The sequence below is a fragment of the Streptosporangium brasiliense genome (genome assembly GCF_030811595.1).
GTDB classification, from domain to species: Bacteria; Actinomycetota; Actinomycetes; order Streptosporangiales; family Streptosporangiaceae; genus Streptosporangium; species Streptosporangium brasiliense.
The window spans coordinates 1-115,343 of sequence record NZ_JAUSRB010000002.1 but is presented as its reverse complement, the minus strand read 5'-3'; the positions used below and the strand labels follow the sequence as shown (position 1 = coordinate 115,343).

General features: G+C 71.6%; 91 protein-coding genes, 1 tRNA gene and 2 pseudogenes (1 of these 94 running past the window's edge). 45 read left to right on the top strand and 49 right to left on the bottom strand.

Annotation, left to right across the window (positions count from 1 at the left end; translation table 11 throughout):
* On the bottom strand, window positions 1-456 hold the 5' portion of the coding sequence (locus tag J2S55_RS09080) for a TetR/AcrR family transcriptional regulator (protein WP_306858703.1). It extends 114 nt beyond the left edge of the window; 456 of the gene's 570 nt are visible here — the first part of the coding sequence; the start codon lies at window positions 454-456; the stop codon falls past the left edge of the window.
* 75 nt (window positions 457-531) lie between these two features.
* On the opposite strand from J2S55_RS09080, the gene J2S55_RS09075 reads away from it, so the two are divergent.
* Window positions 532-1,257 carry an alpha/beta fold hydrolase gene (locus J2S55_RS09075; RefSeq protein WP_306858701.1) on the top strand — a complete coding sequence of 242 codons (726 nt, stop codon included), beginning with the start codon at window positions 532-534 and terminating at the stop codon, window positions 1,255-1,257.
* On the opposite strand, the gene J2S55_RS09070 is transcribed toward J2S55_RS09075, so the two are convergent.
* Complete coding sequence (locus tag J2S55_RS09070; protein WP_306858699.1) at window positions 1,209-1,820, bottom strand: LysE family translocator; 612 nt, start codon at window positions 1,818-1,820, stop codon at window positions 1,209-1,211. The two genes, J2S55_RS09075 and J2S55_RS09070, sit on opposite strands and share 49 nt — an antisense overlap.
* A 141-nt stretch (window positions 1,821-1,961) precedes the next feature.
* Here J2S55_RS09070 and J2S55_RS09065 point away from each other — a divergent pair.
* Window positions 1,962-4,684 (top strand): annotated as a pseudogene (locus J2S55_RS09065) (helix-turn-helix transcriptional regulator).
* Here the strand turns inward: J2S55_RS09065 and J2S55_RS09055 are convergent.
* Window positions 4,681-5,070 (bottom strand): response regulator transcription factor, encoded by a 390-nt coding sequence (locus J2S55_RS09055; RefSeq protein WP_306858693.1) that lies wholly within the window; start codon window positions 5,068-5,070, stop codon window positions 4,681-4,683. The pseudogene J2S55_RS09065 and the gene J2S55_RS09055 overlap by 4 nt on opposite strands.
* Before the next feature lie 999 nt (window positions 5,071-6,069).
* Between J2S55_RS09055 and J2S55_RS09050 the strand changes: the two genes are divergently transcribed.
* Together J2S55_RS09050 and J2S55_RS09045 are read left to right on the top strand one after the other, a co-directional pair.
* Complete coding sequence (locus J2S55_RS09050) at window positions 6,070-6,588, top strand: C40 family peptidase (RefSeq protein ID WP_306858691.1); 519 nt, start codon at window positions 6,070-6,072, stop codon at window positions 6,586-6,588.
* A gap of 80 nt (window positions 6,589-6,668) precedes the next feature.
* Window positions 6,669-6,740, top strand: a tRNA-Arg gene (locus tag J2S55_RS09045).
* 292 nt (window positions 6,741-7,032) lie between these two features.
* On the opposite strand, the gene J2S55_RS09040 is transcribed toward J2S55_RS09045, so the two are convergent.
* From J2S55_RS09040 to J2S55_RS09010, 7 genes and pseudogenes are all read right to left on the bottom strand, one after another.
* Window positions 7,033-7,545, bottom strand: coding sequence for a GNAT family N-acetyltransferase (locus tag J2S55_RS09040; RefSeq protein WP_306875270.1), 513 nt, complete (start codon window positions 7,543-7,545; stop codon window positions 7,033-7,035).
* Between the two features lie 303 nt (window positions 7,546-7,848).
* Window positions 7,849-8,322: pseudogene (locus J2S55_RS09035) on the bottom strand (class I SAM-dependent methyltransferase); the annotation flags it as partial.
* Window positions 8,323-8,381: 59 nt separating this feature from the next.
* Window positions 8,382-9,362 (bottom strand): ribosome small subunit-dependent GTPase A, encoded by a 981-nt coding sequence (gene rsgA / locus J2S55_RS09030; RefSeq protein WP_306858689.1) that lies wholly within the window; start codon window positions 9,360-9,362, stop codon window positions 8,382-8,384.
* Window positions 9,363-9,831: 469 nt separating this feature from the next.
* Window positions 9,832-10,728, bottom strand: a complete 897-nt coding sequence (locus J2S55_RS09025; protein WP_306858687.1) for an oxidoreductase — start codon at window positions 10,726-10,728, stop codon at window positions 9,832-9,834.
* 148 nt (window positions 10,729-10,876) lie between these two features.
* The gene (locus tag J2S55_RS09020; protein ID WP_306858686.1) at window positions 10,877-12,337 is read right to left on the bottom strand and encodes a dihydrolipoyl dehydrogenase family protein; all 1,461 of its coding nucleotides are present in this window, start codon (window positions 12,335-12,337) and stop codon (window positions 10,877-10,879) included.
* 40 nt (window positions 12,338-12,377) lie between these two features.
* Window positions 12,378-12,818 carry a VOC family protein gene (locus tag J2S55_RS09015; RefSeq protein ID WP_306858684.1) on the bottom strand — a complete coding sequence of 147 codons (441 nt, stop codon included), beginning with the start codon at window positions 12,816-12,818 and terminating at the stop codon, window positions 12,378-12,380.
* A gap of 33 nt (window positions 12,819-12,851) precedes the next feature.
* Complete coding sequence (locus J2S55_RS09010) at window positions 12,852-13,676, bottom strand: alpha/beta fold hydrolase (protein WP_306858682.1); 825 nt, start codon at window positions 13,674-13,676, stop codon at window positions 12,852-12,854.
* A 446-nt stretch (window positions 13,677-14,122) separates the two neighbouring features.
* Between J2S55_RS09010 and J2S55_RS09005 the strand changes: the two genes are divergently transcribed.
* The gene (locus J2S55_RS09005; protein ID WP_306858680.1) at window positions 14,123-15,748 is read left to right on the top strand and encodes a DUF6351 family protein; all 1,626 of its coding nucleotides are present in this window, start codon (window positions 14,123-14,125) and stop codon (window positions 15,746-15,748) included.
* Window positions 15,749-15,782: 34 nt separating this feature from the next.
* Window positions 15,783-16,346, top strand: a complete 564-nt coding sequence (locus tag J2S55_RS09000) for a DUF308 domain-containing protein (protein WP_306858678.1) — start codon at window positions 15,783-15,785, stop codon at window positions 16,344-16,346.
* 73 nt (window positions 16,347-16,419) lie between these two features.
* Here J2S55_RS09000 and J2S55_RS08995 read toward each other — a convergent pair whose 3' ends face one another.
* A complete protein-coding gene (locus J2S55_RS08995; RefSeq protein ID WP_306858676.1) occupies window positions 16,420-17,478 on the bottom strand; it encodes an alpha/beta fold hydrolase in 1,059 nt (352 codons plus the stop codon).
* A 283-nt stretch (window positions 17,479-17,761) separates the two neighbouring features.
* On the opposite strand from J2S55_RS08995, the gene J2S55_RS08990 reads away from it, so the two are divergent.
* Complete coding sequence (locus J2S55_RS08990; RefSeq protein WP_306858674.1) at window positions 17,762-18,535, top strand: alpha/beta hydrolase; 774 nt, start codon at window positions 17,762-17,764, stop codon at window positions 18,533-18,535.
* A 7-nt stretch (window positions 18,536-18,542) separates the two neighbouring features.
* Here the strand turns inward: J2S55_RS08990 and J2S55_RS08985 are convergent, their stop codons facing one another.
* Entirely contained in the window at window positions 18,543-21,308 is a 2,766-nt protein-coding gene (locus J2S55_RS08985) for a helix-turn-helix transcriptional regulator (RefSeq protein WP_306858672.1), read from the bottom strand.
* A gap of 222 nt (window positions 21,309-21,530) precedes the next feature.
* On the opposite strand from J2S55_RS08985, the gene J2S55_RS08980 reads away from it, so the two are divergent.
* The 3 genes from J2S55_RS08980 to J2S55_RS08970 all read left to right on the top strand — a co-directional run bounded on the left by J2S55_RS08980 (window position 21,531) and on the right by J2S55_RS08970 (window position 24,133).
* A complete protein-coding gene (locus tag J2S55_RS08980) occupies window positions 21,531-22,082 on the top strand; it encodes a TetR/AcrR family transcriptional regulator (protein ID WP_306858670.1) in 552 nt (183 codons plus the stop codon).
* Between the two features lie 368 nt (window positions 22,083-22,450).
* Window positions 22,451-23,293 (top strand): hypothetical protein, encoded by an 843-nt coding sequence (locus J2S55_RS08975; RefSeq protein WP_306858667.1) that lies wholly within the window; start codon window positions 22,451-22,453, stop codon window positions 23,291-23,293.
* A 141-nt stretch (window positions 23,294-23,434) separates the two neighbouring features.
* Window positions 23,435-24,133: an alpha/beta hydrolase gene (locus tag J2S55_RS08970; RefSeq protein WP_306858664.1), complete on the top strand. Its 699-nt coding sequence runs from the start codon at window positions 23,435-23,437 to the stop codon at window positions 24,131-24,133.
* A 58-nt stretch (window positions 24,134-24,191) separates the two neighbouring features.
* Here the strand turns inward: J2S55_RS08970 and J2S55_RS08965 are convergent, their stop codons facing one another.
* Window positions 24,192-24,398, bottom strand: coding sequence for an LLM class flavin-dependent oxidoreductase (locus tag J2S55_RS08965; RefSeq protein ID WP_306858662.1), 207 nt, complete (start codon window positions 24,396-24,398; stop codon window positions 24,192-24,194).
* Window positions 24,399-24,524: 126 nt separating this feature from the next.
* On the opposite strand from J2S55_RS08965, the gene J2S55_RS08960 reads away from it, so the two are divergent.
* Window positions 24,525-27,278, top strand: a complete 2,754-nt coding sequence (locus J2S55_RS08960; RefSeq protein ID WP_306858660.1) for an ATP-binding protein — start codon at window positions 24,525-24,527, stop codon at window positions 27,276-27,278.
* A gap of 66 nt (window positions 27,279-27,344) precedes the next feature.
* On the opposite strand, the gene J2S55_RS08955 is transcribed toward J2S55_RS08960, so the two are convergent.
* Window positions 27,345-28,460 (bottom strand): aldo/keto reductase, encoded by a 1,116-nt coding sequence (locus J2S55_RS08955; RefSeq protein WP_306858657.1) that lies wholly within the window; start codon window positions 28,458-28,460, stop codon window positions 27,345-27,347.
* Between the two features lie 231 nt (window positions 28,461-28,691).
* Between J2S55_RS08955 and J2S55_RS08950 the strand changes: the two genes are divergently transcribed.
* A complete protein-coding gene (locus tag J2S55_RS08950; protein ID WP_306858656.1) occupies window positions 28,692-29,303 on the top strand; it encodes a TetR/AcrR family transcriptional regulator in 612 nt (203 codons plus the stop codon).
* On the opposite strand, the gene J2S55_RS08945 is transcribed toward J2S55_RS08950, so the two are convergent.
* Window positions 29,292-30,068 carry an AfsR/SARP family transcriptional regulator gene (locus J2S55_RS08945; protein WP_306858655.1) on the bottom strand — a complete coding sequence of 259 codons (777 nt, stop codon included), beginning with the start codon at window positions 30,066-30,068 and terminating at the stop codon, window positions 29,292-29,294. The genes J2S55_RS08950 and J2S55_RS08945 overlap by 12 nt on opposite strands.
* Before the next feature lie 276 nt (window positions 30,069-30,344).
* Between J2S55_RS08945 and J2S55_RS08940 the strand changes: the two genes are divergently transcribed.
* The 5 genes from J2S55_RS08940 (at window position 30,345) to J2S55_RS08920 (ending at window position 37,616) form a co-directional block, all read left to right on the top strand.
* Window positions 30,345-32,873 carry an AfsR/SARP family transcriptional regulator gene (locus J2S55_RS08940; RefSeq protein WP_306858654.1) on the top strand — a complete coding sequence of 843 codons (2,529 nt, stop codon included), beginning with the start codon at window positions 30,345-30,347 and terminating at the stop codon, window positions 32,871-32,873.
* Between the two features lie 163 nt (window positions 32,874-33,036).
* A complete protein-coding gene (locus tag J2S55_RS08935; RefSeq protein WP_306858653.1) occupies window positions 33,037-33,594 on the top strand; it encodes a CGNR zinc finger domain-containing protein in 558 nt (185 codons plus the stop codon).
* A 215-nt stretch (window positions 33,595-33,809) separates the two neighbouring features.
* Window positions 33,810-35,435, top strand: a complete 1,626-nt coding sequence (locus J2S55_RS08930; RefSeq protein WP_306858652.1) for an ABC-F family ATP-binding cassette domain-containing protein — start codon at window positions 33,810-33,812, stop codon at window positions 35,433-35,435.
* Window positions 35,428-37,071, top strand: a complete 1,644-nt coding sequence (locus J2S55_RS08925; RefSeq protein ID WP_306858651.1) for an ABC-F family ATP-binding cassette domain-containing protein — start codon at window positions 35,428-35,430, stop codon at window positions 37,069-37,071. Before J2S55_RS08930 ends, J2S55_RS08925 begins: the two co-directional genes overlap by 8 nt.
* Before the next feature lie 119 nt (window positions 37,072-37,190).
* On the top strand, window positions 37,191-37,616 hold the full coding sequence (locus J2S55_RS08920; RefSeq protein WP_306858650.1) for an organic hydroperoxide resistance protein: 426 nt from the start codon (window positions 37,191-37,193) through the stop codon (window positions 37,614-37,616).
* A 334-nt stretch (window positions 37,617-37,950) separates the two neighbouring features.
* Here J2S55_RS08920 and J2S55_RS08915 read toward each other — a convergent pair whose 3' ends face one another.
* Window positions 37,951-38,430 carry an NUDIX domain-containing protein gene (locus J2S55_RS08915; RefSeq protein WP_306858649.1) on the bottom strand — a complete coding sequence of 160 codons (480 nt, stop codon included), beginning with the start codon at window positions 38,428-38,430 and terminating at the stop codon, window positions 37,951-37,953.
* 16 nt (window positions 38,431-38,446) lie between these two features.
* A complete protein-coding gene (locus tag J2S55_RS08910; protein WP_306858648.1) occupies window positions 38,447-39,139 on the bottom strand; it encodes an HAD family hydrolase in 693 nt (230 codons plus the stop codon).
* 499 nt (window positions 39,140-39,638) lie between these two features.
* On the opposite strand from J2S55_RS08910, the gene J2S55_RS08905 reads away from it, so the two are divergent.
* The 5 genes from J2S55_RS08905 to J2S55_RS08885 all read left to right on the top strand — a co-directional run bounded on the left by J2S55_RS08905 (window position 39,639) and on the right by J2S55_RS08885 (window position 45,184).
* Window positions 39,639-41,216 (top strand): ABC transporter substrate-binding protein, encoded by a 1,578-nt coding sequence (locus J2S55_RS08905; protein ID WP_306858647.1) that lies wholly within the window; start codon window positions 39,639-39,641, stop codon window positions 41,214-41,216.
* 17 nt (window positions 41,217-41,233) lie between these two features.
* On the top strand, window positions 41,234-42,136 hold the full coding sequence (locus J2S55_RS08900; protein ID WP_306858646.1) for an ABC transporter permease: 903 nt from the start codon (window positions 41,234-41,236) through the stop codon (window positions 42,134-42,136).
* A complete protein-coding gene (locus J2S55_RS08895) occupies window positions 42,133-42,948 on the top strand; it encodes an ABC transporter permease (protein WP_306858645.1) in 816 nt (271 codons plus the stop codon). Before J2S55_RS08900 ends, J2S55_RS08895 begins: the two co-directional genes overlap by 4 nt.
* Before the next feature lie 504 nt (window positions 42,949-43,452).
* Window positions 43,453-44,046 (top strand): pyridoxamine 5'-phosphate oxidase family protein, encoded by a 594-nt coding sequence (locus J2S55_RS08890; protein ID WP_306858644.1) that lies wholly within the window; start codon window positions 43,453-43,455, stop codon window positions 44,044-44,046.
* 4 nt (window positions 44,047-44,050) lie between these two features.
* Window positions 44,051-45,184, top strand: coding sequence for a globin domain-containing protein (locus J2S55_RS08885; protein WP_306858643.1), 1,134 nt, complete (start codon window positions 44,051-44,053; stop codon window positions 45,182-45,184).
* Between the two features lie 55 nt (window positions 45,185-45,239).
* Here the strand turns inward: J2S55_RS08885 and J2S55_RS08880 are convergent, their stop codons facing one another.
* The 5 genes from J2S55_RS08880 to J2S55_RS08860 all read right to left on the bottom strand — a co-directional run bounded on the left by J2S55_RS08880 (window position 45,240) and on the right by J2S55_RS08860 (window position 52,178).
* Window positions 45,240-46,043, bottom strand: coding sequence for an MBL fold metallo-hydrolase (locus tag J2S55_RS08880; RefSeq protein ID WP_306858642.1), 804 nt, complete (start codon window positions 46,041-46,043; stop codon window positions 45,240-45,242).
* Window positions 46,044-46,131: 88 nt separating this feature from the next.
* Window positions 46,132-47,187, bottom strand: coding sequence for a hypothetical protein (locus J2S55_RS08875; protein WP_306858641.1), 1,056 nt, complete (start codon window positions 47,185-47,187; stop codon window positions 46,132-46,134).
* A 203-nt stretch (window positions 47,188-47,390) separates the two neighbouring features.
* On the bottom strand, window positions 47,391-49,208 hold the full coding sequence (locus J2S55_RS08870) for a hypothetical protein (protein ID WP_306858640.1): 1,818 nt from the start codon (window positions 49,206-49,208) through the stop codon (window positions 47,391-47,393).
* Window positions 49,209-49,358: 150 nt separating this feature from the next.
* Window positions 49,359-50,252 (bottom strand): serine/threonine-protein kinase, encoded by an 894-nt coding sequence (locus tag J2S55_RS08865; protein ID WP_306858639.1) that lies wholly within the window; start codon window positions 50,250-50,252, stop codon window positions 49,359-49,361.
* A 27-nt stretch (window positions 50,253-50,279) separates the two neighbouring features.
* Entirely contained in the window at window positions 50,280-52,178 is a 1,899-nt protein-coding gene (locus tag J2S55_RS08860; RefSeq protein WP_306858638.1) for an N-6 DNA methylase, read from the bottom strand.
* Window positions 52,179-52,262: 84 nt separating this feature from the next.
* Between J2S55_RS08860 and J2S55_RS08855 the strand changes: the two genes are divergently transcribed.
* Window positions 52,263-53,060, top strand: coding sequence for a PP2C family protein-serine/threonine phosphatase (locus J2S55_RS08855; protein WP_306858637.1), 798 nt, complete (start codon window positions 52,263-52,265; stop codon window positions 53,058-53,060).
* 147 nt (window positions 53,061-53,207) lie between these two features.
* Here J2S55_RS08855 and J2S55_RS08850 read toward each other — a convergent pair whose 3' ends face one another.
* From J2S55_RS08850 to J2S55_RS08840, 3 genes are all read right to left on the bottom strand, one after another.
* Window positions 53,208-54,224: a phosphoribosylaminoimidazolesuccinocarboxamide synthase gene (locus tag J2S55_RS08850; protein ID WP_306858636.1), complete on the bottom strand. Its 1,017-nt coding sequence runs from the start codon at window positions 54,222-54,224 to the stop codon at window positions 53,208-53,210.
* On the bottom strand, window positions 54,145-55,776 hold the full coding sequence (locus J2S55_RS08845) for a beta-N-acetylhexosaminidase (RefSeq protein WP_370879770.1): 1,632 nt from the start codon (window positions 55,774-55,776) through the stop codon (window positions 54,145-54,147). The genes J2S55_RS08850 and J2S55_RS08845 overlap by 80 nt, the downstream gene beginning before the upstream one ends.
* 68 nt (window positions 55,777-55,844) lie before the next feature.
* On the bottom strand, window positions 55,845-57,089 hold the full coding sequence (locus J2S55_RS08840) for a Gfo/Idh/MocA family protein (RefSeq protein ID WP_306858634.1): 1,245 nt from the start codon (window positions 57,087-57,089) through the stop codon (window positions 55,845-55,847).
* A 116-nt stretch (window positions 57,090-57,205) separates the two neighbouring features.
* Between J2S55_RS08840 and J2S55_RS08835 the strand changes: the two genes are divergently transcribed.
* The 7 genes from J2S55_RS08835 to J2S55_RS08805 all read left to right on the top strand — a co-directional run bounded on the left by J2S55_RS08835 (window position 57,206) and on the right by J2S55_RS08805 (window position 65,255).
* Window positions 57,206-58,339: an ROK family transcriptional regulator gene (locus tag J2S55_RS08835; protein WP_306858633.1), complete on the top strand. Its 1,134-nt coding sequence runs from the start codon at window positions 57,206-57,208 to the stop codon at window positions 58,337-58,339.
* The gene (locus tag J2S55_RS08830; protein WP_306858632.1) at window positions 58,336-59,019 is read left to right on the top strand and encodes a tyrosine-protein phosphatase; all 684 of its coding nucleotides are present in this window, start codon (window positions 58,336-58,338) and stop codon (window positions 59,017-59,019) included. Before J2S55_RS08835 ends, J2S55_RS08830 begins: the two co-directional genes overlap by 4 nt.
* Window positions 59,020-59,113: 94 nt before the next feature.
* The gene (locus J2S55_RS08825; RefSeq protein ID WP_306858631.1) at window positions 59,114-60,373 is read left to right on the top strand and encodes an ABC transporter substrate-binding protein; all 1,260 of its coding nucleotides are present in this window, start codon (window positions 59,114-59,116) and stop codon (window positions 60,371-60,373) included.
* 134 nt (window positions 60,374-60,507) lie between these two features.
* A complete protein-coding gene (locus J2S55_RS08820; RefSeq protein ID WP_306858630.1) occupies window positions 60,508-61,350 on the top strand; it encodes a carbohydrate ABC transporter permease in 843 nt (280 codons plus the stop codon).
* Window positions 61,343-62,167, top strand: a complete 825-nt coding sequence (locus J2S55_RS08815) for a carbohydrate ABC transporter permease (protein ID WP_306858629.1) — start codon at window positions 61,343-61,345, stop codon at window positions 62,165-62,167. Before J2S55_RS08820 ends, J2S55_RS08815 begins: the two co-directional genes overlap by 8 nt.
* 87 nt (window positions 62,168-62,254) lie before the next feature.
* Window positions 62,255-63,385, top strand: coding sequence for an endonuclease/exonuclease/phosphatase family protein (locus J2S55_RS08810; protein ID WP_306858628.1), 1,131 nt, complete (start codon window positions 62,255-62,257; stop codon window positions 63,383-63,385).
* A gap of 85 nt (window positions 63,386-63,470) precedes the next feature.
* Window positions 63,471-65,255 carry a bifunctional metallophosphatase/5'-nucleotidase gene (locus J2S55_RS08805; protein ID WP_306858627.1) on the top strand — a complete coding sequence of 595 codons (1,785 nt, stop codon included), beginning with the start codon at window positions 63,471-63,473 and terminating at the stop codon, window positions 65,253-65,255.
* 138 nt (window positions 65,256-65,393) lie between these two features.
* On the opposite strand, the gene J2S55_RS08800 is transcribed toward J2S55_RS08805, so the two are convergent.
* The 4 genes from J2S55_RS08800 to J2S55_RS08785 all read right to left on the bottom strand — a co-directional run bounded on the left by J2S55_RS08800 (window position 65,394) and on the right by J2S55_RS08785 (window position 74,667).
* Window positions 65,394-70,574: a DNA repair ATPase gene (locus J2S55_RS08800; protein WP_370879610.1), complete on the bottom strand. Its 5,181-nt coding sequence runs from the start codon at window positions 70,572-70,574 to the stop codon at window positions 65,394-65,396.
* A gap of 8 nt (window positions 70,575-70,582) precedes the next feature.
* Window positions 70,583-72,703, bottom strand: a complete 2,121-nt coding sequence (locus J2S55_RS08795; protein WP_306858625.1) for an SPFH domain-containing protein — start codon at window positions 72,701-72,703, stop codon at window positions 70,583-70,585.
* A 12-nt stretch (window positions 72,704-72,715) separates the two neighbouring features.
* Window positions 72,716-73,261, bottom strand: coding sequence for a hypothetical protein (locus tag J2S55_RS08790; protein ID WP_306858624.1), 546 nt, complete (start codon window positions 73,259-73,261; stop codon window positions 72,716-72,718).
* A gap of 644 nt (window positions 73,262-73,905) precedes the next feature.
* Window positions 73,906-74,667 (bottom strand): PP2C family protein-serine/threonine phosphatase, encoded by a 762-nt coding sequence (locus J2S55_RS08785; protein WP_306858623.1) that lies wholly within the window; start codon window positions 74,665-74,667, stop codon window positions 73,906-73,908.
* A gap of 226 nt (window positions 74,668-74,893) precedes the next feature.
* On the opposite strand from J2S55_RS08785, the gene J2S55_RS08780 reads away from it, so the two are divergent.
* Window positions 74,894-76,477, top strand: coding sequence for a peptide chain release factor 3 (locus J2S55_RS08780; RefSeq protein WP_306858622.1), 1,584 nt, complete (start codon window positions 74,894-74,896; stop codon window positions 76,475-76,477).
* An 84-nt stretch (window positions 76,478-76,561) separates the two neighbouring features.
* Window positions 76,562-77,560 (top strand): Gfo/Idh/MocA family protein, encoded by a 999-nt coding sequence (locus tag J2S55_RS08775; RefSeq protein WP_306858621.1) that lies wholly within the window; start codon window positions 76,562-76,564, stop codon window positions 77,558-77,560.
* 51 nt (window positions 77,561-77,611) lie between these two features.
* Here the strand turns inward: J2S55_RS08775 and J2S55_RS08770 are convergent, their stop codons facing one another.
* A complete protein-coding gene (locus J2S55_RS08770; RefSeq protein WP_306858620.1) occupies window positions 77,612-78,220 on the bottom strand; it encodes a hypothetical protein in 609 nt (202 codons plus the stop codon).
* Window positions 78,221-78,360: 140 nt separating this feature from the next.
* Between J2S55_RS08770 and J2S55_RS08765 the strand changes: the two genes are divergently transcribed.
* Complete coding sequence (locus tag J2S55_RS08765) at window positions 78,361-80,232, top strand: hypothetical protein (protein ID WP_306858619.1); 1,872 nt, start codon at window positions 78,361-78,363, stop codon at window positions 80,230-80,232.
* A 90-nt stretch (window positions 80,233-80,322) separates the two neighbouring features.
* Here the strand turns inward: J2S55_RS08765 and mscL are convergent, their stop codons facing one another.
* The 4 genes from mscL to J2S55_RS08745 all read right to left on the bottom strand — a co-directional run bounded on the left by mscL (window position 80,323) and on the right by J2S55_RS08745 (window position 82,359).
* Complete coding sequence (mscL, locus tag J2S55_RS08760) at window positions 80,323-80,751, bottom strand: large conductance mechanosensitive channel protein MscL (protein ID WP_306858618.1); 429 nt, start codon at window positions 80,749-80,751, stop codon at window positions 80,323-80,325.
* 51 nt (window positions 80,752-80,802) lie between these two features.
* The gene (locus J2S55_RS08755; protein ID WP_306858617.1) at window positions 80,803-81,003 is read right to left on the bottom strand and encodes a DUF397 domain-containing protein; all 201 of its coding nucleotides are present in this window, start codon (window positions 81,001-81,003) and stop codon (window positions 80,803-80,805) included.
* A gap of 237 nt (window positions 81,004-81,240) precedes the next feature.
* Window positions 81,241-81,453, bottom strand: coding sequence for a DUF397 domain-containing protein (locus J2S55_RS08750; RefSeq protein ID WP_306858616.1), 213 nt, complete (start codon window positions 81,451-81,453; stop codon window positions 81,241-81,243).
* Between the two features lie 54 nt (window positions 81,454-81,507).
* Complete coding sequence (locus J2S55_RS08745) at window positions 81,508-82,359, bottom strand: helix-turn-helix domain-containing protein (RefSeq protein WP_306858615.1); 852 nt, start codon at window positions 82,357-82,359, stop codon at window positions 81,508-81,510.
* A 236-nt stretch (window positions 82,360-82,595) separates the two neighbouring features.
* On the opposite strand from J2S55_RS08745, the gene J2S55_RS08740 reads away from it, so the two are divergent.
* From J2S55_RS08740 to treZ, 5 genes are all read left to right on the top strand, one after another.
* Window positions 82,596-82,892 (top strand): hypothetical protein, encoded by a 297-nt coding sequence (locus J2S55_RS08740; RefSeq protein ID WP_306858614.1) that lies wholly within the window; start codon window positions 82,596-82,598, stop codon window positions 82,890-82,892.
* A 178-nt stretch (window positions 82,893-83,070) separates the two neighbouring features.
* Window positions 83,071-86,301 carry an ATP-binding protein gene (locus tag J2S55_RS08735; RefSeq protein ID WP_306858613.1) on the top strand — a complete coding sequence of 1,077 codons (3,231 nt, stop codon included), beginning with the start codon at window positions 83,071-83,073 and terminating at the stop codon, window positions 86,299-86,301.
* 207 nt (window positions 86,302-86,508) lie between these two features.
* On the top strand, window positions 86,509-88,614 hold the full coding sequence (gene glgX, locus J2S55_RS08730; protein ID WP_306858612.1) for a glycogen debranching protein GlgX: 2,106 nt from the start codon (window positions 86,509-86,511) through the stop codon (window positions 88,612-88,614).
* Complete coding sequence (gene treY / locus J2S55_RS08725; protein WP_306858611.1) at window positions 88,607-90,790, top strand: malto-oligosyltrehalose synthase; 2,184 nt, start codon at window positions 88,607-88,609, stop codon at window positions 90,788-90,790. Before glgX ends, treY begins: the two co-directional genes overlap by 8 nt.
* Window positions 90,791-90,793: 3 nt before the next feature.
* A complete protein-coding gene (gene treZ / locus J2S55_RS08720) occupies window positions 90,794-92,503 on the top strand; it encodes a malto-oligosyltrehalose trehalohydrolase (RefSeq protein WP_306858610.1) in 1,710 nt (569 codons plus the stop codon).
* A gap of 76 nt (window positions 92,504-92,579) precedes the next feature.
* Here the strand turns inward: treZ and J2S55_RS08715 are convergent, their stop codons facing one another.
* From J2S55_RS08715 to J2S55_RS08705, 3 genes are all read right to left on the bottom strand, one after another.
* Complete coding sequence (locus J2S55_RS08715; RefSeq protein WP_306858609.1) at window positions 92,580-93,533, bottom strand: YbgA family protein; 954 nt, start codon at window positions 93,531-93,533, stop codon at window positions 92,580-92,582.
* A complete protein-coding gene (locus tag J2S55_RS08710; protein ID WP_306858608.1) occupies window positions 93,530-94,054 on the bottom strand; it encodes an RNA polymerase sigma factor in 525 nt (174 codons plus the stop codon). The genes J2S55_RS08715 and J2S55_RS08710 overlap by 4 nt, the downstream gene beginning before the upstream one ends.
* 108 nt (window positions 94,055-94,162) lie before the next feature.
* Window positions 94,163-95,236 (bottom strand): MerR family transcriptional regulator, encoded by a 1,074-nt coding sequence (locus tag J2S55_RS08705; protein WP_306858607.1) that lies wholly within the window; start codon window positions 95,234-95,236, stop codon window positions 94,163-94,165.
* A 137-nt stretch (window positions 95,237-95,373) separates the two neighbouring features.
* Here J2S55_RS08705 and J2S55_RS08700 point away from each other — a divergent pair, with 137 nt between their 5' ends.
* From J2S55_RS08700 to J2S55_RS08690, 3 genes are all read left to right on the top strand, one after another.
* Window positions 95,374-96,651 carry a cryptochrome/photolyase family protein gene (locus J2S55_RS08700; protein ID WP_306858606.1) on the top strand — a complete coding sequence of 426 codons (1,278 nt, stop codon included), beginning with the start codon at window positions 95,374-95,376 and terminating at the stop codon, window positions 96,649-96,651.
* Between the two features lie 126 nt (window positions 96,652-96,777).
* Window positions 96,778-97,719: a hypothetical protein gene (locus J2S55_RS08695; protein WP_306858605.1), complete on the top strand. Its 942-nt coding sequence runs from the start codon at window positions 96,778-96,780 to the stop codon at window positions 97,717-97,719.
* 89 nt (window positions 97,720-97,808) lie between these two features.
* Window positions 97,809-98,210 carry a VOC family protein gene (locus J2S55_RS08690; protein ID WP_306858604.1) on the top strand — a complete coding sequence of 134 codons (402 nt, stop codon included), beginning with the start codon at window positions 97,809-97,811 and terminating at the stop codon, window positions 98,208-98,210.
* A 2-nt stretch (window positions 98,211-98,212) separates the two neighbouring features.
* Here the strand turns inward: J2S55_RS08690 and J2S55_RS08685 are convergent, their stop codons facing one another.
* The 6 genes from J2S55_RS08685 to J2S55_RS08660 all read right to left on the bottom strand — a co-directional run bounded on the left by J2S55_RS08685 (window position 98,213) and on the right by J2S55_RS08660 (window position 104,567).
* Window positions 98,213-98,554, bottom strand: coding sequence for a hypothetical protein (locus J2S55_RS08685; protein ID WP_306858603.1), 342 nt, complete (start codon window positions 98,552-98,554; stop codon window positions 98,213-98,215).
* A gap of 37 nt (window positions 98,555-98,591) precedes the next feature.
* Window positions 98,592-99,269, bottom strand: a complete 678-nt coding sequence (locus J2S55_RS08680; RefSeq protein ID WP_306858602.1) for a uracil-DNA glycosylase — start codon at window positions 99,267-99,269, stop codon at window positions 98,592-98,594.
* 78 nt (window positions 99,270-99,347) lie between these two features.
* The gene (locus tag J2S55_RS08675) at window positions 99,348-100,223 is read right to left on the bottom strand and encodes a carbohydrate ABC transporter permease (RefSeq protein WP_306858601.1); all 876 of its coding nucleotides are present in this window, start codon (window positions 100,221-100,223) and stop codon (window positions 99,348-99,350) included.
* On the bottom strand, window positions 100,220-101,734 hold the full coding sequence (locus tag J2S55_RS08670) for an ABC transporter permease (protein ID WP_306858600.1): 1,515 nt from the start codon (window positions 101,732-101,734) through the stop codon (window positions 100,220-100,222). The genes J2S55_RS08675 and J2S55_RS08670 overlap by 4 nt, the downstream gene beginning before the upstream one ends.
* Window positions 101,735-101,746: 12 nt before the next feature.
* Window positions 101,747-103,075: an ABC transporter substrate-binding protein gene (locus tag J2S55_RS08665; RefSeq protein WP_306858599.1), complete on the bottom strand. Its 1,329-nt coding sequence runs from the start codon at window positions 103,073-103,075 to the stop codon at window positions 101,747-101,749.
* A 232-nt stretch (window positions 103,076-103,307) separates the two neighbouring features.
* Complete coding sequence (locus J2S55_RS08660) at window positions 103,308-104,567, bottom strand: ABC transporter substrate-binding protein (RefSeq protein WP_306858598.1); 1,260 nt, start codon at window positions 104,565-104,567, stop codon at window positions 103,308-103,310.
* A 133-nt stretch (window positions 104,568-104,700) separates the two neighbouring features.
* Between J2S55_RS08660 and J2S55_RS08655 the strand changes: the two genes are divergently transcribed.
* The 3 genes from J2S55_RS08655 to J2S55_RS08645 all read left to right on the top strand — a co-directional run bounded on the left by J2S55_RS08655 (window position 104,701) and on the right by J2S55_RS08645 (window position 108,400).
* The gene (locus J2S55_RS08655) at window positions 104,701-105,207 is read left to right on the top strand and encodes a PadR family transcriptional regulator (protein ID WP_306858597.1); all 507 of its coding nucleotides are present in this window, start codon (window positions 104,701-104,703) and stop codon (window positions 105,205-105,207) included.
* The gene (locus tag J2S55_RS08650; protein ID WP_306858596.1) at window positions 105,204-105,956 is read left to right on the top strand and encodes an ABC transporter ATP-binding protein; all 753 of its coding nucleotides are present in this window, start codon (window positions 105,204-105,206) and stop codon (window positions 105,954-105,956) included. The genes J2S55_RS08655 and J2S55_RS08650 overlap by 4 nt, the downstream gene beginning before the upstream one ends.
* Window positions 105,957-106,120: 164 nt before the next feature.
* A complete protein-coding gene (locus J2S55_RS08645; RefSeq protein WP_306858595.1) occupies window positions 106,121-108,400 on the top strand; it encodes an ABC transporter permease in 2,280 nt (759 codons plus the stop codon).
* Window positions 108,401-108,548: 148 nt separating this feature from the next.
* On the opposite strand, the gene treS is transcribed toward J2S55_RS08645, so the two are convergent.
* The 6 genes from treS to J2S55_RS08615 form a co-directional block, all read right to left on the bottom strand.
* On the bottom strand, window positions 108,549-110,237 hold the full coding sequence (gene treS, locus J2S55_RS08640; RefSeq protein WP_306875268.1) for a maltose alpha-D-glucosyltransferase: 1,689 nt from the start codon (window positions 110,235-110,237) through the stop codon (window positions 108,549-108,551).
* A gap of 671 nt (window positions 110,238-110,908) precedes the next feature.
* Window positions 110,909-111,346: a hypothetical protein gene (locus J2S55_RS08635; RefSeq protein ID WP_306858594.1), complete on the bottom strand. Its 438-nt coding sequence runs from the start codon at window positions 111,344-111,346 to the stop codon at window positions 110,909-110,911.
* The gene (locus J2S55_RS08630) at window positions 111,336-111,587 is read right to left on the bottom strand and encodes a hypothetical protein (RefSeq protein ID WP_306858593.1); all 252 of its coding nucleotides are present in this window, start codon (window positions 111,585-111,587) and stop codon (window positions 111,336-111,338) included. Before J2S55_RS08630 ends, J2S55_RS08635 begins: the two co-directional genes overlap by 11 nt.
* A gap of 129 nt (window positions 111,588-111,716) precedes the next feature.
* The gene (locus J2S55_RS08625; protein ID WP_306858592.1) at window positions 111,717-113,375 is read right to left on the bottom strand and encodes an asparagine synthetase B family protein; all 1,659 of its coding nucleotides are present in this window, start codon (window positions 113,373-113,375) and stop codon (window positions 111,717-111,719) included.
* 307 nt (window positions 113,376-113,682) lie between these two features.
* The gene (locus tag J2S55_RS08620; protein ID WP_306858591.1) at window positions 113,683-113,949 is read right to left on the bottom strand and encodes a hypothetical protein; all 267 of its coding nucleotides are present in this window, start codon (window positions 113,947-113,949) and stop codon (window positions 113,683-113,685) included.
* Window positions 113,950-114,036: 87 nt separating this feature from the next.
* A complete protein-coding gene (locus tag J2S55_RS08615; RefSeq protein ID WP_306858590.1) occupies window positions 114,037-114,453 on the bottom strand; it encodes a hypothetical protein in 417 nt (138 codons plus the stop codon).
* Here J2S55_RS08615 and J2S55_RS08610 point away from each other — a divergent pair.
* A partial coding sequence (locus J2S55_RS08610; RefSeq protein WP_306858589.1) for a glycosyltransferase family 2 protein occupies window positions 114,429-115,343 on the top strand: 915 nt, incomplete at its 3' end. The genes J2S55_RS08615 and J2S55_RS08610 overlap by 25 nt on opposite strands.

Sequence of the window (115,343 nt, the reverse complement as noted above, 5' to 3'; positions counted from 1 at the left end):
GCCGGCGAGCAGATCCATGATCAGCATCGGGTCGGCCGTGCCGGGCAGCTCGCCGCGCCGCCTCGCGCGCTCGAAGACGGCCTCCTCCCCGGCGAGCCGGTCGGCGAAGAAACGCTGGGCCGCCGCGGCGAGCTCGGGATGGTGTACGGCGGCGCCGAGCGCGGCCACCGCGACGTCGGCCGCCGGGGGCCGCGTGAGCAGCGCGGCCATCCCGTGGACCAGCGCCTCCAGGTCCGTCCTGAGGCTGCCGGTGTCGGGCGGCTCCATCGCGAGCAGGTCGGCCTCGACCAGCGCGGCGGCCAGCAGCGCCGCCTTTGACGGCCACCACCGGTAGATCGTGGTCTTGTTGACCCCCGACCGCTCGGCCACCCCCTCCACGGTCAGCCCCTCGTAGCCCTTGGCGGCGAGGAGTTCGAGCGTCGCCTGGAAGATCTGCTGTTCCTTGCGCGGTGCCATGGGGCCGAGTGTAGCAACGCAACGGTGCGTTGTGTTTCAATAAGTGCAACGCACCGTTGTATTTGGAGGTCAGTGATGCCGCCCGTCGTCCTTGTCCACGGGATCCGCGTCAGCGGGACCATGTGGGGCCCCGTCATGTCCAGCCTCGACCGGCCCTCGGCGGCCGTCGACCTGCCGGGCCACGGGACCCGTCGCGGCGAGCCGTTCTCGATGGACGCGGCGGTCTCGGCCGTGGCCGACGCGATCGACTCCCTCGGCGGACGGGCGCTCGTGGCGGGGCTCTCGCTGGGCGGCTACGTCGGCATCGCCGCCGCCGAGCGCATCCCCGGGCGGGTGGCCGGGCTGGTGGCCATGGGATGCACGGCCCGCAACGCGTCGACGGCGTGGATCTACCGGTCCGTCGCCGCGCTCGCCGTGCGCGACCCCGCCCGCGCGGACCGGATCAGCTCCCACGTCCTCCGGCGCGTCCTGCCCGGCCCGGCCGGCGCGGCGATGGTGGCGGGAGGGCTGTCGTGCGAGGTGCTGCCGCAGGCCGTCGCGGCCGTCGCCGGGCACGACCAGCTCGCGGCACTGGCCGCCTACCCCGGACGGGTGTGGCTGGTCAACGGCGCCCGCGACCCGTTCCGGAGCGACGAGCGGGCCTTCCTGCGCGCCTGCCGGGACGGGCGGCTGATCCTGATCCCCCGCCGCGGGCACCTGGGCGTGCTGCGGGACCCCGGGCCGCTGGCCCGCCTGCTGGGGGACCTGTGCGATCAGCTTGACCGGCCGGAGAGGGCGGTCGCGGCGCCGAGTCCCAGATAGACGATCCCGCTGAAGCGGCGCAGCAGGTCCGACCGGCCGCGCAGCCGCCCGCCGAGCGCGCCCGCGCCGGCGGCGTAGACCATGTCCGAGATCAGGCCGAGGAGCAGGAGGGTGCCGCCCAGCAGGGCGATCTGCAGCGGCACCGCCCCCGCCTCCGGACGCACGAACTGCGGCAGGAACGCCAGGAAGAACAGGACTACCTTGGGGTTGAGCACGTTGACGACCACGCCTTCGAGGAAGATCGCGCGCAGCGGCTGCGGCGCGGCCTCCTGGGCGGTGAGCTCCTGCTTGCCGGTCAGGGTCCGCACACCCAGATAGACCAGGTAGACCACTCCTGCCCATTTGATCACGTTGAAGAGCGCGGCGGACCGGGCGATCACGTAGGACAGTCCGGCCGCCGCCGCGGCGATGTGCACCAGGGTGCCGACCTCCACGCCGAACGCGCTCGCCAGCCCGGCGGCCCTGCCCTGGGCGATGGCCCGGGCGGCGATGTAGAGATGGTTGGGGCCGGGCACCAGGACCAGCGCGAGGGACGCCACGATGAAAACCAGGAATGTCGACATGGAGACCATGGCTCCGACATTAGAGGCGCCCCGATCTCCGCCACGAAGGCCATTCGCGGGCGCCGTCGGTGGACCATTCAGCCTGATGTCGGCAGACCGTGACATACTCCCGGCGTGGAGTGGCAGAAAGGGCAAAGTGCTCTGATCGGGCGGTTGGCGGAGCTTGATCGCCTGGTCGCCGTGCTCGACTCGGCAGCCGGCGGGCTGGCGGGGGTGGCCCTCGTGGGGGGCGACGCCGGCATCGGCAAGACCCGGATGGTGACAGAGCTGAGCGAGCGGGCCGAGGCGGCCGGCTTCGCCGTACTGGTCGGGCAGTGCGCCGAGCTCGGCGACGCGCTGCCGTACCTCCCGCTGGCGGACGCCCTGCGCGACGCGCGGGGTGAGCTGCGCGCGGCGCTCGACGCCCGGCCCGTCCTCGGGCGGCTGCTGCCCGGCGGCACCGACCTTGGCCCGGAGACCGCCTCCGCCCTCACCCAGCAGCAGCTCTTCGGCTCGATGCTGGGGTTCCTGGCCGCGCAGCCCGTGCTGCTGGTCCTGGAGGACCTGCACTGGGCCGACCAGTCCACCCGCGACCTGCTGGTCTTCCTCAGCCGGATGCTGCAGACCGAGCGCGTCTGCCTGGTCGGCACCTACCGGACCGACGACCTCCACCGGCGCCACCCGCTGCGCCGGGTCCTGGCCGAGCTCAAACGTCTCCCCCTGGTGACGGCGGTCGAGCTGAGCCCGCTCGACCGCGGTGAGATGGCCGACTACCTGACCTCCCTCGGCGGCGGCGACGCCCAGATGATCGGCGAGGTCGTCGACCGGGCCGAGGGGAACCCGTTCTACGCCGAAGAGCTCCTGGAGGCCGCGATCGAGGGCTCCTCGATGACCGACGGCCTGACCAGCCTGCTGCTCTCCCGGGCGGAGCTGCTGTCCGACGCCGCCCAGCGGGTGCTCCGGGGGGCCGCCGTCGCGGGCCGGCGGGTCGACCACGACCTGCTCCGGGAGGCTTCCGGCCTGGAGGAGCTGGCCTTCGAGGAGGCCATGCGGGAGATCGTCTCACGCGGGCTGCTCCGCCCCAGCGGGGAGTACGGCTACGCCTTCCGGCACGCCCTGCTCCAGGAGGCCGTCTACACCGACCTGCTGCCGGGCGAGCGGACCCGCATGCACTCCGCGTTCGCCCGCCTGCTCACCGCCCGCAGCGGCGCCGCCGCCGAGCTCGCCTACCACTACCTGGCCGGGCACGACCTCGCCGAAGCCCTGTCCGCCTCGGTCGAGGCGGGCCGGCGGGCCGAGCGGCTCGGCGCCCCCGCCGAGGCCCACCGCCACTTCGAGCAGGCGCTCGGCCTGTGGGACCGGGTCCCCGACGCCGAAGCCCTGGCCGGGATGGACCGCGTCCGGCTCGTGCTGCGCACCGCCGCCGCGGCGGCCGACATGGGAGACAACCACCGGGCCACCGCCCAGGTGCGGGAGGTCCCCCCGACGGCCGAGTCCTTGGAAAGGCTCGCCTACTACCTCTACGACTCCGACGACGTGCCGAAGGCGATCGTGGCCGCCGAGGCGGCCGTGGCCGCGGCCTCACCCGGGACCGCCGCCCTCGCCAAGGCGCTGGCCACCCTCTCCCGCACGCTCAGCTGGGGCCCGCGGCACGCGGAGGTCAGGCCCCTCGCCGACCGCGCGCTGGAGGTCGCCAGGGCCACGGGGGCGAGCGACGCGGAGAAGGGGGCGACGATCGTGCTGGCCTCCTGCGCGGAGTTCGAGGGCGACCGCGCCCTGGCGGAGGAGCTGTTCGGATCCGTCGCCGTCCAGGGCTCCGGCGACCTGGCCATGGACCTGCGCGCGATCTTCCACCACGCCCGGACCCAGTTCGAGCGCGGCTCCATGGCCACCGCCGCCGTGACCGCCGATCGAGGTGTGCGGTTGGCCATGGAGTCCGGGCTCTCCTGGAGCACCTACGGCACCGACCTGCGCTTCCTCCAGTTCCTGATCCACTACATGGCGGGGGAGTGGACGCAGGCCCGGGAGACGGCGGCCGGGTTCGGCGTGCGCGTCGGCAAGATCCCCGAGGCCATCCTCTCCTCCTTCGCGCTGTTCATCGAGGTCGCCATGGGGACGCCCGCGGTCGAGGAGCGGCTGACCTGGCTCCGGCCGTTCTGGTCGGACGCCCTGGTCGCCTACATGTCCCGGGGCATGGCCGCCGAGCACGCCCTCTGGCGGCAGGACCCCGGGGCCGCCCTGGAACACACGACCGCGGTCCTGGGCGCCATGGACCCCGCCGACGCCGGCAACATCCGCATCGGCGCGGTCGCTCTCTGGGCGCTGGCCGACCTGGGCCGTACCGACGGCGCCGACGAGCTGCTCGCCCGCGCGCGGCGGGCGGCCCGGCCGGGGATGGGGTTCGAGGGGCGAGCCTGGCTGGCTCGGGCGGAGGCCGAATGGCACCGCGTGCACGGCCGTGCCGACGTGGAGGCGTGGCGTGCGGTGGTCGAGGCGTTCGACGTCGGGTTCGTCTACGAGGCCGCGCGCGCCCGGTGGCGGCTGGCCGAGGCGCTGCTCGCCTCGGGCGGACGCGCCGAGGCGCTGAAGGAGTGGGAGCGGGCCGTCGCGGACGCCACGTCACTGGGCGCCAAGCCGCTGGGCGAGGCTCTGGCGGAGCTGGGCCGCCGGGCCCGGTTCACCTCGGCGCAGCCGGGCGTGCTCACCGGCCGGGAGCAGGAGGTGCTCGCGCTGGTGGCCGAGGCCTGCCCAACCGCGAGATCGGCGAGCGGCTGTTCATCGCGCAGAAGACGGTGAGCGTGCACGTGTCCAACATCCTGGGCAAGCTCGGCGTCTCCTCCCGGACCCAGGCCGCCGCCCTGGCCCGCAAGGAGGGACTGATCTAGCCGCTGCGGGTGGCCAGCGCCAGGTCGCGGACGACCTGGATGAGCTCGGCCGGGTCGAACGGCTTGGTGAGATAGGCGTCGACCCCGATGCCGAGCCCTCGGCGCTTGTCGTCCTCCTGCGCCCGCGCGGTGATCAGGACCACCTTGATGTGCCGGGTCCCCTTGTCGCCGCGCAACCTGGTGGCGGTCATCCACCCGTCCAGCCGGGGCATCATGACATCCAACGTGATCACGTCGGGCATCACGTCGAGCACCCGGTCCAGGCAGTTCTGCCCGTCGTAGGCGGTCTCCACCTGGAACCCCTCCAGGGTCAGGTTGACCGCGATCAGCTGTCGGATGACCTCGTCGTCATCCACCACCAATACCTTGCCCAGAACCTCGCCCACGGCGGTGAGGCTAACTCTTCGGAGCCGGGTCACGCGCGGTTTTCGGCGGATGCGTACGGACGACTGTCCACCGAGGGCAGGTCCCGAAGGGGCGGAGACCGGTTTCCAGGGGATGCCGGAGGTTCCCCGATCTTCCCCTGGGCCGTCACCCGGGCCTCCTCCACAGGAGCCCGGGCAGGGGCGGCGTGGGGCCTATAGGTGGGGTGGGGGCTGTGGACAGTTGGGTCACCCTCCGCAGCTGTGGACAGCCCGCTGGGCGTCCACAGAATCTGGTTCGGCTCCTTGGGGGAGGCCCCGTCCCGCACATCCTGAGGCCTCGATCGTTCATCGAGCCCAGGGAGGGCACGCATGATCACGACAATCCTCACCGCCACCGTCCTCATGGCGACCCTCGCGGGGAGCCCCGAAGTGCCCGCGGCCCGCCCCTGCGCGCAGGCCGCCGAGGGCTGGAGGCGGCTGCTGGCCGAGATGGAGCTGCCGGCCGGACTCCGGAGGTGGCTCGGAGAAAGGGGCCGGGCCGCGCTCACCGGCGCCTGCGAGGCCGCCCGCACAGGTTCGGGTTCCCCGCCCCGGGCCGGCCAGGCCGCGACGGACAGTGCCCTCTCCGCCGCGGGAGGCGCCCTCTCCGCCATGGGCGGTGCCCGACCCACGAGCGCCTCCGGCACCCCCGGAGACGCCGTCCCTTCGGGCTCCGGGTCTGCTGGGGGTGCCGTCCCTTCTGGCTCCGGATCCTCCAGGAGTGCTGCCTCCATCTCCGAGTCTCCCGACGTCACCGTCCCTTCGGGCTCCGGGTCTGCTGGGGGTGCCGTCCCTTCCGGCTCCGGATCCTCCAGGGGCGCTGCCTCCAGCTCCGAGTCTCCCGACGTCACCGTCTCCTCCGGCTCCGGGTCTGCTGCGGGTGCCGTCCCCTCCGCCTCCCCTGATGTCGCAGACCCCTCCAGCTCTCCGCCTCCCTCGCGAGTCCGCCAGCCGGCCGTCGTCTCCTCCGCGGAGCCGGAGGTGTCTCCTTCCCCGGCTGCCTCCTCCCGCCCCTGGGCCACACCCTCCTCCCGCCCCTCGGCCACCCCCTCCTCCCGTCCTTCGGCCACGCTCTCTCAGCAGCCGGACAGGCCGTCGCCGGGGCAGACGGCGGCGGCCGCGGCGCTCCGCCAGATCGGCAGGCCGTACGTCTGGGGCGGAGGCTCGACCGCGGGGCCGACCGGCGGTGGCTTCGACTGCTCCGGCCTCGCCCTGCACGCCTGGTCCAGGGCGGGAGCCGTGCTCACCCACTACACCGGCAGCCAGTTCAGGCAGGGGCGTCGCGTGCCGTTCTCCCAGCTCCAGGCCGGAGACCTGGTCTTCTTCGGCGGCGGCACCGGAGACCCCACCCACGTGGGCGTCTACGTGAAGGACGGCGTCATGGTGCACGCCCCCAAGCGCGGTGACGTCGTCAAGACGACGGACTTCGCCGCCTCCGCCTACTACCGCTCGCGCTACCGAGGGGCGGTCCGCCCAACCCCCCGGACGGCCACCAGGTAAAGACCGGCGCCCCCAGATCACCGACTTCGCGCTGCGAGTGTCTGTTCACCTCAAGATGCTGGTAATCTAATCACTCGTTGGCCCCCTTAGCTCAGGGGATAGAGCACCGGCCTCCGGAGCCGGGAGCGCAAGTTCGAATCTTGCAGGGGGCACACCAGCCAGGCCAGCCCGAACACGGGTTGATCTGCAGTTAGAACGCCGAAACGGGCGGGACTCCAATCTCACGGAGTCCCGCCCGTTCTCGTTGACGCTCACTGGCTGTGGACCAGGTGTGGACCATGATCATGTCGCTGCTCACCCACGCGAGCTCGTGACCGCGTCCGAGGCAGGCCAGTCCCACGTCTCGCACCACGGGTGCTCGGCCGTAAGGCCGCCGGCCTTCGCGACGGTCGAACGGCCCCCAGCCACGCTGAGAGCCGTTCGCCGCGTCCAAGGAGCGGGAGATCAGACGCCGAACGCCGCCGGGTAGCGGATGACGCCGCTCGGGACCGGCCGTTCAGGGTCGAGGGTGAGCGCCATCATGTACTTGTCCTCGACGTCGAAGGGCGGGCGGATGCCGTACCCGGAGGCCGGGGTGAAGCCGAAGCGCGGGTAGTACTCGGCGTGGCCGAGCACGACCACCAGGTTCTCGCCCTGCTCGCGGGCGGCGCGCAGAGCGGCGCGGATGGCGGCGGAACCCGCGCCCCGCCGCTGATGTTCGGGCTTGACGGCGCACGGGCCCAGGGCGAGGGCGGGTGAGTCGCCGACGTGGCAGCGGGTGAGCAGCGCGTATCCGGCGAGATCGCCGCCGGGGGCCTCGGCCAGCCAGGACATGCCGGGCAGCCACGCCTGCGGGTCGGCCCGCAGCGCCTCGACGAGGTCGGCCTCGTGCGAGCTGGGGAAGGCAGCAAGGTTGATGTCGCGGATGGCGGCGACGTCGCCGGTGCTCTCGGGGCGGGTGGTCCAGGAAGGGGTCATGGTCGGGTCCGTCTCCTTGTCCTTCTGCGGATGCAGGACATAGCCGGTGTACTGGTAGTCCGCGCCGTGCTCGCGGCGCATAGTGATCTCTTGCAGGGTGGCCGCGACCGCCTGGCGCATCCCGGGTACGGCCAGGTCGGCCGCGTGGGCGCGCTGTGACAGCGGCGTGTAGTACTCCTCGAACCAGTCGCGGTCGGGGAGCGGATACACCGCGGCGACGGCGTACCCCGCGGCGTGCGCCGCGGCGATGTTGCGCTCCCGTGTGCGCAGCGGATACGCCTGATCCCAGAACGCGCGGGCTTCGGCGGAGGGGGAGTCGGTGCTCCATTCGCATTCGGTGACGACCAGCCGGCCACCCGGGGCGAGCAGCCGCCGCCAGGAGCGCAGCGCGGTGTCGAAGCCGATGATGTACGCGGACCCTTCGGCCCAGATCAGGTCGGAGCTCTCGTCCGGGAAGGGCAGGTCCGCCATCGACGCCCGTACGGTGTGGACGACGAGGCCGCGGTCGGCGGCGGTCCGTGCCAGTCCGTCGAGGTACGGCTGATGCAGGTCGACCGCGGTGACCTCGGCGCCGGCCTGGGCCAGCACCAGTGAGGAGCGGCCCGGCCCGCAGCCGATGTCCAGCACGCGCGGGCGCGGCGCCAGCGGCCCGGCCAGGGACAGCAGGTGGCGGGTGGTCGCGTCGGAGCCGGGGCCTTGACGTGCCAGGTTGTCGTGCAGGGCGAAGAGCGCCGCCACTGTGGGGTCGCCGATCGGGTCGTGCGGGCTTTCGGGCATGGTGGTGCGGGCTCCTGGTGGACGATGAGCGGTCGGGGAGGTCGGTGGGACGCGGCCGGTCATGGCTGCTGGTCCCGGAACCTGTAGGTGGCGCGCAGATGACTGGTGATGGCCTTCTGCCGGTTGACGCGCTCGTCGCGCAGCCGGGCATCGGTACGTGAGGCCGCCCAGGCGTTCTCCCGTTGCAGCTTGCGGTAGCTGCGCAGGCGACGTTCGGGCAGCTCACCCGCCGCGATGGCGGCCTGGACCGCACATCCTGGCTCGGTGCCGTGGGCGCAATCGCCGAAGCGGCAATACGCGGCGAGGTCTTCGATCTCGGCGAAGACCTGTTCCAGGCCGTCGGCGGCGTCGTGCAGGCTGATCCCGCGCAGGCCGGGCGTGTCGATGAGGACCCCGCCGCCGGGCAGGGGGAGCAGCTCGCGGCGGACGGTGGTGTGGCGGCCCTTGCCGTCCTGCGCGCGTACCGTGCCGGTGGCCAGCAGCTCCTCGCCGAGCAGCGTGTTGCCGAGGCTGGACTTGCCCGCACCCGAGGGGCCGAGCAGCACGGTGGTGCCGTGCACCAGCGCGGCCAGCACGTCGATGTTGTGACCCGTGGCGACGCTGGTGACCAGGATGTCCACGCCAGGTGCCAGCGCGCCGGCCTCGGCGTGGACGGCCTCGGGGTCGTGGGCCAGATCCGCCTTGGTCAAGACGATCACCGGCTGCGCCCCGCTCTCCCAGGCCAGGGCGAGCAGCCGCTCCAGTTTGGCCGCGTCCAAGGGCGTGGCCAGGGACAGGGCGATGACGACCGTGTCGACGTTGGCGGCGAGCACCTGCCCGTGGGAGGACCTGGACGCCGACGAGCGCACGATCGCGCTGTGCCGCGGCAGCAGCGCCACCAGGTGCGGCTCGGCGCCCGGGCGCAGCGCGGCCCAGTCGCCGGTGCAGGGCGTCAGGAGCGGGTCGGGCGGGTACGGCGCGGCGAACGTGGCCCGTGTCGGGCCCGACGCGGTGATCGCCGTGCACAGGCCGCGATCGACCCGGGAGATCCGGGCCGGCACGAGGCCCGCTCCGTGATGTTCGGTGAAGGTTCGGTCGAGTGCGTCGGTCCACCCGTACCGGGACAGGCCGGATGGATCGGTGTATGTGTGTGGCAACGTGAGACCCTTGCGGAGAAGGGGCCCCGACGAGACGCGGACATCACCCCGCCTGCTGAGCCGGGTGGCTCAAGGCTGGGGGAAGAAGTGGGTCAGACCGGGGCCCGGGACGTGAGGTTGGCCCGGGCGCTGCGCATGGCAGCGGTCTTCACCGCGGTCATCAAACCTCACCTCCCTCCCACGCCGATCCAATACCGAACGGACGGCAGCCTAGCATCCCGGTCAGGGGAGTTGTACCGCTGCCGTACCCGCGCGGACCCTGGCCGGGCGGCCGCGTTGACGGTGTACTTCCAGTTCCTGGAGTCGCGTCATCAGGTCGAGCCGCACAACGGTCACAGGACCGCGTACCCGGCACTTCCCGGGAAACCGGTGCTCAGTGCGGCCTGCTTGCCCGCGTCGAATTCCGTCCGGAGCCGGTTGGGTCCGGCGTCGATCCGGCGGTGGGGTAGTCGGCCGAGCGGCTCACGTCAGCCCATTTCTCGGTTTCGGCGGCGCGGATCTCGGCGGCTTTCCGGGCGGAGGCAACGGCGTCGCTGCCGAGGAGGAGCCGTCGGGGTGGGGCGTCGTCGCGGACGACGTCGATGATGATCCTGGCGGCACGGGCGGGGTCGCCGGGCTGGGTGCCGTCGGTGTCGCGTCGGTAGCGGTGGATGGCGCCCACGGTCTGCTCGTAGTCGGGGCCGACGGGGTGGATCTCCATGGAGGAACCCTGCCAGTCGGTGCGGAACGCGCCTGGCTCGACGATGACGACCTTGATGCCGAAGGGGGCGACTTCGCTGGCGAGGACTTCGGAGAAGCCTTCGACGGCGAACTTCGCGGCCTGGTAGGCCCCCATTCCCGGGGTGCCGCCGACGCGCCCTCCGATGGAGGAGAACTGTACGAAGACTCCTGATCGTTGGGCGCGCAGGACGGGCAGGGCGGCCCGTGTGACGTTCACGACGCCGAAGAGGTTGGTCTCGATCTGGGCGCGGAAGTCGTCTTCGGCCATCTCCTCGATCGGTGCGCTGTTGCCGTAGCCGGCGTTGTTGACGATCACGTCGAGGCCGCCGAAGGTGTCGGTGGCCTCCTTGACCGCTCGGGAGGCCGCGGCGGCGTCGGTGACGTCGAGTGCGACCGCCCGTATCCGGTCGCCGTGACGGGCCGGCAGGTCGTCGAGTTGCTTGGGGCTGCGTGCGGTGGCGATGACCTGGTCGCCTGCTTCAAGGACGGCCTCGGTGAGGTGGCGTCCGAAGCCGCGTGACGCTCCGGTGATGAGCCATGTCTTGGCCATGGGTGTTTCCTCCGCCCGGCGTTCTTTAACTGTCACATCAATGTAGCGTTTATTAGCTCAAGGTTCGCATTATGTGACACAAATCTCTTCATGTGCTGCAGAGGAGGCCCGTCGTCAGTCCTGGTGACAACGCCGCTCCTTGCATAGGTCAGGGGTTCCTGTCTCCTCGGCTGTGCTGGTCCCGGTACGTCTCGAGCAGCCGCAGCCACACCTCGCTGATGGTGGGGAAGGGCGGCACGGCGTGCCAGAGGCGTTCGACGGGGATTTCGCCGGTGATCGCCACGGTGGCGGAGTGGAGGAGCTCGGCGACGCCCGGTCCGGCGAAGGTGGCGCCGACGACGGTGCGGCGATCGGGGTCGATCAGGACGCGGGCCCTGCCACGGTAGTCCGGGTCGTGCTGGAGGGCGCCGGCGACGTGGCCGAGGTCGTAGTCGACGACGTCGACGCGGCGGCCGGTGCGCCGGGCTTCGATGGTGGTGAGGCCGACGCCGGCGACCTCGGGGTCGGTGAAGACGACCTGAGGTACGGCGGCGGTGTCGGCGGTGCCGGCGTGAGGGCTCCAGCGTCCGGTGTCGAGCGGGGTGCCGCAGGCTCGGGCGGCGATGACGGCACCGGCGATGCGGGCCTGATACTTGCCCTGGTGGGTGAGCAGGGCCCGCCGGTTGACGTCGCCCACGGCGTAGAGCCAGTCGCCCGGGGCGGCGGTGACGGTGAGGGTGTCGTCGGTGGTGAGCCAGCCTCCGGGGGGCAGGCCGACGGTCTCGAGGCCGATGTCGCCGGTGCGGGGCGCGCGGCCGGTGGCGAAGAGGATCTCGTCCGCGGTGAGCCGGCTGCCGTCGGAAAGGGCGATGCGGACCTCGCCGCCCGTGCGGGCAGCGGTGGCGACGGTCACGCCGAACCGCAGGTCGCTGCCCGCTCCGCGCAGGCGGTCGGCGACAAGTCCGCCGGCGAAGGGTTCCATCTGGGGCAGCAGGCGGGTGCCGCGGGCGAGGAGGGTGACCTGGGTGCCGAGGGCCTGCCAGGCGGTGGCCATCTCGGTGGCCACGACGCCCGCGCCGACGATGAGGAGCCGTCCGGGCGGCTGCGGGGCGCTGGTGGCTTCGCGGCTGGTCCAGGGGCGCAGGGCGGCGAGCCCGGGCAGGTCGGGGAGGGCGGCGCTGCTGCCTGTGCACAGGGCCACGGCGTGCCGGGCCCGCAGGTGGACGGTGCCGCCGTCGGGGGTGGTCACGGCCACGCGTCGTGGCCCGTCAAGGCGGCCGTGGCCGCGTCGGAGGTCGATGCCGGCCGTCTTGAGCCATTCGACCTGGCCGTCGTCGCTCCAATGCGCGGCCATGCGGTCGCGATGCGCCAGTACGGCGGCGGCGTCCAGTGGTCCGGCGGCGGCCGGGGCCAGGCCGGGTACCCGGCCGGCGTCGGCACGCAGGAGAGCGGGCCGCAGCAGGGCCTTGCTCGGTTCGCACGCCCAGTACGAGCATTCGCCGCCGACGAGCTCGCTTTCCACGATGACGGTGCTCAGTCCGGCGGCGGTGGTCCGGTCGGCGACGTTCTCACCGACCGGACCGGCCCCGATCACGACCACGTCATAGGTACGGGTGTCTTCGCTGGTCACTGGTCCTCCATGGGTGGCCTTGTCCCGGGGGTGCCGTCGGTCAGCGGCCGGGCAGCCGTTCGGTGATCTCCTGCAGGAACCAGCGGTTGCCGTCAGGGTCGGTGAACGAGGCGAAGGAGCCGTAGCTGGCACGCTGCGGGTGCGGGCCCATGACACGGCCGGTCTCGCCGGCCTGGTGGAAGGCGCCGGTGGCGTCGTGGAACGGACCGGTGACGTCGACGCCGAGGCCGGCCAGTTCCTTGTGGGCCTGCTCGATGTCGGACACGATCAGGTGCAGCCCCTGGACCGTTCCGGGTTCGGCGTCGGTGAGGCCGTCGCCGAAGATGATCGAGCAGGCGGAGCCGGGGGGAGTGACCTGAATGATCCGGTAACCGTCGTTGACGGGGAAGTCCGCGTCGAGGCGGAAGCCCAGCCGCCGGGTGTAGAAGTCCTTGGCGCGGTCGACGTCGGATACGGGCAGGACGACGACTTCGAGCTTCATGTCCATGGTTGTGATCTTCCTTTCGGTCCGGTGCTATCGGGTGGCGCGTGCGGCCTTCTCGATGACGCCGGCCACGGTCTTCGGCTGGGAGACGGCGACGGAGTGGGAGGCGCGTACTTCGATGGAGTGTGCGTGGGCGCGCTTGGCCATGTAGCGCTGGACTTCGACGGGGATGTTGAGGTCCTGGGTCGTGATGACCGCCCAGGTGGGCTTGTCCTTCCACGCGGCGGCCTCGGTCTTCTCCTCCAGGGCGGACTGGGCGATGGGCCGCTGGGTGGCGGCCATGAGGGCCGCGGTGCCGGCCGGTACGTCGGCGGCGAACTGGTGGTGGAACTTGCCGGGCTTGATGTACAGGTCGGTTCCGGTGGTGCCGTCGGGGAGGGTGAAGGGGGTGGGGTCGAGGGTGCCGGGGAGTGTGGAGCCGGGGTACTTGCCCGTCAGCTCCAGGGCGGTCTCGCCGGGGGCGGGCAGGAAGGCGGCAACGTATACGAGGGCCTTGACCTGGGGGTCGTTCGCGCCGGCGACGCTGATGACCGAGCCGCCGTAGGAGTGCCCGACAAGGATCTTGGGTCCGGCGACGTGGTCGAGGACGCTGCGGAGTGCGGCCGCGTCGTTGGCCGGTCCGCGCAGCGGGTTGGCCGGGGCGACGACGGGGTAGCCGTCCGCGCGCAGCTCTTCGATCACCGCGTTCCAGCTGGAGGCGTCGGCGAAGGCGCCGTGCTCCAGCACGACGGTCGGCTTGGCCGGCTTGTCCGACGCGGAGGCGGGCGTGGCGGCGGCGGTGAGGAGACCGATCGCGAGCGTCGACAGGGCACCCAGCATGAGCCGCCGGCTGCGTACACCCTTGATGCTGACCACGATTTTCCCCTTTCAGGAGGCTTCAGACGGAGGTGGTGGATCTGCTGCCATCACTGTCGTCAGAGAAGGACCGTGGTCACATCCGTCACTTGACGGTCAGTCACGACGGGTCGGCCGAGCCGTCGTTCAGTACCGCGACGGTGCTGGTCGACGGGCTGTCTCGCTTCACACGGCGGCCGGGTACGCGTGTGCGCGCCTCAGCGCGTTAAGCCGTTCGACTCTTCAGTCGGGACGTGAGCACGGACGGCACCGCCCAGCCGTGGGCCGCGAACTGCGTACATGTCCCCGTATGTGCCCGCCGGCCTGCGCCGCGACGTGTGTGACGTGCTCCCGGAGCGGCTCGCCGATGCTGACCGTCAACTGACTGATGTGCCGGTCCCGGCCGCGAACGACAGTGAGACGCACCGCGACAGCCGATGACCCGGTACTTCAGCGAGAGGAACGTCATGAAACGCCTTCTGATCATCTTCGCGGTCGGAGTGCCGCTGGTGGCGGCGTGCCTGCCGGCCGCGGCTTCGGCCGGCACCGCGCGCTCCGCCACCGCCCCGTTCACGTGCTCGTCCATCTCCGTGAACGCTCCGGCCGGCACCGCGGTGGAGTCCGTGACGGCGGTGAGCCGGGAGGCGGGCACCGTGACCGTCCCTCCGGTGCCGCCGTTGACCGACGTGGTCGAGATCCCGGACGTGCCGGCCTACTGCGATGTCACGGTCACGCTCACCCACCCGGGCGTCGGCGACCACGCCAAGGTGCGGATCTGGCTGCCCGGGACAGGCTGGACCGGCCGTTTCCAGGCGTTGGGCGGCAGCGCCTTCGCCGCCGGCGACTACGGCGCGGGCCTGGCCGGCGCGGTCAAGAGCGGCTACGCCGCCGCGACCACCGACGCCGGCGTCGGCACGTACCTGGATACCGGCTGGGCCCTGAGAAGTGACGGCGAGGTCGACACGGCGCTGCTGAAGAACTTCGCCGACCGGTCCCAGCACGAGATGGCGGCCGTCGGCAAGCAGGTGGTCAACGAGGTCTACGGCAGGCCCGTCTCCTACTCGTACTGGAACGGCTGCTCCACCGGCGGCCGTCAGGGCTACATGGAGGCCCAGCGCCACCCCGGCGACTTCGACGGCATCCTGGCCACCGCTCCGGCGATCAACTGGGACGAGTTCGAGGTCGCGACCCTGTGGCCGCAGGTGGTGATGAACGAGGAGGACACCTTCCCCTCCCCTTGTGAGTTCAACGCCTTCAACGAGGCCGCCGTCAAGGCCTGCGACCCGCTTGACGGTGCTCCCGACGGGCTGATCGGCGACCCCGCCACGTGCGCCTTCGACCCGCGCCGGCTCATCGGCAAGCGCGTCGAATGCGACGGAAAGCAGGAGACCATCACCGCGGCCGACGCCGCCGTCGTGCGCAAGATCTGGGTCGGCCCCCGCACCCCGTCCGGTAGGAAGTTGTGGTCGGGCATCCCGATCGGAGCCGGCTTCGACCTCGCCGGCACCCGCGTCGACACGGACGGGAACCGCGTGGGCGCGCCGTTCCCCGTACCGGCCACGTGGGTCTCGACGTTCCTGAAGCGGCAGCCCTCCTACGACCTCTCGACGATCACCTACGCCGGGTTCGCCGAGCTGTTCGAGCAGTCCCAGGCCGAGTACGACACGATCATCGGCACCGACGGCCCTGACCTGTCGGCTTTCCACAGGTCCGGCGGCAAGCTCCTCACCTGGCACGGCCAGGCCGACCAGCTGATCCCCACGCAGGGCACCGTGGACTACCGCCGGAGGGTGGAGCTGGCCATGGGCGGTGCGCGCCGGGTCGACGACTTCTACCGGCTGTTCCTGGCGCCGGGCGTCGCCCACTGCGCCGGCCCCACGAGCACCGGCCCCGTGCCCACCGACGCCCTCGGCGCCCTGACGGCCTGGGTCGAACAGGGCAGGGCCCCGCAGACGCTGAGCGCCGCCATCACGGACTCCTCCGGCAAGACGGTGACGCGCGAGTTGTGCCGGTACCCGTCCGTCTCCCGCTACATCGGCCACGGCGACCCGGCCGACGACGGCAGCTACTACTGCGCCCCCGTCCGGCACTGACGACCATCCACCCGTCTGGAGAAGGCCACCCACCATGAACACGAAGTCATCCGGAACGTCATCCCTGCTCAAGCTGTACCTGGGCCGTGGAGTCCTGGCCGTGGCGTGGGCCGCGGTGTTCGCCTCCGCGCACGACCCCATCGATGCCCTGGCGATCACCCTGCTGGTCGTCTATCCGCTGATGGACGCGGCGTCGTCGCTGATCGACCTGCGTGCGCTCCCGGACGGATCGGAGCGTCGCCTGACGCTGTTCAACGGGGTGCTCAGCACTCTGGCCGCCGTCGGTGTCGGCCTGGCGGGGGCGGGCGGGGTGGCGGCGGTGCTGCACGTGTTCGGTGCCTGGGCCGTCGTCTCCGGTGCGGCGCAGATACTGGTCGGGCTGCGGCGGCGCGGCCCGGAGCTGGGCACGCAGTGGCCGATGCTGATCGCGGGCGGTCTGTCGTTCCTCGTGGGCATCTTCTACAACATCCAGGCCCTCGGGGACGACGCCTCGCTCGACGTGCTGTCGGTCTATGCCACCGGCGGCGGCGTCTTCTTCATCATCCAGGCCGGGCTGCTGGCCTGGCGTGCCCGCCGGCGGCAGACACAGACCGTCTGACGGAACCAGCGGAAACACACCGACAGCCTGCCGGATCGCATCCGGCAGGCTGTCTCGGCATTTCAGGTAATGGTCAGAAGTGGTCCACGTCGACGACGGCCTGCGCGAAGGCCGTGGGCGCTTCCTGCGGCACGTCGTGGCCGATGCCCGCCAGGGTGCGGTGTCCGTAGGCGCCGGTGAACATGTTCCGGTACGACGAGCCGTCGCCCGGCGGCGCCGTGAAGGGGTCGCGCTCGGCGTCCAGGGTGATGGTCGGCACCTTGATGGTCGGCCGTGCGGCGAGCCGCTTCTCCAGACCGTCGTAACGGCGCTCCCCGTCGGCCAGGCTCAGCCGCCACCGGTAGTTGTGGATCACGATGGCGGCGTAGTCGGGGTTCTCGAAGGCCGCGGACGTGCGCTCGAAGGTGGCGTCGTCGAAGTCCCACGTCGGGGAGACGGTGTCCCAGATAAGCCGGGTCAGGTCGTGGCGTTTGGCCGAGTCCTCCATGGCCTTCCTGCCCCGCTCGGTGGCGAAGTAGTACTGGTACCACCAGGCGTGTTCGGCCTTCGGCGGCAGCGGCTCGAGGTTGGCCTCGAGGTTCGTGATGAGGTAGCCGCTCACCGACACCAGGGCCTTGCACCGCTGCGGCCACAGGGCCGCGATGATGTCGGCGGTCCTCGACCCCCAGTCGAAGCCGGCGAGCACGGCTTTGTCGATCTTCAGGGCGTCCATCAGGGCGATGATGTCGAGTGCGATCGCCGACTGCTGGGCGTTGCGGAACGTCTTCGAGGACAGGAACCGCGTCGTGCCGTGACCGCGCAGGTAGGGAACGATCACCCGGTAGCCCTGCGCCGCCAGCAGCGGGGCGACGTCGACGAAGCTGTGGATGTCGTACGGCCAGCCGTGCAGGCAGATGACCGCGGGCCCGTGGGCCGGGCCCGCCTCGGCGTAGCCGATGTCCAGCAGCCCGGCCCTGACCTGCTTCAGCGAGGCGAAGGACGTGTGCGTGCCGGGCGTGACCGCCGGCAACGTCGGGGCCGCCCCACGCCTGGTGGCGGAGGCGGCCGGGAAGGCATGCACGCCCGCCAGCGAGGCGACTGCCGCGCCGGTGGCCAGACCGAGGGTCTTGCCGAAGGTGCGCCTGTTGATCATGTGGAATCCTCCGTGTCGTGTCGCGGGGAATGCGGCATCTCTCACTGTTTCCGGCAGGGGGATCCGGTACATCAGTCACATGACGGTGAGACACGGCGGACGGCAGCCGTGCCGGCCACGCGGAACCCTCCCCGGAGCGCGGCGTCCCGGCAGACCGCGCCGGACCGGCGACGCAAGGCGGACAGGAACATTGAGTCATTCGACTGTTCCCGCCCCGGACGCATCTGGAAGATCCTTGGATCACGGCCCGTACGACCTGGTCCTGAGCCTTTCCGGAGGATCCGTGAACCCCACTCCCGTCGTCTTCATCCATGGCGCGTGGCTCCACGCGTCGTCGTGGGATTCATGGAACGAGCGCTTCTCCAGTTTCGGTTTCGCCGTCTGCGCGCCGGGCTGGCCGGGAGAGCACGCCACGGTGGGCGAGGCCCGACGGCACCCCGAGACGTTCCATGAGCTGGGGCTCGACGCGCTCACGGATCACTACGCGCGCATCGTCCGGTCCTTCGACACCCCGCCCGTGGTCGTCGGCCACTCGGTGGGCGGGCTCATCGCGCAGCACCTCCTCGGCGCGGACGCGGGCCGTGCCGCGGTCGCCATCGCCCCCGTCCCGGTCGACCACGCGACCTCCCCGGCGCCTGGGGAGCCGTGGCCGGTGTCGATGGACGCCGGGAGGTTCCGGCGGCTGTTCGCCAACGCGGTCACCGAGCAGGAGTCGGCCGAGCTGTTCGAGCGTCACGTCGTTCCCGGGCCGCGCCGGCTGCTGGCCGAGCTGGGACACGGCGGTGCCGTACGGCACCCGCGGGCGGTCGTGGACCACGGCAACACCGGCCGCGGCCCGCTGCTGCTGATCTCGGGGCAGGAGGACCGGCTGGTGCCCGATCACGTCACCCGGGCCGCGTACAAGTTGTACAGCGACTCGACGGCCACCAGCGGCCTCAAGCAGTTCCCGGACCGGGCCCATTCGCTGGTCGTCGACAGCGGCTGGCGGGCGGTCGCCGACCACGTGCTGGTCTGGCTCGCCGAGCGAGGGGTACGCGCCGACCCGTCGAAGTGGTGAAGGGGGCTCACGCGTCGCCGCCGTCGCCGACCTTGCCCAGAGCGTCGCGCAGCGCGGCACGCGTGGTGACGCCCAATTTCGGGAAGACGCGGTAGAGATGGGAGCTGACGGTGCGCGGGGACAGGTGCATGCGTCCGCCGATCTCCTTGTTCGTCAGCCCGCTCGCGGCCAGCTCGGCGATGCGGCGTTCCTGCCAGGTCAGCGTGGTCAGGTACGGCAGAGAGGCTCGGGCGGGCGTCCCCGAGGCGCGCAGCTCGGCCTGGGCGCGTCCGGCCCAGCCTGTGGCGCCGAGCCGTTGGAAGGACTCGGCGGCGCGGACCAGGACGGGCCGTGCGGCCTTGGGGCCCTGGGTGTGCCTGAGCCGGACGCCGTGCGCCAGGCGGATGCGCGCCAGCTCGAACGGGAAGCCGGCCGCGGCCGGGTGGGCCTCGGCCCGGGCGTACATGTCTTCGGCCTCCTTCTCGTCGGCGGTCGTCATGGCCAGGGCGCCGTAGGTGACGAGGGCCAGCCGGGGGGAGACGCCGGGCAGGCCGGCGTCGGCGGCGGCCTGGGCGTGCCGGCGGGCCTGCTCCAGGCGCCCGGTGTGCACGGCGGCCTCGACCAGGTCGAGCAACGTGCGTGCGGCCTGATGGGCGTGGCGTGCGAACGATCCCGGCGGCGTGATGCCGATGGCGTACAGGTAGGCGGCTTCGTGGTCACCCTCGCTCAGGGCCGCCGCCGTGCCGATGGCGTCGGCGATCTGGGCCAGGAATCCCACGCCGCGCGGGCGGGCCCAGGCGTCCAGGAGGGCCTGCACCTCCCGGGCCCGTTCGACCTGGCCGCGCATGGCGGCCAGGAGCCCCAGGTAGGCGTGAGTGTGGTGGGTGAACAGCGCGTATCCGTGGGACGTGGTCAGCTCCAGCGCGCGCTGTCCGGTCCGTTCGGCGTCGTCCCACTCGCCGGCGGCCAGCTGGTCGAGCATGATCAGATGCAGCATGGTCATGCCGGTGGCCACGGCGCCGGTCTCCACCTCACGGTCGACGGCGCGCTGCAGGTAGGGGCGGTACCGGCTCAGCGTGTCGACGTGGTAGGCGGCCACGGCCAGGCGCGAGACGTCCCACGGTTCCAGCTCCGAGACGCCGGCGAACGCGCGCTCGACACGCCCGTGCACGCCCGCGCCGTGACGGACGACGTCGCTCCACGCGTCGCGGTAGATCGCCGAACGTGTGTCGACCCGGTCTCCCAGGGAGTCCATGAGCTGCCCGGTGCGATCCCACAGCGCGGCGTCGCCGGCGTACTGGCTGATGGCCAGCAGCAGGTTCACCAGGCGGGTGAGGACTTCGGCGGGCTCGCGCGCGCCGTCTTTCCGCAGGCTCTCGATCGCCGCCGCGACGTGACGATGCGCGGAGCGTACGTCGCCGTCTTCGTACAGGGCCACGTAGGCCGAGGTGACGACCGCGGCGGGGGACTCGCCCGCGCCCGGCGGCAGGTCCGAGCGGACGAGCTGCTGCGCCTGGTCCAGGAGCGCCGCATGTCCGGCGATGAAGGCGGCGTCACCGACCCGCCTGGAGCGGTCGGCGGGGGTCTCGCTCAGCTCCGCCGCGCGGGTCAGCCAGGCCACGGCCGCGACCGCGCCCCCGCGCCGGGTCGCCGAGTCGGCCGCGGCCTCCAGTGCGGCTGCCACCTCCTCGTCGGGATCCACGATCGAGGCCGCCAGGTGGCGGGCGCGCCGCTCGACGTCGTCGCGGTGCACCCGCGCGAGCTCGGCGTGCGCCGCGCGGCGCTGGTTGGGGGTCGCCAGCTGAACGACGGTGGTGCGGATCAGCGGGTGCCGGAAGACGAGGTCGCCGGTGGCGGGGTCGGCGTCCAGGAGGCCGGCCGCGACCGCTCCGTCGGCCTCGCGCATGCGGTAGCGGGCGCCGGGGGCGCGGTTGCCGTTCGGTCCCGCCCCGACGCCGTCGAGGGCGCCGCGCAGCAGTTCCTCGCGTACGGGACCGGCCAGGCGTTCGATGCGGAGGCCGTAGACGTGCTGCAGACGGCGCGACAGCGGGATGTTGCCGAATCCGAGGAGTTCCTCGGCCGTGCGGCCGGTGTGGCCGCCGTTCAGGTGGACGGGCAGCTCCAGCAGCGCCAGGGGGTTGCCCATGGCGTGCTCCAGGACGATGCGCCGGGTCTGCGTGTCGAGCCGCGGATGGCGCATGTCCAGCAGTTGCCCGGCCGCCTCCTCCGGCAGGGCCGCCACGGGGAGCTCGGGAAGCGCGGCCGTGTCGAACCGCGAGCCGACGTCGGACCGTACGGCGATGAGCATCTTCACGGAGCTGCCGGTGAGCCGGCGCCCCACGAACCCGCACACCTCGGCGCTGGAGGCGTCCATCCACTGACCGTCGTCGAGCAACAGCAGCAGCGGTCTCTCCGACGCCGCCAAAGACAGCAGGTCGAGGACGGCGATGCCGAGGGACATGACCGACGGCGCCTTGCCCTCGCGGAGCCCGAAGACGACGTCGAAGACGTCGCGGCGGCCTCCGTCGAGCCCGGCCGAGTGGGGCAGCAGCGAGTACAGCAGCTGGTGCAGGCCGGCGAAGGGCAGCTCCGCCTCCGCCTCGACCCCGGCGGCGCGGATCACCCGGTGGTTCTCCGGGACCGCGAGGCCGGCCACATGGTCGAGCAGGGCGCTCTTGCCGACCCCGGTCTCGCCCCTGAGGATGAGGGCCTGCCCCCCGGCGGCCGTCATGAACGCCGACAGCTCCCCTTGGACGCCATCCCGGCCCACCATCGTCGAGGCGAGCGACTCCACGCTTCCTTCCCTTCTTCAGGTACGGCCGATCAGGTCGGAGCCCTTGGCCGCCAAGCTAGGCAGCCGAAAATGGACTCGCAAGTCCATAACGGTGGAATTCCGCATCCCGGATGGATGTCGACATCATAAATGCCTCATAAGTGTTGCTCTTAAGAATGTAACGTTCCCATAAGTGTGTCGGGTAGTTGCTTCATGTGCTACGTGAGGCGGTACCTTGGGCAGGTGAGAGCAGACGCGGCACGCAACCTGGAACGCGTCCTGAGCACGGGCGCCCGCATGCTCGCCGACGACCCCTCGGCGACCATCGCCGCCATCGCCGCCGAGGCAGGAGTGGACCGCCGCACGGTCTACCGCCGCTTCGCCTCCCGCGAAGACCTCATGGCCGCCGTCTACGGAGCCCGCTACGACGCGGTCGAGGAGGCCGTCGAGGCCGCCAGGCTGCGCGAGGCCCCGGTCGCGATCGCACTGCACCGTTACGTCGAGGGCATCATCGCCGTCAACCGCAGATGGCCCGTGGAGACGAGCCGCATGCTCCGCGAGGTGACGATCCTCCAGCGCCGCCGTCGCCTGGTCGACGAGGTCGACGCCTTCCTGCGGCGCGCCGTCGACGAGGGCCTGCTCCGCTCCGACCTGCCGCCCGGCTGGGCGGCCACGGTCCTGCCGCCGCTGATGGAACACGCCGCCGAGAACCTGCCCGAGCTGAGCGCCGCACAGGCCGCCGACGTCGTGGTCGACACGCTGCTGCGCGGCGTCGGCACCCCGCAGGCACACTGACCCCGCACGATGGTGGTGTGCAGGGTCCGCGACAGGCGGTCGTGACGCCAGTGGTCATGGGTCTCCTTCGCATCCGGTGCGGCTGAGCAGACCTGGCCTCGGGCAGCCCGCCCCGGTCCGACCCTAGGGACCGCTTGTTGACGACGTGTATACGTGCCATGGCAGGGCTGCTCAGGAGTGGTCCGCCGGCCGCCGAGGGCTGGTCCGGAGAATCGTCCGCAGCCCGCGCCGCCGCGTGCCCGGCCACGGCGGATACGCCTCGTCAACGTTCCGCATGCAGGCGGCGCCTATGGTCGTGCGCCATGTCGAGTCACCCCATATCCCTCGAACCGCCGGAAACACCGGTACTCCCGGATGACCCCACCCCCGTGACGCGGGAGGGCGGCGGTGTCCTGGAACTGCTCGAACGCATCGGATCCGTCGTCGTGCCGATCGCGGTGGCGCTCTACGCGGTCCTCTACATCGGCATCGAGCAGATGTACGCCGTCTTCGGCGTCAACCCGCAGCAGGTGGGCGTCGACCAGTCGGTCCTGCTCGGCCGCATGACCAGCACCCTGGTCCTGCTCCTGCTGGTCGCCATGCCACTGCTCGGCGTCGTCGTCGGCGTGGGCTGGCTGATCGACAAGATGACCGGCGGAGCGGCGAGCAGGCTCGTACGGAAACTCCGGGAACGGCCTTGGATCGCAGCGGCGCTGGCGGCACTGTGGTGCGGGGCCACCTACTGGGGCGTACTCCGCCTCTTCGGGGATCCGGACCTGTTCGCCATGGTCGTCATCGCGGTGGGGCTCGGCGTACTGGCCTTCCTGATCCCGTTCCGGCTGTTGCGTCGCAAGCCGATCGGGCGCGCCGGGACGAAGGTGATCGTCGGCGGCATGACCGGAGTCGGCCTGGGCTTCCTGCTCATCCTGGGGCTCGTCGAGGGCGCGGTCGACGTCCAGAACAGCGGGCAGGCCAACGAACTGCTGAACGCCGTCGGCTTCCAGGACCAGTGGGCGGTGATCAAAAGCGCTGAGGACGACAAGCCGCTCTACGACGGCCGCTGGATGATGCTGCTGGGCGAGAGCGACGGCACATACGTCCTGTACGACTGCGACAAGCTGGAGACTCTCCGAAGGCCGATGGAGACCACCAACCTGGGCCAGATCCAGCTCGATCCCGAGCGAGAGAAGGGCTTCACCTGCGGCAGCCTGGCACAGCAGGACACCCCATGACAGGCATCGCGGCCCATGCCCGGCGGGGTCTCGGGCTGACGCTCGACGCGCTGCGGCGTCGCCCTTCGCCGGCCCGTCGGCGCTGCGGTTGCACGCCGTTCCCGACAGAGCCTTGAACGACCAGAGATCAGAGAAGACGTGATGACTGAAACGGACCAGCCGAGGAAGCTGGTGCTCGTGCACGGTGCCTGGCACGGACCTTGTTGCTGGGATCGGCTCGTACCGGAGCTGGAGAGCCGCGGCTGGAGCGCGTCGACGGTGGATCTGCCGAGTACGTCGGGAGATCCGGATGCCGGGATGTACGACGACGCGCGGGCCGTACGGGAGCACCTCGAGACCGTCGAAGGCCCCGTCACCGTGCTGGCGCACTCCTACGGGGGTGTCCCGGTGACCGAGGTCGCCGAGACGGTGCCGAATGTCGAGCGGCTCGTCTACCTCGCGGCGCACATGCTGAACGCCGGCGAGGCGGTGATCACGCCCATCGGGGGACCGTGGTTCCCGCCGGAAACCAAGATCGTGCCGTGCCCGGAACCGGCGCGAGAGGCCTTCTACCACGATGTTCCCGCGGAGTTGGCCGACACAGCCGTGGCACGGCTCAGGCCACAGAGCGCTCGGGCCTTCACCGAGGAGCAGACACGGGCGTCGTGGCGGACCATCCCTTCGGCACTGATCGTCTGCGACGACGACAGAAGTCTGCCCGAGCTGTTCGTGAAGCGGCAGCTGACGATGGCCGACGTGGTCCGGCACCTGCCCGGCGGCCATTCCCCGTTCCTGTCCCGGCCCGTTGAGCTCGCCGGGCTCATCGACGAGGTGACGCGGACCCTCGCGGCGCGCGACTGAGCACCTGGCCGTGGGGCGGCGCGAGGGATCTCTCTTGGCCGCCCCACGGTGAGGGCGGTCACGCCAGGAGGTCCGCCAGGCGGTCGATCTGCTGGATGTCGTCGGACCAGCACTGGAAATCGTCCTCCCGCGCGCCGACCCCGAGGCCGAGGGTGAAGCGGCCACCGGACAACCGGTCGAGTGTCGCGCTCTGCTTCGCCGGCAGCACCGGATCGCGCAGGGGCGCGAGCAGCACCTCCGGCTGCGCACGGATGCGCTCGGTCACCGCCGTCGTCGCGAGTCCCGATATGCATTCCGTACACGCTGGTGAAACGTTGTATCCGGGCACTTCGGTAGGGTCGCGCACGGCTGGGGAGACAGCCGAGGACACCGAGGGTAGGAGTGCCGCACCATGCCGCTTTTCGGACGGGAAGCCGAGCTGAAGGCCCTGGCCGAGCTCATCGACGGCCCCGGTGACCGCAGTGGCGTTCTCCTCCGGGGGGAGGCCGGCGTCGGGAAGTCCGCGCTCGTGGCGGAGGCCGTCTCCGCTCCGTCGGTCGCAGGACTGCGCGTGCTGACGACGACCGGCGTGGAGTCCGAGCAGAACCTCGCCTACGCCGGGTTGCATCGGCTGCTGTACCCGGTCCGGGCGGGCGTGGACGCGCTGCCGGCCCCGCAGCGTGACACCCTGCGGAGCGCGCTGGGCCTCGCCGACGGGGCCGGACCCAGCGCCTACCTCGTCGGCCTCGCCACGCTGACCCTGCTGGCCGAGGAGGCCGCCGTCCGGTCGTTGCTGGTCGTCGCCGAGGATGTGCACTGGCTCGACCGCGCCAGCGCCGATGTCCTCGCCTTCGTGGCGCGGCGGATCGAGTCCGAGCCCATCGCCATGATCGCGACCCTCCGGGAGGGGGAGCGCTCGCCCCTGCAGGACGCCGGGCTGTTCCCGATGCCCGTCGACCGGCTCTCCGACGAGGTCGCCGCCGAGCTCCTGGACTCGATCGCCCCCGGCCTCACCTCAGCGGTCCGGACGTGGCTGCTGGAGGAGGCCGCCGGGAACCCGCTGGCGCTGACCGAGCTGCCGGCGGCCATGGGAGACCACGCGGGGCCCGGTCCGGCGCTGTCGCTGAGTGATCACCTCGGCGGGGGTCCGGTGCTGCCGCTCACCGAGCGTCTTGAGCGTGCGTTCACCGCCCGGGTCGCCACGCTGCCGGCGCCGGTCCGCACCGCCCTGCTGGTCGCGGCGCTCAACCAGAGCGATTCGGTCTCCGAAACGCTCGCGGCCACGGGACTGATCCTGGGGTCGGCGGCCGAGCTGGAGGTCCTCGCACCGGCCGTCGAGGCCCGGTTGATCGAGCTCGGGATCGGCATGGTGAGGTTCCGTCATCCCCTGATGCGGTCGGCCATCCCGGCGGCTTCGACGCTCGCCGAGCGCCGGCGGGCCCACCTGGCGCTCGCCGAGACGCTACGCGGACGGCCGGACCGGCGGGCCTGGCACCGGGCCGCCGCGGCGTCCGGAGCGGACGAGGAAGTGGCGGCCGAGCTGGACCGCGCGGCCGACCGGGCCCGGCACCGGGGCGGGGTCGCCGCCGCGATCGCGGCGCTTGAGCAGGCGGCCCGGTTGAGCGAAGGGCAGGCCCGGAAGGCGCTCAGGTTGCTGAGAGCGGCCGAGCTCGCGGTCGAATCCGGCAGCCGCGACACGGCTGAGCGCATGGTGGGCGACGCGCGGGCCCTCGACCTCTCGCCGCGCCGGCGCGCCGCCGCCGCCTGGTTGCTCAGCGGCTTCGAGGACGGGGTGCGCGAGGACGTCTCCCGCGTGTCGGAGCTGGCCGAGCTGGCCGCGTCGGTGGCCGCCGACGGGCAGGTCGAGCCGGCTGTCCGGATCCTGTGGGGCGCCGCCATGCGCTGCTTCTGGTCCGAACCGGGCCCGGCCGCCCGCCGCTCGCTGCTGGGCGTGGCCGACCGGCTCCCCGTTCCTGCCGACGATCCGCGCATGGTCGCGGTCGCCGCGTACGTCGCGCCGTTCGAGCGGGGCGGCACCGTGCTCGACGGGCTGCGCAAACTGGCCGGCGTGGCCGGCGCCGACCCGGAGGTCGATCGCTACCTGGGCAGCGCGGCCCTGCAGGTCGGGGCGTTCGACCTGGCCGCCCGTTTCTCCGCGGCGGCCGCGCCCGGCCTGCGTGCCCAGGGCCGGCTCGGGTTACTGCCCCGGGCCCTGGCCGTTCAGGCGTGGAGCCAGGTCCGGCTCGGTGACCTGGCCACGGCCGTGCCGGTCGCGGCGGAGGCCGCCAAGTTCGCCCAGGAGACCGGTCAGCCGTTCATGTACGGGCTGGCCAGGGCCGTCCAGGCCGAGATCGCCGCGCTGCGGGGCGACCACGAGTCGGCCAGAACGCTCGCCGACGAGGCCGAACGGGTCGCACTCCCGGCCGGCGCCCGACCCGTCCTGGCCACCGTCCAGCTCACGCGCGGGCTCGCGGCCCTGAGCGAGGGGCGTTTCGACGACGCGTTCGCCGCCCTGAGCCGGATCCTCGATCCCGCCGACCCCGCCTACCAGCTGGCCCTGCGCGCTTACTTCCTCGCGGAGCTCACCGAGGCCGCCGTGCGTGCCGGGCGGACCGACACCATGCGGGACATCCTGCACGACCTGGAGCCGCCGGCCGCATCGACGCCTTCACCGGCGCTGCACATCGGGCTGCGCTACGCGCGCGCCGTGCTCGCCCCGACCGCGGAGGCGGAGGCGCTGTTCACGGCCGCGCTGCGGACGGACCTGACCGGGTGGCCCGCCGAACGCGGACGCCTCCATCTGGCGTTCGGCGAATGGTTGCGACGGCAGCGCCGGGCCGCGGAATCCCGGACGCATCTGCGCACGGCCAGGGAGACCTTCGACGCGCTCGGCATGGCCGCATGGGGCGAGCGCGCACGACGGGAGCTGCGCGGTGCGGGGGAGTCGAGCCCGAACCGGGACCCGGACGCGCGGGAGAAGCTCACCCCGCACGAGCTGAACATCGCGCAGCTGGCCGCCGAGGGGCTGACGAACCGGGAGATCGGGCAACGGCTGTACCTGTCTCACCGCACTGTCGGCACTCACCTGCACCGGATCTTCCCCAAGCTGGGGGTGAGCTCCCGGGCCGATCTCGCGCGGACGCTCAAGGCTCACGAGGAGAGGTAAGGGCCGTCTGCCGGTGACCACACCGGCAGATGTCGTTCCTCTCTCCCGGCCGCCGCGGAAGGCGGGTCAGGAAGTACCGCTGCCGCCCGACACCCAGTTCCGCACGGCCGGGGCGTACCCGGTCGGCTTGTCCCCGACCTTGATGCCAGGACTGACCAGCCAGCTCTGATAGTCCGGCGTGAACATCCGGTAGACCGACCGGGGCGGCACGGAACTCGCCTCGTCGAGCTTCGCGCGCAGCTCGGCCGGCAGCTCGAAATCGAGGGCCGCCAAGTTGGCGTCAAGCTGGTCCGTGCTGCTCGCCCCTATGATCGCCGAGGCGACCCCGGGCTGGGTGGCGACCCAGTTGACGGCCACCTGGGCCATCGTCCTGTCAAGCTTGTCGGCGACATTCTCGAGTGTCGCCAGAAGCTGCCATTCCCGGTCCGTCCACGAGCGTCCGGGCGAGCCTCCGCCGTTGAGCCGGCCCTGCCCGACCAGGCCCCGGTCCGTGTTCCGATATTTCCCGGTGAGGAAGCCGCTCCCGAGGGGACTCCACGCGGTGATCCCGAGTCCCAAGCTCTGCCCCATGGGGACGTGTTCCAGTTCGATCGCCCGGTCGACAAGGGAGTAGGGCAGTTGCAGGCTGACCACCGGTACGAGGGAGTTCGCCTCGGCAAGGGTCTGGGCCCGCGCCGCGTACCAACTGGGCACGTCGGACAGGCCCGCGTAGCGGATCTTCCCAGCCCTGGTGAGGTCGTCGAAGGTGCGCATGACCTCCTCGACAGGAGTGATCCGGTCCCAGGTGTGCAGCATGAACAGGTCGATGTAGTCGGTGCGCAGGCGGCGCAGTGACGCCTCGACCGCTCTGATCATGTGCTTGCGTCCGTTGCCCCCCGCGTTCGGGTCCCCGGGGTCGACGCTGTTGGTGAACTTGGTGGTGAGCACCACCCTGTCGCGCACCTTGGCTTCCGCGACGAGGTTGCCGAGGATGGTCTCGCTCTCACCGGCGGTGTAGAAATCGGCGGTGTCGATGAAGTTCCCGCCCGCTTCGAGGTAGCGACGGAAAACGGGGCGGGCCTCCTCCTCGGTCTTGCCGTATGCGGCGTGGAAACCGCCGGTGCCGAAATTCATCGTGCCCAGCGCCAGTCGACTGACGCGCAGCCCGGAACGGCCGAGCAGATAGTAGTGGTCCAGAGGCATGGGAATTTCACTCCGTCGGGTGGAGAAGGGCATTGCTCGGTTCCTGAACCGTGCGGTCCGTTCAGCTTGCGTGGCTGAAAATGGACTGTCAAGTCCAATCGTCTGGACGGCGCGTGGCCCCGCGGCGCCTTCCGGGGGCCGATGCGGCAGGCGCGGATCGCGCGACGGGCGGATCGCGTCCGGGGCGCCTACGCTAATATGGACTTAAAAGTCCAATCTGGATTGGTGACCATGCGCACGCTGACCCGCAAGGGAGCCGCGACGCGGCAGCGCATTCTCGAGGGCGCGGCCGCGCACATCCGCGAGTTCGGCGTGGCCGCCACGACCCTGGACGACGTCCTGGCCAGGACGACGACGAGCAAGAGCCAGCTGTTCCACTACTTCCCGGGCGGGCGGGAGGAGTTGCTGCTGGCCGTGGCCCGCCTCGAGGCCGACCGTGTGCTGGAGGACCAGCGGCCCCAGCTCGACAGCCTTACCTCCTGGCCCGCCTGGCAGGCGTGGCGGGACAAGGTCGTCGACCGCTATCGGCGGCAGGGACGTCTGTGCCCGCTCAACTCCGTCACCTCGCACCTGGGCAGCCGCACGCCCGGCGCCCAGGCCGTGGTCACCGAGTTGATGCACCGCTGGCAGACCGAGATCGCCGCCGGTGTACGGCACATGCAGGACGCCGGCGAGATCGACCCGGGCCTGGATCCCGACCGGGCGGCGGCCGCCCTGCTGGCCGGCATCCAGGGCGGCGTGCTGATCCAGATGTCCACCGGCCAGACCGTCCATTTGGAGGCCGCCCTGGACATGGGTATCGCCCACCTCCGGGCCGGCCGGTGGAGCAGCTCAGACAAGTGAGGCGTCAGCCGCCGTCCTGATCCGGGCGTACATCCTGCGCAGGCCGGGACCGGGCTCCAGGCCCAGATCGTCGTCCAGCAACCGGGCGATCAGCCGGTAGGCCGACAGCGCCTCCCCGCGGCGGCCGTCGCGGTCGAGGGCCCACATCAGCAGCTCCCACAACCGCTCGCGATAAGGCTCCGCCGCCGTCGCGAGCGTCAGTTCGGCGATCGCCTCGTCACAGTCGCCCCGCTCGATGTCGATCGCCCAGCGCTCCTCCATGGCTGAGGCGCGCAGCTGCTCGAGCCAGGCGCGGCGGCCCTCGAAGAAGGCTCCGCTCAGCCCGTCGAGCGCCGGTCCGCGCCACAGCGCCAGCGCGCCGCGCAGCAACCGGGAGGCCTCCGTGATCTTCCCTTGCTCGCGGGCTTCCCGGGCGGCGGCGGTGGTCTGCCGGAACACCGCCACGTCGACCGCGCCGGGGTCCACGACCAGCTGGTAGCCCCGGCCCGCCGACCTGATCTCCGCCTCGGTCCCCAGCCCGGCCGCACCGCCGTCGGTCAGCACCCGGCGCAGGCGGGAGACGTACGTGCGGGTGCTCGCGACGGCGCTGCGTGGCGCCTCGCGGCCCCACAACGCGCTCACGATCTCGTCGAGCGAGACCTGACGCCCCTCGCTCAGGAGCAGCAGGGCGAGCACCCTCCGCTGTTGCGGAGACCCGGCCTCCAGCTCTTCCCCACCGCTCCAGACCCTTGTCGGACCCAGTAGCCCAAAGCTCACCCCGGCCATCGAGGTTCCCCCACCCTCTCGCGTAACGCGACCCGTCACTGATGCCCTGAAGCCGTGCCCGGGCGTCTCTGCCCGACCCTACTGACGCCGCGTCGGCCTCTTGACGCATTGCCGAGGCATGACCCCGGATGACGTACACGCACAGCGTCACCTGACGCTCGCGAAGGCGATCCGGGTGAACTTACCTTCTGGGACGTACTACCGCGGACCCGTGTGGCGGCCGGCCGCCGCGCAGTCCCGCAGCCGTGCAGTCTCGCAAAGGAAAGCGTCCAAACAGTGATCGGACAGCCGAACGTGGTCTCGGCTCCGTGCAGGTTCACCGTTCTGGGACCACCCGGTCTCCAGCGCGGTGACACGCGGCTGGATCTCGGCGCGCCCCAGCAACAGGCCGTCCTGATGTTGTTGCTGGCCAACAGCGGCAGCTCCGTGCGGATCGGCGAGCTGGTCGACGGCCTGTGGGGCGAGCGGGCACCGGGCAGCGGCGGAGCCGTCATCCGGACCTACATCTCCCGCATCCGGCGGCTGCTGGCCGAGCACGGACTGGGCTCGGCGATCAGCTCCCGGTCCGGGGGCTACACGCTGGACCCGTCGCTGTTCGCGCTGGACGCCACCGAGTTCGCCGATCTGCTCGAAACCGCCCGGCAGGAGCGCGCGAGCGGACACATCCCGGCGGCCGCGAAGCGGCTGGAGGAGGCGCTCGACCTCTGGAGGGGCACGGCGCTGGCCGGGGTCCCGGGTGAGGCCGCCGAACGTGAGCGGTTCCGGCTGGAACGGCTGAAGCTGATCGCCACCCAGGAGTTGCTGCAGCTCCGCCTGGAGCTGGGGAAGCACGCCGAGGTGGTGGCCGAGGTCCCACTGCTCATCGAGCAGAACCGGCTCGATGAGCCGTTGTATGAGATCTATCTCCTAGGCCTGTACCGCAGCGGCAGGCGGGCGGAGGCGCTCGAGACCTACCGGATGGTCTACGACCTGCTGGGCAAGGAACTGGGCGTCAGCCCGGGACCGCGGCTGCGGGAGATCCACGACAGGATCCTCCGGGCCGACACCGACCACGACGAGTCCGCCCCCGCCCCATGGGCCGAGACGCCTGCCGCGCACTCCCCGGAGCAGCCGGCCCCGCCTGAGCCGGCGCGCACGGAGCCGGAGCGGCCCGGTTGGCGGTTCGTCGGGAGGGGTACGGAACGCGCCGCCTTCCAGGATCTGCTGAAGAAGAGCCATGGGGAACGTCCGGGTCTTCTCTTCGTCCGCGGACCCGCCGGCATCGGTAAGTCGACGCTGCTGCGGAAGTTCGCCGAAGACGCCGCCGCCACGGGACGGCGTGTGCGGCACCTCCACGGTCCGGCGACCGCGGAAGCGCGCGAGCAGCTCGAACGATCCGCCGAGGAGCTCTCCGGCGTCTCCGGTGCGGTTCTCCTCATCGACTCCTTCGAAGAGCTGGGAGACCTCGAACCATGGCTGCGCGGCGAATACCTCCGGCGGTTGCCCGGCGACGCGATCGTCGTGGTGGCGGGCCGGACCGGGCCGAGCGCCGCCTGGCTCACCGATCCGGCCTGGTCCGGGGCGATCGTGATCCGGCACCTCGAAGCCCTCACCGCCACCGAGTCCGCCGCGCTGGTGGAAGCCCGCGGCGTCGATCCCGGCCTCCGGAGGTCCATCGTGGACTTCGCCGCCGGCAACCCCTTCGCGCTGTCGCTCGCCGCCGAGGTCGGCAGGAGCATGTCAACCACGGGAGAGCCGTCGCGGCGTGACGCCGTACGGTACGTGGTCGACAACGTGCTCGCGCTCCTGGCCGGTAGCGTGCCGACGGAGACGCATCGGTGGGCGCTGCGCGTGTGCGCGCACGCCCGCCACACCACCGAGGATCTTCTCAGGGCGGTGGTTCCGGGCGGCCGGGCGGCGGAGCTATTCGACTGGCTCCGGGCGCAACCGTATGTCGAAACCGCCGCCCACGGCCTGGAGGTCAACGGTGTGCTGCGCGAGGCCCTCGACCACGACCTGCGGTGGCGGGACCCCGTCGGCTATGCGCGGATGCACCGGCGGATCCGCCACTACGTCATGGACCAGCTCCTGCGCGACGCCCGCGACCCCCACGCGTGCGTGGCGGTCATGCGGACGATCAGTCATCTGCGCCGTCGCGGCGGGGTCGTGCGCCGGTACGTGTCCGGGGTGGGTGAGGAGGATCTGCGACTGTCCGGGGCGACCCGCGCCGACCACGACGAACTCGTCACCATGGCGAGCAAGACCCACGGCGAGTTCACGGCCGCGTCCGTCCGGTTCTGGCTGGGCCGTCAGCCAGGGGCCTTCTCCGTGCTCCGGTGTCGCAGGAGCAACCGCCTGCGCGCTTTCCTGAGCTGGCTGACCCTGCGGACGCCGGACCGGGAAGAACTGGAGGCCGACCCTGTCATGAGGGACATCTGGCGCGACGTGCGCCGGATGACGGCGGTGCCCCCAGGGGCGCACATCGGGATCGCGCGGCATCTGATCTGCCCGGCCCACGAGGCTGAGCCGTCTCCGATCACAGACGTGTTCCAGGCACGGATGATGCGCAGCTGGCTGCACGGACCAGGTCTGGCGGCCTCGTACCTGGTCGTCGAGGACAGGCAGCTGTGGCGGCCGTTGATGGAATACCTGGATCAGTACGAGCTGGAGTGCGTTCGCGCGGACCATCCGTACGCGATATTCGGCCACGACTGGCTGGCCGACCCGCCGGAGGAATGGCGGGACCACCACCTGGACGAGGAGCTGTGGGCGGAACGGCACCCGAACCTGTTCCTCCGCCAGGACGTGTCCGGCGTGGACGGCTGAGGAGAGCCAGCGCTTCGGGTCCTTCGCCGTCCAGGCGTCGCAGCTTGAGCGATGCCCGCGCCCACCACGACGTGGTCGCACTCCGCCGCACCCTCTTCAGCCGTCACCTGTTCAAGCGGTGATGGCAATTGCACGGCCAGAAGTCACCTGTCAAACTGGTGATGTGAAGCATGTGTTTCTGTGTGGCAATCCTGCGCTCGACCTCGCCTGCACGCTCCGCGCGCGTCGCACCGCGCGCTTCGAGACGCTCGACGCCCCGGACCGGCTCGACGCGTGGTACGTGGAGTCCGGTGTCGTCAACGTCCTCTCGCCCTGCCGGGAAGCGGATCTGGTCCAGGCGGTGGCGGTGCGGGAGGCCATCTATGCGCTGGTCACCGCCCGGCTCGCCGGTGACGGATACGACGGCGAGGCGCTCGCGCTGGTGAACGAGACAGCACGCAAGCCGCCGGCGGCCCTCCAGCTCACGGCCGAGGGCCGGTGGGTGGAGGCGACCCCGGCTCAGGCGCTGTCCACGGTGGCCCGGCATGCCGTCGAGCTGCTCAGCGGGCCGGAGGTGCCGCTGATGAAGGAGTGCGCCAACCCCGAGTGCACGAAGATCTTCATCGATCGGTCGCGTGGCGGGCGCCGGGAGTGGTGCGGCATGGAGTCGTGCGGCAACAAGATCAAGGCGGCTGCCTACCGGGCTCGCAAGAAGGAGACGCAGACGGCCGGCGCGACCTGACCTCGACGGCTGCTATGGTGATAGACCTCGTGTTCGGATGTTAGGAGACCAGACGTGGCAGGTGACGTCGACATCTCCGGGTAATACCGGAGGTTGACCGGCCCCGGCAGGCGTGTATGACCGCCGCCGATGTGGGCCCTCGTCGTCGTTCCCCAGTCCTGTTTCCCCTGCCGGGCCCCATCAGTGCGCCCGGATTCTGTACCGAGGTCTGTCGCATGTCCGATGCATTCATCATCTGTTCTGGCCTGTCCTTCTCCTGGTCTGACGACACCCCTGTCTTCAGCGACCTGTCCTTCACCGTGGGCGGCGGCCGTACGGGCCTCGTCGCCCCGAACGGCGCGGGCAAGAGCACGCTGCTCAAGCTGGTCGCGGGTGAGCTGCGGCCCAGTAGCGGCGGCGTGTCCGTCGGCGGCCAGCTCGGCTACCTGCCGCAGAGCCTGCCGCTCACCGGCGACCTGACCGTGGCCGAGGTCCTGGACATCGCCCCCGTGATCGCCGCGCTGGACGCCATCGAGTCAGGGGACGCGAGCGAGGAGCACTTCACCACGATCGGCAACGACTGGGACATCGAGGAGCGCACCCGAGCCCAGCTCGACCGGCTCGGGCTCGGCGACCTGGACTTCGCGCGTACGCTGCGCACCCTGAGCGGCGGCCAGATCGTCTCGCTCGGCCTGGCCGCGCAGCTGCTCAAGCGCCCCGACGTCCTACTGCTCGACGAGCCCACGAACAACCTCGACCTCGACGCGCGCCGCAGGCTCTACGACGTGCTCGGCGACTGGAACGGCTGCCTGCTCGTGGTCAGTCATGACCGGGCCCTGCTCGACCGCATGGACCGCATCGCCGAGCTGGACCGGGGCGGGGTCCGTTTCTACGGCGGTGACTTCACCGCCTACGAGGAGGCCGTGCGCACGGAGCGGGAGGCCGCCGAGCGCGGCGTGCGCAGCGCCGAGCAGGAGCTCAAGCGCGAGAAGCGGGAGATGCAGCAGGCCAGGGAGCGGGCCGAGCGCCGGGCGAGCAACGCCGCCCGCAACCTCAAGAACGCCGGCCTGCCGCGCATCTTCGCGGGGAACATGAAGCGTGGCGCCCAGGAGTCGGCCGGGCGATCGGGCCAGATGCACGCCGCCCGCGTCAGCGATGCCAAGGCCCGGCTCGACGAGGCGGGGCGGGCGCTGCGTGACGACCAGAGGATCACGCTGGAGCTGCCGGGGACGAACGTGCCCGCGGGTCGCACGGTCTTCCTCGGCGAACGCCTTCAGGCCCGCGGCCTGTTCGCCGACCCCGGCATCGACCTGGTGATCCGCGGACCCGAGCGCATCGCGCTGACCGGCCCCAACGGTGCGGGCAAGTCCACCCTGCTGCGTCTGATCAGCGGGGAGCTGGAGCCGGACGGCGGCACGGCCAGACGGGCCGACGGCCGGGTGGCCTACCTGTCACAGCGGCTGGACCTGCTCGACGTTGATCGTACGGTGGCGCAGAACCTGGCCGCGTCCGCCCCCGGCATGGCGGAGTCGGAGCGGATGAACATGCTGGCCCGTTTCCTGTTCCGCGGCGCGCGTGCGCATCTGCCTGTCGGGGTGCTGTCGGGCGGCGAACGGCTGCGGGCCACGCTGGCCTGCGTGCTGTGCGCGGAGCCCGCGCCGCAGCTCCTGCTGCTGGACGAGCCCACGAACAATCTCGACCTGGTCAGCGTCGGCCAGCTGGAGAGCGCGCTCGGCGCGTACGAGGGGGCGTTCGTGGTGGTCAGCCACGACGAGCGGTTCCTCGCGGAGATCAAGGCGGAGCGCTGGCTGGAGCTGTCCGGCGGGCGCCTCCTGGAGACCGGAGGGCCCGCCGGTGAGTGACGCGCTGCTCGCCCGCGATCTCGTACGGACGCTGGGCGCGCGGCGCGTGCTCGACGGCGTCTCGCTCACCGCCGCGCCCGGGGACAGGATCGGCCTGATCGGCGAGAACGGCGCCGGCAAGACCACGCTCCTACGGCTGCTGGCCGGGGTGGACCGGCCCGACTCCGGCACCGTCGTACGCCCCGCCGACCTCGGCTTCCTGCACCAGGAGATGCCCTTCGACAGCCGGGCCACAATCGCCGACGTGCTCGACGACGCCCTGCGCGAGGCACGCGCGGACCTGGCCGAGCTGGATCGGCTCGCCCGCGCGCTCACCGCCGCCCCGGACGACGCCGCTCTGCTCGGTGAGTACGGGGTGCGGCTGGAGCAGGCCCAGGAGCGCGAGTCCTGGGACGCCGACCGGCGCGCCGGCATCGTCCTCGACCGGTTCGGCCTCGGCGGTGTGCCGCACTCCCGTGCGCTCGCGTCGCTTTCGGGAGGGCAGCGCGGGCGGCTGGCCCTGGCGGCACTGCTCATCAGGCGGCCCGCGGCGCTGCTGCTCGACGAGCCCACCAACCACCTGGACGACGACGCCGCGGTGTTCGTGGAGGAGCAGCTGCGCGGCATGACCGGCGTCGTGGTCGTGGCCAGCCACGACCGGGCGTTCCTGGACGCGGTCTGCACCGACCTGATCGATCTCGACCCGACGGTGGACGGGCCCGTCCGGTACGGGGGCAGGTACGGCGCGTACCTGGCCGAGAAGCGCGCGGAGCGAGAGCGCTGGGAGCGGCGGCACGCGGAGGAGCAGGCGGAGCTCGGCGAGCTGCGCGCGGCCGTCGCCGTGACGGCGCGGCAGGTGGCGCACGACCGGCTGAAGCGCGACAGCGAGAAGATGGGGTACGGGCACACCGGGGGCCGGGTGCAGCACCAGATCGCGCGGCGGGTGCGCAATGCCGCCCGCCGGCTCGCCCGGCTGGAACGCGAGCAGGTCCCGGCCCCACCGCCCCCTCTCCGCTTCAGCCCTCGCGCCCTGGTCGCCGACGCCGCGGAGGCCGCCCACGCCACGGACGCCGCCGAGTCCCGTGATCCCCACGACGGCGCCTTGCTGTCACTACGGGACGTGCGGGTACCGGGACGGCTCTCGATCGACCGGCTCGACGTGCCGCTCGGGGAGCGGCTGCTGGTCACCGGGCCCAACGGGGCGGGCAAGTCGACACTCCTGGCCGTGCTGGCCGGGCTGCCGGCCGCGGAGGGCGAGGTCCGGCGGCGGCCCGGCCTGACCGTCGCGCTGCTGGCCCAGGACACCGTCTTCGAGCGGCCGGACCGGACGGTGCGGGAGACGTACGAGCGGGCGCTCGGTCCGGAGCGCGCCGAGTCCGTGCCGTTGCGCTCGCTCGGCCTGATCGGCTCCCGCGACGCGGACCTGCGAGTGAGGGAGCTGTCCGTCGGTCAGCGCCGCCGGCTCGCGCTGGCGCTGTTGGTGGCCGACGCACCCGAGGTGCTCCTGCTCGACGAGCCCACCAACCACCTTTCGCCCCGCCTCTGCGACGAGCTGGAAGAGGCCCTGGGCGCCGATGGGCCCGGCGCGATCGTGATCGCCAGCCACGATCGCTGGTTGCGCGCCCGCTGGGAGGGGCACCACATCCGCCTGCCATGAACCCCTCCGCGTCACCGGCTTGACGGGTGACGCATCGAGCTGCCAATATCGTCACCAGTTGAACCGGTGACGCTCGATGCGTTCCCGGGCTTTCTCCACCAGCCCAGAAGGGAAAAGTCATGGCTGTCAGCTACACCGGGGTCGTCACCGTCACGGGAGAGGGCCGCAACGGAGGCCGGATCCAGGCCGACGACGGCCTCCTCGACACCACGCTCGCCATCCCGGAGCAGCTCGGCGGGGCGGGCGGGGCCACCAATCCCGAGCAGTTGTTCGCCGCGGGCTGGGGCTCCTGCTTCCTCGGCGCGGTCAGAAGGGCGGCGGCGCAGCGCAAGGTCGCGCTGACGAGCACGGCCATCACGGCGGAGGTGACCCTGCGCCACGGCGACGACGGCGAGTTCGGCCTCAGCGCCGTGCTCAACCTGGAACTCGGAGGCGTGGACCAGCGGACGGCCGACGAGCTCGGCGCCGCGGCCCACCAGATCTGCCCCTACTCCAAGGCGGTCCGCGGCAACATCCCGGTCACCATCAACGCGAAAGCCGCCTGAGGTGGGGCCGGCGCACGACGCCGCCGAGACCGCGCGGCGTGCCCGATTCGGCCGGCTGCCCGAACGGGTCCGGCTCGAGGACATGGTCGAAGAGCGCGCAGCCACCGCGCCGGACCCCGCGCAGCGGGCCTACGACGCGGACGGATGGCTCGTGCGGTACTGCCTGTGAAGCTGGAGGGGCATCGTGGTGCGCATTCCCAGATCCGTGAGAGCGTTGGCGGTCGCCGCGATCGTGGTGGCCGTCGCCCTGGGCTGCCTGGCCCAGGTGTTCTGAGCGGACGACATCAGGCGTCCGCGGCCCGCCGAGGGGCTCGGCTCTCGCGCTGTTCCGCGCCTACGCCCGCTGCCAGGCGTGGAACAGGCTGAGGCTCTCGGCGAGCTGTGAGTGCAGCGGGTACGGCAGCGTGTCCGGCGCGAACCAGCCCAGCTCGTCGAACTTGTGAGGCTCGCCGATGGCGACTCCGGCGGGATCCACCTCGACCGCGAAGATGACCGCGACCCAGTGGGAGGCCGGCTCCTCCCGGAGGACGTTGCGGACTCCGATCGTCTCGATCTTCAGCGCGTCGGCCGAGTATTCCTCGCGGACCTCTCGGGCGACGGCCGCCTCGAACGTCTCGCCGTACTCCAGCGCCCCGGCCCCGCAGTCCCAGGTGCCGGGCTCGTCCCGGGCGCCGCTGCCACGCCGGGCCAGCAGCACCCGGCCGTGGCCGTCGTGGCAGATGAACACGCAGGAGACGGAGGGCGTCCTGCGCGTTCCTCCGGGGGTGGACCCGGACTGCCGGGAGGGGCCGTCCGACGGCGAGGTGGTGCTCATGCGAGGGATCCTTCGCTCAGAAGTGGTCGGGCAGCTCGGAGAACTTCCGGAGCCGCAGCACGCCTGTGTCGGCGGGGTCGAGCTCGCTGTGCTCAAGCACCCAGGTGTTGTCGTTCGGGATGAAGACCGCGTTCATGCCCGCCTGCCGGGCGGGGAGGATGTCGGACTTCGGGGAGTTGCCGATCATCCAGGTCGTCGCGGGCGTCAGGCTGTGCTCCCGGGCGAGCCACCGGTAGGTGTCGACGTTCTTCTCGGCCACGATGTGGATGCCGCCGAAGTGGTGCGCGAGCCCGGAGACCTCCAGCTTGCGCTGCTGCTCGTCCGTGTCGCCCTTGGTCAGCAGGAGCAGGTCGTGCCGGTCGCCGAGGTCGGCGAGCGTCTCGGAGACGCCGGGGACCAGCTCCACGCGTCCTTCGACGAGAGCCGTCGCCAGCTCGTCGATGTGACGGAGCTCCGCCACGGTCGCCGGCCGCTCGCGCAGCCGCTCCAGGCACTCGCCGAGGCTGCGCAGGAACATCTTGCTGCCGTAACCGTGCACGACCGCGTTCGCCGCCTCGATGTCGTCGAGGATGGCGCGGATCTCGGCCCTGTCGAGCGTCGGGTGCTCCAGCCAGTGGAGGAAGTCGTCGATGACGCGCTCGAACAGGATGTTGTTCTCCCACAACGTGTCGTCGGCGTCGAAGACGAGCACCTGCCCGCTGAGTCTCATGGCGGCACCTCCGGAGCGTGTTGTCGATGGCCTCCGTGACGCGCCGTTGTGCGGCCCGGCCCCGGCGGGAGCCGTCAGGTCCGCACCGTTCCCGATCCCCCGTCGGCCCCGCGAAGAGTATCAAGCGGTGCTACGGGCCTCATATCGGTTTTCGTGCCGGGGCGCGGGCCGCCGCCCGAGGCGCCCGCCCCAGGCGTCCGCCTCCGGCCCCCGTCCTCCGTCCTCCGACCCTCGTCCTCCGGCCCCCGCCCGGAGCGCCCGCCGGATGGCCCCTACGCGATCGGGGCGGCCCGCATCCGGGGCTGGCGGCCGTATCCAGACTGTGATGCGATCTCGTGACAGGTCGAAAGGCGCCAATCGTATAAAAATGGTTATCGTTTCTCTGGTGTCATGCCGGGGGCCGTCCCCGGGCGGCTCGGGAACGCGCGGAGCCGCTCCGCCGACCGCAAAGGATGATCATGTGAACAGGAGCCGTCGCGGGTGGCGTCTTTCGATCTTGATGAGGGCGCGTGGAGGTGCCCGGCCGGGGGCGGGGGCCGTGGCCGTGGCCGCGCTGGGGACGGCCCTGCTCGCCGCCCTGGCGGCCTGCGGTGGCCAGGGGGACGCCGGGCGGGCGGCGGGGGCGCTCGTCCTGGCCGCCCCGCGCGACCTCGTGGCCGGGCCGGAGGATCCGTACTTCACCCATCGGACGCTGGGGGTGTGGGAGCCCCTGGTGACGCTGGACGGCGGGATGCGGCCGGCGCCCGCGCTGGCGACGGGGTGGGAGCGTTCCGGCGGGGGCCGGAGATGGACGTTCACCCTGCGCACCGGTGTGAGGTTCAGCGACGGGACGCCGCTGACCGCCGAGGCGGTGGTCGCCAACGTCGAGCGGTTCCGGCGCATCGCGCCCAGGCCGTCGGCCTTCTTCAGCCTCGACGCCGGGATGGAGGCGGCCTACGGCAAGCTCACCGGCGTGCGGGCCGAGGGCGGGAAGGTCGTGTTCACCCTGGCCGAGCCGGTCGCGGACCTGCCCGCCAGGCTGGCCGACTTCTACAGCATGATCCAGGCGCCGTCGGCGTTCGGGGCCGGCGGGGAGTTCGCCGGCGGCCCGGTGGGCACGGGCCCCTACACGCTGGTCTCCTGGTCGAAGGGACGGCAGGCGGAGCTGGCCGCCAATCCGGGCTACTGGGGCGGCCGGCCGGCCTTCGACAGGATCGTGGTGAAGACGGTCCCGGACGCCAACGCGCGGGTGGCGGCGCTGCGGGCCGGTGAGGTCGCCGGGCTGATGGACAAGGGCGCCCTGCTCCCCGGCCAGGTCGCCGCGGTCGCCGCCGAGGGCCGGTTCCGGGTCACCCGCACCCCCTCCGTGCTCACCCACTACCTGACCTTCAACGCCTCCCGGGGACCGTTCGCGGATCCGAGACTGCGTGAGGCGGTGGATCTGGCGATCGACCGGCGGGCCATCGCCGGCACGCTGCTGGCGGGTACGGCGACGCCCGGCGCGCCCTTCCTGTCGCCGATCTTCGGAGCCCTGTCCGATCCCGGCCTCCGCCCGGTCCACGACCCCGCCCGGGCGCGCGGGCTCGTCGCCGCGGCGGGCCGCCCGGCCGGGCCGGTCTCCATCCTGATCTCCTCGTCGGAGACCGGCCAGTTCCCCTACGCCGACATCGCCGAGGTGCTGCGGGCCGACCTGCGGGCGGTGGGCCTGCCCGCCCGGGTGAACGTGGCCGAGGCGACGAAGGCGGTCATGGAGGCGGGAGACTACGACATCTTCCTGAGCGCCTACAGCGTGCCCAACGGCGACCCCGACTACCTGTTCCGCCGATTCCTGCGCTCCGACGCGGCCTGGAACCGCGAGCGCAACCTCGGCTACCGCAGCGAGGAGTTCGACCGGCTGATCGACCGGGCCGCGGCCGCCGCCGGCGCGGACGAGCGCCGTGAGCTCTACCACCGGGTCCAGCGGCTGCTGGCCGCCGACCGGCCGATGATCCCGCTCGCCTACCAGGACAACCCGGTGGTGACGAGCAGCGCGGTGCGGGGTCTCACGCAGAGCCCGGCCTACCTGGTGGATCTCGCCGGACTGGCGCCGGCGCGGTGACCGCCGCCCTGCGGCGCGTGACACGGACGCTCCTCGTCCTGCTGGTGCTGTCGGCGCTGACCTTTCTCCTGACGTCCCTGGCGCCCGGAGACCCGGCGGAGGAGATCCTCCGCCGGGGCGGCGTCCAGCCCACGGCGGAGAGCGTGGCCGTGCTGCGGGGCGAGCTCGGCCTCGACCGGCCGCTGTTCTCCCAGTACCTCCACTGGCTGCTCGGCGTGCTGCGGGGCGACTTCGGGCGCTCCCACGTCGACCGCGCGCCGGTGGCCGCCGAGATCCTGTCGCGGGTCCCGGCGACGCTGTGGCTGGCCGGGGTGGCCTCGCTCATCGCGGTCGGGCCGGCCGTGCTCGTGTCGGTCCGCGCCGCCCTCCGGCCGCGCGCACTCGACAGCCGGATCGCGCGGGCCGTGGCGGTGACGGTCGCGGCCGTCCCGCCGTACGTCGTCGGCATCCTGCTGATCAGCCTGGTCGCCGTCGGCGCGCGGGCCCTGCCGACCGGTGGCGACGGCTCCCCGGAGGCGGTGATCCTGCCGGCCGTCACCCTCGGCCTGGCCGGTACGGCCACGCTGCTCCGGCTGCTCCGGGCCGACCTGGCGGCCGTGGCGCGGCTGCCCTTCGTCAAGCTCGCCGTGGCCAAGGGTCTGACCGCGCGCCGTACCGTCATGGTGCACGCGCTGCGCGCGGCCGCGCCCGGCGCGATCACCGCGGCCGGGATCGTGCTCACCGAGCTGCTGGCCGGCGCGGTGGTCGTCGAGACCCTGTTCGCCTGGCCCGGGGTGGGCCAGCTCGCCGTGTCGGCGATCCGGCAGCGGGACATCCCGACCGTGCAGGCGTACGTGCTGCTCGTCGCGCTCGGGACCGTGCTGGTCCTGGCCCTGGCCGAGCTGTGCGCGTCGCTGGCCGACCCCCGGACGCGACGGTGACGGGTCACCGTCCGCGGCGGCCCGCCGGGGGTGTCGCCGGCGCGCTGCTGTTCGGCGCGGTCGTCCTGTTCTGCCTGGCGGCGCCGGTGCTGTCGCCCCACGACCCCTACCGGCCGGACCTGGCGCGGGCCCTGCTCCCGGCCGGCGGGGAGCACTGGCTCGGCACCGACCAGCTCGGGCGCGACCTGCTCACCAGGACCGCCGCGGCGGGCCGTACCTCGCTGCTGCTGGCCGCCGCCGTCACCGCCGTCACCACCGCGGCCGGTACGGTCGCCGGCGCCGTGGCGGGCCTGGCGGGCGGCCGGCTCGACCGGCTGCTGCGGTCGGCGGCCGCCGTGGCGCTCGCGCTGCCCGGCCTCACGCTCGCGCTGGCCCTGGCCGGGGTGCTGCCGCCCGGCTTCACCGCCGTCCTCGCCGCCCTCGTGCCGCTGGGATGGGTGAGCTGCGCCCTCGTCGTCCGGGCCGCGGTCGTGCGGGCGGCGGCCTCCGGCCACGTGCTGGCGGTCCGGGCGATGGGCGCGTCGCCCTTCTACCTGCTGCGCCGGACCATCCTCCCGCACGCGGTCGGGCCCGCCCTCACCGTCGCCACCGGCGACATGGCCAAGAGCCTGGTCGCGGCGACCTCGCTGAGCTTCCTCGGCATCGGCCTGCCCCCGCCGGAGGTCGACTGGGGCGGGATGGTCAGCGAGGCGACGGCCCTGCTCGTGGTCACTCCGCGGCTCGCGGCCGTGCCGGCGCTCGCGCTGGCCCTGACCAGTCTGGGCGTCACGCTCATGGCCGACGCGCTCCGCGAGGCCCGGCCCGCCGGATGAGTCGCACCGGATGAGGGGAAAAGCCCCACCGCTTTTCCGGTCTGCCGGTATCCTTGACTTTGATCATGACTGGTCCCCTTACCCTCTTTGGCGCGTCTTACACCCCGATGGTGCCGGTCGGGACAGGTGGCTGCTGTGATCTGCGGTTACAGGGATCCCTGTCCGGTTTCGAGGGGCGGCGTCACGGCTGTGGAGGGGAATGGCGGGTGACTCGGCGGGTCAGGTGAGGAAATTGAGCATGCCTCATGACTCTCGAAGAAAAGTTTCAAGACCATTTCGGACAAGGGTGCCTATGGTTTAGGCTCCATCGCTTACGTGGGCAGAACCGCCCGGATCGGTGTTCCGCCGCCGGGGCTGTCGGGCGCGAGCTCGGCGGCCGCCCACGTCGCAGGCCATGTGATCGGGACTACTGGGAGCGATGTGATGGGGCAGCACACGCCGTACGGAGCTCTGGATGACGGCGAGGGCTTACCGGGTTCCAGGGGGGAGCACATCCTCCAGAGATTGTTCGCCACCAGGGACCGGGCGGAGCGCTTCTACGAACGGCAGGTCGTCGACCGCCTGACGCCCCATATGCGGGACTTCGTCGCCCGGCAGGAAATGGTCTTCGTGGGGACCGCGGACGCCGCGGGCAACTGTGACACGTCGTTCCGGGCGGGCCCGCCCGGGTTCGTCCGGGTGGTGGACGACACGAGGGTGATGTATCCGGAGTTCCGCGGCAACGGCGTCCTCGCCAGCCTGGGCAACATCATGGAGAACGCGCACCTCAGCCTGCTGTTCGTCGACTTCTTCGACGACCTCGTGGGCCTGCACATCAACGGCTCGGCGACCATCACCACCGCCTACGACGCGGCCCGCCGCTATGGCCTGGTCGACGAGGACCGCACCGCGCCCGGCCGCCGGGCCGAGCGCTGGGTCATGGTGGAGGTCGAGGAGGCATACATCCACTGCTCCAAGCACATCCCGCTGCTGACCAAGCAGGACCGCAGGGAGCGCAGGTCCGAAGGACGCAGGCCCGCGGGAGACGACTACTTCGGTGTCGGGCAGGTGAAGGTCGCCGGGCGGGAGCGGGAAGAGGCGGGAAAGTCGGTCGGGTGACGGGATGACAATCGACATCGGGCTGATCCGCCACAGCTGGTCACTCATCGAGCCGGTGGCCGACCAGGTCACCAAGCACTTCTACGGCAGGCTCTTCGCCAACTACCCGCACATCCGGGAGCTCTTCCCGCCCGCGATGGACCTCCAGCGCGACCGCCTGTTCCACGCGCTCGCCCAGGTGGTGCTCAACCTGGAGGACGGCGATGGGGTGGGCGACTATCTCGGCCAGCTCGCCCGGGACCACCGCAAGTACGGGGTCCAGCCCGAGCACTACCCCGCGGTCGGCGACTGCCTGGTCGCCGCGATGCGATACCACGCGGGCGAGCTCTGGCGTCCCGCCTACGACGAGGCGTGGATGACCGCCTACAAGTTCATCGCCGAGGTGATGATCCAGGCCGCCGAGCAGGACGCCACCCAGTCTCCGCCGTCCTGGGTCGCGACCGTGGTCGCGCACGAGGTGCGCACCCCCGAGATCGCCGTGATCACCGTCCAGCCCGACCAGCCCTACCCCTACCGGGCCGGCCAGTACGCCACCCTGCAGAGCGCGCACTGGCCCCGGGTGTGGCGCCCGTACTCGATCGCGAACGCGCCCCGCCAGGACAACCTGCTCACCTTCCACGTGCGGATGGTGCCCGGCGGATGGGTCAGCACGGCGCTGATGCACCACACCCGGCCGGGAGACAGCCTCCTGCTGGGACCGCCGCGGGGGAGCCTCGTGCTCGACCGGGCGAGCACCTCGCACCTGATCTTCATCGCCGGCGGCACGGGTCTGGCCCCGCTCAAGGCGCTCATCGAGGAGTCGGTCTGGGTGCCCGACCGCCCCGCCATCGATCTCTTCCACGGTGTCCGGCGCAGCGTCGACGCCTACGACAACGAAGACCTGCAACGCCTGCGTTCGGACCACAGGCGCCTGCGGATCGTCCACGCGATCTCCGACGATCCCGACCAGTGGCGCAGGCAGAGCGCGGTGGACGCCCTGGAGTATCACCGGATCGTCCCCGACGGAGACGTCTTCGTGTGCGGCTCGCCCGACATGGTGCGGGTGACCGCCAACCGCCTGCTCGGCCTGGGAGTGCCCCTCCACCGCATCCACACCGAGTTCGCCCCGGGAGGCGCGGCCAGATTCGCGGTGCTGTGAAGGGCCGCCGGGACCGGCCCCGATCGACCGGCCACCCGCCCGGTCCGGACGGGACCTAGCCCGCCGGACGCTGGAGGGCGGCCCTGATGGTGTCCTCGGGGTAGGGCGACAGCCGTACGGCCTCCGGCACGCTCATCCGGCCGGCGGCCACCTCCCGGCAGAGCCCGGCGACGGCGGTGATATCGGCGTGCTGGGCGGTGACGGACCGGCGGTCCATCGGATCCCCGTGGCCGGGCACCACGGTGCCCTCGCCGGCCAGCCCGAGCAGCCCGGCGACGGCGGCCGGCCATTCGAGCGGGTAGGCGTCGCCGTACGCCGGCGGCGCGCCGTTCTCCACCAGGTCACCGGCGAACACCACACCGGCGTCCGGGACGTGGACCACGAGGTCGTTGCTGGAGTGGCCGCGGCCGAAGTAGGCCATGACGATCTCGCGCCCGCCGACGGTCAGCTCCGCCCGGTCGGTCACGAGGCGGTCCGGCAGCACGATCTCCGTCTTGGCGATGTCGTCGGCGATGTCGGCACGTCCCTCCTGCCGGTAACGCCGCGCCCAGGCCTCCTTCGTCCCGGCCCCGTCCGCGATCAGGTCGGCCCGGCACCCCTCCTGCGCCCAGACGGGGCAGTCCAGGAACGGCCGGGTGCCGAAGCTGTGGTCGAAGTGCGAGTGAGTGATCACCACCGTCCACGGATCCCGGGTGATCCGCCGCACCTCCGCGGCGAGCTCCGCCCCTTGCCGCTCGTCGCCTCGCGTGTCGACCACCAGGCAGCCGCCGTCACCCATGACCAGTCCCACCGACAGGTCCAGTTCCGTGTAACGGCGCACCAGCACCCTGTCGGCCACTTCGATCCATCGACCTTCCATGCGTCGCATTCTCCCCGGCCCGCCCCGCCGTGGCGAGCCACGGCGGGCCTTCCGCGTCACCGGCGGCCCACGTCGTGGACGGTCCGCGTCACAGCCGGCCGCAGCGCCGGCACCGGCCGCGTCTGCGCAGGTGGTAGGCGAGGGCGGCGGCGGCCAGGGCCGCTCCCCAGATCGGCCAGAACGTCTCCGGGAGCCAGGCGCCCACCTCGGAGAGCTCGAAGCGGCCCGCGACCGTCCAGCGGATGTAGGTCAGGCCCGCCACGGTGACGATGACCGAGACGAACGCGGCGGGGACGACGGCGAGCGGCGGCGGGACCCGCCTGCCGCGCAGGCCGGGGATCCACCGGGGGAAGACCTCGCCCCAGCGCTGGGTCAGCCCCAGGGTGAGGATCCCGCCCAGTGCTCCGAAGGTGGCCAGGTAGGCCCCCGCCAGCCAGATCCCCGGGGTGTCGCGGGAGCCCTCGGCGAGGAACTCCTCGCTGACCCCCAGCGGGATGCCCAGGGCCCAGGCCCATCGGGTCGCGCAGTACACCAGTGGCACCGTGGCGGCCACGTGGACGGCCCGGCGCCCCCAGCGAGCCGCGGCGGCCGGGGCCGTCCAGCCTCCGCCGCCCGCCGTACGGCCGCAGCCGGCGCAGGCCCGCCTGCCGCGGCGGTGGTAGGACAGGGCGGCCGCGGCCAGGAGCACCCCGCCGAGCACGCACAGCAGCTGGTTGACCACCTCCCAAGGCCAGACGTCGAGCAGGCCGGCGCCGCCGAGGTCCCAGCCGAACAGGGGCGCGACCAGCAGGAGCGGCGTGTAGGCGACGCCCATCATGAGGCGGGAGTCGGGGATCACCAGCATCAGCGCCACGGCGGCCGGCCAGGCGAGGGCGGGCGGCACCATCCGCAGCGGGCCCCGTCCCCGGACCACGGCGAGCACCAGTGACAGCACCGCGCAGGCCAGCCCCAGGCCGGCGATCCACCATCCGCCCGGCTGCGGGCGGGCGCCCGAGAGGATGGACAGCGCCCCGTCGGGATCGGGGTCGCTCGCGCCCCAGGGGAAGCCCGGCCCGCCCAGCGCCCAGCGCAGGCCGAGCAGGCCGTAGGCGAGCGACCAGAGCGCCGCGGCGTAACCGGCCCAGGCCGGCAGGCGTGACCTCATCGAGGGTCCCGGACGAGGTGGAGCCGTAACAGTTGTCATGGATCAAGCGTCCCCGCCGCCGGGACGGCGGGCCATGGGCCGTTCGGCAGGTCCGCGGCCGTTCCGGCGCCGCCGGCTATGCCGTCCGGCAGAGGCCGGGTGACGGCACCCGCGACGCGGGTCGCGCGGTCGCGGGTGCCGTCACCGATGGCCGGGGGTGGTGCTCAGGCGCAGGTGACGGAGTAGGAGACGGGGGACGACACCGCCGTGTTGGGCGTGACGGTCCGCAGGTAGCCGGTCACCGGACCGCTGGTCTTGACGGCCCGCCACTCGTCCCACACCACCGTCTTGGTGAGGGGGCCGCCGGCCGGGAAGTCGACCTGGGCGGTGGGGCTGGAGGTGCCGTTGTCGAACACCCAGGCGTATTCGACGGGCCCACTGGTCGGGGCCGACACCGTGATCGTCGCGACGGCCTTCAGGTCGACCGGGCACGTGCCCGTGTGGGAGGACGGCGTGATCTTCGCGTCGGTCACCGAGGTCACCACGCCGCCGGTGTTCGGGACGGGCGGCCTGCCGTCGCACGTCACCGAGTACTCCGTGGTCCCGGACTTCACCGGCGTGGGGGTGAGGACGTCCACGAAGACCTTGCCTGCCTGACTCCGCTGGACGAACCACTGGTGGGCCACCCGGTGGGGCCCAGGCCCGGTGATCTTCACCGTCTCCTTGTGCCAGTAGCCGCCGTCCGCCCACCGCCACCGGTAGGTGACGTCGAGCGGGAAGCCCGCGCCCTTCGGCGCGGTGATCATCGACGCGGCGGTCACCTGGTACGGGTTCTGGGTGGTGCACTCGCCGCCGCCCCGGCTCCAGGTGGTGATCACGGGATCCGACACCGTCACCGTGCCGGGCCCGGTGTCCTCGCAGGTGATCGTGAACTTCGCGGGACCCGCCTCCGACCTGCCCGGCGAGGTGATCTGCACCGTCGCGGACCCGCCGGCCACCTTGGCGGGGTCGGCCACCGGCCAGGTGAGGCTGACCGTCTTGGTCAGGTCCTTGGCGTCCTTGAACTCCCACTCGCCGGGGACCGTCGTGCCGTCGCCGCGGATCCACCGGTAGGTGACCTTGGCCGGCTTGGAGACGGCGAGATCGGCGGTGAAGGTGAAGGTGAGCGGCGCGGCGCACGTCCCGCGGTAGGCGGCCGGGTCGACCCGGACGCCCGTCACCGAGGCGGTCACCGGCGCGGGCGTCGGCGTGCAGGTCACCGAGTACGGGACCTTGGCCGAGGTGCTCAGGACCTTCCCGTGGCGGTCCAGGATCTCGATCCACCGGGTGCCGGACTGGCCGGCGAGGAAGGTGCGGCTCGCGCCGACCGTGCGTCGCGGCGAGTCCTTGGCCGAGAACCAGAGGTCCTGCCGGCCGAGCGGGCCTCCGTCGCTGTCGGCCCACCGGTAGGAGACGGCCGCGGGGACACGCGAGACGCGGATCGTGCCGACGAAGTCAATGGTCCTGCCGGGGGCCGCGCACGGGCCCGAGTAGGTGTTGCCCCCCGCCACCTCGGCCGAGGCGCGCGGCGCGGGCCCCTGCCCCTCGGCGGGCGACCTGGGGGTCTCGACGTCGGTGGACCCCTGGCAGGTGACGGAGAAGTGGGCCCGCCCGGACGTCAGCTTCTTCGGACTGAGCACCTGTACGGCCTGCCAGCCACGGGTGCTGCGGGAGAAGGTCCGCCGCTCCTGGAGCTTGATCCCCGTCCCGGCCTTCGCCGTCCTGACCGCGCCCTTGGTGCCGTCGCCGCGCACCCAGCGGTATTTCACCCGGGCCGCGCCCTTGACGGTGACCGTGGCCGAGAACACCACCGCGGCCGGGCACCGCCCCGCCTGGCGGCCCGGGGTCGCCCGCACGCCCGCCACCGCCACCGACGGGGCCGCCTGCACGCCCGCCACCGCCACCGACGGGGCCGCCTGGGCGGGTGCGGCGAGCAGGCCCGCCGACAGCGAGAAGGCGGCCACCGCTGTCAGAGCCGGTCGCCACCATGGTCTGGAGAACATATGTCTGTCACGCTTCCTCTGCTTCTGATGCAAGCGTGCACAGCGTGCCCGGTGCGACTTGTGGTCCTCTTGTGAGCGGTTGCAGCGAGATGTGGCGGCCGCGCGCCGGTGGTGATCGCGGCCGTCCTGGCCCGCTCCGGGCCGCCCGCCTCAGGCGAGGACGCGGCCGACGACCCGGGCGTACATCCGGCCGGGGCTGGGGACCGACGGAGGGTTGAGGAAGCCGGGGAGCATGGGCAGGTCGACGGCGAAGGGCTGCAGGCGTTCGTAGAGGATCTCGGCCCCGGCGGGGCGCCGGTCGGGGTCCTTCTCCAGGAGGTCCTCGATCAGCCGGTTCAGCTCGGCCGGGACGCCCGGGACGGCGGGCGGCCGTTCCTTCACCTGGCGCTCGTAGACGGCGTATTCGGTGGGCCCGGTGAACAGCTGCCGGCCCGTGAGCATCTCGTGGATGACGCAGCCGAGGGCGTAGAGGTCACTGCGGGGATCGACGAGGCCGCGCTGGATCTGCTCGGGAGCCATGTAGGCCGGGGTGCCGAGGATCTGGCCGACCCGGGTGAAGCGGGTGGAGTCGGTCTCGCGGAGCATGGCGAGGCCGAAGTCGAGGACCTTGACGCTGCCGTCGGGGCAGAGCATCAGGTTGGTCGGCTTGAGGTCGCGGTGGTAGATGGACAGCGCGTGGGCGGCCGACAGCACGGCGCAGGCCTGGGCGGCGATCGCGGCCGCCCAGGGGACCGGGAGGGGGCCGTGCTCGCTGAGCAGGTCGGCCACGGTGACGCCGTCGATGAACTGCATCACCTGGAAGAGCCGGTGGTCGAAGGTGCCGAAGTCGTAGAGGACCGGCGCGCCGGGGTGCTCCAGCTTCGCCAGGATGCGGGCCTCACGGAGGAAACGCCGGTTCAGCTCCTCGTCGGGGCCGGTCAGCAGCCGCAGGAACTTGACGGCCACCCTGCGGTCGAGGTGCTTGTCGTGGCCGCCGTAGACGGCGCCCATGCCGCCCTGGGCGAGAGGGAGGTCGTCGAGCACGTATCGGTCGCCGATGACCATCCGACCCTCCCGTGGACGTCGCGGGGATCACACCCCTTGGTCGCACGGCCGGAGGTGGCCGTCGACCAGTCCGTCAAAGCCTAGCCGGATCAGCGTTTCCCCCAGCGCCGTCGTCTCGCGCACCCGGTCTTCCAACGCGAACAGCTCGCGGAAGGCCGTGCCGTACTTCCGCTGGTCGGCCAGGGGCAGCATGGGTACCCGCGCCCGCCGCACGTCGAGGCGGCTGGAGCTGGAGTGGACGCGGGTGGCGTCGGCCGAGCGCAGGAACCCGGCGAGGAAGTCGGGGTCGAGCCGCTGCGGGTCCACCCGGTAGAGGGTGAGCTGCGGACCGAGCGCCGCGCCGCTCCGCGTGATCACCCGGACCGCGCCCAGGGCGGTGGTCACGACGTCACCGGGCCTGACCATGACCAGGGCGGGGTCGAGGGTGGTCCATCCGGAGGGAGACGCGCCCAGGGCGGTGTCGTCGGCGGTCAGGACCGGGAGCGGTCCCTCCTCGGCCGACATCTTGGCCGGGGCCTGCAGGATGGAGATCAGGCCCGCCTTGGCCAGCTCGCCGACGGTGGTGGTCGGCAGGTCCTGCCGTTCGGCGAGCAGCTCAAGGGCCGGAGGCCCCTCCGGCAGCGTGGCCGTGATGTCACGGAAGCGGTCGAGGGTGCCGGTGAAGTCCCGCAGGAAGTCGGGGCCGCCCTGCTGCGGGCGGTGCCGGGCCGGGCTGAGGTCCACCTCGTCGTCGAGCAGGTCGATGATCCGCACCGTACGGCAGTCGCCGGACAGCTCGGCCTCCGGGTCCCGTGTGTAGGCCCGCCAGGCGGCCTCCACGGCCGACAGGTCCTCGCCCGCGTCCATCATCAGCAGCTGGGAGGGGGGCCGCCCGCCGTCGGGGCGGCGCAGCATCCACAGGTCGGGACCGCCGGGGCCGAGCGTCACCACGGCCCGCAGCGCCCCGGTGCGCAGCAGGTTGCCCCGGATCCGTTTGCCGGGGCGGCGCCCGGCCGCCGCGGCCGGCATCAGGATCGCCACCAGGCCGCCCGGCCGGACATGGGCCAGGCAGTGCTGCACCCAGGCGAGCTCGGACTCCCCGCGCGGCGGCAGGCCGTACTCCCAGCGGGGGTCGCCGGTCAGCTCCTCGTAGCCCCACGCGCGCTCGTTGAAAGGGGGGTCGCAGACCACGGCGTCGGCGAGCTCGCCGGCCAGGCCGTCCTCGCGCAGCGAGTCGCCGGCGACGATCCGCGCCCCGGCCCCGCGCAGCAGCAGCCGGACGGCGGCGAGCAGCGCGTTCGTCTCGTTGATCTCCTGGCCGAGCGGGGAGCCGGTGTGCAGCAGGAGGGTCCCGACGCCGCAGGCCGGGTCCAGGACGGTCCCCCCGTCCGGGTCGGCCAGGCGGGACATCAGCGCGGCCACGTCGTCCCGGGTGACCGAGAGCTGGCGGGAGTGGGCCTCGACGTAGCGCTCGCAGAGGAACTCGAAGGTCTCCAGCGGTCCCCGTTCGGCGGCCAGTTCGGCCACCAGCCTGACGAGCGCGAGGTCGTCCAGCCGCAGATCGGGGTGGCCGGGAAGATCTGTCGTCGCGGCGGCCAGGCCGGTGAGAGACTGTGTGCCGTGCTCCCGCCACGCCGCCGGCTCCCGTTGCAAGAACAGCAGGAACGCGCCGACCCGGCCCACCAGGTCGCCCAGGCGCAGGTCGTCGGCCGAGGTCCGCAGCCGCTGCCAGACCAGGTCGCCGAGGGAGACCTCGAAAGATTTGCCGTTGCGACGCAACCACGCGGCGATCTCGGGCAGGGAGAACAGCGGGCTGGAGGCCGTACCGCCCACGGGCTGGGGAAAGTCGTCGTGGCGGCGGCGCCAGTTGCTCACCGCGGCACGGCCGACGGAGGCGAGCCGGGCGATGTCGCCCGCGTTCACCGTGATGTCCTGGCTCTCCTCCATACTGGGCCACAGTAGTTGACTGTGCCGCAACGGTCTACAACACCTTTGCTTGTGAAGTGCTTCAACCAATGCTTTACTGCCTTCATGGCACTGAACGAAGGATTGGCACTGCGCTACGCGGCCCGCTCCGACGTAGGCGTCCGCCGTGAGGCGAACGAGGACTCGGGCTACGCGAGCGCGCGCCTGCTCGCCATAGCCGACGGCATGGGCGGCCACGCGGGTGGAGAGGTCGCCAGCTCACTCGCCGTGACAGCCATGGTGGCGCTGGACGAGCGTCTTCCCGACAGCGGTGTCGACCTGACCGCCGCGCTGAAGGACGCGGCCAGAGACGTCAACCACACCCTGCACGACATGAGCGAGCAGGACCCCACGCTGCGGGGGATGGGCACCACCCTGACCGCCATGCTCTGGGACGGCGCCACCTTCGCCCTCGCCCACGTCGGCGACTCCCGCGCCTACATGCTGCGCGACGGCGCCCTCTACCAGATCACCCACGACCACACCCTGGTCCAGTCGCTGGTGGACGAGGGCCGGATCACCCCGGAGCAGGCCGCCGAGCACCCGCGCCGGTCCATGGTGCTGCGGGTCCTGGAGGGCACCGGTGACGGTGAGCTGGACCTGTCGCTGCGCGAGGCCCAGCCCGACGACCGCTACCTGCTCTGCTCCGACGGCCTGACCGGCGTGGTCGGTCCGGAGACCCTCTTCAACACGCTGACCGAGATCGACGACCCGGCCGAGGCGGCGCGCTGGCTCATCGACCTGGCGAACCGGGGCGGCGGTCCCGACAACATCACCTGCATCGTGGCCGACTTCGGCGCCCACCCGGTCTCCGCCGAGCGGTCCGTCGTGGGCGCCGCGGCCGAGCGGAGACTGGCGCACTGACGTCCCGGAGCCCGTCGCGGCCCGGTATCCCGGAGCCCGTCGCGGCGGACCGGCGCGCCGGCGTCCCGGAGCCCGTCACGCGCGGGGCCGGCACCCGCGCCGGGCGGGAGCCGGCCCCGCGCGGGGTCTCCGGCCCGGACGGGAGGTCTACCAGGTCTTGCCGGTGATGCGCTCGTACGCCTCGACGTAGCGGGCCCGGGTGGCCTCCACGACCTCGGCGGGCACCTCCGGCGCGGGCTCCTTCTTGTCCCAGCCCGTGCCGGTCGCCCAGTCGCGGACGTACTGCTTGTCGAAGGAGAACTGCGGGTGGCCGGGCTCCCACCGGTCGGCGGGCCAGAACCGCGAGGAGTCGGAGGTCAGCACCTCGTCACCGAGCACGAGCGTGCCGTCGGCGGCCCAGCCCAGCTCGATCTTGGTGTCGGCGATGATGACGCCGCGCTCGCGCGCCAGCTCCGCGCCGCGCCCGTAGACCGCGAGCGTGATCCGGCGCAGCTCCGCGGCGACCTCCGCGCCCTCCTGCGCGACCACCTGGTCGAAGGCGATGGACTCGTCGTGCTGGCCGAGCGGGGCCTTGGTGGTCGGGGTGAAGATCGGCTCGGGGAGCCTGTCGCCGTCCACCAGGCCGGGCGGCAGCGGCACACCCGAGACCGCCCCCTGTGTCCTGTACTCCGCAAGCCCGCCGCCGGTCAGGTAACCGCGCGCGATGCACTCGACCGGCACCATCCTCAGCTTCCGGCACCGTACGGCGCGGCCCTCGAACTCGGCGGGCACGTCGGTGGCGGAGATGACGTGGTTGGGCACGATGTCGGCGAGCTGCTCGAACCACCACAGGGAGAGCTGCGTGAGGATCTTCCCCTTGTCGGGGATGGGCGTGGGCAGGATCACGTCGTAGACCGACACGCGGTCGGAGGCCACGAGGATGATGTCCCCCCGGTCCTCGTATACGTCGCGGACCTTCCCGGAGTGGAGAAGCTTCACTGTGTTTTCCCTGCTCTCGCGCGATCTCGTGCTGGTACACCAGGCGGTAACAGAGTAATCGGCCGCCTGGCGATACCGGAAAGGAGGCCGCGGAGCCGCCGGCCGGTCAGACTTCCGGCCGGCCGTAGTGGGCGACGATGTTCGCGGTCCACCGCCGGACCTGCGCGTCGACCTCCGCGTGGTCATGAGGCAGACCGGCCGCGTCGGGCCGGGTCTGCCACGGGTGAGGCCCGTGCTCGGGCCTGAACTCCACGCCGAGCGCCTCCAGCCGGCGCTCGTGGGAACGCAGGCGCCTGCGGAAGTCGGTGAAGTCGCGCCGTCGTGGCCCCCACACGACCTCGGCGAAGGCCGCCAGTCGCGGGAAGGCCATGTAGTCGAGATGCCGTGGGGAGTCGATGTGCTCGGTCCAGATGTTCGCCTGGGCGCCGAGGACGCGCCGTGACTCCTCCCCGGTGAGTTCAGGCGGCACGGGCTCGAACCCGTAGACGGCCTCAAGGCTGATGACGTTGCCGATGGGCACCGGCTCCGCCGGATCGCCGGACTGCCGGAAGTCGAGGTAGAGATCGGTGAACGGGCAGGTCACCACGTCGTGCCCGAGCCTGGCGGCGGTGACGGCCCCGAAGGTTCCCCGCCACGACGCCACGGTCGTGCCGCGCGGCAGGCCGCCTTCCAGGATCTCGTCCCAGGCGTACGGCTTGCGCCCGCGGGCGATGAGATACTCGGTGAACTGGTGGACGAACCAGCTCTGCAGCTCGTCCTCGTCCCGCAGCCCGAGTTCGCGCATCCGCCCCTTCGCCGCCGGACTGTCGCGCCACTGCGCCTTCGGGACCTCGTCGCCGCCCACGCAGACGTAGTCGCCGGGGAAGAGCTCCAGCACCTCGTCGAAGACCGCCTTGAAGAAGGCGATGGTGCGGTCCTCGACGTTGAGGACGTTCTCCACCACACCCCAGGTGGTGCCGACGGGCAGGGGCTCGTCGAGGTTGCCGAGTTCGGGGTAGGCGGCGATGGCGGCCTGGGTGTGACCGGGCAGGTCGATCTCGGGCACCACCGTGATGAACCGGTCGGCGGCGTAGGCGACGATCTCCCGGATGTCGTCCTGGGTGTAGTAACCGCCGTGCGGCCGCCCGTCGTACTGCCCGTGGACCACTGCGCCCACGGTCGACTCGCGGCGCCACGCGCCGACCTCGGTGAGCCGGGGGAAGCGCTTGATCTCCAGCCGCCAGCCCTGGTCGTCGGTGAGGTGCAGGTGCAACACGTTCAGCTTGTGCGTCGCCAGCAGGTCGATGTAGCGCAGCAGATCATTCTTGGGGAGGAACCTCCTCGCGACGTCGATCAGCACCCCGCGCCAGGCGAAGCGGGGCGCGTCCTCGACGGTCACGGCGGGCACGGACCACGGGCCGCGCCCGACCGCTCCGGCGCGGAAGGCGTCGGCGGGGAGCATCTGGCGCAGGGTCTGCGCGCCGTAGAAGGCCCCCGCGGGATCGCCCGCCTCGATCCGGACGGTGGCGGAGGTGACCTGGAGGCGGTAGGCGTCTCCGGCCAGATCCGCCGCGTGGACGAGCTGGATCGTTCCGGGGCCGGGTGGACCGGACGGCAGCGCGAACCGCGTCGCCGGACCGAGCGCGCCTCGCAGCCAGTGGCCCACATGCTCGAATGCCGGGTCGGAGGCGATGGCGGTGTCATGGCCGAGGACGAAACAGCCTTCGGCCGGGGCGATCAGGGTCGGCCGGGGGATCACGGTGTCGGCGCCGCCCACCGGATTCCCGGCCGGGCTCTCGGCCGGGCTCTCGAAGTCGGACGCGGAGTTCACAGGGTCTGCACCGTCCCGGTCTCGCGAGCGCGCTCCGCCGCCCAGACGAGCAGATGGCCCGCGAGTGCCTCATGCGGGTCACATCCGAGCAGTGTCTGGTCTCCCGCGGCCACGGCGTCGAGGAAGGCCGCCGTCAGGCCCGCGTCTCCTCCTCCGTGGCCGTCCGCCGCCGACGCCCCCGCCCCGCTCCGCGTGTCGATCAGCTCCTCCTCGCCCGTGCGGAAGTCCACGATCCGCAGTGTCGTGCCGTCTCCCTCGAGATAGCCGTGCGTGCCGAACAGCCGGGTTCTGCGGTGCTCCAGCGGGGTGAACGCGGTCATGGTGAACGACGCGGTGACTCCGCCCTCGAACTCCATCGACACCACCTGCTGATCCACCACGTCGTTGTCGCAGTCGTAGACGCACCGGCCGTAGGGACCGGTCTCCAGCGCGTGGAGGACGGCCTCGGCCGTCGGCTCGGCGGTGACGGCGCCGAGGGGCCAGAACTCGGTCTTCGGATCGCCCAGGCAGCCCAGGTAGAAGCGGGTGGCCGAGTAGGGGCAGTCGGCCTCGACGGCACAGCCGGTGCACCGCTCGCCCGCGCCGGCCGGGCGGTTCTCCGGCCGGAAGTGGAGCAGGCCGCCGAAGGAGGACACTCGGACCGGCCGCAGGCCGATCACGTGCAGCAGCCAGTCGATGTCATGACAGGACTTGGTCAGCAGCATGGGTCCCGAGGTGTCGGCCCGCCGCCAGTTCCCGCGCACGAACGAATGCGCCTGGTGCCACCAGCCGACCGGTTCGAGATGCTGGACACTCGCCAGGTCGCCGAGCCTGCCCTGGTCGATCACGGCCTTCAGCGCCAGGGTGTAGGGCGTGTAGCGCAGGACATGTCCTACGGCGAGGATGACCGAATGGCGTTGGACCGCCGCGACGATCCGCCGGGCGTCGGCTTCCACCGGCGCCATCGGTTTCTCCAGCAGGATGTGGTAGCCCAGCTCCGCGAAGGCCACCGCGGGGTCGACGTGCAGGTGGTCCTGGGTCGCGATCACGACGGCGTCGGCGACCTTGCCGGCTGCGGCCATCTCCGCCCAGTCATGGAAGGTTCCGGCGGGGGAGAGGCCGAACTCGGCGGCGAACCTCTCCCTGCGCCCCCGGTCGGGCTCGGCGACGGCCACGATCCGTCCGCGTCCGGTCCGCACCGCTTCCCTGGCGTAGATGAATCCCCGCATCCCCGCGCCGAGCACGGCAAGACTCACAGTCATTAATCTCGTATCTCCGGCAAGCCAGGTGATTAATAATGGAGTACATCATTAGTCGCGGCACGACGAAAGAGTCAAGAGGGGATGCCATGGAAGGTGTCGGGGGTGACCTCCAGAGGTTGCGCCAGCTGAATTCGCTCGCCAGCCTGCACGCGTTACGCGGTTCGCCGCCGCTCACGCTCGCCGAGCTCGCGCGGCGCACCGGCCTGTCCCGGGCCTCGATCAACGAGGTGATGGCGGACCTGATGGACCGGGGGTGGGTGGCGGAGGTGCCCCCCGCCTCCGGTGCCATGGGCCGGCCAGCGCGCAGGTACCGGTTCCGCTCGGACGCCGGATACGTGCTCGGTCTGGACATCGGCGTCGACAAGGTGCGCGCGGCCATCACGGACCTGAACGGCGAGGTGATCGCCGGCGGGCGCACGGCCGTGGGGGCGGAGACGCCCAGACAGGAACGGCTGGACGCCGTGGACCGGGCCATAGCGGCGTGCCTGGCCATGTCGAACGTGCCGGTGGCGGACATCTGGGCGATCACGGCCGGCACCGTCGGCGTGGTGGATCTGGAGGGCCGGGTGACCACGGTCTACGCGATCCCCGACTGGGCGGGGGTGGACCTCCCCGGGCATCTGGGCAGGACGTTCGGGCAGCCGGTGCTCGTCGCCAACGACAGCAAGCTCGCCGCCCTCGCCGAGCAGCGGCTCGGGGTGGCGCGCGAGGTACGCGACCTCGTCTACCTGCACGCGGGGCGCAGGCCCGGCGCGGCGATGATCGTCGACGGCAAACTCCACCGGGGCTTCAGCGGCGCGTCGGGCGAGGTCGGGCTGCTGGACGCGGTGCGCTGGATCCACATGGCGGAACACCTCGAACGATGTCCCGGGTTCGCGGGGCATCCGCCGGACCAGATCGCGGGCCTGGTGTTCGAGGCGGCACGCGCGGGCGATCCCGCGGCCCTCGACGCGGTCGGGCGATATGTGGCCGACCTCGCGATCGGGGCGGCGGCCCTGATCCTCACCCTGGACCCCGAACTGGTCGTCCTGGGCGGTGGTTTCTCCCGCTCGGGTGACGTGCTGCTGCAGCCGCTGCGCCGGGCACTGGAGCCGTTGTGCCTGCGCATGCCCGAGATCCGGCTGTCGAGCCTCGGTGAGGACTCGGTGGTGCTGGGAGCCGCCTGCCTGGCCATCGACCACGTGAACCGGCTCCTGCTCTCGGCCGACGACCCCCTGCTCGCGCTCAGCGCGCCGAGGGCGGTCACGTGAGGCGGCCGCTGCCGTGGCCCGGCTGCCGCAACGCCCGTGACCTCGGAGACCTGCCGGGAATCCGGGACCGCGCGCTGATCCGGTCGGAGGGCCACGAACGACTCACGGCGGAGGGCCGGCGGGCGCTGCTGGCCTACGGCGTCAGCCGGGTGATCGACCTGCGTCTGCCCGCCGAGTGCGAGCGGCTGCCCAGCCCGTTCGCCCGTTCTCCCGTGTACCGCAACGTGTCGGTGCTCGGCCCGCGGGACATCCTCCTCGCCGGCATGGGCGCCGACCTCGCCGAGATCTACCGGGTGATCCTCGACGACTTCGCCGCGTACGTCACCTCGGCCGTGGCGGCAATCGCCCAGGCCCCGCCGGGCGGGGTGGTCGTTCACTGCCACTCCGGACGGGATCGCACGGGCCTCGTCACGGCTCTCGCCCTCAGGGTCGCCGGGGTGTCCCGCACGCTCGTCGCCGAGGACTACGCGCTCACCGCGGCCCATCTCGGGCTTGAGGAGGACGCGGACGACACGGCCCGCGCGCACTTCGAGCAGACCCGGCCGGAGACGATGCTGGCCACGCTGGAGCACCTGGACAGCCGGTACGGCGGCGCGCTGCCGTACCTTCTCGGCCACGGGATGCGGGAGGCCGAGGGGCGCGCTCTTAAAGGACGTATTTGTGCGGACCTATTGACGTGAAGACCGTCATCTCCATACTTGCGATGTAGACCATCGAAAGTATGGCATTGCCGCCTCGTGGCGGATACTTGCGTGCACCCCCCTGGAGGTTCCCATGGCCCGACGTCTGTCGTGCCTGATCACCGGCGCAGTGGTCGCCACCACCATGCTCAGCGGTTGTGGTGGCGGCGGCACGGACGGTGGCGGCCCCGTCGAGATCTCCTACGGCATCTGGGACCTCGAGCAGCAACCGGCCCTGGAGCAGGCGGCGGCCGAGTTCAGCAAGCGCAACCCCGATGTCAAGGTCAAGATCCAGGTCACGGGCTGGGACGAGTACTGGGCCAAGCTCAAGGCCGCGGCGACCGGCGGCGCGGCGCCCGATGTCTTCTGGATGAACGGCCCCAACTTCAAGCTCTACGCCTCCAACGGCATGCTGCTCCCGCTGGCGGACAGGATCGCCGCCGAAAAGGTGGACATGTCGGTCTTCCCGAAGTCTCTGGTGGACCTCTACACCTATGAGGGCAAGTCCTACGGCCTTCCCAAGGACTTCGACACGATCGGCCTCTGGTACAACAAGAAGCTGTTCGACGCGGCCGGTCTGAAATACCCGGACGAGTCGTGGACCTGGGACGACCTGCGGGCCGCGGCGAAGAAACTGACGAAGGCGGACAAGAGCGTCCAGGGGATCGCGGCGGAGCTCAACAACCAGGCCACCTTCTACAACACCATCGCCCAGGCCGGCGGCTACGCCCTCTCCCCGGACGGCACCACATCCGGCTACGACCAGCCCGCCACCATCGAGGGGCTGAAGTTCTGGACCGACCTCATCAAGGACGGCCTGTCCCCCACGCAGCAGCAGATGACCGACAGCAAGCCGGTCGAGATGTTCGAGTCGGGCAAGGTCGCGATGTACTACTCGGGCAGCTGGTACGCGACCCGGTTCAACAAGAACACCGCCACCAAGGACACGATCGACGTGGCCCCGCTGCCCGCCGGCAGGAAACGGGCGGTCGTCACCCACGGCGGCGCCAACGTGGTCTTCGCCAAGTCGGAGCACGCGGACGCCGCATGGAAGTTCGTCCGCTTCCTCGGCTCCAAGGACGCCGCCGACATCATCGGCCGCTCCGGTGCGGTCATCCCCGCCTACGCCGGAACCCAGCAGGCGTGGATCGACTCGGCTCCGCAGTTCCACCTGAAAATCTTCATCGACCAGCTCGCGGTCTCCGTCCCCTATCCCAGCTCCAAGAACACCGCCGGATGGATGGACGAGGAGCCGAAGTACCTGTCCAAGGCCTGGACCGGTGAGGTCGGCATCGAGGAGGCCGCCAAGGACCTCGCGGCGAAGATGAACGCCTCGCTCGCCCAGGAAAAGTGACCTCGTCGATGACGGCGCACGCTTCCGCCGAGGCCGCTCCAAGCCTGGAGGGCCCTGCTCCCGGCTCGGAGGGCCCCTCGGGGTGGCGCGCGTTCAGCGGACGCCGCCGCAGCGAAGCCCTCTGGGGTCTGCTCATGATCGCCCCTCTGGGGCTGGGGCTCGCGGTCTTCTACCTGTGGCCCATCGCGCAGACGTTCTACTTCGGGTTCACCGAGTGGGGGCCGTTCGGCGGCAGCGAGTGGACGGGCCTGGCCAACTACGAACGCCTCCTCGCGGACGAGGAGGTCTGGACCGCCCTGCGCAACAGCATCGCCTACACCGCTCTGGTGCTCCTGGGCGTCCCCGTCGCCATCGTGTTCGCGGCGCTGCTGAACCAGCGCCGGCTGCGCGGCCGCGGGATCTTCCGCACGGTGTACTTCCTGCCGGTGGTCACCATGCCGAGCGCGGTCGCGATGCTCTGGCAGTATCTGTACAACGGCGACTTCGGCGTGCTGAACCAGCTACTGGCCCTGGTCGGCGTCGACGGCCCCTCGTGGGTGTCCGATCCCCGCACCGCGATCTACGCACTAGCCGCGATCGGTGTGTGGATGGCCTTCGGCTACAACCTCGTGATCCTGATGGCCGGGCTGCAGAACGTGCCGAAACAACTCTACGAGGCCTCCGCCATCGACGGGGCCGGCCCGGTCCGCCAGTTCGTCTCCATCACCGTGCCGATGCTCAGCCCGACCATCTTCTTCGTCTCGGTCATCTCGGTGATCGGCACGCTGCAGATGTTCGACCTGGTCTATCTGATGATGCCGGCGGGCAGCCCGGCGCTGCCGGCCACCCAGACGATCGTGCATCTCTTCTACTCCACGTCCTTCGTGCGGAACGACCCGGGGTACGGCGCGGCCATAGCCTTCGTGCTCTTCGTCGTGATCGCGCTGCTGACCGCGGTGCAGTTCCGGATCCAGCGCAGGTGGGTGCACTATGTATAGCCGCCGGTGGGCGCTGGCCGCCTCCTACGCCGTCCTCCTCGTGGGTGCGCTCCTCGTCGTCGGCCCCTTCGTCTGGCAGGCCCTGACCTCGGTCAAGTCCTTCCAGGACTCGGTCCGCATCCCGCCGGTGGTGCTGCCGTCCCCGTGGGACTGGTCAGGCTACGCCCGTGTCTTCGAGGTGATGCCGCTCGGCCGCCAGTTCGTCAACACCGTGCTGATGGCGGGCGGGCGCACCATCGCCCAGCTGATCTTCTGCTCGCTGGCGGCCTTCGCCTTCGCCCGGCTGGAGTTTCCCGGACGCCGGTTCTTCTTCGGGCTGTTCCTCGTGGTGCTGATGGTGCCGTCGCAGCTGTTCGTCATCCCCCAGTTCCTCATCATGCAGCAGCTGGGCTGGCTCAACACGATCCAGGCTCTGATCGTGCCGGGCATGTTCAGTGCCTTCGGCACATTCCTGCTCCGCCAATTCTTCGTCGGCCTGCCCCGGGAGCTGGACGAGGCGGCCGAGCTGGACGGGTGCGGGCCGCTTCAGAGGTACTGGCGCATCCTGCTGCCGCTGAGCAGGCCGGGGCTGATCGCGCTCGCCGTGCTCACCCTGCTGTGGTCGTGGAACGACCTCATGTGGCCGCTCATCGTCAACACCGACCCCGAGATGATGACCCTCTCCGCAGGCCTGGCGGCGCTCAGCGGCCAGCACAACATCGAGTACCCCGCGCTCATGGCGGGTTCGCTGATGGCCACCGCCCCGGTGATCGTCATCTTCGCGATCCTGCAGAAACAGGTCATCGAAGGCATCGCCAACACCGGCGGCAAATCCTGATCATCGGTCCCCCTCCTCCCCCAAGGGCGATGTGTGATGTCAAAAACCCCCCAATTCATCACATTCATTGTTATTTCCCTCTTATCGGTGCTGGCCGTACAACCCGCACCGGCTCAGGCCGCCGTGGCCGTCAGACCGAAGATCATGCAGTTCAACCTGGCCGGCGGAGAGTGGTGGAAGGGCACGAAGACCCCTGCCGTCAACGCGATCGCCACCACCGCGCGGCAGGTCCGGCCCGATGTGATCACACTCAACGAGATCTGCCGCGACCAGTACGAAGCCCTGCGGAACATGTTGAAACCCGCCGACGGCAACGGCTGGCAGATAACCGGGTGGGACTTCCACGCCGAGGCCGACAGCCTGAAGTACACCCGCTGCCTGGGCCTCAAGGGGACAAGTGAACCCTGCTACGCCGCGGGCACCTGCCACCTGGCGGTCGGTTCGGCCATCCTGACCCGCCTGAACGCGAGCGACCGGAAGCTGTGGGACCTGCCGGGTTTCATCCGCGGCGACGGCGCCGAGTACAAGATGCTCTGCGTCAAGACCTGGCTGCCGGTCGAAGCCTCACCGGCGCGCAACCAGTACTCCCAGGTCTGCGTCACGCATCTGGATCCCGTCGGCGGAGTCGTGGACCCGGCCAGGATGGTGGGCGGCTGGAGCTCGTTCTGCCTGCCGAAGACCGCGACCTGGCCAGGGGAGGACATCCGGCACTGCCAGGCGAGCGTGATCCGCGCCCGGCTCGAGGAGAACATGATGATCCCGGACGCCAACGGGCGCTACGCGCCCCTGCTGGTCGCGGGAGATCTGAACCAGCGGCTGGACGAGGTCGCCTTCACCTCCTACCCGGAGGTCCAGCAGCGTGCCGCCCAGGTCACCCCCGGCCGCCGCTACTTCGGTTTCTCCGACTTCCAGCTGCCCGGAACGGTTCCCCTGAAGTTCCACTACCGGGAGGCGGGGGCGGCCACCGACCCGTGGACCTTCTGCAGTGTCCCCGGTGTTCCCACGGACGCCCTGCCGCCGGTCGACGTCTCCTGCCGGCTCGACTACACCCCCGTGAAACTCGACCACGTCGTGTACCAGACCGAGTACTGGCACACCCCCACGGGCCAGGCGACGACCATGTACCGCACCCCTGGCGACAGTTCCTCCGGTCTGCTCTCCGACCACCGACGTTACGACGCCCAGCTGACCTGGCAGCCGCTCCCGCCACTGAGCTGACGAGCGCCTTCCCGACAGGCTGACGCGACCTCCGACACGAGCGCATCCCCGACAGGCTGACGCAACCCCCAACAGAGGAGAACATGTGCGCACCCCCCTCCGTCGCAGGATCGCAACGGCAGCGTGCCTTGCCCTGACGGCACTCGTCGCGGCCCAGCCGGGCATGGCACAGGCCCAGCCGCGCGAAGATCCCGTGGACGTCCAGCTGTTGTCCATCACCGACTTCCACGGCTACCTGCAACCGCTGAACGACGCGGCCAACGGCACCGTCAAGGACGCCCAGGGCAACAGCATCGTGGTCGGCGGCGCCGCCTACGTCGCCACCCACCTGAACAACCTCAGAGCCGGCCACCGCAACTCCATCACCTTCTCCACCGGCGACAACTTCAGCGGCTGGCCCACCGAGGTCGCCTACCACGCCGACGAACCCACCATCGAGTTCCTCAACCGGATCGGCGTGGACTTCACCACGGTCGGCAACCACGAACTCGACATCTCCCTGGAGTTCCTGCGCGACCACATGGGCAAGGGCCACTGCTTCGGCCAGATCGACCTCGACAGCTGCTTCACCGACTCCAGCGGCCGCCGCTTCCACGGCGCCGACTTCGCCATCTCCACCGCCAACATCACCCGCAAGGGCTCCGACCGGCCGCTCCTGCAGCCCTACGTCATCAAACACGTCACCGCCGGCCACCGGCAGATCCCGGTCGGCTTCATCAACCTGACCACCCCCACCACCGTCACCGGCTCGACCTCCTACCAGCCGCAACTGGACAACCTCGCCCTGGTGCAGACCGCCAACCGCTACGCCGCCGAACTACGCCGCCGGGGCGTGAAAGCGATCGTGGCCAACATCCACGAAGGCGGCACCGCCGGCGACGTCTACGACCGGTGCACCACCAACCCCACCGGACCGGTCTTCGACTTCGCCAAGGCCGCCTCCCCCGACATCGACGCGATCGTCACCGGGCACTGGCACGCCCTGTTCAACTGCTCGCTGCCCGACCCGGACGGCAACCCCCGCCCGGTGGTCGAGGCGGCCAACCACGGACGGCTGATCAACGAGATCAACCTGAAGCTCGACCCGCGCACCGGGGAGGTCATCCGCTCGGCCACCACCTCGGTCAACCACCCCGTCACCCGGGACGTCACCCCCGACCCCGAGATGGTCAAGCTGGTCGACCACTGGAAGAGCCGCGGCGCGCAGACCTACGCCCGGCCGGTCGCCACGATCAGCGCCGACATCACCCGGGTCCGCGACGCCGACGGCGAGAGCGCCCTGGGCAACCTCGCCGCCGACGCCCAGTACGCCGACTCCCGGCGCACCCCCGGCGGCGGCGCCGACCTGGCGATGGTCGCCGTCGCACCGGCCAAGGGCTCGGCCTCCCTCCGCGGCGACCTGCGCCACGCCAAGGGCGCCGACCCCGCCGACCGCGACGGCACCGTGCTGTTCGGCGAGGCCTGGGCGGCCTTCGGCTACGCCAACCCCGTGCTCACCGTGTCGGTCACCGGCACCCAGCTCGACCAGGCGCTGGAACAGCAGTGGCAGGCCCAGCCCAACGGCTCCACACGCTTCGCCCCGCTGGCCGTCTCGGACAACGTCCGCTACTCCTACGACGCCACCCGGCCGATCGGCGAGCGGGTCGACCCCGCGGACGTGCTGATCAACGGCCGGCCGCTGCAGACCGACCGGACCTACCGGCTCGCCGCCCTGGCCTACACCCTGATCGGCGCCGACGGCTACACCGCGTTCACCGGCTACACCGACGCCGTGCGCGGCAGCCGCGACTACGAGGCCTTCCGCACCTATCTCGCCGGCCACGAGACGGTGACGCCACCGGCCCTCGACCGCGCCACCGCCCTCCACTGAGGCCGCCACGAGGATTCCCGGGTCGGCCTGGGAATCCTCGTTCCCGGGCGGCCGGTCCGATCGGAGGACACCGGCCATGTGACAGGTGCCGGTCACTGCCCGGGTACGGGGCCGGCTCCCGTACCCGGGCAGCCGGATTCACCGCTCGGGGGCCAGCCGGTCGGCGGCCTGCTCGATGGCCGTGCTCACCCGGTCGGCCAGCAGGCCGACCGCGCCGACCGCCCTGGCCACCGGGTCGTCCCCGGCGCCGCCGAGTGCCCGCTCGCGCAGGTAGGCCGCCTTCACCTCGGCCCACCGGCCGGCCTGCTCGGCCGTCATGGTGCCCCGCAGCTCGGCCAGCTTGAGCAGGTTGGCCTCGGCGCCGGAGGTGAGGGTCCGGGCCTCGCCGAGGTAATGGTCGTCGATCACCGCCTCCAGTTCGGCGTCGTTCATGACCGGGACGACCCTGGCGGCGAGCTTGTTCATGTTCCGGTAGGACCCCTGCAGCAGGAACGGCGGTTCGGTCCTGGACGCGTCGGACTGGGCGGCCGAGGCGATGTAGGCCCGGTTGCCGGCCAGCACGACCCGCTGGAGGCGCAGCAGCCCGCGCAGGACCGAGAGCACCTCGCCGAGCTCCACGGAGGAGTACGGATGGGACAGCCGGTCGGCCCGGACGGACGGGTCGCCCTGCGCCAGCCGTACCAGCAGGCGGATGTCGCCCCGATCCCGGGTGGACAGCGGTGCGAGGACGGGGTTGGAGGTCAGCGCGTTGTCGATGTAGCTCAGCGCGAACAGCTCCTCCCTGCCGGACAGCACCTCACCGAGGTTCCACACGTCGGCGCGGTTGGCGAGCATGTCGGGGACGCGGAAGCGTTGACCGGACTCGGTGTACGGGTTGCCCGCCATGCAGACCGCGAAGCGCTTGCCGCGCAGGTCGTAGGTGCGGGCCTCGCCGTCCCAGACGCCCTCCATCCGCCGCTGGCCGTCGCACAGCGAGACGAACTTCTGCAGCAGCTCGGGGGAGGTGTGCTGGATGTCGTCGAGGTAGAGCAGGACGTTGTTGCCCATCTCCAGGGCGAACGAGATCTTCTCGACCTCCTGGCGGGCCGCCGCGTCGGGCGCCCGCTCCGGGTCGACCGAGGTGACCAGATGCCCCAGGGCGGGACCGTTGACCTTCACGAACATCAGGCCGAGCCGGTTGGCCACGTACTCCATGAGGGTGGTCTTGCCGTAGCCGGGCGGCGAGATGAGCAGCAGCATGCCCATCTGGTCGGTCCGTCTGGCGTCACCGGCCGCGCCGATCTGCCTGGCCAGGTTGTCGCCGATGAGCGGGAGGTAGACCTCGTCAAGGAGTTCGTTACGGACGAAGGCGCTCATCACCTTCGGCCGGTACTCCTCCAGGCGCAGACGCGCCCGTTCCGCGGCGACCAGATCGTTGCGTCGCCTCTGGTAGGCCCGGTAGGCGGGGACGCGGTGCTCACGGAAGTGCCGGGTCCGGCCGAGGAACTCGTCCAGCCGCAGGCCGAGCCTGCGCTCGGTGATCCGCGGATGCGTGCCGAGCAGGCCCTCGACCGTGGTGGTCAGGGCCGCCGAGGAGTCGTGCCGGGGCACCTCGCACAGCCGTACGGCCACCGCCTCCGGCAGCTCGGCCGACCGCTCGAACGCCCCGAGCCACGCCTCGGCCAGCCGGTACCGCCCGGCGAGGTCGTCCCCGAGCGCCCGCAGGTCGTCGTCGAACTCCTGACGCGACGTCCCCAGCGCCCGATCGAACCGCTCCAGCAGCGACCGCGCCCCCGCGCTCGTCACGAACCCGGGCGGTCCGCCGGCCAGCTCCTCGAAGAGGTATTCCCCGGCGAGTTCGAAGACCTCTTCGTCGTCCCGCCCGACCGCGCTCGCCCGGCCCCCGTTCTCGCCCCGGTTCTCGTCCCCGGGCGAGTGGCCGGTACGGGCCGCAGCGCCCGCCGCCCGGCCGCCTCCGGTGGTCGCACCCGCGGCCCGGCCGCCTCCGGCCGCCGTGCCCCACGTCCCGTCGCCGAGGAGGTCCCGCATGAAGGCAGAGACGGCCGAGCCCAGCGCGCCGCGGGTCTCCTCCACCGAGTCCACCCGGCCGAACAGGGTGCGCGCCCGCGCCAGCGAGACCGCCCGGGTGGTCCACGCCGCGCGGGAGGACTCGTCCGCGCCGAAGGTCCAGAAGAGCTGGGCCGCGGCCCTCGCCGCCGGGGGATAGCGCAGCAGGCCCGCGCCCGCGCGCAGGCGCAGCAGGGCGTCGAGGATCGCGGCGGCGTCGTGGTCGTGGACGCCCCGCTCGTAGCCCTCGTCGTAACGGGTCTCGGCCACCCGGCGGACGATCTCCAGCAGTCCGTCCTCGGCCACCGCCGCCCCGTGCAGCGCGTCGAGGGAGAGGGCCGCCCCGTCCACGCTCAGCGTGCCTGCCTCGGCGGCGGCCAGGACGGAGGCGGCCAGGTGCTCGCCCCGGTAGACCTCGGCCGTCTCCGAGACCAGCGACTGGTCCCAGAACGGCAGGGTCCCGGCGAAGGTCTCGTCGCGCACCGGCGAGCGGTAGTCGGTCCCGGTGACGGCGAAGGCCATCCCGCCCTTGTACGGCACCAGCGTGAGGTCGGCCGCCTGGGTGTTGACCGCGAACCGGTGCCGTCCCAGGCGGATCGTCTCGCCGCCGTCGGCATACAGGTCGAGCCGGTCGCGCAGGGCGCGGCCCGCCTCCTGCCGGGCGGATTTGACCCGGCCTTCGAGCTCCTCGGCCCGGACCTGGTCGCCCAGCGCGCGCAGCTCCCCGGCCACGCCGCGCAGCTTGACGACCATCGGATCGGAGCCGAAGTAGGTGTTGACCTCGTCGAGCGATCCGAGCCCGGCCGCCCGGCGGCGCACGCCGGTCAGGATCCTGGCGGCGGATTCGGCCAGCCGGTCGGCTCTGCGGGCGCGCTCGTCCAGCAGCGCCTGCCGCCGCGAGGAGAACGCCTCGTAGACATCCTCCCGCTTGGCCGCCAGCTGGGCCAGGAAGTCGTCGAACTCGGCGAAGCGCGACTCCAGGCCCTCCAGCTGGAGCATCAGTCGGCCGAGCTGTCCGTCGCAGCGCTCGGGGGTGTCGGCCGTCGCCAGCGCCCCGGTGATCGCCTGCCCCAGCAACGCGAACTCGGCCGCGAACGCCGCCCGTCCCTCGCCGGCCAGCAGCTCCGCGCGCCGCGCGTCCAGCGTGGCGCGGGCGCGGTTGAGCCCGCCGAGCACCTCGCCGACCCGCTCCAGGATCGCGGTCCGCGCGGTCGCGTCGGCGATGTCGAGCGTGCCGACCACCTCGACCACGACCTCCAGGCCCTGCGCCTGCCCGGCCAGCCGCTCGCCGATCGGCTCGGCCTCGGCCACGGTCGCGATGGCCCCGGCGTCGGAGACCAGCCGCTCGACCTCCGCGTGGTAGCCCGCGAACGCGTCTTCTCCCCGCAGGAAGTCGGCCGCCCGCCGCGCGGCGGCGTCGAGTTCGGCGTCGAGCTCCGCGCCCAGCCCGTCGACCCGGCCGGTGTCCACGTGACGCAGCTCGCGCAGGGTCACCAGATGCCCCCGGGCCCGCCGCAGCCCGGCGAGGTGGGTGATCCATTCCTGGGCGGAACGGGGCGCCTGCGCGTGCGCCCGCCGTACCAGGGAGGTGATCTGTCCGGCGGCGGCCTCCAGCGCGGCCGCGGCCTGCTCGGTGAGCGACCGGACCTTCTCGAACTCCTCCAGCACCTGCTCGGCGGTCGCCCGTACCTCGGCGAGCGGTCCGCGCAGCCCGTGCTCGCCCAGCCAGTGATAGTGGTCGAAGGTCCGGGCGCAGGCCGCGATCAGCGCTTCGAAGACCGGGGCCGACGGCGCCATCTCCTCGACCATCCGAGCCGTCGACAGGCAGTCGGAGATCCCGCGCACCAGTTCCGCGTTGCCGATCCGCTCCAGCGGTCCGGTACCCGCCGGCTGGGCGGCGGCGTGGACGTCCGACACGTACGGCGTCTGCCAGACCTGCATCGGGTGGACCCGGGAGGGCTCGTCGGAGGCCGCCTTGAACAGGATCAGCGTGCCGTCGTCGAACAGCGAGTAGCCGTGGCAGGACAGGGGTGTGGAGACCTGCTTGCGGATCACGTTGTACGGCAGCAGCAGCGACCGGCCCTCGGCGCCGCCGTGGAAGACGTAGAGCACGTCCTCGCCGTTGGCCGAGCGGATGACCCGCTCGAACTCCAGGCCGGAGACGTCGGTGTCGAAGGTCTTGCCGACCCCGGTGGACAGGTGGTAGCCGCCGGGGAAGACGATCCCCTGGTCCTCGGGGAGGCGCCGGCAGGCCTGGCCGATGCCGTCGAGGCGGACCACGCCCTTGGTCCTGGTGTTGAAGACCAGGTGCCGCCACTCGGTCTCGTTGTAGGGCCGGATGCGCAGCAGGATCAGCGGGCCGATCCTGGCATGGTGCACGTCGGCGTCGGCGAGGCTCTGCAGCGGCTCGGCGACCGGCTCGCGGTAGACGCCCTCACCGGTCTCGGTGTTGTCCTCGATCTTGATGGTGAGGTCGCCGCCGACGGTCTCGACGAACACCTCGCCCTGGATCGAGATGTGCGGGTGGCGGCCGAGCACGTGGTCGTCGCGGGTGGCCGGCATCCACTCGAAGTCGTGCGAGGGCGGGAACACGTTGTCGCGCTCGCCCCGGTCGTCGATGTAGGTGAGCGCACCGTCCGTCTCGACCCGCCAGCGCAGCACGCGGGTGTCCTGCGGGCCCGTCTGGAAAACGGCCAGCATCTTGTCCTCGACCCGGCGCAGCCGGAGCAGCCGGGTTCCCCGGTAGTAGCGGTAGAGCTCGGCGAAGTCCCGCTCGAACTGCGGATGGCGGGGCAGCGGTGCGGGGTCGAACCGGAACGCGCCGGTGTCCGGGCCGCCTCCGGATCCCGTCGTGTCCCGCACGAACGTGTGCATGGAGAAGACGTCGCCGACGGCCGTCTCGGGCTTCAGCCCCATGAACACGTTGTAGCCGAACAGGATGAGCCCCTGCCGGTGGTCGTGCCCGCCCGCCGGCCCGTCTCCCGACCCCTCGCGCGGGCCCGTGGCCCCGCCGAGCGCCACGATGTCGCGGGGGACGCAGTTGTTCTCGGTGCGGATCCGCTCGGTGCCGACGAGCCGGAGCTCGGTCCCGCCGAAGACCTCGATGCGCCGGGTGTTGAGCGCGTCGGCCCGCCGGGCCAGCTCGGCCGCCTGCTCGGCGAGCCGGGCGCGGAGCACCTCGTAGGTGCCCGCGTCCAGCCCGGCGTGGCCGTCCGGAGCGTCGACGGCCCCTGCCGCATCCCCAGCCACGGCCTCTGTCACGGCCTCTGTCACGGGGGCCGTCACCGCGTGCCGGAGTCGAGGGCGGCGACCTGGGCGTCAGAGGGGACCGGGGGAGCGGCGGTCTCCTGCGCGGCGCCCAGCAGGTCACGCAGCCTGTCCGCGTCGGCCCCGCCCGAATTGATCAGCTTCACCAGCAGGGCGGAGAGGGAGAGGTCACGCACGTCGGCGGTGCCGAGTGAGCCCAGCATCCTGGTCAGGTCGGTGGGCAGGCTCTGCGAGCCGTTCAGGTACGGCCCGGCCAGCGCCTGGGTGACGTCGGAGTGCCGCACGAAGCCGTCCACGGTCTTGCCCATGGTGATCGAGCTCATCAGCCGGTCGAAGAACACGCTGTCGCCGCCGACGATGTCGATGTTGGCCTTGGCCAGCCCCGCCGACAGCACGGCCGCCTGCGCCTCGGCGACCTTGAGCTGGACATCCACCCCGGCGAGACGGATCTCCTTGTCCGCCTCCAGCCGCAGCCGGTACTCCTCGTGGGCGCGGGTCGCGTCGTCCAGCGCGGCCATCGCCGCCGCCTTCTGGGTCAGGCCCTCCGCCTCGGCCTTGAGCTTCTCGCCGACGGCCGAGGCGGCCGCGAGGGCCATGGCCTGCTCGCCCTCGGCCTCGGCCTTGAGCCGCTCCCGCACGCCCACCGCCGCGGCGAGCGCCCTGGCCTGCTCGCCCTCGGCCAGCGCCAGCGCCTTCTCCCGCTCGACCGCGGCCTCGGCCCGGCCGACCTGCTCGATCGCCGCGGCGTCCCGCTCGCGCACCTGAACCTCGGCCAGGCCGGCCGCGGCCGCCTCGGCCTGCACGCCCTCGGCCAGGCGGATCTTGGCGCGGGCGTCGAGCTCGGCGGCCTGCTGCCGCGACTCGGCCAGCACCAGCGCCTCGCGCGCCCTGTGCCGGGACGCCGCCTCGGCCGCCTCGGCCGCCTTGATGTCCTTGACCAGGCTCTCCTGAGCCTCGGCCTCGGCCTGGATGATCACGGCCTGGCGGGTCCGCTCGGCCTCCTCGACCACGCGCAGGCGCTTGATGTTCTCCTCCTGCTCGGCGACCGTCTTCTCCACCGCGATCCGCTCCCGGATCACCTCGGCGATGGAGCGCTTCTCACCTTCGAGCTCCTTGTCCTTGGCGATGCGCGACAGCTCGGTCTCCCGCTCGCGGGAGATCACCTCCAGCATGCGGTCCTTCTCGATCCGCTCGGACTCGATGGCGATCACCCGCTCGCGGTTCTTCGCCGCCACGGCGATCTCGCGGGCCTGGTTCTCGTGCTGGATGCCGAGCTGCTCGTCGGTGCGCAGACCGGCGGCCAGCGCCTTGAGCCGCTCCTCGGCCTGCACCTTGGCGACCTCCGCCTCCTCGCGGGCGCGCATGGTCTCGACCTCGCGCCGCTGCTTGGCCTCCGCGTCGGCCTGGCGGCGCTCCAGTTCGAGGATGGCCTCGCGCGCGTCCACGTTCTGGCGGGTGATCTCCTTCTCCTCGTGCCGCTGGAACTCGTTGGTCCGCACGTGCTCGATCGCGGTCAGCTCGGTGATCTTCCTGATGCCTTGCGCGTCGAGGATGTTGTTCTTGTCGAGGGAGAGCAGCGAGGTCTGCTCCAGGTAGTCGATGGCCGCGTCCTCAAGGCTGTAGCCGTTCAGGTCGGTGCCGATGACCTGGATGATCTGGTCGCGGAAGTGGTCGCGCTGGGTGTAGAGGTCGACGAAGTCGAGCTGCTTGCCGACGGTCTTGAGCGCCTCGGAGAACTTGGCGTTGAACAGCTCCTGCAGCGTCTCCTGGTCGCTGGCCCGGGCGGTGCCGATGGCCTGGGCGACCTTGACGACGTCCTCGGCGGTCTTGTTGACCCGGACGAAGAAGGTGATCCGGATGTCGGCCCGGATGTTGTCCCGGCAGATCAGGCCCTCGCGGCCGGTCCGTTCGATCTCGATGGTCTTCACCGAGATGTCCATGATCTCGGACCTGTGGAACACGGGCAGCACGATCGCCCCGGTGAAGGTGACGTCCACCGAGTTGATTTTGGAGACGATCAGCGCCTTGCCCTGCTCGACCTTGTTGAACAGGCGGCCGGCGGCGAACAGCAGACCGATGACGATGAGGAGGATGACGGCGAGGAGGATGCCGAATCCGGTGGATATGACGTCCATGTGGTCCTTCGGCTAAATAGGACGGTCAGGGTCGAGTTCCGCGTCGTACGGCATCACCCAGAAGAACTCGCCCGCGGAGTCGTAGGCGAATATCAGGGCGGTGTCGCCGGCGTCGAAAGCGTCGTCGCCGGTCTGCCTGACTTGAACGAGAGCGGAAGAACCGTCCGGGGCGGTGGCCTCGGCCTGGCCGAAGGCCGCGTCCACCCGGCCTGTGCGGATGACGCATGTCCGGCCCACGAAATCGGCGCGGGAGGGTCCGCGCCCCCTCCGGGCGGCGCGGCGCAGCGGCCGCACGGCCAGGCGGGCGCCGGCCCAGGCGCAGACGAGCGCCGCGACCAGCACGCCGGTCAGCGCGGGGACGCCGCTGAACAGCACGCCGCCGGCCAGGCTCACGGACCACCCGATGACGGCCAGCAGTGACACGGTCACCACGGCCGGCACCCCGCCCAGCCCGAGACCTCCCAGGAGCCCGCCGGATCCGGCGGGCTCCGTCCCGCCGTCACCGTCGGACCCGGCGCCGCCGAACACGACGAGCAGCCAGTAACCGATGATCACCACGAGCGGGAATGTGAACAGAACAGTCGGAAAAGCTAATGCGGCATCGACAAAATGGCCCATTGACGTGCGATATCCCCCTGCGGGTGTGCCCAATGGCGCTCCCCCGAGCGCATGTGCCTGACTACTTACACATAAAGATTGGGTAAAGGGGATAGTTCCCGGCTCATGAAGAATGCTGGAAAAAATTTCAGCGGGCCGGGGGCTCCGGGCCCGCGGCGGCGCTCCGGGCCCGCGGCGGCAGGAGAGAGGGGGAGGAGGTCAGGCGGGCCGAGTGATCATGTAAGCCAGGCCGACGAGGATCACGACGGGGATGAGCCACACGATCGCCTCGATGGCGAATTCCTTGTACATGACATGCCTCCAGAGCGGTGACCGGCGAGGAGCGCGAGGAATCCGACGATAGCGGCTGCCCCGCCCGACGGCCAGGATCCGGCGCCACGGCCCGCCGGGCGCGAGACGGCCGCCGGGGAAGGACAGCCATCCGGGAAGGACAGCCACCCGGGAAGGACAGCCATCCAGGAAGGACGGCCGCCCGGCAGGGGGGCGTCTGGGAGGGGCGGTCGCCTACGGGAAGGACGGCCGCTCGGGAAGGACAGCCATCCGGGAAGGACGGCCGTCTGGGGAGGGCGGTCGCCTGGGAGCGCCTAGGAGGGGGAGGCCGCGCCGACCACCACGGGGGTGTCCGGGCCGGGCCCCTCGACCACGTCCGCGACCACGCAGGTGATGTTGTCGGGGCCGCCGGCCTCGCAGGCGAGCTCGATGAGCTGCCGGGTCACCGCGTCGAGGTCGTCGATCTCGGCGAGCACGTGCCGGAGCCGGTCGGCGTCGACCACCCCGGACAGGCCGTCGGAGCAGAGCAGGTAACGGTCGCCGACCTCGGCGTCGCGCAGGGAGAGGTCGGGGTCGACGTTCTCGCCGCCGTCCAGGACCTGGAGCAGGATCGACCGGTGCGGGTGCCGGGCGGCCTCCTCGGCGGTGATCCGCCCGTCGTCCATCAACGTCTGGACCAGGGTGTGGTCGTAGGTGATCTGGTAGAGATCGCCGTTGCGGAGCAGGTAGGCGCGGGAATCGCCGATATGGGCCAGGGCGACCCTCGGCCCGTCCCAGAGCATCAGGGTCAGCGTGGTGCCCATGCCGGTGAGGCTCGGGTCCTGCTCGACCAGTTCGCGCAGGCGCTGGTTGGCCCTGCGGACCCCGGCCTCGGCCGCGGCGACCAGGTCCTCGGGGGTCTCATGGTCCAGGCCGGCCACCGTGGCGATCGCCGCCGAGCTGGCGACCTCCCCACCCACGTGGCCGCCCATCCCGTCGGCGACGGCGAGCAGTCGGGCGCCGGCGTAGGCCGCGTCCTCGTTGCCCTGGCGGACCCGGCCGACATCGGAGCCAGCCGCATAGCGAAGTGTGATCATCTGCACACCACTGGGACGTCGAGTTGCACGAGTGAGTCGCTTTCGAGCAGTTGGGACGGGCATGGGGCGAACCGAGTTGTTCCACAATCCACTGAACACCATGGTGACGCAAGCGGCCTGGGGAAGTGTTGCCACATCTGTTGACAGCTGCGGCGGCGCGTAAGCTGTTGCGACGGCCCGCGCGACGCGGGGCTCCCCACCCTACGCACGGCTAGGAGACCAGGAAATGACCGCGATCATCCAGGAGGCGGCACGGCGCCGCACGTTCGCGGTGATCAGCCACCCCGACGCCGGTAAGTCGACCATGACCGAGGCGCTGGCGCTGCACGCCTCGGCGATCACCGAGGCCGGCGCCGTGCACGGCAAGTCCGGCCGCCGCGGTGTGACCTCCGACTGGATGGACATGGAGAAGGCCCGAGGCATCTCCATCACCTCCGCCGCTCTCCGGTTCGAATACCGGGGCCACATGTTCAACCTGGTCGACACCCCCGGCCACGCCGACTTCTCCGAGGACACCTACCGTGTGCTGGCCGCCGTCGACTGCGCGGTCATGCTACTCGACGCGGCCAAGGGCATGGAGCCGCAGACCCTGAAGCTGTTCGAGGTCTGCCGGCACCGCCGGATCCCGGTCATCACGTTCGTCAACAAGTGGGACCGGCCCGGCCGCGAGGCGCTGGAGCTGCTGGACGAGATCCAGGAGAAGACCGGTCTGCGGCCCACCCCGCTCACCTGGCCGATCGGCACCGGCGGTTTCTTCCACGGCGTGGTGGACCGCGTCGTCGACCAGGCGGTCCGCTACACCCGCACCCCCGGCGGTGCCACCAAGGCCATCGAGACGGAGCTCACCCCCGACCAGGCCCTCGCCGAGCTGGGCGAAGACTGGGAGCGCGCCAAGGACGAGGTCGACCTGCTGTCGGCGATCGGGTCCGACCACGACCAGAAGGCGTTCGAGGCGCACGAGTCCACCCCCGTGCTCTTCGGCGCCGCCCTGAACAACTTCGGCGTCGGCCGCCTGCTGGACGCCATGGTCGACGTCGCGCCCGCGCCCGCGCCCCGCCCCGACGTGAAGGACGACCCCCGCCCGCTGGACAAGCCGTTCTCCGGCCTGGTCTTCAAGGTGCAGGCCAACATGGACCCCTCGCACCGCGACCGGATCGCCTTCGTCCGGGTCTGCTCGGGCCGGTTCGAGCGGGGCATGGTGCTGACCCACGCGGCGACCGGGCGTCCCTTCGCCACCAAATACGCCCAGTCGGTCTTCGGCCAGGAGCGTGCCACGATCGAGGAGGCCTTCCCCGGAGACGTGGTCGGCCTGGTGAACGCCACGGCCCTGCGCCCCGGCGACACCCTCTACGACGGCTCGGCGGTCGAGTTCCCGAGGATCCCGAGCTTCGCGCCCGAGCACTTCTGGACGGCCCGCTGCCGCGACTCCAGCCGGGCCAAGCAGTTCCGCAAGGGCATCGAGCAGATGGAGGCCGAGGGCGTCGTCCAGGTCCTCCGCTCCGACATCCGGGGTGACCAGTCGCCGGTGCTCGCGGCGGTCGGCCCGATGCAGTTCGACGTGGTCAAGCACCGGCTCGCCGGCGAGTTCAACACCGAGATCGCGATGGACCGGCTCGACTTCAGCCTGGCCCGGATCACCGACGCCGAGTCCGCGCCGGTCCTGGCCCGCCAGCGCGGCGTGGAGGTCTTCACCCGGGCGATCGACGGGGAGCTGCTGGCGCTGTTCACCGACGAGTGGCGGATGCGCGGCGTGCTGCGCGATCACCCCGGCCTGGTGCTCAAGGCGCTGCTCGCCGACACCCGCGGCTGACCGTCCGGTACGGCCCGCGCCGGGTTCTCCGGTATGGCCCGCGCCGGGCTCGCCGGTGCGGGCCGTGTCCGAGGAGAGCCATACATGGTGAGATATGTCCCCATGAGCACGATTAAGTGGGGAATTCTGGCAACCGGCGGGATCGCCGCCACGTTCACCGAGGACCTGAAGCTCCTGCCGGACGCCGAGGTGGTCGCGGTCGGTTCCAGGTCCGCCGGGCCCGCCCGGGCGTTCGCCGACCGGCACGGCATCCCCCGTGCTCACGGGAGCTGGGCCGAGCTGGCCGCCGATCCCGAGGTGGACATCGTCTACGTCGCGAACACGCAGAACGCCCACTACGACGCCGTGCTGACCTGCCTGAGCGCGGGCAAGGCCGTACTGTGCGAGAAGCCCTTCACCCTCAACCGGGCCCAGGCCGCCAAGCTGACGGACTTCGCGCGGGAGCGGAGGCTGTTCCTCATGGAGGCCATGTGGATGCGCTGCATCCCGGCCATCCGCAAGATCGTGGAGCTGGTCGAGGGGGGAGCGGTCGGCCCGGTCGGCACCGTCCACGCCGACTTCGGGACCTCCTTCGACGTCGGGCCGGACCACCGGCTCCGCGACCCCGAGCTGGGCGGCGGCGCCCTGCTCGACCTGGGCGTCTATCCGATCTCCTTCGCCTACCTCATGCTCGGCGCCCCCGCCGCGGTGCGGTCCTGGGCCCGGCTGACCCCCGAGGGCGTGGACGAGAACACCGGTGTGCTGCTGGGCTACGACAGCGGCGCGGTGGCGCTGCTGTCGTGCGGCATCACCACCGACGGCCCGGTCACCGCGTCGGTCTCCGGCCCGCTGGGCCGGATCGAGCTGCCGCACCTGTTCTTCCGCCCCGACACCTTCACCCTGTACCGCATGGACGCCGAACCGGAGACCTTCCACGTCCCCTACGAGGGGACGGGCATGCTGCACGAGGCCGCCGAGGCCATGCGCTGCCTGCGCGAGGGCCTGCTGGAGAGCCCGCTCGTGCCCTGGCAGGCCACTCTCGACGTGATGGGCATCATGGACGAGGTCCGCGGGCAGGTGGGAGTCCGCTTCCCCGGCGAGTGACCTGACGGCCCCCGTGGCGGCCCGGTCCCGGGCCGCCACGGGGGCGCGGGCTCAGACGCGGCTCCAGTCGTGGCGGTCGAGGAAGGTCCGTCCGCCGGTGGCGTACTCGGCGAAGGCGTCCTGGACCGTCTCCAGATCGGGGACGTGCGTACGGAACATCAGGTCCTGGACGCTGTCCTTGTACTCCAGCTCGTAGCCCGTGATCTCCGGGGACGTCTGGACGAAGTGCTCGCCGAAGACGACCAGCGCCGTGAACGGGTTCTGCGGCGACATGGTGGCCAGCGCGTCGGTGACGAGCCGCAGGTCGGGATCGACCACGATCATCCCGTCGCCGGTGTGCATCTGCATGCCGGAGTAGACGCCCAGCGGCGCCAGGTTGTGCACCAGCCCCCGCTGCGGGTCGTAGCAGACCAGCCCGCACTCACGGGCCAGGGCGAAGACCTCGCCCGAGACCTCGTCGGCCCGGTCCGGGTCCACGGTGACCACGGCGTGGGCGGGGGAGACCTGCTCGGCCTCGGCCAGCCGCCCGGCGAACGCCGCCACCCCGGGGTGCGGCTCGGCGGCGCCGGGCTCTCCGCGGCGCAGCGCCTGGAAGACGCTCTCCGCGCGTTGTCTGCTGATCGGCTCGGGCTCGTGCCAGACGGCCAGTTCTACACTCACGGTCCCATCGTCCTACAGGTGATTTTCTCGGCTAAACGGACGCTTTCCCAACATCGCCGCCCCCGGCCGGACGCACGGTCTTATTATTCACCGACCGTATTTCAGTGATTACCCGAAGTGGCCGACCCGGAGGGGGTGCCGTGTCACGGTCCATCAGGGGCAACCCTGCCCTGGCCCGACCGTATCGGGACCTTGTCTGGCTCGCCTACCTGGTGCTGCCCCCGCACGGCGACGGCGAGCGCCGGATGGTCCTCGCGCACCGGATGGTCACCCGCGTCATGCTGCGCGGCACCGGCGCCCGCGACGTCACCGGCGCCCGCGACGGTGACGGCGACGGCATCGACACCGGCACCGGCACCGGCGTCCGCGACGGCGCCGGCATCGAGGCGCTGCGACGGGAGGTCCTGCGCCGGGCGCTGCGCCACCGCTCCTGGCGGCTGCCGGGCCGGGGCACGAGGATCGAGGTCATCCCCGCGGTGGTCGGCGGCGACCGGGCCTTCAGCGCCGCCGTCGACCGGCTCTCCCCGTCGGCCCGCGCCGCCTACGCGCTCTCCCGGATGGAGGGGCTCGGCCCCGACGAGGTCCGCGAGACGCTGGCCGGGGGCGGCGTCGAGGACCCCGATGCGGCCGTCGCCGCGGTCGCCGCGGTCGAGAAGGGGTTCGGCCCGCTGCGCGCCCCGTCCTCCGACCCGACCCTCGCACGCGTCTACGGACGGCTCACGCCCGCGCGTGGGCGCGCCCTGAGCGCCGGCGCCGGGGGGCTGGCCCTGCTCGCCGGCGGGACGTCCCTGCTGGCCGGCCTGTACGGCGGGCGCGGCCCGGCCGGGGGAGCCGAGGCCGCCGCCCGGCCGCCGGCGCTCAGCCAGGTCCCCGCCGGAGCCTGGCGCAGGACCACCGAGCTGGACCTGGGGGCGTGGGAGGCCCGCGGTGGCCTGCGCGGGGACGGACGCCTGCTTGAGCGGGCGCTCAGGGCCTGGGGCACGCCGGGCGAGGTGCGGGCCGAGGTCTTCCACGGGGCTCCCGCGGGGCCGCCGGCCGCCGGACCCCAGCTCCTGTACGCCGGGGAGGTCGACGGCGCGCGCGTGGTGGTGCTGCGGGAGCCCGGCCGGATCGCCCGCTACAGCGAGTCCGGTGCCGGCCGCTCCCTGCAGGTCTTCCCCGAGCCCCGGTCCGGGGCGGGCGGCTCCGGGCCCCTGAGGCTCCGGACGTCCGGCCGGGGCGCCCGCTACCTGCTGCCCCCCTGGGTGCAGGAGGTCTCCGCGGCGGCGCTGGGCCGCCCGGCCCCGTCGTGGCGGAGGGTCCCGGTCGAGGACGGCGTGACCTCGCCGGTCCCCGTCCTGGCCGGGGGGAGGTGCTGGCGGGGCCCGGTGCTGAGGCTGCGGGCGCCCGGCGTCGCCCCCGGCACGCCCTACACGGTGGTCGACCTCGGCGAGCTGGCCCCGGGCAGCATCCGCTACGAGACCTCGGAGGCGGCCGACGCCGGCCGGTACGGCCCGCGCGAGCTGGACGCGTCCTCGGGCGCCTTCGCCGCGTGGTCCCGCCTGGGGTGCGCGCTGGCGCGGCCCGGCACCGAGGTCCGCTCGGCCACCGCCTGGGAGTTCTGGAGCGGTGAGCTGCCGGAGGGGGCCAGGGGCCGGTGGATGTGCGCGCGCTTCACCCACGCCGACGGGACCAGCGCGTCCCGGACCGTCCTGTACGTCACCGCCGGCGGGCGGACCGGCGCCATCCCCACCGGGGACCGGCAGAACACCTGGGACTGCAGCCGCCTCAGCCGCGACCTGGTCGCGGGCACGTGGTGGCGGGCCCCCTCGGGCCGCTGGCACTACCTGGCCGTGGGCAGCCGCCGCGTCGCCCGGATCCATGTGGCGGGCCCGGGCGCCGGAGACCGCACGGGCCGGGGCCCGCTCGTCGTCGTGCGGGGTCCCGGAGGAGGGCCGGCGCCCGGCTCCGGCGTGGTGCTGGAGGGGGCCGACCGGGCGGGCCGGCAGGTCCCGGTCTTCCGCCGTCCCTGAGCCCCCGCCGGCAGCCGGGGACCCCACGTCCCCACCGTCAGGCGGGCGGGCCGCCCGCGGAGCGGACCGGGGCAGTTCCGTGGTGCGTGATCAGGCGGGCGGTCTGTCCGCGGAGCGGACCCGGGACAGCTCCACGGTGCAGAAGGCGCAGCGGCTCGCCTCGACGGGGATGTCGCTGAGGCACTCCGGGCATTTCTTCTCGGTCGCCTCCTTGTCCCGGTCGAAGAAGGCGATGACCCGGGTCATCGGCATCACGACCAGCCAGTAGACGACGGAGGCGATGATGAGGAAGCTCAACAGGTGGTTGACGAAGTCGCCGTACATGAACTTGGCGCCGTTGACCGTGAACACATATGTCGAGAAGTCCGGTCCACCGCCCCCGGTGATGGCCGCGATCAAAGGTGTGATCAGATCCTTGACCAGCGCCTGCACCAGGCCGCTGAAGGTCGCGCCGATCACCACCGCCACGGCGAGTTCGACGAGATTGCCTCTCATCAGGAATTTCTTGAATCCGCCCATTCTTGGCGTCCTCCGCTCGTGAGAACGCTCGGACTACCCCCGCGGCGGAGGTCAAACGTCGAAAGCCCCGTTCTTCACGGCCTTGACGAAGGTGCTCCACTCTTCCTGGGTGAACGACAGGACGGGTCCGGTGCCGCCGTCCTTGCTGTCCCGCACGCCGACCCAGCCGCCCTGCGAAGCGATTTCGACGCAGGTGCCGTTGTTGCACTTGGATCGCCAGACTGCTCCATGGAACCGCGAGCCGCTGTCCATGCGTCTCCTCCCGGAAAGATTGACAACTCTTCCCATGGAAGAGCGTCGCGCCGCGAGAATTATAATCTATTTTCACGCCACGGACCTGTGATCGTCCGCTGTGATTGCCGGGGGGCGAGTGCCTGGTGCGCCGCCGCGGACGGCCCCCGCGGCCGGCCGGTGAACAAGGAGACGGCGCCGGCGGGATCCTCCGCGGCGCCGTCTCAAGGTCTCAGGCCTCTGTGTGGGAAGCCGGTTCTACAGGTCGAACTTTCCGTCCTTGATGCTGTATATGAAAGTCTGGAATTCCGCCGTGGTGAACTCCAGGACCGGTCCATTCTTGTTCTTGCTGTCGCGCATGCCCACGCCCCCGTCGGGAAGCCGGGCGATTTCCACGCAGGAGCCGTTGTTGCACCGGCTTGAGACCTGCCACCGGAGGGTGGCGGGCTCAGTGGTTTTGGAAGACGTCATCGTCTCTCCATGAGAATTCGTTGGGATTGTCGGTCGGATGACGGAATGCGCCGGTCAGGCAGCGAACCTATCGTATGCCCTCGCGATGTGGACGGCTGACTCCTGTGGGCTCAGGGCCACTGCGCGAAGATGGTTGAGCGTTTCTCTGAAACGTTCGAGCTCTCTGGCTTTCTCCAGGTAGAAGCTACCCATGAGGGTGTCGAGATACACGGTGTCGCCGATTGTGGGATCGGAAAACTCCAATAAAATGAAAGCACTGTCGAATCCCATGTGCGCGCCGACGGTGAAGGGGATCACCTGGATGGTCACGTGGGACAGCTCGGAGGCCTTTCCGAGGTGTTCAAGCTGCTTCCTCATGACCTCGACCCCGCCCACATGGCGGTGCAGCACGGATTCGTCGAGAAGCACCCAGTATTTCGGCGGATGGGGCCCGTGCAGGCGTTCTTGGCGCCTGAGCCGGTAGGCGACCCGCTCTTCCAGAACGTCCTGCGCCATTCCCGGCAGATATCCCTTGATGACCGCGCGGGCGTAGTCCTCGGTCTGGAGAAGGCCGGGGACGGTCGTCGTCTCATACTCCGAGATCGCCGTGGCGTCGATCTCCAGGCCGAGGAAGGGGCGGAAGTCGACGTCCTCCGTCTCCTGCCACCACACCTGCTGCTTGGCCTCCCGGGCCAGGGACATCAGGGCGTCGATCTGCGCCTGGTCGGTCATCCCGTAGAACAGGCACAGGTCACGCACGTCCCGGGGCAGCGCGCCGCGCTGGGCGGTCTCGATCCGGCTGATCTTCGCCGGTGAGCATTCGAGCTGTTCGGCGGCCTCTTTGATGCTCCTGCCGGCCTGTTCGCGGAGCTCGCGCAGGCGGCTGGCGAGCTGTCGGCGGCGCAGGGTGGGGTTGGTGCCGGCCATCGGCGCTCACCTCTTCTTCCCCGACGGTGCAGGGCGGCTGCCGCCTCGCTCATGGAAGCCTTCCCAGGCCGTGGCGATGGTAACAGTCAAACGGCAGTATCGTCTGGCAATCCCAGAAGGTAACCACCAGAGGTACATTCCTGTGGTAATTGCCAATGGCAGTCTTCTATGGCACAGACCAGGGTAAAACAGGAGCGAGGCCCCACTGGGGTGAACCTTCAAGGAGGTGACGGTCCTTGAAGCACGACATCGGATTCCGCGGCGGTCCCCGGATCGGTGCGGGCAGCTTACTGATCATCTGCCTGCGGGCGCTGGACGTCTCGATCTTCGCGGAGGTGGACGCGTTCGCCTGGGTGCAGGAATGGCAGATCGACCGCGGCAGGCTGTTCCGGCACACCTACCGCGACCCCCGGTTCGGCGCCCTGCTGAGGTGCGGGCTGTGCCGGGGCGAGGGCACGACCGGCGGGCACGAGCAGTGTTCGCTCTGCGACGGCACCGGGCGGATCGACCGGCTTCAGGTCGGGGGTGCGTGACGGTCGGGGGTGCGTGACGGTCAGGGGTGCGTGACGGTCAGGGGGTACATGACGGTCGGAGGTGCGGGACGGTCAGGGTGCGGGACGGTCGGGCGCGGGACGGCGGGCATCCGGCGGCCGGGCATGCCGGTGCGGTGCGAAAGGTACTATCGGCCGAGTTCGCGAGCGAGGTGGCCGGATGGACTTTCGTGTGCTGGGACCGGTCGGTGTGGTCGCCGACGACGGGATGCCGTTGGACATCGGGCCCTACCAGCAGCGGGCGGTGCTGGCGATGTGCATGCTCGCCGCCCCCCGTCCGGTCGGACCGCACCGGCTGATCGACGCGCTCTGGGAGGACGTGCCGCCGCCCGGCGCGGTCAACACCGTCCAGGCGTACATCTCCAAGCTCCGCCGTGTCTTCGAGCCCGGCAGGCGGCGGGACGTGCCCCCTGCCGTCCTGGTCAGCAGGCCCGGCGGCTACGCCCTCGACATCCCCGAGACCGCGCTCGACCTGGCCAGGGCCCGTGAGCGGGCGGCCGAGGGCAGGCGCATGAGCGCCGGCGGCGAGCACGAGGCCGCCGGCCGGCAGTTCCGGCTGGCGCTGGAGGAATGGCGCGGGGAGCCGCTCGCCGACTTCGCGGGCGCCGCCTGGGCCGCCGAGGAGATCGCCCACCTGGCCGAGTTCCGGCTGGCGCTGGAGGAGGACCTGGCCGAGGCCGACCTCGCACTCGGCCTGGGGGCCACGTTGACCGGCGCGCTGTCCCAGCTGGTCGCCGCCCACCCGTTCAGGGAGCGGCTCCGCGTGCTCGGCGCCCACGCCCTCTACCAGGCCGGGCGGCAGGCCGACGCGCTGGCCGTGCTCGCCGAGGGGCGCAGGCTCCTGGTGGAGGACCTGGGGCTGGACCCCGACCCCCGGTCACGGGAGATGGAGCGGCGCATCCTCGACCAGGACCCCGCCCTCACACCCCGGGTCCGGACGGCGGCGCGCCGGCGCGCCCGGCTGGTCGGCCGGGACGCCGAGGCTGAGGCACTGGACCTGGCGGTCGCGGGCGAGGGACACCAGGTGGTGCTGCTGGCCGGGGAACCGGGGATCGGCAAGACCAGCCTGGCCGAACACGCCGCCGAGACCGCCCGCTCCCGGGGCCGCCGGGTGGTGTGGGGCCGCTGCTGGGACGGCAGCGGCACACCGCCCTTCTGGCCGTGGACGCAGGCCGTACAGGAGCTGGTCGGCAAGGACGGTGAGCTGACCCAGCTCGCCGCGGCCGGGCAGTTCCAGTTCTACGAGGCGTTCGCCCGGCTGCTGAACGAGCACGGCCGGCTCATGGTCGTCCTCGACGACCTCCAGTGGGCCGACGCGTCGTCGCTGCGGCTGCTGGAGTTCCTCGCCTCCACCCGGCTCTGCCCGGAGCTGGCCGTGGTGGCCACCTACCGCGACACCGACGTGCCCCCCGGTGGGGCGCTGGAGCACGCCCTCGGCGCGCTGGTACGGCTGCCGCACGTGCGGCGGCTCCTGCTGCGGGGGCTCGGCGAGGAGGAGATCCGCGAGTATCTCGGCCGGGCCGGCGCCGATCCGGACCGGGCCGGGGAGATGGACCGGCTGACCGCGGGCAACCCGTTCTTCCTGGGGGAGGTCCTGCAACTGGGGGAGACCCCGCAGGCCCTGTCCGACGTCGTGCGCGGCCGGATGGCCGGCCTGCCGCCGGACACCGAGGAGGTGCTGACCGTCGCGGCCCTGCTCGGCCGGGACGCGGCGACCGATACCCTGCTCCGGGTGGTGGAGCTGCCCGAGGAGCGGGTGCTCGACATCGTCGACGCCGCGGTCCGGGCCCGGCTGCTGATCGAAGGCGACGGTCTGACCTGCCGGTTCGTCCACGACATCGTCCGCGACGTGCTCCGCGAGGGGCTGCCGCCGCTGCGCCGTCGGCGGCTGCACGCGCGGATCGCCGAGGTGGTGGAGGAGCGGAGCGGGACCCGTCTCACCGAGATCGCCCACCACTACCGCGAGGGCCTGCTGACCCCTCGGATGGCGGGCAAGGCCATCGGTTACACCCGGCGCGCGGCGGCCCAGGCGATGGCGCAGTTCGCCCACGAGGACGCGGTGGAGAACCTGGAACAGGCGATCTCGATGATCGACCGGCTCCCCCGGTCCGACGACGCGCTCCGCTGCGACCTGCTGATCGACCTGGCCGAGGCGCAGGCGGCGGCGGGCATGAGCATCGCGGCCCACGCCTCCCTGGAGGCCGCCGCGGAGATCGCCGAGGGGCTCGGCGACGACAACCGGCTGGCCCGGGCGGTGCTGGGCTTCTCCGACCCCATCCACCTGGCCATGTACGAGGAGATCACCGGCATCGACCGGCTCGTCGAGCGCATCGACCGGGTCCTCGCCTCCGGGCTGGCCGAGGGCTCGCCGTGGCGGGCCCGGCTGCTCGCCGCCGCCGCGATGACCGGCTCCGCGGCCCGTCCCGTCGAGCGCAGCGTCGCGATGGCGCGTGAGGCGGTACGGCTGGCCCGCCGTACCGGCGACGATCGGGCGCTGTCCAACGCGCTGATCGTCCTGGAGATGGTGCTCAGGCACGACCACGACCACGACGGCGCGCGGGCGGTCATCGACGAGCTCCTGGAGATCGGTCTGCGCACCGGTGACCTGACCGTCGAGTGGATCGGACGCGAGGCCGAGTACATGGAGCTGAGCGCCCAGGGGCGGGCCGACGAGGCCGTCGAGCTGCTGTCCTGGCTCAGGGAGACCGCCGACCGGCTCCGGCTCCCCTCGATGGTCAGCCTGACCGCCTGGCAGAGCGCGGTCCTCGCCTACCTGGGCGGGCGTTTCGCCGACGCCCTCGCCGCGGCGGAGGAGTCCGGCGCGGCACATCCGGAGGGAGCCCTGGGACGGGGGTCCATGGGCAGGGGCGACGCGGATCTGCGCAGTGGAGTGCTCCGCTTCCTCGCCCTGAGAGCGCGGGGCGCGGCCGGAGAGGCGCTCACGTTGGCCGACAAGACGCTCGCTCAGCGTCCCGGCCAGCGGCCCTGGCAGATCCTGCGCTGCCTGGCCCTGATCGACCTGGGCCGGGCCGACGAGGCGCGCGTGGTCTTCGCTGAGATCTCCCGCGACGGCTTCGCCCTGATCGAGCCCGACCTGGCCTACCGGTTCGTGCCGGACGCGGTCAGCGAGCTCTGCGCGGCGCTCGGCGACGTGGCCGCCGGGTGGGCCCTGTACGGCCGGCTGGCTCCGAACGCGGGCCGCCTGCTGGGCTGGTCGGTGACCGACCTGTGCCTGGCGCGCCTCGCCCTGCTGGACGGCGACCGCGAGCGGGCCGGGGCGCATCTGCGCGCGGCGGAGGACTTCGTCCGCCGCGCCGGGACGGAGGTGTACAGGCCGGCGCTCCGGGACCTGCGGGCCCGGCTCCCCGCCCAGGAGGCGGCCCCCTGGTGAGCCCGGGGTGCGGCCCCGCACCGGACACGCCCGGTGAGCCCGCCCTGGGAGCCGGTCACGCACGTCCTGAACCTTTCATGGGCCGGCCGGAGGATCCTTGACCTTCCCTAAGGAGAACGGGGACGGAGCTCGCCGTGTTGAGGGTGGGAAAGCACGCATGGCTAGGGCAGCATTGGGCATGTCTTCTCACCGCTGAAGGGCGGTGTAATGATCGAGATCTGGCCGGGTGACCCTTATCCCCTGGGGGCCACCTACGACGGCGCGGGGACCAACTTCGCACTCTTCACGGAGGCCGCGGAACGGGTCGAACTGTGCCTGTTCGACGACGACAACCAGGAGACCAGGGTCCCGTTCACCGAGTGCGAAGGATACGTCTGGCACGGTTACCTGCCCGGCATCGGCCCCGGGCAGCGCTACGGCTACCGGGTGCACGGCCCCTACGACCCGGCGCGCGGGCTGCGGTGCAACCCCGCCAAGCTCCTCCTCGACCCCTACGCCAAGGCGGTCGAGGGCGACGTGAAATGGGACGAGGCGGCCTACGGTTACCGCTTCGGGCAGCCGGACAGCCGTAACGACATCGACTCGGCGGAGTTCGTCCCGCGCTCGATCGTCATCAATCCGTTCTTCGGCTGGGGACACGACCGGCCGCCCGCCCGGCCGTACCACGACACGGTGATCTACGAGGCGCACGTCAAGGGCCTGACGATCAACCATCCGAAGATCCCCGAGCGGATCCGCGGCACCTACGCGGCCATCGGGCACCCGGAGATCATCGACCATCTGACCGCGCTCGGGGTGACGGCGATCGAGCTCATGCCGGTGCACCAGTTCGTCACCGACCACGTGCTCGCCGAGCGGGGGCTGACGAACTACTGGGGCTACAACAGCATCGCCTTCTTCGCCCCGCACAACGCCTACTCCAGCACCGGCCAGCGCGGCGGGCAGGTCCTGGAGTTCAAGGCGATGGTCAAGGCGCTGCACGAGGCGGGCATCGAGGTCATCCTCGACGTGGTCTACAACCACACCGCCGAGGGCAACCACCTGGGCCCCACGCTGAGCATGCGGGGCATCGACAACCCCAACTACTACCGGCTGGTCGAGAACGACGAGCGCTACTACATGGACACCACCGGGACCGGCAACAGCCTGTTCATGCGCTCCCCGCACGTGCTCCAGATGATCATGGACTCGCTCCGCTACTGGGTCATCGAGATGCACGTGGACGGCTTCCGGTTCGACCTGGCGGCGACGCTGGCCCGGGAGCTGCACGAGGTCGACCGGCTGAGCGCCTTCTTCGACCTGGTCCAGCAGGACCCGGTGCTGTCACAGGTCAAGCTGATCGCCGAGCCGTGGGACGTCGGCCCCGGGGGCTACCAGGTGGGCAACTTCCCCGCCCGGTGGACCGAGTGGAACGGCATGTACCGCGACACGATCCGCGATCTGTGGCGGGGCGAGCCGGCCTCGCTCCCGGAGTTCGCCTCCCGGCTGACCGGCTCCAGCGACCTCTACCAGGACGACAGCCGCCGCCCGGCCGCCTCGATCAACTTCGTCACCTGCCACGACGGGTTCACCCTCCAGGACCTCGTCTCCTACAACGGCAAGCACAACGAGGCCAACGGCGAGCACAACCGGGACGGCACCGACGACAACCGGTCCTGGAACTGCGGGGCGGAGGGGCCCGCCTCCCTCACGATCGAGTCGCTGCGCGAGCAGCAGAAGCGCAACTTCCTGACCACGCTGTTCCTGTCCCAGGGCGTGCCGATGATCTCCCACGGCGACGAGCTGGGGCGCACGCAGCAGGGCAACAACAACGTCTACTGCCAGGACAACGAGCTGAGCTGGGTCGACTGGTCCGACGTCCGGGAGAACTGGCTGCTGCTGGAGTTCACCCGGCGGCTGTCCAGACTCCGCGCCGACCACCCGGTCTTCCGGCGCCGCCGGTTCTTCTACGGCCGACCGGTGCGGGGCTCGGAGGACAACCTCAGCGACATCGCCTGGTTCACCCCGCAGGGCGAGAAGATGACCGACGCGGACTGGAACGTGGGCTACGCCAAGTCGCTGGCGGTCTTCCTCAACGGCGACGCCATCACCGAGCCGGACCGCCGCGGACGGCAGATCACCGACGACTCGTTCCTGCTGCTGTTCAACGCCCACCACGACGTCATCAAATTCACGATTCCCAAGGACTACGGCGAGATGTGGCTGACGGAGATCGACACGGCGATGCCGATCACAGTGGAGACCCGGATCTGCCGGGCGGGCGAGGACGTGCCGGTGGTCGGCAGGTCGGTGAGGGTGCTGCGGCGTGTCTGAGCGACTGACCGGACCCATCTCGACCTACCGGATCCAGCTGACCCCCGACTTCGGCTTCGCCGAGGTCGCCGCGCTCGCCCCCTACCTGCGGGAGCTGGGGGTCAGCCACGTCTACCTGTCGCCGATCCTGCAGGCGGTGCCGGAGTCGCGGCACGGCTACGACGTGACCGACCACTCCCGGATCCGGGCGGAGTTCGGCGGGATCGAGGGCCTGCGGGCGCTGTCGGCGGCGCTGGCCGAGCACGGGCTGGGGATCGTCGTCGACATCGTGCCCAACCACATGACGGTCCCGGTGCCCGAGTCGGGCAACGCGCCGCTGTGGTCGGTGCTCAAGGACGGCCAGGCCTCGCCGTACGCGCCGTGGTTCGACATCGAGTGGGTCGGCGGCAAGGTGAACATGCCGGTGCTCGGCGACGACACCGAGCCGGTGGCCGACGGCGGCGTGCTGCGCTACCACGACCACGAGTTCCCCCTGCCCGACACCCACTACCGGCTGGTCGACTGGCGGCGAGGGCCCGGCTACCGGCGCTTCTTCGACGTGTCCTCGCTGATCGGGCTCCGGGTGGAGGACCCGGAGGTCTTCGACGCCACCCACCGGCTGATCCTGGAGCTGGTGGCGGAGGGAGTCGTCGACGGCCTACGGGTGGACCACCCCGACGGGCTGGCCGAGCCGCGCGGCTACCTGGCGCGGCTCCGCGCGGCCTCGGGTGTGTGGACCGTGGCGGAGAAGATCCTGGTCGGCTCCGAGCGGCTGCCCGCCGACTGGGACTGCGACGGCACCACCGGCTACGACGTGCTCAACCGGATCACCAGACTGTTCGTGGACCCCGCCGGCGCCGGGCCGCTGCTGGAGCTGTTCGTCAAGCACACCGGCATGCCGCACGACTACGCCACGGTGGTCGGGCAGTCCAAGCGGGAGGTCCTCGACCTGTTCTTCGCCGCCGAGGTCGACCGGCTGCACGCCGTCGTCGGCTCCGACCGCGAGACGCTGGTGGAGCTGCTCGCCGCGATGCCGGTCTACCGGGCCTACGCGGTGCCGGGAGAGCCGGTGCCCGCGGAGTCGGCCGCGATCGTCGAGGCGGCCGGGCGGGCCGCCGCGGCCCGGCTGCCCGAGGGCGCCCCGGTCGCGGAGGTCGTCGACAGGGTGCTGCGCGGCCCGGCCGAGGCGGTCACCCGCTTCCAGCAGACCTGCGGGCCGGTGATGGCCAAGGGGGTGGAGGACACCGCGCTCTACCGGTGGTATCCGCTGGCGTGCCTGAACGAGGTGGGCGGGGAGCCCGACCACTTCGACGGGGCCGTGGAGGGCTTCCACGCCTTCGCCCGGGAGATGTCGCCGACCTCGATGACGACGCTGTCCACGCACGACACCAAACGCTCCGAGGACGTGCGCGCCCGGCTGGCGGTGCTGTCGGAGCTGCCGGAGGAGTGGGCGGCGGCCGTCGGGGAGTGGTCCTCGAAGGTCTCCTTCGACCCGGTGCTGGACTATCTGGCCTGGCAGAACCTGATGGCGGCCTGGCCCATCGGTCCCGACAGGTTCTTCGACTACCTGTTCAAGGCGGCCCGCGAGGCCAAGACCTCGATCTCCTGGGCCGCCCCCGACCCCGCCTACGAGGCGGGCATCCGCGACTTCGTCACCCGGGCGATCGACGGGTGCGGCGCCTCCGTCGCGGAGTTCGCGGCCAGGATCGAGCCCTACGCCCGGTCCAACTCGCTGAGCCAGAAGCTCCTGCAGCTCATGCTCCCGGGCGTGCCCGACCTCTACTGGGGCAATGAGATCACCGACTTCTCCCTGGTCGACCCGGACAACCGGCGCCCGGTCGACTTCGCGCTGCGCCGCCGGATGCTCGCCGGGCAGGCCGGCACACCGTGGGACGAGGCCAAGCTGCTGGTCACCACCCAGGCCCTGAACCTGCGGCGGCGGCTGGACCCGGCCGCGCCGTACGTCCCGCTGGAGGCCGGCGAGCACGCGGTCGCCTTCGCGCGCGGGGAGCAGGCCGTGACGGTGGTCACCCGGCTGCCGGCCGGGCTGGCCCGGCGCGGCGGCTGGGGGAGCGAGACGGTCACGCTGCCGCCCGGCGCCTGGCGCGACCTGCTGACCGGCGCCGAGCACACCGGCAGGATCCCGCTGGCCCACCTGCTGTCGGCCCACCCGGTCGCGCTTCTGGAGAGGGAGTAGCCCATGTTCGAGGTCTGGGCGCCGCAGGCGACGGCGGTCGATGTGGAGATCGACGGGGTCCGCCACCCGATGTCCGCCGGGGCGGGCGGCTGGTGGTCGGCGGAGGTGCCCGGAGCCGGGCACGGCACCGACTACCGGTTCCGGCTGGACGGCGGCGAGCCGCTGCCGGATCCCCGGACCCGCTGGCAGCCCGAGGGGATCTTCGGGCCGAGCCGGGTCTACGACCACGACCGGTTCGTGTGGAGCGACGACCTGTGGCGCGGTCGCGGCCTGCCGGGGTCGGTGATCTACGAGCTGCACATCGGCACCTTCACCCCGGAGGGGACCTTCGAGGCGGCGATCGGGAAGCTGGAGCACCTCGTCGCGCTCGGCGTCGACTTCGTCGAGGTCATGCCGGTGCCGCCGGTGCCGGGCGGCCGCAACTGGGGCTACGACGGGGTGGACCTGTGGGCCGTCACCGACAACTACGGCGGCCCCGACGGGTTCAAGCGGTTCGTGGACGCCTGCCACCGGCAGGGCCTCGGCGTGATCCTCGACGTCGTCCACAACCACCTCGGCCCGTCCGGCAACTTCCTGGCCCCGTTCGGCCCCTACTTCCACTCCAGCGCCTCCTCCTTCTGGGGGCAGGCGGTCAACCTGGACGGTCCCGGCTCCGACGAGGTGCGCCGCTACTTCATCGGCAACGCGCTGCAGTGGCTGCGCGACTACCACCTCGACGGTCTGCGGCTGGACGCCGTGCACGCGCTGCACGACAAGCGGGCCGTGCACCTGCTGGAGGAGATGGCGGCCGAGGTGGAGGCGCTGTCGGCGGCGGTGGGCAGGCCGCTGACGCTCATCGCCGAGTCCGACCTCAACGACCCGCGCCTGATGACCCCGCGCGAGGCCGGTGGGTACGGCCTGGCGGCCGCCTGGAACGACGACCTCCACCACGCCCTGCACGTGGCGGTGACCGGGGAGCGGCACGGCTACTACGACGACTTCGCCGGCGCGCTGCCCAAGGTGCTCACCTCGGCCTACTACCACGACGGCACCTACTCGTCCTTCCGGGGACGTTCGCACGGCCGGCCGGCCCGGCACGTTCCCGGCTACCGCTTCGTCTGCTCCGCGCAGAACCACGACCAGATCGGCAACCGCGCCGAGGGCGACCGGATGGCGCCGGAGGCGCTGCGGCTGGCCGCCGGGCTGCTGCTAACCTCGCCGTTCACCCCCATGCTGTTCATGGGCGAGGAGTGGGGGGCGCGCACGCCGTTCCTGTTCTTCACCGACCACGTCGAGCCGCAGCTCCGCGAGGGCGAGGCCGACCGGCGGCGGCGGGAGTTCATCGGCTTCGGCTACGACGACTGGGCCGACAAGGCGCCGGACCCGGGGGAGGAGCTGACGTTCCTGCGCTCCAAGCTCGACTGGAGCGAGCTCGACGACGACGCCCACCGGGCCCATCTCGACTGGTACCGGGCCCTGATCGCGCTGCGCCGCGCGCATCCGGACCTGTCGGACCCGAGGCTCGACCGGGTCCGGGTCGAGCACGGCGAGGGCTGGCTGGTCGTCCACCGGGGAGCGTTCCGGGTGGCCGTCAACTTCGGCGCCGCGCCGGTCTCGCTCGACCTCACGGCCCCGGCCAGGGCCGTGCTGGTCTCCGACCCCGGCGTCCACCTGGACTCCGGCCTCACCCTCCCCGCCCGCTCCCTGGCGGTGCTCCGCCTCGCCGGGACCTGATCAGCCCTGACCGGCCGGGCGGGCCCGCGGTCCTCCGGCGGCGGGGAGCGGTGGACGCGGCGGCGGGACCGGCGGCTCAGGCGGGGACGTGGTTGCGCAGGCGCAGCTCCTGCGGGTACGGCGAGAAGTATGTCTGGTCCCGGAGATACGCCGCGGCCGCGCCGCGCGCGTGATGGCGGATCAGGGTGGCCGGCACGCTGAGCGCCACCTGGCCGGCCTGGTAGGAGGCGATGACCTCCGCCAGGTCGGCCCGCCGGGTCCGGTCCAGCGCGTCGCTCACCATGCCCATGCAGTGCTGGAGCACGTTGACGTGGCGGCCGATGCCGGCCTTCCTGGCGAAGGCCGTGCCGAACGCGCGGGCGTAGTCGGCGGCCAGCTCCTCGCGGGGGCGCAGGCCCGCCCGGGCCACCACCCGGCCCGCCTCGCGGTAGACCGCGGGGTCATGGGCCAGCAGCTGCATCTTGTGCCGGGAGTGGAAGGCGACCAGGTCGCGTGCGCGCCAGTCGTCCTCCAGCAGCGCGCGGAGCCTGGCCTGGGCGAAGATCCGCTCCACGAAGGTCTCGCGGAGCAGCGCGTCGTTCAGCCGCCCCTCGTCCTCCACCGGCAGCAGCGGGTGGGCGTCGAGGATCCGGGCCGCGAACACGCCCCTGCCCTTGCGGTCCACGGCCGTGTCACCCGCGTAGAGGGGGACGCCGTGCACTCCGCAGCTGGGGCTCCTGGACTTGAAGACGTAGCCGTCCACGTCGAGGGCGCCGGCCCGACCGGCGGCCAGGGACGCCATCCGGTCGGTGAGGTCCACCCCGGTCTTCCTGGTGACCAGGCGCGGTCCCCGGGGGGAGCGTTCGAGGCGGAGGGACTCGCGCGGGGCGCCGAGGCCGATCTCCACCTCCGGGCAGATGCGCACCCAGTCGACGTAGGGGTCCAGCTCCCCGCTGAGGAACCTGTCGCGGCTGTGGCCGCCGTTGAAACGCACCAGCTCGCCCACCAGGCAGCTCGACACCGCGACCCGAGGTCTGACCTGGCCGTTCATGCCGCGGCCTGGGCGAGGAGGCCCGACAGGCGGCGCAGGCCGCGGGCCGTGCGGGCCTTGACGGTGCCCAGCGGGACGCTCAGCCTCTCGGCGATCTCCCGCTGGGTCAGCTCGCCGTAGTAGGCCAGCTCGATGGCCTGGCGCTGCGGGGCCGGGAGCTCGGCCAGCGCCCGCTGGACCTGGTCGCGCTCGGCCAGGCCGTCCCCGTGGGTCCGGCCGTCGGAGCCTGCCGGGTCGGCCACCCCGTCCAGCGGCACCGTCTGCGGAGTGCGCGCCCTCAGGTGGTCCACCGCCCGGTTGTGCGCGATGCCGATCAGCCACGCCGGGAGGTTGCGTGCCGGGTCGAAGCGGTGCCGGCAGCGCCACACCTCGGCGAAGACGACCTGCTGCAGGTCTTCGACCTCCTGCGGGGGGACGAACCGCCGCAGGTAGGAACGGACGAGGGGGCCATGCGTACGGAAGCACTCGGTCACCGCCGCATCGTCGCCCCGGGCGAGCCGGACGTTCAGGTCGTCTGTCATGGTGGTCACCCTTGCCGAGAAAACCTATTCAAAACTTATTCATACTCCTCCGTCGAGGTGATCGCAACCCTGGGTGACCGGACCGGCGCGCCTCCGGAGCCGGAATGGTCAGTGCAGCGCGGCGCTGATCCGGGTGAGGGCCTCGCGGAAGGAGGTGACGTGCGGGATCGACGGCGGGAGCCCGTCCCCCCAGCCGGGACCGCCGACGATGACGCGGCTCGCAGGGCGGAGCAGGGGGAGCGAGGCCAGCGGCGCCGGGTCACCGGTCTCGCGCAACTGGGACCAGACGAAGACCGCCGCCGGGCCGAGGCGGCGCATCGCGTCGGCCAGCGCCGGGTAGGGGGTCCGCGCCCCGAGCACCCGCGTCTCCACGTGGTGGTCGGTGGTCAGCACGGCGGCCAGGGCGTAGATCGGCAGGCTGTGCTGCTCGTCCTCGGCGCAGGCCAGCAGCACCGGCCGCCCGTTGACCGGATGGCTCGGGCGTTCGACGAGCGGGATCAGCGCGGCCAGCAGCCGGTCGGTGAACAGGTGCTCGATCTCGACGCTCGCGCCGGTCTCCGCCTGGCGCCTGCAGATCGTCCCGAAGACCGGGAGCACCAGGTTCTCCCAGGTCCACATGATCCCGTGCCTGTCCAGCGCCGCGCCGATCCAGCCGGACACGGTCCGGCTGTCCAGGGCGGTCGCCGCCCGCGCCAGCATCGTCGCGGTCGGTATCGCCGGCCGTACCCATGGCGCGGTGTCCGGGAGCCGCGGGCGGGTGACGCCCGCCGCGGCGGACGGAGGCCGCCCTCCGGCGGACGTCGGTCCGGTCTCCGAGGGTTGCTCGGGGGGAGAGGCGGGGGCGGTCTCCGGGGGCGTGGGCCGGGGCGAGCCGCCGGGCACGGCGGACGTCGGCTCGCCTCGGGGTTCGGCCCCCGCCGGGGCGGCCGCGGTCCGCAGCACCATCCGCGCCGCGTCGGCGGCCGGGACCCCGGCCCTGATCAGCCGGTTCATCTCCTCAAGGCGCAGCAGGTCACCGGCGTCGTAGCGGCGGTGGCCGCCCGGGCTGCGGTGGCTCGGGCCGATCCCGTAGCGCAGGTTCCAGGTGCGCAGTGTGGGAGCGGGCACCCCGAGCCGCCGGGCCACGGCCCCTATGCCGTAGCCCGGCCCCTCCTCGGCGGTCTCCTGACCCTGCTCGTCCATGCCCGTCTCACCCCATGCCCACGGTCGCGTCACCAGCCTGCCAGGCGGCGCGGGTGCTTCATCCCCCTGAACGTCCTTTCGGCCGGCGGAGGCCGGCGGATGCAACCGCCGGTGGGGCGGCCGCGAAGCATCAGGTGATGGATACCGTCATTGTGCTGTTCAACCGCGACCTCCGGGTGCACGACCACCCGGCGCTGGCCGCCGCGTGCGCGGACGCCTGCCGCGTGGTGCCCCTGTTCGTGGCCGACTCCCGCATGCCCGCCGGCCACCGGGCGTCCTTCCTCGCCGAGTGCCTCGCCGACCTGCGCGGATCGCTCCGCGACCGGGGCGGCGACCTCGTGGTCCGCCAGGGCGATCCGGTGGTGGAGACGGTCCGGCTCGCGTGCGAGCTCCCGGCCCAGGCGGTCTACGTCAGCGCGGACGTCGGCGCGCTCGCGCAGCGCAGGGAGCGGCGGCTCGCCGAGGAGTGCCGGCGGCACCGGATGGGCCTGCGCACCTTCCCCGGTGTGACGGTCGTGCCGCCGGACGAGCTCAGGCCCTCCGGCGGCGGCGACCACTACCGGGTCTTCACGCCCTACTGGCGGGTCTGGAGCGGGCAGCGGCGCCGGGAGGTGCTGAAGCCCCCCGACAAGGTGCCCGTCCCCGAGGGGCTGGAGGGCGGTCCGCTGCCGGTCGCCGGGCACGGGCCGAACGGACTGTTCCCGGGGGGTGAGACGGTGGCGCGCACGCGGATGAGGCAGTGGCTGAAGTACTGCGTGGAGGACTACGCCGCCGGCCACGACGACCTCGCCGGGAACCGCACCTCCAGGCTCAGCCCCTACCTGCGCGCCGGCTGCCTGTCGCCGCTGGAGCTGGAGTCGCTGGCGGTCAACGGCGACGACTTCGTCAGGCAGCTGTGCTGGCGCGACTTCTTCCACCAGGTGACACGGGCCTTCCCGCGGATCAACCGCGACGACTACCGGTCGCGGGGGCAGCGGTGGCACGACGACGAGGACGCGGCGCAGGCGTGGAAGGAGGGCAGGACGGGGGTGCCGATCGTCGACGCGGGCATGCGGCAGCTGCTCGCCGAGGGGTGGATGCACAACCGGGCCCGCATGGTGACCGCGTCGTTCCTGGTCAGACGGCTGCGGGTGGACTGGCGGGTGGGAGCCGGGCACTTCTTCGACCTGCTGCTCGACGGTGAGGTGCCCAACAACTACGGCAACTGGCAGTGGGTGGCCGGGACCGGCAACGACACCCGGCCCAACCGGGTGGTCAATCCCGTACGGCAGGCCAGGCGGTTCGACCCGGAGGGCGAATACATCCGGCGTTACCTGCCCGAGCTGGACGGCGTGCCGACGAAGCTGATCTACGAGCCGTGGCGGATGCCTACGAGGATCAGGGGCTATCCCGCCCCGCTGGTCCCGATGGACTGACATGGCCCTCCCCTGTCTCGGGGGAGGGCGGCAGGCCCCGCCGGCGGCCGCGGCGCCCGGCACGTGCCGGCGGGGTCCACCGCATACCGGACGGAACGATTTGGCCGCTTCAGACGTCGCAAATATGTGACCTCCTTTGACAGCATCGATGATGACCTGCGCGCCGCCCGTGACCGGGTGCGCCGGCTGGAACAGCTGACCAGGCAGCGCCAGGCGGTGGCCGTGCAGCTCGACGAGGTCGGGCAGCTCATCGGCGACCTGGAGGCCCAGCTCGCCGAGGAGGAGCGCGACGTCTCCAGGCTGGAGGGCGGTTTCAGCGCGTTCCTGTCCGGCCTGACCGGTTCCAAGGAGGAGAAGCTCGCCAAGGAGCAGGCCGAGGCGCAGGCCCTGCGGCAGCGCCTGGACGGGCAACGGAACCGTCTCGAATGGCTCCGGAGCGACCAGGCGGCCGTGGAGAACGGCCTGACCGAGGTCGCCCACTCCCGGGAGGAGTTCGCCGCGCTGCTCGAACGCAAGGAGCGCGTGCTGGTCGAGACGGCCGACCCCCGGGGGCGCGAGCTCACCGAGCTCGGCCAGCGGCTCGCCGACACCCACGCCGACCTCCGCGAGCACGAGGAGGCCCATCACGCCGGGGTCACCGCCGCCCAGGCGGTCGGCCAGGTCCTGCGCTCCCTCGGCAACGCCCGTGGCGCCTCCACCTGGGACATGCTGAGCGGCGGCGGCGGCTTCGCGGACATGCTGGAGCACGGCCACATGCGCAACGCCGACGAGGCGGCCTGGCACGCCCAGCGGGCTCTGGACGCCTTCTCCCGCGAGCTCGCCGACGTCGGGGTGCACGCCAGCCCCCAACTCCCGAAGGTGGACACCCGCTGGTTCGTCGACATGTTCTTCGACAACATCATCACCGACGCGATCAAGCATCAGCGGATCGCCCGCACCGGTCAGGCCGTCGGCGAGGTCGCCCAGTGGGTGAACGGCACGGTCAACGACCTGGCCGCCCGCTGCGGTGAGCTGACGCGCCTGCGCGACTCCCTCGTCGCCCGCCGTGAGGACATCCTCACCGGCTGACAAGAAGATCAGTCCAGTGGGCTGACGGGACCGGCCAACGGTGGCAAGCTCAGGGCTGAAGGCATCGCGTCGTCTCGATGGAGGACAGCATGTCAACCCCTCGTGTGGTTCCGTTCCTTCGATACCAGGATGCCCCGGCCGCCATCGAGTGGCTGGGCAAGGTCTTCGGCTTCCGGCCGGCGCTGACGGTCCCCGGCCCGAAGGGCGGTATCGGACACGCCCGGCTCGTGCTGGGCGAGGCCGTGGTCATGCTGGCCTCGGTCCGGGACAGCGAGCCGTACCTGCGCAGCGCCCTGGACCTGCCGGCGGTCAGTCAAGGGGTGTTCGTCGTGGTGGAGGACCTGGAGGCCCACTACGAGCAGGCCAGCGCCAGGGGCGCGGAGATCGTGGTGGAGATCGAGGCCACCCCCGAGGGACCCAGGGTCTACCAGGCTCTGGACCTGGAAGGTCAACTCTGGGCCTTCGGGGACGGCTCCGTGGTCAACGACTGACCTCAGTGGTCGTGGTCGTGGTCGTGGTCGTGCTCGTCGTCCTCCTCCGAGGGGCCTTCGGAGGGCTCCACGCCCAGCACGGCCTCGCGGGGCTCGATCTGCTCGACGTGCTCGATCAGACCCAGGACGTGGTCCGGCTCGATGAGCCACTGCAGCGCCGTGGCGCCGCTGTCGTCGGCGGAGACCATCTCCGCCTGCTCCCTGCGCTCGTCGTCGTCCAGATCGGCCTCAGGGTGGTTGATCTCCTTCAGTGCGGCGGCCTGCAGTGCGCCGATGTCCTGCACTTCCACAGTCAGCTCAACCGTCAGCCGGAGATAGCGTTCGGTGCCCGATTCATCACTCATGGTGGAGATCCTAGTGCCCTCACGGAGTGAGGTCGGACTAGGGGAGCTTCCACTCCACCGGCGACGCGCCCTGCTGCGCGAGGAGCTCGTTGGCGCGGCTGAACGGGCGGGAGCCGAAGAAACCGCTCCGGGCCGACAGGGGGCTCGGGTGGGCCGACTCGATGGCCGGGACGTCGCCGAGCATCGGGCGCAGGTTGCGGGCGTCGCGGCCCCACAGGATCGCGACCATCGGCTTGTCGCGCGCGGCGAGCGCCTTGATGGCCTGCTCGGTGACCTCTTCCCAGCCCTTGCCCCGGTGCGAGGCGGGCTTGCCCGGCATGACGGTGAGCACCCTGTTGAGCAGCAGCACACCGTGCTCGGCCCACGGGGTCAGGTCACCGTTGCTCGGCATGGGCAGCCCGAGGTCCTCGGTGAGCTCTTTGTAGATGTTGCGCAGGCTCCCGGGGATGGGCCGCACGTCGGCGGCGACCGAGAAGCTCAGGCCGATCGGGTGACCCGGCGTGGGGTAGGGATCCTGACCGACGATCAGCACCTTGACCTGGTCAAAGGGCTGCTGGAAAGCGCGGAGCACGTTGGGTCCCGAAGGGAGGTACTGCCTGCCTTCGGCGACCTCCTTGCGGAGGAACTCGCCCATGGCGGCGACCTGCTCGGCGACGGGCTCCAGGGCCGTGGCCCACCCGGCTTCCACGACTTCGTTCAAAGGGCGTGCGGACATGCCGAAAACCCTATCGGCGTTTGAGGTCCGGTACGGCTTGCATCCGAAATATGTGCAAGCCGTACCGGACCTGCCCCTTTATTTCACCGAGCCGGCCATCATGCCCTGCACGAAATACCGCTGGAAGGCGAAGAACAGCGCCAGCGGGATGATCAGGGACAGGAAGGCGCCCGGCGCCAGGATGTCGATGTTGGTGCCGAACTGCCGCATCTGGGACTGCAGGGCCTTGGTCATCGGCTGGTTCTCGGTGTTGGCGAAGACCAGGGCGACGAGCAGGTCGTTCCAGACCCAGAGGAACTGGAAGATGCCGAGCGAGGCGATCGCCGGCTTGGCCAGCGGGAACACCACGGTCGAGAAGATCCTCCACTCGCCCGCGCCATCCATCCGCGCCGCCTCCAGCAGCGAGGCCGGGATGCCCGCGAAGAAGTTGCGGAGCAGGAAGATGGCGAAGGGGAGTCCGAAGGCGACGTGGAAGAGCACCACGCCGGCGATGGAGCCGAAGATCCCGATCTTGCCGTAGAGCTGCGCGATCGGGATCAGCGCGATCTGGATCGGCACCACCAGCAGGCCGACCACCACCAGGAACAGCCCGTCCCTGCCGGGGAAGTCCATCCAGGCGAACGCGTAGGCCGCCATGGCCGCGATGCCGATCACGAGGACGGTCGTGGGCACCGTGATGAGCACGGTGTTCCAGAACGACGCGGTGAACCCGGTGGCCAGCAGGTCCCCGTAGCTCTTGAGGGTCAGCTCGGCCGGCTTGGTGAACACCGTCCACCAGCCGGTGGAGTTGTTGGCCGTCTCGTCGCGGATCGAGACCACGAACAGGCCAAGGGTGGGGACCAGCCAGAACACGCCGATCAGCACCATCGCCGCCTGGACCACACCACCGCCGACCCGGTCCACGACCCGGCCGAGGGCGCTGCGGGGCGGTGCGCCGAGAGTGGAGGTTGTCACTGGTTGTCCCTCCTGAACCGGCGGATGTTGAGAATCATGAAGGGCAGGACGAGGATCAGCAGGAAGATGGCCAGCGCGCTGCCCAGTCCCTGGTTGCCGCCGCCGCCGAAGGAGACCCGCCACATCTCCAGCGCGATCACGTTGGCCTGCGGCTGCACCGATCCCGGTGCGATGACGAAGACCAGGTCGAAGACCTTCAGGGTATTGATGATCATTGTGACGAACACGACCAGCAGCACCGGGGAGAGCAGCGGAACGGTGATCTTGCGGAACACCTGCCATTCGGTGGCGCCGTCGATGCGGGCCGCCTCCAGCGCGTCACGCGGGATGGCCGAGAGCCCCGCCGCGATCAGCACCATGGAGAAGCCGGCCCACACCCAGATGAACGCGCCGATGATCGCCGGAGTGATCAGTGTCGGGCCCAGCCAGGGGATCCCGTTGAAGGCCGCCTCGAAGTTCGACTGCGGCAGCCGTACGAGGTAGTCGCCCGGCGCGAGCCCGGCGAAGCGGAAGGTCCCGTCGGCCTCGGTGGTGGCGGTGCCCTTGACGGTGCCGTTCTGCACCGCCTCGACCGTCATTCCGGCCAGGGCCTTCTCGGTGCCGTCCACCTGGTTGAGCGCGCCGCCGCCGCCCTGGGTGAAGTCCACCCACACGGTCCCGGCCAGCTCGCCCGGTCCGGGCTGGACGGCCTTGGCCGCCGAGGCCGAGGCGAGGGTGTCGGGTTTGACGCCCACCAGCGGGATGAGCACGGCCTGCCCGAGCTTGGCGGGCTGTTTGGTCACCACCGCGCCCTGCTGGGCGGCGACCGGCGCCTGGTCGTTCCCCCTGGGGCGCGCGTCCGGGTAGCCCGGGTTGGAGTCGAAGACGTCCTGGACCGAGGTGATCACGGCGTTGGCCACGCCCCGGTCGGGGTCCTGCTCGTACACCAGGCGGAAGATGACGCCGGAGGCCATCAGGGAGACGGCCATCGGCATGAACACGATCAGCTTGAACGCGGTCGCCCAGCGGATCCGCTCGGTCAGCACCGCGAAGATCAGGCCGACCACGGTGACCAGCGCGGGGGCCACCACGACCCAGATCAGGTTGTTCCTGATCGTGGTCAGGGTGGAGGAGTCGCTGAAGATCGTGGCGTAGTTGTCCACGCCGACGAAGGTGCCGCCGGTGGCGTCGTAGAAGCTGCGGAAGATCGAGTAGATGATCGGGTAGATCACCATCGAGCCGAGCAGGATCGCTCCCGGCAGCAGGAACCAGATCGCCAGCGTCGGCGGCGGTCCCAGCCGCGAGGAGGTGCGCGAGGTGGTCGCGGCGCCGGAGGCGGCCGGGGCCGCCGGTCCGGCTGTCGCGATCTCCGGCTTGGCGGCAGGCGCGTCGGCGCCGGCGTCCGCCGGGGCCGGCGGGGCGTCGCTCAGATCGAGGGATGCCCCGGGGGTGTCGTTCGGTCCGGAGGAGGAGCCGCGGGCGGCGTCGCCGCCGCCACGCGGATCCTGCGGGCCGTCTAACCGGTCGGTCACGGCCTCTCCCCTTTACTTCCAGGCCTTCTTGGCCTCGTCCTCAAGCTTGGACTGGATGTCCTTGATCTTGGAGGGGTCACGGACGAAGTCCTGCAGGAGCTTCCACTGGCCCTTGCCGTCGGTGCCGCCGAAGGCGCTGGGGGCGAGGTCGGACATGTCGTAGCGGACGGCGTCACCCGCGGAGATGATCGTCTGGGCGAGCTTCTTGGTCAGCTCGCTCGGGTAGTTGTCGGGCGAGACGTTGCGGTTGGGGGACAGGTAGCCGGGGAGCTTGGCCCAGACCTCGCCGCCTTCCTTGGAGGCGAGGAACTCCAGCAGCGCCATCGCGCCCTTGGAGTCCTTCAGCGCCACCGCGATGTCGCCGCCCAGCACGACCGGCTCGGTGTCACCGGCCTTCGGGAACGGGAAGTACTTGGCCTCCTCGCCCAGCTTCGCGCCGGACTCCTCGGCCGTGGTGCCCACGAAGTCCGCCTCGATGACCATCGCCGACTTGTCCTGGCCGTAGACCTGGGTCACGCAGGTCGGGAAGTCGGTCTGCAGGGCGCCGGAGGGGCCGCCGAGCAGGAACTCCTTCTTGCCGACGAGCTGGCCGATCTTCTCCAGGGCGGTGGTCACGCTGGCGTCGGTCCACGGGATCTCGTGCTTGGAGAGCTTGGTGTAGTTCTCCGGGCCCGCGCTGGACAGGTAGACGTTCTCGAACAGGTCGGTCAGGGTCCAGCCGGACGCGCCGCACAGGGAGAAGGGCGGGGTGCCGGAGTCGGCGACCGCCTGGGCGGTCTTGACGAGGTCGTCCCAGGTGGCCGGCTGCTGCGCCCCGGCGTCCTGGAAGGCCTGGTCGCGGTACCAGATGAGCGACTTGTGGGCCGCCTTCACCAGCACGCCGTAGGCCTGGCCGTCGGCGGAGCCGAGCTCCTTCCAGTACGGGGTGTAGTTGTCGTCGATCTGCTTGAGCACCTCGGCGGAGAGCGGCTTGAGCGCCTTCTGGTCGGCGTACTGCTTGACCAGGCCCGGCTGGGGCAGGATCGCGATGTCCGGCGGGTTGTCGCCCTGGATGCGCGGGCCGAGGTAGGCGCCGGTGTCCTCGCCGGTGGAGGCGTAGGTGACCTTGGCGCCGGTCTTGGCCTCGAAGGCCTTGAGCACTTCCTGGAAGTTGGCCTGCTCGGGGCCGGTCCACTTGGCGGCGACCTCGATGGTCACGCCTTCAAGCGTCTTGGCCGCGGGGGCGGCGGCGGAGGAGCTGCTGCTCGCGGCGGGGGAGGCGGCAGTGTCGGGGCTCTGGCTGCACGCGGCGAGGGCGAGCGCGAGTCCCGCCGTCGTCACTGTCGCGATGGATTTACGCATGCTGAACGGACCTCCTGTGCTGTCAGGGCTCCCGGGTCGCTCCCGGGGCGGGGGTGACAGCTCAATGCGGACTGAGGACGGGGATGACGTTCGACCCGGACCGGGGGTGGGGATGACCCTCGGTCCGGAGCCTGGATGGGGATGACGTTCGACCGGGACCGGGGGTGGGGATGACTCCCGGTCCGGAGCCTGGATGGGGATGACGGTCTCACCCGGGGGGATCTCCCCCGGGTCACTGAGCCCGGATGATCTCGTTGAGCTGGCCTCTCATGGAGGCGACGACATCGTCGCCGGCCTCCTTGAAGGGTGGGGTGAGCGCGTTGGAGACCGCGCTGGCGATCACCAGGCTCACCTGGTTGTAGTTGGCACTCGCCGGTCGGGGTCGGGCAGAGAGGATGCTCTGCTTGAGGACCGGCAGGTAGGGGAAACGCTTGATCAGGCCGGGGTCGTCGTACAGCTCGGCCCACACGGGCGGGAACGAGCCGTCGGCGAGCACCCGGCGTTGGTTCTCCAGGCCGGTGAAGTAGCGGATGAACTCCACCGCCGACTTCTGCCGCTTGGAGTAGGCGCTGAGCGCGAGGTTGACCCCGCCCAGCGAGCTGGACCCCGGGCCGTTCAGCCCGGGCAGCCGGGTGACCCCGAACTTGTCGGCGACCGCCGAAGTGGTGGCCGGGCCGTAGGCGTGCGGCCAGTTGCGGGCGAAGGCCAGCCGGCCCTCCTGGAAGGCCAGCCGCGACTCCTCCTCCTTGAAGGAGAGTGACTCCCGGGGGATCCATCCCTCCCGGAAGCCGCCGGCCAGGAAGTCCAGGCCGGTCTTCGCCTTGGCCGCGTCCATGGTCACCTGCGTGCCGTCCTGGCTGAGGATCTGCCCGCCCGCCGACTGCACGGCCTCGGCGAAGTTGACGGTCAGCCCCTCGTAGGCGAGGAACTGGCCGGCGTAACCGCCGATGCCGTACTTGTCGTGCAGCGCGCGGGCCTGCTCGCGCAGCTCCGCCCAGGTCTTGGGCGGCTTGAAGCCCTGCTTGGCGAGCAGGTCCTTGCGGTAGTAGAGCAGCCCCGCGTTGCTGGTGTAGGGCACCGCCCAGAGCTTGTCCTGGTAGATCGCGGTGTCCACGACCGGCGGCAGGAACCGGTCCAGCGGGAACATGCCGCGTTCGAGCGGCAGGATCCAGCCGGCGTCGGCGAACTCCGCCGTCCAGACGACGTCGAGGCCGAGCACGTCGTAGCGGTCGCTCTTGGCCTGGAGGTTGGCGACCATCTGCGCGCGCTGTTCGTCGGCCGCCTCGGGGAGTTCGAGCAGGGTGACCCGCTCCCCCGGATGGGCCTCGTTCCAGCGGTCGAGCAGTGGCTGCAGGTAACCGGTCGTGTCGCGTCCCGTCACGAAGGTGAAGGGGCCGCTCCCGCCGCCGGAGCGCTCCGTCTTCTGCGCCACCGCCGCCGAGCATCCCGCCGTCACCAGCACGGCGAGCGCGACGGGGAGCAGTCGGCGCATGGGGTTGCCTCCAGGTTTCGGAGCGGTTACATACGTGTTAGGTAGATGCATGCATGTTATGCACAGCGCTAATGTGGACGTCAACGGATAGACACATAACGCTCACGTAACGAGCACTCCGAGGAGGTGGGGCGTGAGGCTGTCGCTGTTAGCGCTCCTCGCGAAAGAACCTGCCCACGGATACGAGCTGAAACAGGCGCTGGAGCAGATATTCGGCAGCGCCTATCCGTCACCGAACATCGGGCAGATCTACGTCACGCTCAGCCGGCTGGAGAAGGACGGCCTGATACGGGTCGTCGACGTCGAACAGTCCAACCGCCCGAACAAGAAGGTGTACTATCTGACCGCCGCGGGCCGCGACGCCCTCGACGTGTGGGTGGACGAGCCCACCGAGGGGCCGCGGGTCCGGGACGAGTTCTTCATGAAGCTCGTGCTGGCCCCGATGACCGGTATCGCGGACCGGATGACGCTGATCAACCGCCAGCGCCGCCACTACCTCGCGCTCATGCGCGACCTCAACGAACTCGCTGAGCGGACCGATTCGGGGGATCGCGTCGCGCTCCTGCTGATAGAGGGGGCCATGCTCCACCTGCAGGCCGACCTCGACTGGCTCGAACGCTGTCAGGAGGACCTGTCGTGAGCCCACCCCCGCCCCCCATCGTCAACACGGTCAACCTCGTGAAGGTCTACCAGAACGGCGGCGTCCCGGTGCACGCCGTACGGGGGGTGGACCTCAAGGTCGAGGCGGGGCAGTTCGTGGCCATCATGGGGCCGTCGGGGTCGGGCAAGTCCACCCTGGTGCACATGATCGGTGGCCTGGACGCCCGGACCAGCGGCGAGATCTGGCTGGACGGCAAGCGGGCCGACACGCTGAACGAGAGCGCCTGGGCGCTGCTGCGCCGGCAGAAGATCGGCTTCGTCTTCCAGTTCTTCAACCTGGTCGCCAACATGACCGTCGCCGACAACGTCGAGCTGCCCGCGCTGCTGTCCGGGGCCTCCCCGCGCGAGGCCCGGGAGCGCCGGGAGCAGCTGCTGGGGGAGCTCGGCCTGAGCGACCGCGCCGACGCCGCCCCCGCCCAGCTCGCCGGCGGCGAGCAGCAGCGGGTGGCGCTGGCCCGCGCGCTGGCCAACAGGCCGAGCCTGCTGCTGGCCGACGAGCCCACCGGCAACCTCGACAGCCGCAACACCCGCGACGTGCTCCGGCTCCTCAGCGAGGTCCACCGCGACGGCCAGACCATCATCCTCGTCACCCACGACGCCCGGGTGGCCAGCCTGGCCGACCGCGTGGTCTCCCTGCTCGACGGTGAGATCGTCGACGACGGCGCCGTCGGCGCGGGCCGCCGGCGCCCCAGGGCCACCGCGGGCGACGTCGTCGAGCTGAGGGGATAGTCGATGGGCACCACCTCTCCTCCCGCCACTCACCGGGTGAGCGCCGCCTCCGGCACCCGCCGGGTGAGCGCCGTCGCCTGTCCCGGCACCCGCCGGGTGAGCGCCGTCTCCGCCGCCCGCCCGCGCCCGGTGGCGGGGCCGGGGCGGGGGCCGGGATCCCGGACGTGAGCACCTTCAGGGCCTCGGTCAGATGGATCCGGGCCGACCTGCGGGTCCGGCGGGGACAGGCGCTGCTCACGGTGCTCGCGGTGGCGGGGATCGTCACGGCGCTGATCACCTCGGCGACGCTGCTGGAAGACGGGACCAACCCGTGGCGGGGGCTGTTCGCCGAGTCCCGGGGCGCGCATGTGTGGATCCACACCAAGGACGCCCCGGACGTGGCCGCGCTGTCCCGGCTGCAGGGCGTGGTCCAGGTGGCCGGGCCGTACCGGACGGCGCCCGTCATGCTCACGCTGGACGGCAAGAAGTCGCCCGTGGCGCTGCGGGGGATGCAGGCGGCCCTGCCCTCCGTGGCCACGCCGCTGATCCGTGAGGGGCGGTGGCTGCGCTCCGGCGACGTCGACGGCGTGGTCGTCGAGCGCTCCTTCGCCAAGGCGCTCGACCTGCGGGTGGGCGGTCCCTTCCCCGTCACCGCGCTCAGCGGCGCCTCCCACCCCCTGACCGTGGTCGGCCTGGCCGACACCGCCGACCAGGGCTTCTACCCCGAGTCGACCCCTGGCCTGGCCTGGACGCCGACCGCCACCCTCGCCAGGATCGAGCCCGCGCTGGGCCGCAGCGAGTCGGTCACCGGCCTGCGGCTGGCCGACGGAGAGGACACGCTGCCGGTCGTGCACGGCGCGGTCACCCTGCTGGCCGAGCAGATCCAGCGCATGTCCACCTGGCGCGAGGTCCGCGCCTCCATGGAGCTGGACAACCGGCTGCTGGGCCTGCTGCTGGCGCTGTTCGGGATCACCGGACTGGTCGCCGCGGCGCTGGCCATCGCCAACGTGGTGGGCGGCCGCGTGCTCGCCCAGACCCGCGACATCGCCACCCTGAAATCCCTCGGCTACACCCGCGGCCAGATCTTCGGCCTGCTCATGGCCGAACACGGCGCGCTCGGCCTGCTCGGCATCGCCGTCGGGCTGGTCTGCGGCCAGGTCGCCGCCTCGTTCGCGCTGGCCGGCATGCCGATCCTGCCGCTCTCGTCGTCCCCGCTGCTGACGATCGTCGCCGGCACCGCCGCGGTGGTCCTGGTCGCGGTCGCCCTGCCCGCCTGGCGCGGCTGCCGCACCCCGCCGATCCCCGCGGCGCCGGCCGCGCCACCGCGGGGCCACCTGTCGCGGATGGCCAGGCTCGCCCTTCTCGTACGGCTGCCGCCGGCCCTCGTCCTGGGCACCCGCGACGCCTTCACCCGGCGCGTCCCGGCGTTCCTGAGCATCGTCGGCGTCGCCGTGCCGATGATGATGATCACGATCGGCCTCGGCTGCTGGGCCACGCTGGACGACTTCCTGCGCCATCCCGAACAGGTCGGCCAGGCGGCGGCGCTCATCGTCCGCCCGGACAAGCTCCCCGCCGAGGACGCCGCGCGCATCGCCAGGGCCGACCCGGAGGTGCGGGCCGTCTACCCGGGCAGCGAGGTGTCCGCGCTGGAGCCGGAGCAGACCCGGAGCGTGCTGGCCCGTGCCGTGGGCACCTCCGCCCAGCCCTACCCCTTCTCGGTGGTGGAGGGGCGGATGTTCGCCGGCCGGGGCGAGGCCGTCGCCGGGCAGGGACTGCTCGACCTGATGGGGGTGAAGATCGGCGACCGGGTCCGGATGACGGTCGGCGGCACGCCGCTGATCGTGCACATCGTGGGCCGGGTGGTGGAGCCCGACCAGGACGGCGAGGTGCTCTCCCTCGGGCTGGACAGCCTGGCCGCCAAGGACGCGGTGCCCCCGCAGTTCTACAGCCTGGTGCTCAAGCCCGGGGCCGACCCGGCCGCGGTCCGGGCCCGGCTGCTGGCCGCCTCGGACGAGGGTCTTGAGGTCCAGCGGGTGGTCAACCCGGCCGAACGGCTCGCGGTCATCCGCATGGTGATCGTGGCGCTGATCGTCGTGCTGGCGCTGCTCGGCCTGGCCAACCTGCTGACCGCCAGCGCCCTCGGCCTGCGCGACCACGCGCTGGACCTGGCGGTGCTCAAGGCCATGGGGCTCACCCCGAGGCAGGTGGCCGCCACCCTCGTCACCGGCACCGGGCTGCTCGTCGTGCTGGGCGTGGTCGCCGGCACCGCGGCCGGGGCCTCGCTGGTCTCCGGCCTGATCGACCTGCAGGGCCACACCAGCGGCGTCGGCGCGGGCATCGGCCGCACCCCCTCGGTCCTGACGCTGCTGTCGGCGGTGCTGATGGCGGTGGGGGCGGCCCTGCTGGTGACGTTGATACCGGCCCGCAAGGCCGTACGCGCCCAGGTCCCGGTGACCGTCAGATAGCGGCCCCGACCCGCGCCGCCGTCGGGCGGCCCGGGTCCGGCAGTCATCGGGGGCCCGGATCCGCGCCGCCGTCGGACGGCCCGGGTCCGGCCGGCACGCGGAACGGCGCGGCACGGCCAGGCCGTGCCGCGCCGTCGCGGGGTGGATCTCAGCGGGTGTTGATGGAGAACCAGAAGAACCCGTGACCCGGCAGGGTCAGCAGGTAGGGCAGGGTGCCGATCTGCGGGAACGGCACGCCGCCCCGGGCCTCGACCGGCGTCATGCCCTCGAAGCGGCGCAGGTCCAGCTCCACCGGCTGCGGGTACTTCGACAGGTTGTTGATGCACAGCATCACGTCGTCGCCGTCCTCGCGGATGAAGGACAGGACGGCCGGGTTGCTGGACCACAGCTCGCTGTAGACGCCGGTGCCGAAGACCGGGTGGTTGCGGCGGATCTCCAGCATCTTCTTGGTGAAGTGCAGCAGTGACGCCGGGTTCTTCTGCTGGGCCTCCACGTTGACCGCCTGGAAGCCGTAGATCGGGTCCATGACGGCCGGCAGGTAGAGGCGGCCCGGGTCGGCCTGGGAGAAGCCGGCGTTGCGGTCCGGGCTCCACTGCATCGGCGTGCGGACCGCGTCGCGGTCCTCCAGCCAGATGTTGTCGCCCATGCCGATCTCGTCGCCGTAGTACATGACCGGCGAGCCGGGCAGGGACAGCAGCAGCGCGGTGAACAGCTCGATCTGGTCGCGGTCGTTCTCCAGCAGCGGGGCCAGGCGGCGCCGGATGCCCAGGTAGGCCCGCATGCGCGGGTCCTTGGCGTACTCGGCGTGCATGTAGTCGCGCTCCTCTTCGGTGACCGTCTCCAGGGTCAGCTCGTCGTGGTTGCGCAGGAAGATGCCCCACTGGGCCTTGTCCGGGAGCTTCGGCGTCCGCGACATGATCTCGGAGATCGGCTCACGGCTGCCCCGCCGCACGGCCATGAAGATGCGCGGCATGAGCGGGAAGTGGAAGGCCATGTGGCACTCGTCGCCGCCCACCGCCGGGTCGCCGAAGTACTCCACCACGTCCTCGGGCCAGCCGTTGGCCTCGGCCAGCAGCACCCGGTCGGGGTAGAGGCGGTCGACCTCGGCGCGGACCTTCTTCAGGTAGGCGTGGGTCTCGGGCAGGCCGGAGCAGTTGGTGCCCTCACGCTCGAAGAGGTACGGCACGGCGTCCAGGCGGAAGCCGTCGATGCCCAGGTCCAGCCAGAAGCGCAGGACCTCCAGCATGGCCTCCTGGACCGCCGGGTTGTCGTAGTTCAGGTCCGGCTGGTGGTGGAAGAAGCGGTGCCAGTAGTACTGCTTGCGGACCGGGTCGTAGGTCCAGTTCGACTCCTCGGCGCCGATGAAGATGATCGGCGCGTCGGGATAGCCGGTGGGCTCGTCGGACCAGACGTAGAAGTCGCCGTAGGGGCCCTCGGGGTCGTGCCGCGAGGCCTGGAACCACGGGTGCTTGTCACTGGTGTGGTTCATCACCAGGTCGGTGATGATGCGCAGGCCGCGCTCGTGAGCGGACTCGATGAGCTGCACGAAGTCGCCGAGGTCGCCGAAGTCCGGGAGGATCTTCATGTAGTCGGAGATGTCGTAGCCGCCGTCGCGCAGCGGCGACTCGTACAGGGGCAGCAGCCACAGGCAGTCCACGCCGAGCCACTTGACGTAGTCCAGCTTCTCGATCAGGCCGCGCAGGTCTCCCGTGCCGTCGCCGTTGGAGTCCTTGAACCCCCGGACCAGCACCTCATAGAAAACCGCCCGCTTGTACCACTGTGGATCCGCCGAGACGAAGTCTTCGGCGACAGGCTCCAGGTAGGGGGATGGGTTCATCGTGTTCTCGCTCACGGTGAGAAAGGGCAGGACGAAGTCACCGGATAGTCCGGCTGATGATGTTTGGTGACCGCGCTGGCCGGAGCCGTCATCCCCACGTGCTCCATGCCCTCGGGCAGGCCGAATTTGTGATTCGGTCCTGTCCGTTGTGGCGCTTTCTGGGCCGAACACTACCAGCCGTTCGAGCGCGTCGTAGCCCCTGAACATCCCGTCTCGCATGTGCGGCGCGGAATCCCGGCGGGTATCGCGTCGCGCACTCGTAATCGCGCTGTCGCTTACCGTTCCACTTCGTGAAACAGGTCACATACGGCTGCGGTGACCTGGGATTATGTCCGGAGGACGGGAGGGGCGCACGCGCTGCGGCGAGCCACCCGGCTCCGCTCCGCCGCCGGCGACCGGACGTCCGCGGCGGGAGGTCACCCGGGGGATCTCCCCTGGACCACGGACCCGCCCACCGAGCCTACCTGCCCATACGCTATGGACCGCCGCCGTGTCGGCGGGCCGCTCAGCCCGGAGGCGTGCGGCCGCAGTCTCATGACGTGGGCCTCCAGGTGAGTCCCGGACGCCGTGCAACGGGGCCGTGATGCGATGGCGGCTTCCGGCCGGCCGGGTCGTCGCTGAAAGACGGCCACCCGGCCGGCGGCGCGGTGTGCGAGGCTTCGAGCCTGCCGTCAGTCGCCCAGATCGGCGATCTCGACGACGGTGAGCCCTCCGGACAGGTCCTGGACGATGTCCTTCCACCGTGCGTAGTCGGCTGTCAGGACGGGGCAGCGGTGAAGCAGGGCCTCTGTCACGGCGTGGGCGTCCCAGGAGGTGACACAGGACTCCACCTCCACCAGCACCTGCCCGACCTCGACGCCGTCCTTGAAGTCGCTCACGGTCGGCATGGTGGCGGAGTCCAGGCGGCACAGGCCGCTGACGACGGCCAGTTGATCGTGATTGCCGCCCAACTCGACCGTCGCGCCGGTGACGGATGTGGCGGGAATGATCAACGGCTTCCGGTCCGCGTCGAATCGCTGGATCAAGTTGATGATCCCGACGTCGCCACGCGCGCACTCGGTGAGCACGGACACGTCCAGGACGAGGGCCTGCTGGACGTCATCCTCCATTGAGGATCTCGATCAGACGCTGGGCGCGGCGCTTGGCCTTCTCGACCTCTTCAGGGTTCTGCTGCGCTCTCTCCACCGCGGCCTTCCACGCGGCGTCGGCGCGGCGGTCGATGGTGATCTGCCGCTCCAGCGCCGCGTTCAGGTAAGCCGACACCGACTTGGCGCGCCCCCGGTTGACCTGCTCCTGCACATAGGCGAGAAGGTCTGCTTCCAGCGTTGCGGTAACCGGCTTGGTGGTCATATGAGCATCATATGTCATGGTCACGCTTAGCAAGCGTATCGTCACGCTCACGTGTTGTCAGAGAAAAGCCTCATCTCCCGCCTGGCGACGGCGCGGTCCCCAGGCGCAGAAAGGCCACAGCGAGGCCGGTCAGGACCAGGGCGGGGCGAGGGAGGGCAGGCGGTCCTCGTAGTCGCCCAGCCAGGCCCCGAACAGGACCAGGCTCCGCACCCAGAAGCGGTCGTTCCAGCCATTGAACCGCGCCAGGGCGTCCGGGCCCTCGGCGACCACACCGTGCAGCCGTTCCGACAGCAGCGAGGGCACGGCCTCCGCGACCCGCGCCAGCATCCGGTGACCGTACTCCCGTGCGGGCGCGGCGGCCGAGCGGAGCGGGACCCGCTGGAGCGGCTGCTTGACCACGTTGGTGGAGGGCAGCGCGGCCACGCGCGGGTTGGCCGCGTACAGGACCTCCCGGTAGAACCGCCCCTTGTCCTTGCGGGCCACGCCCACCGAGAGCGCGGCGTCGAAGAAGTCGGGATGGGTGAACGGCGCCGCGAACGAGACCTCGGGGCCGACCAGATTGACCGGGGAGCGGGCGATGCCCCGGGCCGTCCGGGTGTGCAGGACCGACAGCGGCAGCTCGGCCCGGTGCCCGTTGAGCATCGAGGTCGACTGGGCGAAGGCCGCCTTGACCGAGGAGGTGATCCAGTCCGACGCCTCCTCGGACAGGAACGGCACCGACGGGGTGCCCAGCGCCAGGGAGCCGAGCAGCGCCGCCTTCCGCTCCGCCTGCGAGGACGCCTCCAGGGCGGCCCCGCTGACCATGAAGTTCTTCAGCAGCGGACCGCCGGCCAGCCCGTCCACCAGGGTCCGGCCGGCCCGGTGCACCTCGCGGGCGAACGGGGTGTACCAGGCGTGGTGCGGGGTGAGGAACTCCAGCCGCCGGGCGGCGGCCAGCGCGTCGTCGGGGTAGGCGGAGGCGTCCTGGGGGATCACGCGGTGCCGTACGCCCAGCTCGCGGGTTATCGCGCGGGCGAAGGCGATGTCGGTGTCGGTGCCGTCGTCGGGGCTCGTCGTCCACGACTCCACGTCGGCGCCCCGCGTCACCGCGACCGAGCACAGCAGCCGCGAGTCGTAGCCGCCGCTGACCGGCACGAGCAGCGGCCGCCCGTCGAACTCCTTGTAGACCTCGTGCAAGATCTCCAGGATCTCCCCGGCCGTCCGGCCGGCCTCGAACGGCTCCTCGCGCAGCCACCGGGGCAGCCTCCGCTCGGTCGCGATCCGGCCCGAGGCCCGGTCGAAGACCAGCGCGCCGGCTCCGGCCAGCCGCTTGACCTGGACGTACGGGGTGTCGTCGCGGAGCGGGAAGGTCAGCTGGATGATCGCCGCCCAGGCGTCCCAGTTGACCTCGTACGGCGTGCGGGCGAGGGCCAGCAGCGGCTCCAGCAGCGAGGAGAAGTAGACCGCCCCGTCCTGGAGCAGGTAGTAGACGTCCACCAGGCCGAGCCCGCCGGCGTGCAACGTGATCCGGTCGCCGTCGTCGATCAGGCCGGGGGTCTCGAACCGCTCGGCCACGCTGATCCACGTCGCCGTCTCGGTGGGCCTGCGCTCTCCCCAGGCGAACGCCCAGGTCCGCTCGTCCCGGTGGTAGGGCGGCAGCGGGGAGGAGCTGAACAGCGCGGCCTCGGGTGTCCGCAGCGCGGGCCGCACCCGTGGCCCGGCCCCCCGCAGCGTCTCCAGGGCGGCCTCGTCGAGGTGGCCGATGCCGCCGCAGACGTACGGTCTCACATTGAACGTCGGCCACTGCACCGTGCTGACTCCTCTGTGTCGCGATTGACCAAAGGGTATCCTTTCGCCCGGCTCAGGAATCGGAGGACGACGTGGCGGGCGAGGAACTCGAGAGCACACGGTTGGCGTTGCGGGAGGCCGTGGCCGAGGCGGAACGGGCCGCCGAACTGGCCCGGCTGCTCGACGCGGCGCAGGCGAAGATCGCCGAAGCGGAGCGCGCCACGGCGGAGCTGCGCGGGGTCCAGGAGCGCCTGAACGAGGCCGAGAGACAGCTCGACGCGGCGCAGGCGGCCGAGGAGAAACTCCGCGGCGACCTGGCCGAGCAGCGCTACCAGGCCGAGGTGGCCAAGTGGAAGCTGTCGTCGGTCCAGGTGGCCCGCTGGTCCCGGATCGGCGACGCGATCAAGACGGGCAAGAGCAACCCGGTGCGGCTGGCGCGGGGGCTGCGCGGGGCCGCCAGGCCCGCCAAGCGTCCCGTGGCGCCCAAGCGGCAGCCCGTCGCGCACAGGAGCGCCGACCGGCCGGCCGCGGCCGCCGCCTCCTTCCAGGCCACCACCTCCACCCGGACCGTCGGCGGCACGTCGGTCAAGCTCAAGCCCTTCCGCGTCCCGACCGGCCCGAACACCCGCCCGCACCTGACCGTGGCCGTCGTCGCCGAGCCGCACGCCGAGGCGCTGCTGCGCTACGAGTGGCGGCAGAGCGCCGGCTTCACGCCCAAGGACTTCGCGCGGGTCCTGGCCGCGGAGGTCCCGCACCTGCTGCTGGTCGAGTCGGTCACCCAGGGGCCGTGGGCCGAGGAGCTGAGCGAGCCGGGCGAGGGCCTGCGCGCGCTGCTGGCCTGGTGCGCCGAGCGGGGCATCCGCACGGTCTTCTGGCACACCCAGGGCGACGTCGGCCGCTCGGTGGCCGCCGCGGCGCTGTTCGAGCACATCGTCACCGCGCTGCCGGGCTCCGTGGCGGCGTGGGGCGCCGCGCTGGCGTCGCGGGAGCCGGAGTCCGGCCGCCGGGCGCCCTCGCTGGGACTGCTGCCCTTCGCCGTCCAGCCGCGCGTGCACAATCCGCTGCCGCTGGCCGGTGCCCGGTTCGACCGGGTGCTCACACCTGGAGGAGCTGCTCCCCGGCCACCTGTCGTACCCGGACGTGCTCACCTCCTACCGCTGGCCCAGGGCCGTGGACTGCCCGCCGGGCACGGAGTCCTGGCGGCTGGCCGAGCTGGCCGCCTGCGGCACCCCGATCGTGTCGGAGCCCGCCGATCCCCAGGAGATCCCCGACCCCGGCGCCGAGGCCCGCCGGGCCCATGCGGCGCTCCGCCAGGCCTACGCCTCCGGCACGATGACCCGGAAGGTCGACGACCTGCTCGACGCGGTCGGGCTGCCCAGCGCCCGGGCCACCCTGAACATCTCGGTGATCATGATCGACCGGGGCGACCTCGGCCACACCCTGGCCCAGGTCACGCCGCAGCGGGACGTCGTCCAGCTCGTGCTGCTGTCGGACGCCCCGGACGCCGCCGAGCGGGCCCGCGCGGCGATGCCCGGCGGGGTGGAGGTCGTGGTCCGCCCCAGCGTCCCGGGCCTGGCCACCGGCGGGCAGCTCAACCGCGCCCTCGACCTGTGCCAGGGCGACCTGGTGGCGGTCATGGACGCCAGGGACACGTACGGCGAGCACTACCTGACCGACCTCGCCCGGGCCTTCCTGTTCACCACCGCCGACATCGTCGGCAAGGCGGCCTTCTACGCCCACCTGCGCGACGTCGGCGCCACGGTGCTGCGCCAGCCGGCCGCCGAATACACCTACCTCCCCGAGGTCGCCGGCGCCACCCTGCTGGCCCGCCGCGCCGTCCTGCGCGGTCTCGGCTTCGCCGACGTCTCCGAGGGCTGGGACGAGGTGCTGATGCGCCAGTGCCGCACCGACGGGGTCAAGGTCTTCTCCGCCGACCGCTTCGGTTACGTCTGCCTCCGCGACCACGACCCCCGGCTCCTCGGCTCGGCC

Excerpts from the sequence above, each read along its gene's own strand:
- J2S55_RS08685 (WP_306858603.1), bottom strand. The coding sequence starts at position 98,554 with ATGAGTGATGAATCGGGCACCGAACGCTATCTCCGGCTGACGGTTGAG.
- J2S55_RS08950 (WP_306858656.1), top strand. The coding sequence starts at position 28,692 with ATGCGCACGCTGACCCGCAAGGGAGCCGCGACGCGGCAGCGCATTCTC.
- J2S55_RS08875 (WP_306858641.1), bottom strand. The coding sequence starts at position 47,187 with ATGAGGTCACGCCTGCCGGCCTGGGCCGGTTACGCCGCGGCGCTCTGG.
- J2S55_RS08820 (WP_306858630.1), top strand. The coding sequence starts at position 60,508 with ATGATCGCCCCTCTGGGGCTGGGGCTCGCGGTCTTCTACCTGTGGCCC.
- J2S55_RS08860 (WP_306858638.1), bottom strand. The coding sequence starts at position 52,178 with ATGGAGGAGAGCCAGGACATCACGGTGAACGCGGGCGACATCGCCCGG.
- J2S55_RS08775 (WP_306858621.1), top strand. The coding sequence starts at position 76,562 with ATGGTGAGATATGTCCCCATGAGCACGATTAAGTGGGGAATTCTGGCA.
- treS (WP_306875268.1), bottom strand. The coding sequence starts at position 110,237 with ATGAACCCATCCCCCTACCTGGAGCCTGTCGCCGAAGACTTCGTCTCG.
- J2S55_RS08750 (WP_306858616.1), bottom strand. The coding sequence starts at position 81,453 with ATGACGTCTTCCAAAACCACTGAGCCCGCCACCCTCCGGTGGCAGGTC.
- J2S55_RS08690 (WP_306858604.1), top strand. The coding sequence starts at position 97,809 with ATGTCAACCCCTCGTGTGGTTCCGTTCCTTCGATACCAGGATGCCCCG.
- mscL (WP_306858618.1), bottom strand. The coding sequence starts at position 80,751 with ATGGGCGGATTCAAGAAATTCCTGATGAGAGGCAATCTCGTCGAACTC.
- J2S55_RS08700 (WP_306858606.1), top strand. The coding sequence starts at position 95,374 with ATGGATACCGTCATTGTGCTGTTCAACCGCGACCTCCGGGTGCACGAC.
- glgX (WP_306858612.1), top strand. The coding sequence starts at position 86,509 with ATGATCGAGATCTGGCCGGGTGACCCTTATCCCCTGGGGGCCACCTAC.
- J2S55_RS08945 (WP_306858655.1), bottom strand. The coding sequence starts at position 30,068 with ATGGCCGGGGTGAGCTTTGGGCTACTGGGTCCGACAAGGGTCTGGAGC.
- J2S55_RS08715 (WP_306858609.1), bottom strand. The coding sequence starts at position 93,533 with ATGAACGGCCAGGTCAGACCTCGGGTCGCGGTGTCGAGCTGCCTGGTG.
- J2S55_RS08785 (WP_306858623.1), bottom strand. The coding sequence starts at position 74,667 with ATGATCACACTTCGCTATGCGGCTGGCTCCGATGTCGGCCGGGTCCGC.
- J2S55_RS08660 (WP_306858598.1), bottom strand. The coding sequence starts at position 104,567 with ATGCGCCGACTGCTCCCCGTCGCGCTCGCCGTGCTGGTGACGGCGGGA.
- J2S55_RS08825 (WP_306858631.1), top strand. The coding sequence starts at position 59,114 with ATGGCCCGACGTCTGTCGTGCCTGATCACCGGCGCAGTGGTCGCCACC.
- J2S55_RS08745 (WP_306858615.1), bottom strand. The coding sequence starts at position 82,359 with ATGGCCGGCACCAACCCCACCCTGCGCCGCCGACAGCTCGCCAGCCGC.
- J2S55_RS08665 (WP_306858599.1), bottom strand. The coding sequence starts at position 103,075 with ATGCGTAAATCCATCGCGACAGTGACGACGGCGGGACTCGCGCTCGCC.
- J2S55_RS08960 (WP_306858660.1), top strand. The coding sequence starts at position 24,525 with ATGCCGCTTTTCGGACGGGAAGCCGAGCTGAAGGCCCTGGCCGAGCTC.
- J2S55_RS08915 (WP_306858649.1), bottom strand. The coding sequence starts at position 38,430 with ATGAGCACCACCTCGCCGTCGGACGGCCCCTCCCGGCAGTCCGGGTCC.
- J2S55_RS08850 (WP_306858636.1), bottom strand. The coding sequence starts at position 54,224 with ATGACCACGCGGAGGTCGACGCGCAGGTCCGGCGGTGGACCGCGAACA.
- J2S55_RS08680 (WP_306858602.1), bottom strand. The coding sequence starts at position 99,269 with ATGTCCGCACGCCCTTTGAACGAAGTCGTGGAAGCCGGGTGGGCCACG.
- J2S55_RS09005 (WP_306858680.1), top strand. The coding sequence starts at position 14,123 with ATGAAACGCCTTCTGATCATCTTCGCGGTCGGAGTGCCGCTGGTGGCG.
- J2S55_RS08920 (WP_306858650.1), top strand. The coding sequence starts at position 37,191 with ATGGCTGTCAGCTACACCGGGGTCGTCACCGTCACGGGAGAGGGCCGC.
- J2S55_RS09040 (WP_306875270.1), bottom strand. The coding sequence starts at position 7,545 with ATGACCCCTTCCTGGACCACCCGCCCCGAGAGCACCGGCGACGTCGCC.
- J2S55_RS08905 (WP_306858647.1), top strand. The coding sequence starts at position 39,639 with ATGAGGGCGCGTGGAGGTGCCCGGCCGGGGGCGGGGGCCGTGGCCGTG.
- J2S55_RS08865 (WP_306858639.1), bottom strand. The coding sequence starts at position 50,252 with ATGGTCATCGGCGACCGATACGTGCTCGACGACCTCCCTCTCGCCCAG.
- J2S55_RS08630 (WP_306858593.1), bottom strand. The coding sequence starts at position 111,587 with ATGACCACCAAGCCGGTTACCGCAACGCTGGAAGCAGACCTTCTCGCC.
- J2S55_RS08705 (WP_306858607.1), bottom strand. The coding sequence starts at position 95,236 with ATGGACGAGCAGGGTCAGGAGACCGCCGAGGAGGGGCCGGGCTACGGC.
- J2S55_RS09075 (WP_306858701.1), top strand. The coding sequence starts at position 532 with ATGCCGCCCGTCGTCCTTGTCCACGGGATCCGCGTCAGCGGGACCATG.
- J2S55_RS08870 (WP_306858640.1), bottom strand. The coding sequence starts at position 49,208 with ATGTTCTCCAGACCATGGTGGCGACCGGCTCTGACAGCGGTGGCCGCC.
- J2S55_RS08755 (WP_306858617.1), bottom strand. The coding sequence starts at position 81,003 with ATGGACAGCGGCTCGCGGTTCCATGGAGCAGTCTGGCGATCCAAGTGC.
- J2S55_RS08780 (WP_306858622.1), top strand. The coding sequence starts at position 74,894 with ATGACCGCGATCATCCAGGAGGCGGCACGGCGCCGCACGTTCGCGGTG.
- J2S55_RS08880 (WP_306858642.1), bottom strand. The coding sequence starts at position 46,043 with ATGGAAGGTCGATGGATCGAAGTGGCCGACAGGGTGCTGGTGCGCCGT.
- J2S55_RS08930 (WP_306858652.1), top strand. The coding sequence starts at position 33,810 with ATGTCCGATGCATTCATCATCTGTTCTGGCCTGTCCTTCTCCTGGTCT.
- J2S55_RS08855 (WP_306858637.1), top strand. The coding sequence starts at position 52,263 with ATGGCACTGAACGAAGGATTGGCACTGCGCTACGCGGCCCGCTCCGAC.
- J2S55_RS09000 (WP_306858678.1), top strand. The coding sequence starts at position 15,783 with ATGAACACGAAGTCATCCGGAACGTCATCCCTGCTCAAGCTGTACCTG.
- treZ (WP_306858610.1), top strand. The coding sequence starts at position 90,794 with ATGTTCGAGGTCTGGGCGCCGCAGGCGACGGCGGTCGATGTGGAGATC.
- J2S55_RS08995 (WP_306858676.1), bottom strand. The coding sequence starts at position 17,478 with ATGATCAACAGGCGCACCTTCGGCAAGACCCTCGGTCTGGCCACCGGC.
- J2S55_RS09015 (WP_306858684.1), bottom strand. The coding sequence starts at position 12,818 with ATGAAGCTCGAAGTCGTCGTCCTGCCCGTATCCGACGTCGACCGCGCC.
- J2S55_RS08710 (WP_306858608.1), bottom strand. The coding sequence starts at position 94,054 with ATGACAGACGACCTGAACGTCCGGCTCGCCCGGGGCGACGATGCGGCG.
- J2S55_RS08735 (WP_306858613.1), top strand. The coding sequence starts at position 83,071 with ATGGACTTTCGTGTGCTGGGACCGGTCGGTGTGGTCGCCGACGACGGG.
- J2S55_RS08635 (WP_306858594.1), bottom strand. The coding sequence starts at position 111,346 with ATGGAGGATGACGTCCAGCAGGCCCTCGTCCTGGACGTGTCCGTGCTC.
- J2S55_RS09025 (WP_306858687.1), bottom strand. The coding sequence starts at position 10,728 with ATGGCCAAGACATGGCTCATCACCGGAGCGTCACGCGGCTTCGGACGC.
- J2S55_RS08910 (WP_306858648.1), bottom strand. The coding sequence starts at position 39,139 with ATGAGACTCAGCGGGCAGGTGCTCGTCTTCGACGCCGACGACACGTTG.
- J2S55_RS08815 (WP_306858629.1), top strand. The coding sequence starts at position 61,343 with ATGTATAGCCGCCGGTGGGCGCTGGCCGCCTCCTACGCCGTCCTCCTC.
- J2S55_RS08955 (WP_306858657.1), bottom strand. The coding sequence starts at position 28,460 with ATGCCTCTGGACCACTACTATCTGCTCGGCCGTTCCGGGCTGCGCGTC.
- J2S55_RS09070 (WP_306858699.1), bottom strand. The coding sequence starts at position 1,820 with ATGTCGACATTCCTGGTTTTCATCGTGGCGTCCCTCGCGCTGGTCCTG.
- J2S55_RS08795 (WP_306858625.1), bottom strand. The coding sequence starts at position 72,703 with ATGGACGTCATATCCACCGGATTCGGCATCCTCCTCGCCGTCATCCTC.
- J2S55_RS08885 (WP_306858643.1), top strand. The coding sequence starts at position 44,051 with ATGACAATCGACATCGGGCTGATCCGCCACAGCTGGTCACTCATCGAG.
- J2S55_RS08970 (WP_306858664.1), top strand. The coding sequence starts at position 23,435 with ATGACTGAAACGGACCAGCCGAGGAAGCTGGTGCTCGTGCACGGTGCC.
- J2S55_RS08840 (WP_306858634.1), bottom strand. The coding sequence starts at position 57,089 with ATGACTGTGAGTCTTGCCGTGCTCGGCGCGGGGATGCGGGGATTCATC.